Origin of the sequence: Pseudomonas sp. CP-1, assembly GCF_021213715.1 — a bacterium.
Taxonomy (GTDB): Bacteria; Pseudomonadota; Gammaproteobacteria; order Pseudomonadales; family Pseudomonadaceae; genus Pseudomonas; species Pseudomonas aeruginosa.
Genome location: NZ_JAJQKY010000004.1, coordinates 333211 through 446724, shown reverse-complemented (window position 1 = coordinate 446724; position 113514 = coordinate 333211). Strand labels below are relative to the sequence as shown.

At 64.9% G+C, this 113514-nt stretch carries 102 protein-coding genes and 9 tRNA genes (2 of these 111 cut by a window edge); 53 read left to right on the top strand and 58 right to left on the bottom strand.

Features of this window, described 5'->3' with window-relative positions; translation table 11 throughout:
• Both LT948_RS11550 and LT948_RS11545 read left to right on the top strand, forming a co-directional pair.
• Nucleotides 1-1062, top strand: the 3' portion of a protein-coding gene (locus LT948_RS11550) for a nitrite/sulfite reductase (RefSeq protein ID WP_033977228.1). The gene continues 597 nt to the left of window position 1, outside the view; only the last 1062 of its 1659 coding nucleotides appear in the window; its start codon lies beyond the left edge, outside the window; it ends in the stop codon at nt 1060-1062.
• Nucleotides 1046-1543 carry a DUF934 domain-containing protein gene (locus LT948_RS11545; protein ID WP_033995767.1) on the top strand — a complete coding sequence of 166 codons (498 nt, stop codon included), beginning with the start codon at nt 1046-1048 and terminating at the stop codon, nt 1541-1543. The genes LT948_RS11550 and LT948_RS11545 overlap by 17 nt, the downstream gene beginning before the upstream one ends.
• Nucleotides 1544-1607: 64 nt before the next feature.
• Here LT948_RS11545 and LT948_RS11540 read toward each other — a convergent pair whose 3' ends face one another.
• Nucleotides 1608-2189, bottom strand: a complete 582-nt coding sequence (locus tag LT948_RS11540; RefSeq protein WP_003098179.1) for a TetR/AcrR family transcriptional regulator — start codon at nt 2187-2189, stop codon at nt 1608-1610.
• Nucleotides 2190-2311: 122 nt separating this feature from the next.
• Here LT948_RS11540 and LT948_RS11535 point away from each other — a divergent pair, with 122 nt between their 5' ends.
• Together LT948_RS11535 and LT948_RS11530 are read left to right on the top strand one after the other, a co-directional pair.
• Complete coding sequence (locus tag LT948_RS11535; RefSeq protein ID WP_033995766.1) at nt 2312-2749, top strand: hotdog fold domain-containing protein; 438 nt, start codon at nt 2312-2314, stop codon at nt 2747-2749.
• Between the two features lie 94 nt (nt 2750-2843).
• Nucleotides 2844-3719 (top strand): alpha/beta hydrolase family protein, encoded by an 876-nt coding sequence (locus LT948_RS11530; protein WP_003117684.1) that lies wholly within the window; start codon nt 2844-2846, stop codon nt 3717-3719.
• Here the strand turns inward: LT948_RS11530 and LT948_RS11525 are convergent.
• Nucleotides 3706-4698 carry a YhdH/YhfP family quinone oxidoreductase gene (locus LT948_RS11525; protein ID WP_003087998.1) on the bottom strand — a complete coding sequence of 331 codons (993 nt, stop codon included), beginning with the start codon at nt 4696-4698 and terminating at the stop codon, nt 3706-3708. The genes LT948_RS11530 and LT948_RS11525 overlap by 14 nt on opposite strands.
• 58 nt (nt 4699-4756) lie before the next feature.
• A complete protein-coding gene (sohB, locus tag LT948_RS11520; protein WP_003087997.1) occupies nt 4757-5782 on the bottom strand; it encodes a protease SohB in 1026 nt (341 codons plus the stop codon).
• Nucleotides 5783-6015: 233 nt separating this feature from the next.
• Here sohB and LT948_RS11515 point away from each other — a divergent pair, with 233 nt between their 5' ends.
• The 4 genes from LT948_RS11515 (at nt 6016) to LT948_RS11500 (ending at nt 9221) form a co-directional block, all read left to right on the top strand.
• The gene (locus LT948_RS11515) at nt 6016-6726 is read left to right on the top strand and encodes a histidine phosphatase family protein (RefSeq protein ID WP_004349259.1); all 711 of its coding nucleotides are present in this window, start codon (nt 6016-6018) and stop codon (nt 6724-6726) included.
• Between the two features lie 60 nt (nt 6727-6786).
• A complete protein-coding gene (locus LT948_RS11510; protein ID WP_003087993.1) occupies nt 6787-7101 on the top strand; it encodes an SCP2 sterol-binding domain-containing protein in 315 nt (104 codons plus the stop codon).
• 257 nt (nt 7102-7358) lie between these two features.
• On the top strand, nt 7359-8429 hold the full coding sequence (locus LT948_RS11505) for a phosphotransferase family protein (RefSeq protein ID WP_003087989.1): 1071 nt from the start codon (nt 7359-7361) through the stop codon (nt 8427-8429).
• Nucleotides 8430-8453: 24 nt separating this feature from the next.
• On the top strand, nt 8454-9221 hold the full coding sequence (locus tag LT948_RS11500; protein WP_003087987.1) for an SDR family oxidoreductase: 768 nt from the start codon (nt 8454-8456) through the stop codon (nt 9219-9221).
• Between the two features lie 150 nt (nt 9222-9371).
• On the opposite strand, the gene LT948_RS11495 is transcribed toward LT948_RS11500, so the two are convergent.
• Complete coding sequence (locus LT948_RS11495; protein ID WP_033995764.1) at nt 9372-10133, bottom strand: SDR family NAD(P)-dependent oxidoreductase; 762 nt, start codon at nt 10131-10133, stop codon at nt 9372-9374.
• A 131-nt stretch (nt 10134-10264) separates the two neighbouring features.
• Here LT948_RS11495 and LT948_RS11490 point away from each other — a divergent pair, with 131 nt between their 5' ends.
• A complete protein-coding gene (locus tag LT948_RS11490) occupies nt 10265-11170 on the top strand; it encodes a LysR family transcriptional regulator (RefSeq protein ID WP_033995761.1) in 906 nt (301 codons plus the stop codon).
• Here the strand turns inward: LT948_RS11490 and LT948_RS11485 are convergent.
• The gene (locus LT948_RS11485; protein ID WP_003087981.1) at nt 11167-11811 is read right to left on the bottom strand and encodes a hypothetical protein; all 645 of its coding nucleotides are present in this window, start codon (nt 11809-11811) and stop codon (nt 11167-11169) included. The genes LT948_RS11490 and LT948_RS11485 overlap by 4 nt on opposite strands.
• 100 nt (nt 11812-11911) lie before the next feature.
• Here LT948_RS11485 and LT948_RS11480 point away from each other — a divergent pair, with 100 nt between their 5' ends.
• The gene (locus LT948_RS11480) at nt 11912-12691 is read left to right on the top strand and encodes a TSUP family transporter (protein ID WP_003087979.1); all 780 of its coding nucleotides are present in this window, start codon (nt 11912-11914) and stop codon (nt 12689-12691) included.
• Here the strand turns inward: LT948_RS11480 and nudC are convergent.
• From nudC to LT948_RS11465, 3 genes are read right to left on the bottom strand one after another with little or no spacing between them, the layout of a single operon-like run.
• Complete coding sequence (nudC, locus tag LT948_RS11475; protein ID WP_003139928.1) at nt 12659-13495, bottom strand: NAD(+) diphosphatase; 837 nt, start codon at nt 13493-13495, stop codon at nt 12659-12661. The genes LT948_RS11480 and nudC overlap by 33 nt on opposite strands.
• A complete protein-coding gene (gene fimL, locus LT948_RS11470) occupies nt 13495-15183 on the bottom strand; it encodes a type IV pilus/biofilm regulator FimL (protein WP_003087974.1) in 1689 nt (562 codons plus the stop codon). The genes nudC and fimL overlap by 1 nt, the downstream gene beginning before the upstream one ends.
• 39 nt (nt 15184-15222) lie before the next feature.
• Nucleotides 15223-16035, bottom strand: a complete 813-nt coding sequence (locus LT948_RS11465; protein ID WP_003087972.1) for a crotonase/enoyl-CoA hydratase family protein — start codon at nt 16033-16035, stop codon at nt 15223-15225.
• Between the two features lie 223 nt (nt 16036-16258).
• Here LT948_RS11465 and nhaB point away from each other — a divergent pair, with 223 nt between their 5' ends.
• Nucleotides 16259-17761, top strand: coding sequence for a sodium/proton antiporter NhaB (gene nhaB, locus LT948_RS11460; protein ID WP_033995760.1), 1503 nt, complete (start codon nt 16259-16261; stop codon nt 17759-17761).
• Here the strand turns inward: nhaB and LT948_RS11455 are convergent.
• Together LT948_RS11455 and ldcA are read right to left on the bottom strand one after the other, a co-directional pair.
• The gene (locus tag LT948_RS11455) at nt 17745-19100 is read right to left on the bottom strand and encodes an amino acid permease (protein ID WP_003087965.1); all 1356 of its coding nucleotides are present in this window, start codon (nt 19098-19100) and stop codon (nt 17745-17747) included. The two genes, nhaB and LT948_RS11455, sit on opposite strands and share 17 nt — an antisense overlap.
• Before the next feature lie 23 nt (nt 19101-19123).
• Nucleotides 19124-21379 carry an Orn/Lys/Arg decarboxylase N-terminal domain-containing protein gene (gene ldcA, locus LT948_RS11450; protein WP_218816327.1) on the bottom strand — a complete coding sequence of 752 codons (2256 nt, stop codon included), beginning with the start codon at nt 21377-21379 and terminating at the stop codon, nt 19124-19126.
• 193 nt (nt 21380-21572) lie between these two features.
• On the opposite strand from ldcA, the gene LT948_RS11445 reads away from it, so the two are divergent.
• A complete protein-coding gene (locus tag LT948_RS11445; protein WP_003132809.1) occupies nt 21573-21962 on the top strand; it encodes a nuclear transport factor 2 family protein in 390 nt (129 codons plus the stop codon).
• Nucleotides 21963-21989: 27 nt separating this feature from the next.
• On the opposite strand, the gene dnaQ is transcribed toward LT948_RS11445, so the two are convergent.
• From dnaQ to LT948_RS11430, 3 genes are all read right to left on the bottom strand, one after another.
• Entirely contained in the window at nt 21990-22730 is a 741-nt protein-coding gene (dnaQ, locus tag LT948_RS11440; protein ID WP_003087958.1) for a DNA polymerase III subunit epsilon, read from the bottom strand.
• A 64-nt stretch (nt 22731-22794) separates the two neighbouring features.
• Nucleotides 22795-23241 carry a ribonuclease HI gene (gene rnhA, locus LT948_RS11435; protein WP_003087954.1) on the bottom strand — a complete coding sequence of 149 codons (447 nt, stop codon included), beginning with the start codon at nt 23239-23241 and terminating at the stop codon, nt 22795-22797.
• A gap of 2 nt (nt 23242-23243) precedes the next feature.
• Nucleotides 23244-24005: a methyltransferase domain-containing protein gene (locus tag LT948_RS11430; RefSeq protein ID WP_003087952.1), complete on the bottom strand. Its 762-nt coding sequence runs from the start codon at nt 24003-24005 to the stop codon at nt 23244-23246.
• A 101-nt stretch (nt 24006-24106) separates the two neighbouring features.
• Here LT948_RS11430 and gloB point away from each other — a divergent pair, with 101 nt between their 5' ends.
• From gloB to fabI, 8 genes are all read left to right on the top strand, one after another.
• On the top strand, nt 24107-24883 hold the full coding sequence (gloB, locus tag LT948_RS11425; RefSeq protein ID WP_003087949.1) for a hydroxyacylglutathione hydrolase: 777 nt from the start codon (nt 24107-24109) through the stop codon (nt 24881-24883).
• Between the two features lie 77 nt (nt 24884-24960).
• Entirely contained in the window at nt 24961-26565 is a 1605-nt protein-coding gene (locus LT948_RS11420) for a lytic transglycosylase domain-containing protein (RefSeq protein ID WP_003120244.1), read from the top strand.
• 190 nt (nt 26566-26755) lie between these two features.
• Nucleotides 26756-28585 (top strand): extracellular solute-binding protein, encoded by a 1830-nt coding sequence (locus LT948_RS11415; protein WP_003113590.1) that lies wholly within the window; start codon nt 26756-26758, stop codon nt 28583-28585.
• Nucleotides 28582-30429, top strand: a complete 1848-nt coding sequence (locus LT948_RS11410; RefSeq protein ID WP_003087944.1) for an extracellular solute-binding protein — start codon at nt 28582-28584, stop codon at nt 30427-30429. Before LT948_RS11415 ends, LT948_RS11410 begins: the two co-directional genes overlap by 4 nt.
• A 6-nt stretch (nt 30430-30435) precedes the next feature.
• Nucleotides 30436-31518 (top strand): microcin C ABC transporter permease YejB, encoded by a 1083-nt coding sequence (locus tag LT948_RS11405; RefSeq protein ID WP_003098134.1) that lies wholly within the window; start codon nt 30436-30438, stop codon nt 31516-31518.
• Between the two features lie 4 nt (nt 31519-31522).
• On the top strand, nt 31523-32542 hold the full coding sequence (locus LT948_RS11400) for an ABC transporter permease (protein ID WP_004354875.1): 1020 nt from the start codon (nt 31523-31525) through the stop codon (nt 32540-32542).
• Nucleotide 32543: 1 nt separating this feature from the next.
• Nucleotides 32544-34154 (top strand): ABC transporter ATP-binding protein, encoded by a 1611-nt coding sequence (locus LT948_RS11395; RefSeq protein WP_003087940.1) that lies wholly within the window; start codon nt 32544-32546, stop codon nt 34152-34154.
• Nucleotides 34155-34175: 21 nt separating this feature from the next.
• Nucleotides 34176-34973, top strand: a complete 798-nt coding sequence (gene fabI / locus LT948_RS11390; protein WP_003087936.1) for an enoyl-ACP reductase FabI — start codon at nt 34176-34178, stop codon at nt 34971-34973.
• Nucleotides 34974-35070: 97 nt separating this feature from the next.
• Here the strand turns inward: fabI and LT948_RS11385 are convergent, their stop codons facing one another.
• The 7 genes from LT948_RS11385 to tig form a co-directional block, all read right to left on the bottom strand.
• Nucleotides 35071-36936 carry a SurA N-terminal domain-containing protein gene (locus LT948_RS11385; RefSeq protein ID WP_034036773.1) on the bottom strand — a complete coding sequence of 622 codons (1866 nt, stop codon included), beginning with the start codon at nt 36934-36936 and terminating at the stop codon, nt 35071-35073.
• A gap of 103 nt (nt 36937-37039) precedes the next feature.
• Nucleotides 37040-37116 (bottom strand) — tRNA-Asp (locus tag LT948_RS11380).
• 51 nt (nt 37117-37167) lie between these two features.
• On the bottom strand, nt 37168-37440 hold the full coding sequence (hupB, locus tag LT948_RS11375) for a nucleoid-associated protein HU-beta (protein ID WP_003087931.1): 273 nt from the start codon (nt 37438-37440) through the stop codon (nt 37168-37170).
• 135 nt (nt 37441-37575) lie between these two features.
• A complete protein-coding gene (lon, locus tag LT948_RS11370; RefSeq protein WP_003124759.1) occupies nt 37576-39972 on the bottom strand; it encodes an endopeptidase La in 2397 nt (798 codons plus the stop codon).
• Nucleotides 39973-40103: 131 nt separating this feature from the next.
• On the bottom strand, nt 40104-41384 hold the full coding sequence (clpX, locus tag LT948_RS11365) for an ATP-dependent Clp protease ATP-binding subunit ClpX (protein WP_003087924.1): 1281 nt from the start codon (nt 41382-41384) through the stop codon (nt 40104-40106).
• Nucleotides 41385-41488: 104 nt separating this feature from the next.
• Complete coding sequence (gene clpP / locus LT948_RS11360) at nt 41489-42130, bottom strand: ATP-dependent Clp endopeptidase proteolytic subunit ClpP (protein WP_003098129.1); 642 nt, start codon at nt 42128-42130, stop codon at nt 41489-41491.
• 93 nt (nt 42131-42223) lie between these two features.
• The gene (tig, locus tag LT948_RS11355) at nt 42224-43534 is read right to left on the bottom strand and encodes a trigger factor (protein ID WP_003087920.1); all 1311 of its coding nucleotides are present in this window, start codon (nt 43532-43534) and stop codon (nt 42224-42226) included.
• A gap of 231 nt (nt 43535-43765) precedes the next feature.
• On the opposite strand from tig, the gene parR reads away from it, so the two are divergent.
• From parR to LT948_RS11340, 3 genes are all read left to right on the top strand, one after another.
• Nucleotides 43766-44473, top strand: a complete 708-nt coding sequence (gene parR / locus LT948_RS11350; RefSeq protein WP_003087915.1) for a response regulator transcription factor ParR — start codon at nt 43766-43768, stop codon at nt 44471-44473.
• A complete protein-coding gene (gene parS, locus LT948_RS11345; RefSeq protein ID WP_003087912.1) occupies nt 44474-45760 on the top strand; it encodes a sensor histidine kinase ParS in 1287 nt (428 codons plus the stop codon). It begins immediately after the preceding gene.
• 104 nt (nt 45761-45864) lie between these two features.
• Nucleotides 45865-47697: a serine hydrolase domain-containing protein gene (locus LT948_RS11340; protein ID WP_073657177.1), complete on the top strand. Its 1833-nt coding sequence runs from the start codon at nt 45865-45867 to the stop codon at nt 47695-47697.
• 286 nt (nt 47698-47983) lie between these two features.
• Here LT948_RS11340 and LT948_RS11335 read toward each other — a convergent pair whose 3' ends face one another.
• The 9 genes from LT948_RS11335 to LT948_RS11295 all read right to left on the bottom strand — a co-directional run bounded on the left by LT948_RS11335 (nt 47984) and on the right by LT948_RS11295 (nt 49440).
• On the bottom strand, nt 47984-48205 hold the full coding sequence (locus LT948_RS11335) for a hypothetical protein (RefSeq protein ID WP_003087901.1): 222 nt from the start codon (nt 48203-48205) through the stop codon (nt 47984-47986).
• A 188-nt stretch (nt 48206-48393) separates the two neighbouring features.
• Nucleotides 48394-48469: transfer RNA gene (locus LT948_RS11330), tRNA-His, on the bottom strand.
• Nucleotides 48470-48535: 66 nt separating this feature from the next.
• A tRNA-Leu gene (locus tag LT948_RS11325) sits at nt 48536-48620 on the bottom strand.
• Nucleotides 48621-48674: 54 nt separating this feature from the next.
• Nucleotides 48675-48750: transfer RNA gene (locus LT948_RS11320), tRNA-His, on the bottom strand.
• A gap of 66 nt (nt 48751-48816) precedes the next feature.
• Nucleotides 48817-48901 (bottom strand) — tRNA-Leu (locus LT948_RS11315).
• 54 nt (nt 48902-48955) lie between these two features.
• Nucleotides 48956-49031: transfer RNA gene (locus tag LT948_RS11310), tRNA-His, on the bottom strand.
• 66 nt (nt 49032-49097) lie between these two features.
• Nucleotides 49098-49182, bottom strand: a tRNA-Leu gene (locus tag LT948_RS11305).
• Nucleotides 49183-49236: 54 nt separating this feature from the next.
• Nucleotides 49237-49312, bottom strand: a tRNA-His gene (locus LT948_RS11300).
• A gap of 51 nt (nt 49313-49363) precedes the next feature.
• Nucleotides 49364-49440: transfer RNA gene (locus tag LT948_RS11295), tRNA-Arg, on the bottom strand.
• 278 nt (nt 49441-49718) lie between these two features.
• On the opposite strand from LT948_RS11295, the gene folD reads away from it, so the two are divergent.
• The gene (gene folD / locus LT948_RS11290) at nt 49719-50573 is read left to right on the top strand and encodes a bifunctional methylenetetrahydrofolate dehydrogenase/methenyltetrahydrofolate cyclohydrolase FolD (protein WP_003087898.1); all 855 of its coding nucleotides are present in this window, start codon (nt 49719-49721) and stop codon (nt 50571-50573) included.
• A 57-nt stretch (nt 50574-50630) separates the two neighbouring features.
• On the opposite strand, the gene cysS is transcribed toward folD, so the two are convergent.
• Nucleotides 50631-52013 carry a cysteine--tRNA ligase gene (gene cysS, locus LT948_RS11285; protein ID WP_003113587.1) on the bottom strand — a complete coding sequence of 461 codons (1383 nt, stop codon included), beginning with the start codon at nt 52011-52013 and terminating at the stop codon, nt 50631-50633.
• A 9-nt stretch (nt 52014-52022) separates the two neighbouring features.
• Nucleotides 52023-53693, bottom strand: coding sequence for a glutamine--tRNA ligase/YqeY domain fusion protein (locus LT948_RS11280; protein ID WP_003139945.1), 1671 nt, complete (start codon nt 53691-53693; stop codon nt 52023-52025).
• A 122-nt stretch (nt 53694-53815) separates the two neighbouring features.
• Between LT948_RS11280 and LT948_RS11275 the strand changes: the two genes are divergently transcribed.
• From LT948_RS11275 to LT948_RS11265, 3 genes are all read left to right on the top strand, one after another.
• Nucleotides 53816-54313: a peptidylprolyl isomerase gene (locus LT948_RS11275; protein WP_003087890.1), complete on the top strand. Its 498-nt coding sequence runs from the start codon at nt 53816-53818 to the stop codon at nt 54311-54313.
• Between the two features lie 4 nt (nt 54314-54317).
• On the top strand, nt 54318-55040 hold the full coding sequence (gene lpxH, locus LT948_RS11270; protein ID WP_003087888.1) for a UDP-2,3-diacylglucosamine diphosphatase: 723 nt from the start codon (nt 54318-54320) through the stop codon (nt 55038-55040).
• Nucleotides 55041-55170: 130 nt separating this feature from the next.
• The gene (locus tag LT948_RS11265; RefSeq protein ID WP_003087885.1) at nt 55171-56502 is read left to right on the top strand and encodes an SPFH domain-containing protein; all 1332 of its coding nucleotides are present in this window, start codon (nt 55171-55173) and stop codon (nt 56500-56502) included.
• A gap of 49 nt (nt 56503-56551) precedes the next feature.
• Here the strand turns inward: LT948_RS11265 and LT948_RS11260 are convergent, their stop codons facing one another.
• Nucleotides 56552-57175 (bottom strand): tRNA isopentenyl-2-thiomethyl-A-37 hydroxylase MiaE, encoded by a 624-nt coding sequence (locus LT948_RS11260; protein ID WP_073657176.1) that lies wholly within the window; start codon nt 57173-57175, stop codon nt 56552-56554.
• Between the two features lie 170 nt (nt 57176-57345).
• Between LT948_RS11260 and LT948_RS11255 the strand changes: the two genes are divergently transcribed.
• Nucleotides 57346-58209 (top strand): universal stress protein, encoded by an 864-nt coding sequence (locus LT948_RS11255; RefSeq protein ID WP_003087881.1) that lies wholly within the window; start codon nt 57346-57348, stop codon nt 58207-58209.
• A gap of 55 nt (nt 58210-58264) precedes the next feature.
• Here the strand turns inward: LT948_RS11255 and LT948_RS11250 are convergent, their stop codons facing one another.
• Complete coding sequence (locus LT948_RS11250) at nt 58265-58732, bottom strand: DUF1289 domain-containing protein (protein ID WP_003098041.1); 468 nt, start codon at nt 58730-58732, stop codon at nt 58265-58267.
• Nucleotides 58733-59113: 381 nt separating this feature from the next.
• Between LT948_RS11250 and acnB the strand changes: the two genes are divergently transcribed.
• The 10 genes from acnB (at nt 59114) to cobA (ending at nt 74462) form a co-directional block, all read left to right on the top strand.
• Nucleotides 59114-61723, top strand: a complete 2610-nt coding sequence (acnB, locus tag LT948_RS11245; protein ID WP_003087875.1) for a bifunctional aconitate hydratase 2/2-methylisocitrate dehydratase — start codon at nt 59114-59116, stop codon at nt 61721-61723.
• A 177-nt stretch (nt 61724-61900) separates the two neighbouring features.
• Nucleotides 61901-63109 carry a CmpA/NrtA family ABC transporter substrate-binding protein gene (locus LT948_RS11240; protein WP_015503106.1) on the top strand — a complete coding sequence of 403 codons (1209 nt, stop codon included), beginning with the start codon at nt 61901-61903 and terminating at the stop codon, nt 63107-63109.
• A gap of 16 nt (nt 63110-63125) precedes the next feature.
• Nucleotides 63126-63704 carry an ANTAR domain-containing response regulator gene (locus tag LT948_RS11235; protein ID WP_003087868.1) on the top strand — a complete coding sequence of 193 codons (579 nt, stop codon included), beginning with the start codon at nt 63126-63128 and terminating at the stop codon, nt 63702-63704.
• A 229-nt stretch (nt 63705-63933) separates the two neighbouring features.
• Nucleotides 63934-64629: a polysaccharide lyase family 7 protein gene (locus LT948_RS11230; RefSeq protein WP_003098044.1), complete on the top strand. Its 696-nt coding sequence runs from the start codon at nt 63934-63936 to the stop codon at nt 64627-64629.
• Nucleotides 64630-64981: 352 nt separating this feature from the next.
• Nucleotides 64982-66193, top strand: coding sequence for an MFS transporter (locus LT948_RS11225; RefSeq protein ID WP_003087861.1), 1212 nt, complete (start codon nt 64982-64984; stop codon nt 66191-66193).
• 74 nt (nt 66194-66267) lie between these two features.
• Complete coding sequence (locus LT948_RS11220; protein WP_096082785.1) at nt 66268-67863, top strand: bifunctional protein-serine/threonine kinase/phosphatase; 1596 nt, start codon at nt 66268-66270, stop codon at nt 67861-67863.
• A 267-nt stretch (nt 67864-68130) separates the two neighbouring features.
• Entirely contained in the window at nt 68131-70581 is a 2451-nt protein-coding gene (gene nirB / locus LT948_RS11215; RefSeq protein WP_003098052.1) for a nitrite reductase large subunit NirB, read from the top strand.
• A 52-nt stretch (nt 70582-70633) separates the two neighbouring features.
• Nucleotides 70634-70960, top strand: coding sequence for a nitrite reductase small subunit NirD (gene nirD, locus LT948_RS11210; RefSeq protein WP_003098054.1), 327 nt, complete (start codon nt 70634-70636; stop codon nt 70958-70960).
• Between the two features lie 26 nt (nt 70961-70986).
• Nucleotides 70987-73713: a nitrate reductase gene (locus LT948_RS11205; RefSeq protein ID WP_073657175.1), complete on the top strand. Its 2727-nt coding sequence runs from the start codon at nt 70987-70989 to the stop codon at nt 73711-73713.
• A gap of 11 nt (nt 73714-73724) precedes the next feature.
• Complete coding sequence (cobA, locus tag LT948_RS11200; RefSeq protein ID WP_003087845.1) at nt 73725-74462, top strand: uroporphyrinogen-III C-methyltransferase; 738 nt, start codon at nt 73725-73727, stop codon at nt 74460-74462.
• A gap of 68 nt (nt 74463-74530) precedes the next feature.
• On the opposite strand, the gene oprF is transcribed toward cobA, so the two are convergent.
• From oprF to ppsA, 8 genes are all read right to left on the bottom strand, one after another.
• On the bottom strand, nt 74531-75583 hold the full coding sequence (gene oprF / locus LT948_RS11195; RefSeq protein WP_003087843.1) for an outer membrane porin OprF: 1053 nt from the start codon (nt 75581-75583) through the stop codon (nt 74531-74533).
• A 108-nt stretch (nt 75584-75691) separates the two neighbouring features.
• Complete coding sequence (gene sigX / locus LT948_RS11190) at nt 75692-76282, bottom strand: RNA polymerase sigma factor SigX (protein WP_003098059.1); 591 nt, start codon at nt 76280-76282, stop codon at nt 75692-75694.
• Nucleotides 76283-76353: 71 nt separating this feature from the next.
• Entirely contained in the window at nt 76354-77178 is an 825-nt protein-coding gene (locus LT948_RS11185) for a mechanosensitive ion channel family protein (RefSeq protein WP_003087830.1), read from the bottom strand.
• Nucleotides 77179-77180: 2 nt separating this feature from the next.
• Entirely contained in the window at nt 77181-77435 is a 255-nt protein-coding gene (locus LT948_RS11180) for a hypothetical protein (protein ID WP_003122844.1), read from the bottom strand.
• Nucleotides 77436-77483: 48 nt separating this feature from the next.
• On the bottom strand, nt 77484-78482 hold the full coding sequence (locus tag LT948_RS11175) for a zinc transporter ZntB (RefSeq protein WP_003098062.1): 999 nt from the start codon (nt 78480-78482) through the stop codon (nt 77484-77486).
• Nucleotides 78483-78669: 187 nt separating this feature from the next.
• Nucleotides 78670-79158 carry a ribonuclease E activity regulator RraA gene (gene rraA / locus LT948_RS11170; RefSeq protein WP_003087823.1) on the bottom strand — a complete coding sequence of 163 codons (489 nt, stop codon included), beginning with the start codon at nt 79156-79158 and terminating at the stop codon, nt 78670-78672.
• Nucleotides 79159-79264: 106 nt separating this feature from the next.
• The gene (locus LT948_RS11165; protein WP_003087820.1) at nt 79265-80275 is read right to left on the bottom strand and encodes an alpha/beta fold hydrolase; all 1011 of its coding nucleotides are present in this window, start codon (nt 80273-80275) and stop codon (nt 79265-79267) included.
• A gap of 69 nt (nt 80276-80344) precedes the next feature.
• Nucleotides 80345-82720, bottom strand: a complete 2376-nt coding sequence (gene ppsA / locus LT948_RS11160; protein WP_003098065.1) for a phosphoenolpyruvate synthase — start codon at nt 82718-82720, stop codon at nt 80345-80347.
• Nucleotides 82721-82891: 171 nt separating this feature from the next.
• Here ppsA and ppsR point away from each other — a divergent pair, with 171 nt between their 5' ends.
• The 4 genes from ppsR (at nt 82892) to LT948_RS11140 (ending at nt 87059) form a co-directional block, all read left to right on the top strand.
• A complete protein-coding gene (ppsR, locus tag LT948_RS11155; RefSeq protein WP_003087813.1) occupies nt 82892-83710 on the top strand; it encodes a posphoenolpyruvate synthetase regulatory kinase/phosphorylase PpsR in 819 nt (272 codons plus the stop codon).
• 290 nt (nt 83711-84000) lie between these two features.
• Complete coding sequence (gene rloA / locus LT948_RS11150; protein WP_003087811.1) at nt 84001-84540, top strand: retropepsin-like aspartic peptidase RloA; 540 nt, start codon at nt 84001-84003, stop codon at nt 84538-84540.
• Nucleotides 84541-84545: 5 nt separating this feature from the next.
• A complete protein-coding gene (gene rloB / locus LT948_RS11145; protein ID WP_003087809.1) occupies nt 84546-86072 on the top strand; it encodes an osmotic stress tolerance membrane protein RloB in 1527 nt (508 codons plus the stop codon).
• Nucleotides 86073-86075: 3 nt separating this feature from the next.
• Nucleotides 86076-87059: an alpha-L-glutamate ligase-like protein gene (locus tag LT948_RS11140; protein ID WP_003087807.1), complete on the top strand. Its 984-nt coding sequence runs from the start codon at nt 86076-86078 to the stop codon at nt 87057-87059.
• Between the two features lie 56 nt (nt 87060-87115).
• Here LT948_RS11140 and LT948_RS11135 read toward each other — a convergent pair whose 3' ends face one another.
• The 7 genes from LT948_RS11135 to LT948_RS11105 form a co-directional block, all read right to left on the bottom strand.
• Nucleotides 87116-88303, bottom strand: coding sequence for a MalM family protein (locus LT948_RS11135; RefSeq protein ID WP_031670764.1), 1188 nt, complete (start codon nt 88301-88303; stop codon nt 87116-87118).
• A 13-nt stretch (nt 88304-88316) separates the two neighbouring features.
• Nucleotides 88317-89915 (bottom strand): outer membrane protein transport protein, encoded by a 1599-nt coding sequence (locus tag LT948_RS11130; protein ID WP_003132834.1) that lies wholly within the window; start codon nt 89913-89915, stop codon nt 88317-88319.
• 19 nt (nt 89916-89934) lie between these two features.
• Nucleotides 89935-90960 (bottom strand): transporter, encoded by a 1026-nt coding sequence (locus LT948_RS11125; protein WP_003120313.1) that lies wholly within the window; start codon nt 90958-90960, stop codon nt 89935-89937.
• A gap of 40 nt (nt 90961-91000) precedes the next feature.
• Complete coding sequence (locus LT948_RS11120; protein ID WP_003098072.1) at nt 91001-91762, bottom strand: C39 family peptidase; 762 nt, start codon at nt 91760-91762, stop codon at nt 91001-91003.
• A 78-nt stretch (nt 91763-91840) separates the two neighbouring features.
• Nucleotides 91841-92278 carry a DUF6160 family protein gene (locus tag LT948_RS11115; RefSeq protein ID WP_003098074.1) on the bottom strand — a complete coding sequence of 146 codons (438 nt, stop codon included), beginning with the start codon at nt 92276-92278 and terminating at the stop codon, nt 91841-91843.
• A 231-nt stretch (nt 92279-92509) separates the two neighbouring features.
• Nucleotides 92510-95233 (bottom strand): LuxR C-terminal-related transcriptional regulator, encoded by a 2724-nt coding sequence (locus LT948_RS11110; protein WP_073657174.1) that lies wholly within the window; start codon nt 95231-95233, stop codon nt 92510-92512.
• 2 nt (nt 95234-95235) lie between these two features.
• On the bottom strand, nt 95236-97941 hold the full coding sequence (locus tag LT948_RS11105; protein ID WP_003120314.1) for a LuxR C-terminal-related transcriptional regulator: 2706 nt from the start codon (nt 97939-97941) through the stop codon (nt 95236-95238).
• A 164-nt stretch (nt 97942-98105) separates the two neighbouring features.
• Here LT948_RS11105 and pabB point away from each other — a divergent pair, with 164 nt between their 5' ends.
• On the top strand, nt 98106-99467 hold the full coding sequence (gene pabB / locus LT948_RS11100; protein WP_033942338.1) for an aminodeoxychorismate synthase component I: 1362 nt from the start codon (nt 98106-98108) through the stop codon (nt 99465-99467).
• 42 nt (nt 99468-99509) lie between these two features.
• On the opposite strand, the gene thrH is transcribed toward pabB, so the two are convergent.
• Nucleotides 99510-100127, bottom strand: a complete 618-nt coding sequence (gene thrH, locus LT948_RS11095; RefSeq protein WP_003098078.1) for a bifunctional phosphoserine phosphatase/homoserine phosphotransferase ThrH — start codon at nt 100125-100127, stop codon at nt 99510-99512.
• 134 nt (nt 100128-100261) lie between these two features.
• On the opposite strand from thrH, the gene LT948_RS11090 reads away from it, so the two are divergent.
• The gene (locus LT948_RS11090; protein WP_010895583.1) at nt 100262-101065 is read left to right on the top strand and encodes a phosphoadenylyl-sulfate reductase; all 804 of its coding nucleotides are present in this window, start codon (nt 100262-100264) and stop codon (nt 101063-101065) included.
• Nucleotides 101066-101129: 64 nt separating this feature from the next.
• Entirely contained in the window at nt 101130-101477 is a 348-nt protein-coding gene (locus tag LT948_RS11085; RefSeq protein ID WP_003087777.1) for a hypothetical protein, read from the top strand.
• A 56-nt stretch (nt 101478-101533) separates the two neighbouring features.
• On the opposite strand, the gene cysB is transcribed toward LT948_RS11085, so the two are convergent.
• The 4 genes from cysB to LT948_RS11065 all read right to left on the bottom strand — a co-directional run bounded on the left by cysB (nt 101534) and on the right by LT948_RS11065 (nt 104624).
• Complete coding sequence (gene cysB / locus LT948_RS11080; RefSeq protein ID WP_003087775.1) at nt 101534-102508, bottom strand: HTH-type transcriptional regulator CysB; 975 nt, start codon at nt 102506-102508, stop codon at nt 101534-101536.
• A 131-nt stretch (nt 102509-102639) separates the two neighbouring features.
• The gene (locus tag LT948_RS11075; protein WP_003087770.1) at nt 102640-103137 is read right to left on the bottom strand and encodes a universal stress protein; all 498 of its coding nucleotides are present in this window, start codon (nt 103135-103137) and stop codon (nt 102640-102642) included.
• Nucleotides 103138-103299: 162 nt separating this feature from the next.
• Nucleotides 103300-104247, bottom strand: coding sequence for a putative 2-dehydropantoate 2-reductase (locus tag LT948_RS11070; protein ID WP_003113573.1), 948 nt, complete (start codon nt 104245-104247; stop codon nt 103300-103302).
• A complete protein-coding gene (locus LT948_RS11065; protein WP_003120319.1) occupies nt 104247-104624 on the bottom strand; it encodes a thioredoxin family protein in 378 nt (125 codons plus the stop codon). The genes LT948_RS11070 and LT948_RS11065 overlap by 1 nt, the downstream gene beginning before the upstream one ends.
• A 317-nt stretch (nt 104625-104941) precedes the next feature.
• Between LT948_RS11065 and LT948_RS11060 the strand changes: the two genes are divergently transcribed.
• Nucleotides 104942-106018: a 3-deoxy-7-phosphoheptulonate synthase gene (locus LT948_RS11060; protein WP_003087765.1), complete on the top strand. Its 1077-nt coding sequence runs from the start codon at nt 104942-104944 to the stop codon at nt 106016-106018.
• Nucleotides 106019-106075: 57 nt separating this feature from the next.
• Here the strand turns inward: LT948_RS11060 and LT948_RS11055 are convergent, their stop codons facing one another.
• On the bottom strand, nt 106076-106360 hold the full coding sequence (locus LT948_RS11055; protein WP_003087762.1) for a GNAT family N-acetyltransferase: 285 nt from the start codon (nt 106358-106360) through the stop codon (nt 106076-106078).
• A gap of 384 nt (nt 106361-106744) precedes the next feature.
• On the opposite strand from LT948_RS11055, the gene LT948_RS11050 reads away from it, so the two are divergent.
• Both LT948_RS11050 and LT948_RS11045 read left to right on the top strand, forming a co-directional pair.
• Nucleotides 106745-107434: a crotonase/enoyl-CoA hydratase family protein gene (locus tag LT948_RS11050; protein WP_003087759.1), complete on the top strand. Its 690-nt coding sequence runs from the start codon at nt 106745-106747 to the stop codon at nt 107432-107434.
• Nucleotides 107435-107583: 149 nt separating this feature from the next.
• Entirely contained in the window at nt 107584-107772 is a 189-nt protein-coding gene (locus LT948_RS11045) for a hypothetical protein (RefSeq protein WP_003087758.1), read from the top strand.
• A gap of 71 nt (nt 107773-107843) precedes the next feature.
• On the opposite strand, the gene LT948_RS11040 is transcribed toward LT948_RS11045, so the two are convergent.
• A complete protein-coding gene (locus tag LT948_RS11040) occupies nt 107844-108350 on the bottom strand; it encodes a macro domain-containing protein (protein ID WP_003087757.1) in 507 nt (168 codons plus the stop codon).
• Nucleotides 108351-108570: 220 nt separating this feature from the next.
• Here LT948_RS11040 and LT948_RS11035 point away from each other — a divergent pair, with 220 nt between their 5' ends.
• The 3 genes from LT948_RS11035 to LT948_RS11025 all read left to right on the top strand — a co-directional run bounded on the left by LT948_RS11035 (nt 108571) and on the right by LT948_RS11025 (nt 109699).
• Nucleotides 108571-109059 carry a hypothetical protein gene (locus tag LT948_RS11035; protein WP_003087756.1) on the top strand — a complete coding sequence of 163 codons (489 nt, stop codon included), beginning with the start codon at nt 108571-108573 and terminating at the stop codon, nt 109057-109059.
• 154 nt (nt 109060-109213) lie between these two features.
• Nucleotides 109214-109432, top strand: a complete 219-nt coding sequence (locus tag LT948_RS11030) for a hypothetical protein (RefSeq protein WP_003098091.1) — start codon at nt 109214-109216, stop codon at nt 109430-109432.
• Between the two features lie 27 nt (nt 109433-109459).
• Nucleotides 109460-109699, top strand: coding sequence for a hypothetical protein (locus LT948_RS11025; protein WP_003087754.1), 240 nt, complete (start codon nt 109460-109462; stop codon nt 109697-109699).
• A 57-nt stretch (nt 109700-109756) separates the two neighbouring features.
• On the opposite strand, the gene LT948_RS11020 is transcribed toward LT948_RS11025, so the two are convergent.
• Nucleotides 109757-110479, bottom strand: a complete 723-nt coding sequence (locus LT948_RS11020; protein WP_003087753.1) for an amidotransferase — start codon at nt 110477-110479, stop codon at nt 109757-109759.
• Nucleotides 110480-110723: 244 nt separating this feature from the next.
• Between LT948_RS11020 and LT948_RS11015 the strand changes: the two genes are divergently transcribed.
• Nucleotides 110724-111095 (top strand): glutaredoxin family protein, encoded by a 372-nt coding sequence (locus tag LT948_RS11015; RefSeq protein ID WP_003087752.1) that lies wholly within the window; start codon nt 110724-110726, stop codon nt 111093-111095.
• Nucleotides 111096-111103: 8 nt separating this feature from the next.
• Here the strand turns inward: LT948_RS11015 and LT948_RS11010 are convergent, their stop codons facing one another.
• Together LT948_RS11010 and LT948_RS11005 are read right to left on the bottom strand one after the other, a co-directional pair.
• Complete coding sequence (locus LT948_RS11010) at nt 111104-112102, bottom strand: SMP-30/gluconolactonase/LRE family protein (protein WP_003140024.1); 999 nt, start codon at nt 112100-112102, stop codon at nt 111104-111106.
• A 22-nt stretch (nt 112103-112124) separates the two neighbouring features.
• Nucleotides 112125-113096: an aldo/keto reductase gene (locus LT948_RS11005; protein WP_003113567.1), complete on the bottom strand. Its 972-nt coding sequence runs from the start codon at nt 113094-113096 to the stop codon at nt 112125-112127.
• A 151-nt stretch (nt 113097-113247) separates the two neighbouring features.
• Between LT948_RS11005 and LT948_RS11000 the strand changes: the two genes are divergently transcribed.
• On the top strand, nt 113248-113514 hold the 5' portion of the coding sequence (locus tag LT948_RS11000; protein WP_003087749.1) for a LysR family transcriptional regulator. The gene runs 648 nt beyond the window's last position; 267 of the gene's 915 nt are visible here — the first part of the coding sequence; the start codon lies at nt 113248-113250; its stop codon lies off the right edge, out of view.

Below are 113514 nucleotides of genomic sequence, written 5' to 3'. Positions count from 1 at the left end.
CGCGTCTCGGTCGGCGGCGGCCTGGGCCGAACCCCCATCGTCGGCAGCTTCATCAATGAATTCCTGCCCTGGCAGCACCTGCTCGGCTACCTGGATGCCATCCTGCGCGTCTACAACCGCTATGGCCGGCGCGACAACAAGTACAAGGCGCGGATCAAGATCCTGGTCAAGGCGCTGACCCCGGAAGTCTTCGCCGAGCGCGTCGAGGCCGAATGGGCCAACCTCAAGGACGGACCGAGCACCCTCACCGAGGCGGAAGTCCAGCGCGTCGCCGCGCATTTCGTCGATCCGGCCTACAAGGCCCTCGACGACCTCGATGAATCCCTCGCCCGGCTCGACGCGGAGCACCCCGGCTTCGCCCGCTGGCGCGCACGCAACACCTTCGCCCACAAGAAGCCCGGCTACGTCGCCGTGACGCTCTCGCTGAAGCCCACCGGCACCGCGCCGGGAGACGTCACCGACAAGCAACTGGACGCCATCGCCGATCTCGCCGACCGCTACAGCTTCGGCGAGGTACGCAACAGCCATAACCAGAACATCATCCTCGCCGACGTCGAGCAGGGCGAACTCTTCGCCCTCTGGGGCGAACTCCGCGAACTGGGCTTCGCCACCCCCAACGTCGGCCTGCTGACCGACATCATCTGCTGCCCCGGCGGCGACTTCTGCTCCCTGGCCAACGCCAAGTCGATCCCGATCGCCGAAGCCATCCAGCGCCGCTTCGACAATCTCGACTACCTGTTCGACATCGGCGACATCGACCTGAATATCTCCGGTTGCATGAACGCCTGCGGCCATCACCATGTCGGCCACATCGGCATCCTCGGGGTCGACAAGAAAGGCGCGGAGTTCTACCAGGTCTCCCTCGGCGGCAGCTCGGCGCGCGACGCCAGCCTCGGGCAGATCCTCGGCCCGTCCTTCGCCCAGGAGCAGATGGCCGACGTGATCGACAAGATCATCCAGGTCTACGTGGAACGCCGGACCGAGGAAGAACCCTTCATTGACACCTTCCGCCGTATCGGTATCGACCCGTTCAAGGAGCGCGTATATGCAGCGAATCATTAAGCACCGCCAGGTGGTCGACGACCGCTGGCACTTGCTGCCCAAGGACGCGACCCTGGAAAGCGTGCCCAACAGCGACGACGTGATCATCCCGCTGGCCCTGTGGCTCGAGCACGGCCCGGCCCTGCGCGGCCGCGACGGCGGCCTGGGGGTCTGGCTGGACGCGGACGAGGAGCCGGAAAGCATCGCCGGTGACCTCGACAGGTTCCAGGTGATCGCGGTGAACTTCCCCGCCTTTACCGATGGCCGCGGCTTCAGCAGCGCGCGCCTGCTGCGCGAGCGCTACGGCTACAAGGGCGAGATCCGCGCGATCGGCGACGTGCTGCGCGACCAGCTGTTCTTCATGCGCCGCTGCGGCTTCGACGCCTACGCCATCCGTGCCGACCGCAGCCCGGAAGACGCCCTGGCCAGCCTGGACGACTTCAGCGAGGTCTACCAGACCTCGGTGGAGCAGCCGCTGCCGCTGTTCCGCCGCCGCGGCTGAACCCGGCCCTGACGAAAAAGCCCCGCAGCCGCGGGGCTTTTTCGTTCCCGAGGCCACGGACGCCTCAGGCCGCGCGCACGCTGTCCCAGGCCACCTGCGCCAGCAGTTCGCGACAGTCGGCCAACGCCACCCGGGTTCGCCCGGCCAGCCACTGGCGGGCAAGGTCGTGGGCCGGGCCGATCACCACCGAAGCAAAGCAGTCGTCCGGCATCTCGCGGAACAGGCCCTCGGCCCGATATCCCGCCAGCGCCGCATGGATCCGCGCGAAGTGGGCCTGGTTGTCGGCCCGCAGGCGCTCGCCCAACTCCCCCGCCTCTACCCGCCCGCGGCTGTGCAGGATGAAGCGTGCCCAGTCAGGATTCGCCACGACCCAGTCGATATAGCTGGTGACCAGCAACCTGACCGTTTCCTCGGCGCTGCGCGCCCTGGCGAAGCCGGCTTCGAGCAACGCCGCGTACTGGCCGATCCCGGCCAGGTACAGTTCGCCATGGATGCGTTCCTTGTTGCCGAAATGGTGGTAGAGGCTACCGATGCTCGCTCCGGAACGGTCGCGGATCATCTCGATGGTGGTGGCGTCTACGCCATGCTCGCTGAAGCAGGCCAGGGCGGCCTGGAGAATCTCGTCTTTGCGGGAAGAACGGCCCATGTCGGTCCTTGTCGTTAATCGTCGAAACGCTGACTAGAATATTTTTCTAGAATAAATTTCTAACCTTCGTATACTGCCCCGGTGCGCACACATCTTCAATCCTGAAACGCCCGGAGTTTTCCATGAGTCAGATGATGCAGATGTACCAGCAGGTCGGCCCGGCCCAGTTCAGCGCCATGATCGGCCAGTTCGCACCCTATTTCGCCAGCATCGCCCCGCAGTTCGTCGAACTGCGTCCCGGCTATGCCGAAGCCACCTTCCCCAAGCGCCGCGAGGTGCTGAACCATATCGGCACGGTGCATGCCATCGCCCTGTGCAATGCCGCCGAACTGGCCGCCGGGACCATGACCGACGCCTCGATTCCCGCCGGCCATCGCTGGATTCCGCGCGGCATGACCGTCGAGTACCTGGCCAAGGCCACTGGCGACGTGCGCGCGGTGGCCGACGGCAGCCAGATCGACTGGCAAGCCACCGGCAACCTGGTGGTGCCGGTGGTCGCCTATGTCGACGACAAGCCGGTATTCCGCGCCGAGATCACCATGTACGTCAGCCAGGCCTGACCGCCAGGGCGCCCCGGCCGTGCTTTCGGCCGGCTGGAGGCGCCCTGGCGGCCAGCCCTATTCTCGAAGCCGCGAACAGACCACGGAGACCGGCATGAACCCTCCGCAACCACGCCTCATCGATAACGGCAACGGCCATCCGCTGGCCAGCCATTGGTACCGGCCTGCCGGGGAGCCGCGCGGCTATCTCCTGATCGTCCCGGCGATGGGCGTGGAACAGCGCTTCTACGCGCCCTTCGCCGCCTGGCTGGCAGAGCGCGGCTACCTGGCCATCACCTTCGACTACCTGGGCATGGGGCAATCGCGCAACGGCTCGCTGCGCGGTCTCGAGGTCGATGTGCTGGGTTGGGCCCGTCATGACTGCAGCGCCATGCTCGCCGCCGCGCTCGCCGAGAGCGGGAGCAAGCCCCTGTACTGGATCGGCCATAGCCTGGGCGGCCAGATCCTGCCCTTCGTCGAAGGGCGCGAGCGTATCGATAGGGTCTTCAGCATCGCCAGCGGCAGTGGCTACTGGAAGGAAAACAGCCCGCGGTTGCGCAACAAGGTCTGGTTGTTCTGGTACCTCGTCGCGCCCCTGCTGACGCCGCTGCTCGGCTATTTTCCCGGGCGCCGCCTGGGCATGGTCGGCGACCTGCCGCGCGGGGTGATCGAACAATGGCGACGCTGGTGCCTGCATCCGCAGTACGCCCTCGCGGATGGCGAGGCTATCCGCCGCGCCTTCTCCGCCGTACGCACGCCCATCGTGTCGCTGTCGTTCACCGACGATGAAATGATGTCCCGACGCAGCATCGAGTCGCTGCTGGGCTTCTACCGCGAAGCGCCGAAAACCGCCTGGCGCATCGCTCCCGAGGAAATCGGCGCCCGCCACATCGGCCATTTCGGCTTCTTCCGGCCGCAGTTCGCCGAATCGCTCTGGGCGGGCTACCTGTTGCCGGAGCTGGGCTCCGGCAACGCCCTCAGCCGAGGTTGACCAGCACCCGGCCGACCAGTTTGCCGGCGAGGATCTGGTTGATCGCCCCCGGCAGCTCTTCGAGGGCGATCTCGCGCGCCACCTCTTCGAGGTTGTCGAGCTTCCATTGCAGCGACAGCTTGTCCCACATGGACGCCTTGACCACCAGCGGCAGCTCCACCGAGTCCACCCCGAGCAGGTTGACCCCGCGCAGGATGAACGGCAGCACCGAGGCCTTGAAGCCGGCGCCGGCGGTCAGGCCGCAGCAGGCGACGCTGCCGCCGTACTGCAACGACTTGACCACGTTGAAGAGGATGTCGCCGCCGACGGTGTCCACCGCGCCGGCCCACTGTTCCTTGAGCAACGGCTTGTCGACGCCATCGGCCACGGTGGCGCGATCGAGGATCTGCTTGGCCCCCAGGCGGTTGAGGAACTCGGCCTGCTCCAGCTTGCCGGTGGCGGCCGCCACGGTGTAGCCGAGCTTGGCCAGCAGTTCCACGGCGATACTGCCGACCCCGCCGCTGGCGCCGGTGACCAGCACCGAGCCATGGTCGGGGCGCAGGCCGCTGCGCTCCAGCTTTTCGACGCAGAGCGCCGCGGTCAGGCCGGCGGTGCCGAGGATCATCGCCTCGCGCAGGCTCAGGCCTTGCGGGCGCTTGATCACCCAGGCCGCGGGCACGCGGATGTACTGGCCGAAACCGCCGGCGGTGTTCATGCCCAGGTCGTAGCCGGTGACGATCACCTCGTCGCCGGCCGCGAACTCGGCCACCGAGGACTCGGCGACCACACCGGCGGCATCGATGCCGGGGGTATGCGGGTACTTGCGGGTCACCCCGCGGTTGCCGCTGGCGGACAGCGCATCCTTGTAGTTCAGCGAGGAATACTGCACGCGGATCAGTACGTCGCCCGCCGGCAGGTCGCCGGTATCGCGCTCGACCACCTGCGTTTCGTAAACGCCGTGGGGCGCTTCCGTCACCCACAACGCCTTGAATACAGCCATTTCGACCTCCTCTCGTGAAAACCCTGAAGACAGCGTGTTCGTCCCTGTCGGCGCCGGCCTATTGCCAGAACTTCTGCTGGTTGAGCCGCCCCCACCAGGTCACCAGCACGCGGTCGATAACCACGCTGGCGGCCAGGCCGACGCGTTCCTGCAGGCTCTTGCGCTCGACGAATTGCACCTGGTAGACATCGCGCTCCCTGGCCTGCTCGGCCAGGTACTCGTCGCTGGTCTTGAGTTCGTCCACCAGCAGCTTGCCCAGTGCGGCCTGGCCCAGCCAGACCTCGCCGGTGGCGATCTCGTCCATGTTCAGTTGCGGCCGGTAGTGGGCCACGAAGTTCTTGAACAGTTCGTGGGTCACCTCCAGGTCCTCCTGGAACTTTTCCCGGCCCTTCTCGGTGTTCTCGCCGAATACCGTCAGCGTACGCTTGTATTCGCCGGCGGTAAGCACCTCGAAGTCAATATCGTGCTTCTTCAACAGCCGGTGGACGTTGGGCAACTGCGCCACCACGCCGATCGAGCCGAGGATGGCGAAGGGCGCGGAAAGGATCCGATCGCCGATGCAGGCCATCATGTAGCCGCCGCTGGCCGCCACCTTGTCGACGCACACGGTCAGCGGCACGCCGGCCTGGCGGATGCGCGCCAGTTGCGAGGCCGCCAGGCCATAGCCATGGACCATGCCACCGCCGCTTTCCAGGCGCAGCACCACCTCGTCGTCCTTGCCCGCCATGCTCAGCACCGCAGTCACTTCGTGACGCAGTTGCTCGGTAGCCGAGGCCTTGATGTCGCCGTCGAAATCGAGCACGTAGACCCGCGACTTCTGTTCAGGATGTTTCTTCGCCTGCTTCGCCGCCTTGCTCTCCTCCTTGCGCAAGGCCTTGAGGCTGGCCTTGTCGAGGACGCTGTGGCGGACCCGCTCGCGCAGGTCCTTGTAGAAATCGTTGAGTTTCTGCACGTCGAGGTGCCCGCCTGCGCCGCGCCGGCCGCGGCCGCGCAGGGCGACGATCACCACCAGCACCACGATGATCGCCGCCAGCACGGTCACGGTCCTGGCCAGAAAGCCCGCATATTCGGCAATGAACTCCACACAACCCCCTCTCTACTGTTGACGCACCCGTCTACGGGCGACACGATTGCGCAAGCATACCCAGGCCACCGACGGGCGGCCAGCGATGCCACTGCCTGGAGAGCCTTTGCAGGGCACGCCCGGAGCAGCCGATAAAGGCAGCGAATGACATTCAAACAAGCGTATGTTTTTTCGTTGACAGCCCTGGGTGATCCTCATACCCTCGCGGAACTTTCACCCGCCGAGGTCCGCCCGTGGGCAGCATCTACCTGATTCGACATGGCCAGGCGTCGTTCGGTGCCGACGACTACGACGTGCTGTCGCCGACCGGCATCCGCCAGGCGGAAATCCTCGGCGACCACCTGCTGAACCTCGGCGTCCGTTTCGACCGCGTCCTCAGCGGCGGCTTGCGCCGCCAGCAGCACACCGCCCGCGCCGCCCTCGAACGCCTGGAGTCCTCCGGGCTGGCCACGCCGGAGCTGGAAGTCGATCCGGCGTTCAACGAATTCGAAGCCGACGCGGTGATCCGCGCGCACCTGCCGGACCTGCTCGAGGAGCAGCCGGAAGCCTTGCACATCCTTCGCCATGCGGCCGAGCATCGGGCCGAGTTCCAGCGCCTGTTCTCCACCATCATCGCGCGCTGGGTTTCCGGCAACCATGAGAAAGATGGGCTGGAAAGCTGGCAGGAATTCCTCGATAAGGTCCATGACGGTCTTCGTCGTCTGCTGGCGCAGGCCAGCGGCAAGGACAGGGTCGCCGTGTTCACCTCCGGCGGTACCATTACCGCCCTGCTCCAACTGATCGTCGGCGTTCCGCCGCTCAAGGCCTTCGAGCTGAACTGGCAGATCGTCAATACCTCGCTGACTCGCCTGAGATTCCGCGGCGAGGAAGTGTCCCTGGCTTCCTTCAACAGTCACGTGCATCTGGAACTGTTGAAGGCGCCGGAACTCATCACCTATCGATGAGCCGGCCTACCGCGACCGTTCCGGTCGCCGAAAAAACCCTAGAAGAAAGGAATAGAACCCATGACCACCGTTGCTGACATCGTCTCCACCATGAAAAGCAAGTTCAACGCCAGCGCGGCCGCCGGCCTGGATCTGGTGTTCCAGTTCAACATCGAAGACGGCGACAACCACTACCTGGTCGTCAAGGACGGTACCTGCGAAGTGGTACAGGGCGACGCCGAGAACCCCAATGTCACCCTGATCATGGACAGCGAAACCCTGAAGGGCATCACCAGCGGCGAGACCGACGGCATGCAGGCCTTCATGGCCGGCAAGCTGCGCGCCGAAGGCGACATGATGCTGGCGATGAAGCTGGGCGAACTGTTCCCGGTCTGACCGTTTCCGGCGCCATGCCAGAAGGAAAACCGGAGTCCCTCGCGGCTCCGGTTTTTTTTCGTCCGGCATTCCTCTAGGCCGACGATCAGGGACCGTGATGGAGCGGCAACACGCTTGCCCATAACGCCCGGCGGCGGCTTGTGAGGGCCGGGACAGGGCATTAGATTAGCCAATTATCGCCGGTCACCATCATTGCGCAGCCTGATGCGCGCACCGGCTCCCGCGGCTCCGCCGTGGCACCACGAGAAGGGAACCCCATGTCGCTGACTGACCAATCCACTCGCATCCGCGCCGGCGAAGAACTCGACGCCGCCGTCATCGACCCGTACCTGAAAGCCCATATCCCCGGCCTCGAAGGCACCCCGAAGATCAGCCAGTTCCCCGGTGGCGCGTCCAACCTGACCTACCTGATCGAGTATCCGCGCCAGGAGTTCGTCCTGCGTCGCCCGCCATTCGGCCACAAGGCCAAGTCGGCCCACGACATGGGCCGCGAATACCGCATCCTGAACCAGTTGAACGCAGGCTTCCCCTACTGCCCGAAAGCCTACCTCTACTGCACCGACGAGTCGGTGATCGGCGCCGAGTTCTACGTCATGGAACGGGTCAAGGGCATCATCCTGCGCGCCGAACTGCCGCCTGAGCTGAATCTCGACGAACAACAGACCCGCAGCCTGTGCAAGAGCTTCATCGACAAGTTCGTCGAGCTGCACAACGTCGACTACGCCGCCTGCGGACTGGCCGACCTGGGCCGCCCGGACGGCTACGTGCAGCGCCAGATCGCCGGCTGGACCGACCGCTACGAGAAGGCCCTGACCCCCGACGCGCCGCTCTGGGAACCGGTCAAGGCCTGGCTCAAGGACAAGCAGCCGGCCGATCACCACAAGCCGGGCATCGTGCACAACGACTACCGCTTCGACAACGTGATCCTCGACCCGGACAACCCGATGCAGATCATCGGCGTGCTGGACTGGGAACTGGCCACCCTCGGCGATCCGCTGATGGACCTCGGCAACACCCTCGCCTACTGGGTGGAAGCCGGCGACCCGGCTCCGGTGCAACTGACCCGCCGCCAGCCCAGCCACCTGCCGGGCATGCTGACCCGCCGGGAGTTCGCCGACTACTACGCCGAGCGGGCCGGGATCCCGCCGATCGACAACCTGGACTTCTACTACACCTATGGCCTGTTCCGTCTTGCCGGCATCGTCCAGCAGATCTACTACCGCTACTACCACGGGCAGACCCAGGACAAGCGTTTCGCCCAGTTCGTGCAGATGAACAAGCTGCTGGAGCAGATGAGCCTGCAGGCCATCGAGCGCTCCCGCCTGTAACCGACCACTACAAGGGGATAGCCCATGTCCAAGACCCACCTGTTCGACCTCGACGGCAAGATCGCCTTCGTTTCCGGCGCCAGCCGCGGCATCGGCGAGGCGATAGCCAAGCTGCTGGCCCAGCAAGGTGCCCACGTGATCGTCTCGAGCCGCAAGATCGACGGCTGCCAGGCGGTCGCCGACGCGATCACCGCGGAGGGCGGCAAGGCCACCGCGATCGCCTGCCACATCGGCGAGATGGAGCAGATCCAGAACGTCTTCGCACAGATCCGCGAGCAGTTCGGCCGCCTCGACATCCTGGTCAACAACGCCGCCACCAACCCGCAGTTCTGCAACGTACTGGAAACCGACCTCGGCGCCTTCCAGAAGACCGTCGACGTCAACATCCGCGGCTACTACTTCATGTCCATCGAGGGCGGCAAGCTGATGAAGGAACACGGCGGCGGCAGCATCATCAACGTGGCCTCGATCAACGGCGTATCGCCCGGCGAGTTCCAGGGCATCTACTCGGTGACCAAGGCCGCCGTGATCAGCATGACCAAGGTCTTCGCCAAGGAATGCGCGCAGTTCGGCATCCGCTGCAACGCCCTCCTGCCAGGGTTGACCGACACCAAGTTCGCTTCGGCGCTGGTGAAGAACGACGCGATCCGCAACCTCGCCCTGCAGCGCATCCCGCTCAAGCGCGTGGCCGAGCCGAGCGAAATGGCAGGCGCCGTGCTCTACCTGGCTAGCGAAGCGTCCAGCTACACCACCGGCGTGGCGCTGAACGTCGACGGCGGCTTCCTTTCCTGACGGAACGGCGAACGCGCGAAGAGGGAGCCAGGGCTCCCTCTTTTCATTTCAGGATTGCCAATGCCTCGCACCAGCGCGGGACAGGCTCCCCACGGCTATTCACCTGCGCTCTCGGGTAGCCGGACTGAGCCCCCCCCCGCCGCTTCCGCTTCAATTGCCGACCCGCCAGCCACCGTTCACCGACACCACCGTTCCGGTGACGAACCCCGCCTCGGGCGAGGCCAGCCAGGCCACCGCAGCGGCGATGTCCTCGACCCGGCCGGTCCTGCCCAGCGGGGTCTCGCCGACGATGGCGGCGACCCGTTGCGGATCGAGGCCGCCGGGAAAGAACCGGGTGTCGGCGATGTAACCCGGCGCCACGCTGTTCACCGTGATCCCGCGCGAACCGAGTTCCCGCGCCAGGGCCACGCCGAAGCCATGCAGGCCGGCCTTGGCCGCCGCATAGCCCAGCGCACCGGGACTGCCGCTACCGGTCTGCGCGGCGATCGATCCGATATGGATGATCCGCCCGCCCTCTTCCGCGAAATGCGGCAGCACCGCCAGCGACATGAGGAACGCGCTTTTCAGGTTGCCGTCCAGCAGCGCATCCCATTCCCGCTCGGCCTCTGCCAGCGGAGTGGTGGCGGCGATCTTTCGGGTGAACCCGGCATTGTTCACCAGCACATCGAGCCCTTGGAAGGTGTCGCCGACCCAGGCGGCCACCGCCTCGACAGCTTCTCGGCGGGAAAGATCGGCGGCCATCCAGGGCACGCCGCCCAACTCGGCGGCGGCGCATTGCAGGCGCTGGGAATCACGGGCCACCAGGGCGATCCGATAACCCTGTTGCCGAAGGCACCGGGCGATGGCCAGGCCGATGCCCGACGAGCCGCCGGTGACCAGGGCGGTACGGCGGGTTGGAGAATGAGTGTGCATGACGGGCTTCCTCTGTGATGGATGGAACGCCTCGTCTGGCCAGAGCGAGCGTACGGATGGATTCTCGACGGATTCGCCGCGATATATCCAATACTGTCTTTCTTAACTCACCATATCCGGGAGATATCGCAATGGCCGACTTGCGCCAGTTCCGCCAGTTCGTCGCGGTTGCCGAGGAGCTGAGCTTCCGCCGCGCCGCTGAGCGCCTGCACATGGCCCAGCCACCGCTGACCACTGCGATCCGGCGGCTGGAAGAAGAAGTCGGCGCCAGCCTGCTGGAGCGTGACAACCGTATCCACCGCCTGACGCCGGCGGGCCGCGCGTTCCTCGACGAAGCCCGGCGCACCCTGGCCCAGGCCGAACGCACCCTGGCGGCCGCGCGCAGCGCCGCCAGCGGACGCAGAACGTTGCGCCTGGCGTTCGTCGACAGCACCATCAATATTCTGCTACCGCGCATACTCCAGGCGTTCCGCCACCAGCATGGCGCGCTGGACTTCCAGCTCCAGGAAGACACCACCGCGGGGCAACTGGAGGCGTTGCGCGAAGACCGCATCGATGCCGGCCTGATCGTTCTGCCGGTCGACCGCCAGCCCGGCCTGTACACGCATCTACTGGTGGACGGCGACATGCGCGTGGCATTGCCCGAAGGGCATCGGCTGGCACGCCATGCGCGCCTGCGCCTGGAACAACTGGCCGGAGAACCCTGGCTGCTGTTCCCAAGGCACTATGGGCCGGGCATGCACGACCTGATCGTCGCCGCCTGCGCGGCAGCCGGCTTCGTCCCGGAGGTGGTGCAGGAGGCGCGGCAGATGCAGACCATCGCCGGGCTGGTGGCCGGCGGCATCGGCGTCGCGCTAGTGCCTTCGCTGCTACAACCGTTGCGCCCGCCGGGGGTTACCTTTCGTCCCCTGCAAGGGCGGCGGGCGCGAATTCCCTATCGGCTGGCGCTGGCCTACCGCACGCCGTCGGACCTCATCGAACGCTTTCGCGAAACCGCCCAGGCGATCGCCGCCGCCCCGGCTTTTCGCATGGCCTAGCGCCAGTCCCTGAGCGCCTCCTCAGCCGCCAGGTTCATTGGCTCGGCAAGCAGCCCGGCGACGCCGTAGTTCACCGCGAACACCGCCTTGTCCGCCATCGGCAGGAAAGTCACCCGCCCCGCCAGCGGCTCGAACAGGAACAGGTCGTGCTCGCCGGCCCGCAGCCAGCGCCAGAGATCGACCCCCAGCGGACTCTGCGACAAGCCCAGGCGGCGGCCCCGGGACTGCTGCTCGAGGGCCAGGAAGCGGCCGCTGAGCGCGTCGAGGCGATAGCCCGGCGCCAGACCGATCAACGCGGCCAGCCCCTTCCAGCGGAAAATCCGCGCGTCCAGTTGCCAGAGTTCGCCGTCCAGCACCACGCTGCGCTCGTTGGCGCCCTCCTGGATCAGCACCCGGTAGCGCTGCGGCCCTTCGGCCTGGAAGCTCAGGGTGGCCATCGGCTGCTCGGGCTTGAGCAGCGAATAGCTGCGCAGGTCCCAGGCGAGCACCAGCAGCAGCGCCGCCACGGCGACGAAGGCCAAGCCGCAGGTGCCGCGCAGCCAGCCGAGGAACCAGGTGCGTTCGAAGAGGATGCGCACCGCGACCAGGGCGGCCAGCAAGGCCAGTAACGCGAATGCCCAGGCCAGACCGTCGTACTGCATGCAAGCGATTCCTTCTGCGTGAAATTGCGGGCATTATGCGCACCCCTCCTCCCGACGGCCAGCGAGGCCGTTTCCCGATTGGAAGCAGGTCCGGTTTTTCATGCCCTTCGAACTCGCGATAGACCCCAGCACCCTGATCATCCTGGCCGTGGTGGCCTTTCTCGCCGGCTTCATCGACGCCATCGCCGGCGGCGGCGGCCTGTTGACCATCCCTGCGCTGCTCACCGCCGGGGTCCCGCCGCACCTGGCGCTGGGTACCAACAAGCTGAGCTCGACCTTCGGTGCGGCGACCGCCAGCTACACCTTCTACCGGCGCAAGCTGTTCCATCCCGGGAAGTGGCGCAACGCTCTGCTCGCCACCGCGATCGGCGCCGCCATAGGCGCCTGGGCGGCTCACCTGCTGCCCGCCGAGTGGCTGAACCGGATGCTCCCGGTGGTGGTATTCACCTGCGGCCTCTACATGCTCTTCGGCGGCACGCCGAAGGCGCCGCTGGACGCCGATGCGCCGGTCGGACGCAAGCGCCAGTGGCCGCAGGGCCTCGCCCTGGGCTTCTACGACGGCGTGGCGGGACCGGGCACCGGAGCGTTCTGGACCGTCAGCTCGCTGCTCATGTACCCGCTGGACCTGGTCCGCGCCAGCGGTGTGGCGCGGAGCATGAACTTCGTCAGCAACATAGTGGCGCTGGCGGTGTTCGTCGCCTCCGGCCAGGTGATCTGGTTGCTCGGCCTGTGCATGGGTGCGTCGCTGATGGTCGGCGCCTATTTCGGCGCGCGCACCGCCATCGGCGGCGGGGCGAAGTTCATTCGCCCGGTGTTCATCCTGGTGGTCCTGGCGCTGACCGCGCGGCTAGCCTGGCAGCACTGGTTCAGCGGCGCCTGAGCGGCGCGCCAGGTACAGGTCGATCAGGTGCCGGGCGATCGAGCGCTGCGCCGGTAGCGGCGGCAAGGCATCGAGGGAGAACCACTGGGCGTCCTCGATCTCGTCTTCCTGCGGGACGATCTCGCCGGATACGTACTCGGCGTGGAAACCGAGCATCAGCGAATGCGGGAACGGCCAGTTCTGGCTGCCGATGTATTCGAGATTGGCGACCTCCACCCCGACCTCTTCGCGCACCTCGCGGACCACGCACTGCTCCACCGACTCGCCGGCCTCGACGAAGCCGGCCAGGGTACTGTAGACCCCCGGCACGAAGCGCGGCGAACGCGCCAGCAACACCTCGTCGCCCCGGGTCACCAGGACGATCATGCTCGGCGACAGGCGCGGGTACTGGTGCAGCCCGCACTGCGGGCACTGCATCACCCGCTCGTGGTCCTGCGCCTGCATGCGTGTGCCGCAGTTGCCGCAGAACCGGTTGTGACGTGCCCAGATGCCGATCTGGCTGGCATAGCCGAGCATGCAGAACTGATCGAAATCGCCGTGCAGCATGAACTGCCGCAACGGCGCCCAGGCCATGCCCGGCAGCTCGATCGGCTCGTCCAGTTCCAGCACGTAGACCGGCTCGCCCTGCCAATGGCCGACCCCATGTTCGGCGAGCAGCGGGAGTTCCTGGCGCTTCAGCCATTCGCGGGGGAACAGCAGGCCGTTGTCGTCCTGGAGGAAGCGCTGCTGACAGTGCGCGAGCACCCAGCCGCCGACCTGGGCGGTAGTCGGCCGACCTGCCTGCCAGCGGGACTCGCCGGCCATCAGGCGGCCACCGGCAGCCCGAGCGCCTTGACGCTGGCGCTGGCCAGGTCGAGGACATCCGGCTGGCCCTGCGGACGCAGCACGGCACCGCCCTCGAGATAGTATTCGAGACTGGTCAGGGCGTCGGCGAGGGTTTCCAGCATCTGTTCCGAAGGCATCTGCGCGGTCTCGATCATGCGCTGCTGGATGTAGTCGGCGCAGCCGCCGACCAGCAGCGCGGCGCGCTCCTGACCGAGGAACCAGAGGCCGCCCCGGACCGCCTGCAGGCTGGCCGGGACGTTGGCCAGGTTGAGCTTGTCGCCATTGGATTCCAGGTACGCGGTGATCGCACGCTTGGCCAGGGCCAAGCCGGCCTTGGCCTCCTCGATCACCACGATGCGCGCCTCGGCCAACTGGTGCACGGCGAACGCATCGGCTTCTTGCCCGGGCTCCGCCGGAGTCGGCCGGGTGATGCGGCGCTCGCCGCGCTCGAGGTTGCCGACCATGCTTTCCACGTAGAGCACCGCATCGGCCAGGCGCAGCAACGCCGGCGGCGAATCGGCGACGCCGCTGGCAGCCCAGGCGGCCACGGTGGGTAGCTGGGTCTGCAGGGCGGTGCCGGCCGAGTTCAGGCCGACCATGCCGAGGGTCTTGCTCAGCTTGCCCAGTTGCGCATGCAGGTTGGTCAGGCTGTCCGGCTGGGCCACGCCGCGCTCGATCAGGTCGAGCATGTCCTTGACCCCGGCGAGTTCCTCGCGGATCGCCGTGGACAGCGAACGCATCACCGACTGGCCGGGGCCGGACAGGCGCTGCGATTCCTCTTCCAGCAGGTGGTCGGTGAACGGCAGCGGCGCCAGCCCATGCAGTTCGCGGACCTCGCGCGAACGCGGGCCCTGGCCGTCGGACAGCGCCACCAGGTAGAGCAGTTCCTTGAGCAGATGGCGCGGCGCCTCGTAGGCCGGGCCGATCAGCAATTGCTTGAGCTCGCGGTCGATGCGCGAGAACAGTTGCTTGCGCGACTTGCGCGGCAACAGTTGGCCATCGACGATCGACTCGATCGCCGCGGCGCCGATCCAGCACAGCCGCGAACGGGCCACCCCGCCGTGCAGGCTGTCGAGGCGCGCCAGCGCGCGGCCCATCAGCTTGAGGCTGGGATAGAGGTTCTGTTCGCGGATCAGGCCGAGCAGGCCGATCTGGTACATGTGGCGCATCCGCCGGCTTTCCTCGCCCAGTTCGGCTTCGGAAGGCAGGTGGTCGATGGCGGTGCTCGGCGGCCGCGGGATATCCAGGCGGGCGCTGAAGAAGAAGCTTTCCGGCAGCGCCGGCTGCCCTGCGGCACAGCGCACTTCGTTGATCGCCGGCAAGAGCAGCTCGGGGATCTCCTGGCGATTGGCCTCGACGTTCTCCAGGTAGCGACGCAGCACGTACAGGGCGTTGCCCAGGGCTGCCAGCTGGCCGTCGCGCTCCTCGCTGACGCCGGTGGGAATGTCGGTCGCCAGCTGCAGGGCTTCCTGGGCCAGCAGCTCGGCGCCGGCCAGCTCGATCAGGTTGAGGGTGCCGCGGATCTGTTGCAGGCATTCGACGGCGTGCTGCAGCAGGCTGCCGTTCTGCCGCTCGGCAATGAACTGCTCAAGACCCTGTTCGGCCTGTTCCATGGTGGCGAACAACTCGTCGCGCACCAGACTGAGGGACGTGGCTCCTGTGACCATCGGCCTAGTGCGCCTCCCGCGCAAGAATATACAACGGCATCAATCAGCGAATTCCGGCTTCTGCTTGGCCATATGCGCGGCCATCGCCACCCGCAGGTCGGCGGACTGGAGCATGGCGGCGTTCCAGGTAGCGACGTACTCGAGGCCGTCGTCGACCCGGTGGTCGCGCATATAGCGGATCATTTCCTTGGTACCACGGATGGCGATCGGCGACTTCGCGGCGATCTGCCGCGCCAGTTCGAAGACCCCATCCATCAATGCGGCCTGGTCCGCGTAGGTACGATTGACCAGGCCGATGCTCCGTGCCTCTTCGCCGTCGACCATGCGCCCGGTGTAGGCCAGCTCGCGCATCATGCCATCGCCGATGATCCGCGGCAGGCGCTGCAGGGTGCCGACGTCGGCGGCCATGCCGATGTCGATCTCCTTGATCGAGAACTGCGCGTCGGCGGTCGAGTAGCGCATGTCGCAGGCCGAGACCAGGTCGATGGCGCCGCCCAGGCAGTAGCCCTGGATCGCCGCGAGCACCGGCTTGCGGCAGTTGTCGACCGCGTTGAACGAGGCCTGCAGCTCGAGAATCTTGCGACGCAGGGCGTCGGCGTTGCGGCCGACGTCCTTGCCCAGTTGGCTGCCGACCTGGGCCAGCAGCATCAGGTCGATCCCCGAGGAAAAATGCTTGCCCGCCCCGGACAGCACGACCACCCGCACTTCGTCGGTATCGTCGACCCAGCGGAAGATCTCGATGATCTCGCGCCAGAAGTCCTGGTTCATGGCATTGATCTTGTCCGGACGGTTGATCTGGACGTGGGCGATCTTGTCTGCCAGCTCCACACGGAATGCGTTGTACTCGGTCACGGCGATAGTCCTCGGCAGAGCAACTGCGCTGTCAGAACGCAGAGATTTTTGTTGTGCGGAAAATCCCGCAACTATAACAAGGGCGAGCCAAATGTCGATGCTGCACTATGTGATGCACGGCACGCCCATTGATACCGCAATCTCTTCGATGATTGCGCTAAACGCTTGATCCAACGAAAGTCCTGCTGGCATTTTCAGTCTTTTCCTTGCCGTGGAGTCCATCGTGAGCAGTCCCCTGAGCCAGGCTTTCGCACAGAACTTCCTCGGGCATTCGCCGCGCTGGTACAAGCTGACGGTGCTCGCCTTCCTCTTGCTCAATCCCCTGCTGCTATGGCTGGCCGGGCCGGTGACAAGCGCCTGGGTGCTGGTCGGCGAGTTCATCTTCACCCTGGCCATGGCGCTGAAATGCTATCCGCTGCAGCCGGGCGGCCTGCTGGTGCTGGAGGCGCTGTTGCTCGGCCTGGCTACCCCCGAGGCGCTCTATGCGGAGTTGCAGCACAACTTCCCGGTGCTCCTGCTGCTGATGTTCATGGTCGCCGGCATCTACTTCATGAAGGACCTGCTGCTCCTGCTGTTTTCCCGCCTGCTGCTCGGCGTGCGCTCGAAGGCCCTGCTATCGCTCCTGTTCTGCCTGCTGGCCGCCCTCCTCTCGGCCTTCCTCGACGCCCTCACCGTGACCGCCGTGGTGATCAGCGTGGCGGTGGCATTCTTCGCCGTGTACCACCGGGTCGCTTCGGGGCAGCGCGCCAGCGAGGACTACGATCCCGCCACCGACCGCCAGGTCCCGGAGCTGCACCGGGCCCATCTCGAAGAATTCCGCGCCTTCCTCCGCAGCCTGCTCATGCACGCGGCGGTCGGCACCGCGCTGGGCGGCGTCTGCACCCTGGTGGGAGAACCGCAGAACCTGCTGATCGGCCACGAGGCCGGCTGGCATTTCGTCGAGTTCTTCCGCCAGGTCGCGCCGGTATCCATGCCGGTACTGGCGGCCGGCCTGCTGACCTGCGTGCTGCTGGAGAAGAGCCGCCGCTTCGGCTATGGCGCCCAGTTGCCGGCGGCGGTGCGCCAGGTGCTCGCCGAGTACGCCGCCAGCGAAAGCCGCAAACGCGGAGCGCAGCAGAAGGCCGCGCTGCTGGTGCAGGCCCTGGCGGCGCTGGTACTGATCGTCGGGCTGGCCCTGCATGTCGCCGAGGTCGGCCTGATCGGCCTGTTGGTGATCGTGCTGATCACTGCCTTCACCGGCGTCACCGACGAACACCAGATCGGCCGCGCCTTCCAGGAAGCCCTGCCGTTCACTGCGCTGCTGGTGGTGTTCTTCGCGGTGGTCGCGGTGATCCACCAGCAGCACCTGTTCACCCCGATCATCCAGGCGGTGCTGGCGCTGCCGGCGGAACGCCAGCCGGGCATGCTGTTCATCGCCAACGGCCTGCTCTCGGCGATCAGCGACAACGTATTCGTCGCCACCATCTACATCACCGAGGTGAAACAGGCGCTGGATGCCGGCCACATGAGCCGCGAGCATTTCGATACCCTGGCGGTGGCGATCAATACCGGCACCAACTTGCCCAGCGTAGCGACGCCCAACGGCCAGGCGGCGTTCCTCTTCCTGCTGACCTCCTCCATCGCCCCGCTGGTGCGCCTGTCGTACGGCCGCATGGTCTGGATGGCGCTACCCTACACCCTGGTGATGGGCTGCCTGGGCTGGTGGGCGGTCAGTCATTGGCTTTGAGCGTCGGCACTCCGTTGACCTGGTTGCGCCATTGCCGCCAGGTGTACATCGGGATACCGGCCATCAGCACCAGGAAGCCCCAGAAGATCGCCTGCTGGCCGGTGCCATACAGCGCCCATAGCGAGTAGGCGAAGCCCAGCGAGCCGATCACCAGCAATTGCCGGCGTGAACGCGGCGAGAACTCGTCCGGTCGCACCGCCAGCAGTTGCAACAGCGCGGCGGTGCAGAACGCGTAGGGGACCACCCCGGTCATGGTGCCGAGCAGGATGATCACGTTGAACACATCGACCAGGTCGCCATGCCCGTCGACCATCACCAGCGCCGTCACCAGCAGCCCCGAGGCCAGCAGGCCGTGGGCCGGCGCGCCGTTCTTGTTGAGCTGGCCGAGCGACTCCGGGAACAGCCCGTCGCGCGCCGGAGCCACCGGGATCTGGCCCTGCAACAGGACCCAGCCATTGAGCGCGCCCAGGCAGGCGATCACCGCCCCGGCAGCCACCAGGTAGTAGCCCCAGTCGCCCATCAGGATCCGCGCCGCGTCGGCGAACGGCGAGGTGGAGCGGGCCAGCACCTCCGGCGGCATCAGGCCCTGCACCGCAGTGATCGAGAGGATGTAAAGGGCCGCCGCGGCCAGCGTGCCGAACAGGGTCGCACGGGGAATGGTGCGGCGCGGGTCCTCGACGTCGTCGGCCGGCACGGTGGCCGACTCCAGGCCGATGAACGACCAAAGGGTCAGCGCCGCGGTGGTGGCGATCGCCTGGGCATAGCCCATGTTCGGCAGCTCGCTGCGCGCCGGGATCGCCAGGTGCTCGGGATTGAAGTGGAACCAGCCGAGGATACCGACCAGCAACAACGGCAGCAGCTTGAGGATGGTCAGCAGGTTCTGCACCACGCTGAAGGTGCCGATGCCTCGCAGGTTGATCAGGGTGCACAGCCAGATCGCGGCGATGGCCACGCAGACCATCAGCAGCGGATCCGCCAGCGCCGGGATGAACACCCGCAGGTAGCCGACCAGCGTCACGGCGATCGCCGCGTTGCCGATCCAGGCGGCTTTCCAGTAGGTCCAGGCGCACAGGTAGCCGGCGAAGCTGCCGAAACCGTCGCGGGTATAGGCGTAGGGGCCGCCGGCGCCGGGGTTGACCCGCGCCAGGCGGGCGAAGGTCAGCGCCAGCAGCACCGCGCCGGTGCTCGACACCAGCCAGCCGAACAGGCTGAGCCCGCCGAACGCCGCCAGGCTGGAGGGAAGCAGGAAGACTCCCGAACCGACCATGTTGCCGATCACCAGCGCGCTGCAGGTCCAGAACCCCATGCCGCGCTTGCCGGCCTTCTCTCCCCCCGCCATCGACACCCCTTAGCCTGTCGGCCTCATTCTTTTATGCATTCAACGGTATAGCAGCGCCCGGACGGTCCGTCCTGATGCTGCAGGCCGTGCACATCGGAGTCGAAACCAGGGAAGGCGCGCTCGAAGGTCCGCGCGAACTCGAGATAGTCGAGGATCGAGCGGGTCGCCTCGGTGAAGCGCTCACCCGGCATGATCAGCGGGATACCCGGCGGATAGGGTACCAGCATGACGGCCGCGATGCGCCCTTCCAACCGAGCGATCGGTACCGCCTCGACCTCGCCGCGCACCAGCTTGTCGTAGGCCTCGGACGGCCGCATCGCGACCTCCGGCAGCACCGTGTACATGCGCTTCATGGCCTTCGCCGTGGCGTTGTCGCGGTAGCTGGCGTGCATGGCGTCGCTGAGGTCGCGCAGGCCCACGCCGTTGTAGCGCTTGCCGCCGGCCTGGGCCACGGAGGGCAAGACGTCGAGCAGCGGCAGGTTGGCGTCGTAACAGCGCTTGAATTCGAGCAGTTCGGTGACCAGGGTGCTCCACTTGCCCTTGGTGATGCCCATCGAGAACAGCACCAGGAAGGAGTAGAGACCGGTTTTCTCCACCACCAGCCCGCGCTCCCAGAGGAAGCGGCTGACGATGGCGGCCGGAATCCCCTGCTCGCTGAGCTTGCCGCCGGCGCTCAGGCCCGGGGTGGTCAGGGTGACCTTGATCGGGTCGAGCAGCACGTAGTCCTCGGCGATATCGCCGAAGCCGTGCCAGTCGGCGCTCGGCTCCAGCACCCAGTCATGGGTGCCGACCTGGTCGGTGCCCTCCACCTGCTCCGGCTGCCAGACGCCGAACCACCAGTCGTTCCGGTCCAGGTTCTGCCGTACGTTGGCCAGGGCCCGGCGGAAGCTGAGGGCCTCGTCGAAGGTCTCCTGGATCAGCGAACGCCCGGCGGGCCCTTCCATCATCGCCGAAGCCACGTCCAGCGAAGCGATGATGCCGTACTGCGGCGAGGTCGAGATGTGCATCATGAAGGCTTCGTTGAAGCGCGCCACGTCCAGCTTCCGGGTCCCGCCATCCTGCACGTGGATCATCGAGGCCTGGCTGAAGGCGGCGAGCATCTTGTGCGTGGAGTGGGTGGCGAACACCAGGGGGCCCTCCTCGCTGCGCGAGGTGCCCATGCCATAGCGTCCGTCGTAGAACTCGTGGAACGCGGCATAGGCGTACCAAGCCTCGTCGAAGTGCAACACCTCGACGCTGTCGCCGAGGGTCTGCTTGATCAGCTCGGCGTTGTAGCACAGGCCGTCGTAGGTGGAGTTGGTCACCACCGCCAGCTTCACCTTCGGCTCGCGGCCGCGCGCCAGCGGGCTGGCGGCGATCTTCGCGGCGATCGACTCCTTGCTGAATTCGCTCAGCGGGATCGGCCCGATGATCCCCAGTTCGTTGCGTTCCGGAGTCAGGTAGAGCGGTATCGCCCCGGTCATGATGATCGAGTGGAGGATCGACTTGTGGCAGTTGCGGTCCACCAGCACCAGGTCTTCGCGACCGACCATGGAGTGCCAGACGATCTTGTTCGCGGTGGAAGTGCCATTGATCACGAAGAAGGTATGGTCGGCGCCGAAATTGCGCGCGGCACGGTCCTCGGCCTCGGCCAGGGGGCCGGTATGGTCGAGCAGCGAGCCCAGCTCGGGGACCGAGACCGACAGGTCGGAACGCAGCGTGTTCTCCCCGAAGAACTGGTGGAACGCCTGTCCCACCGGACTCTTGCGATAGGCGACACCGCCGCCGTGGCCCGGCGTATGCCAGGAATAGTTGGACTGCGCGGTGTGCTCGACCAGCGCACGGAAGAATGGCGGCAGCAGCCCGGCCAGGTAGTTGCGCGCCGCCCGGGCGACCTGGCGGGCGAGGAACGGCACGGTGTCTTCGAACAGGTAGAGGATGCCGCGCAACTGGTGCAGGTCGGCCATGGACTCGGCCGGCGCGTTCTCGATGGTCACCTGCTCGCCGAGGGCGAAGAGCGGCAATTGCGGCGCCCGCACGCGGGCCACGCGGATCAGTTCGACCACATCCTGCAGCAGGCGCTGGTTTTCCCCGGCACCTTCGGCGGCGACCAGAATGCAGGCCAGGCCGTGGTGGGTGGAAGCGACGATGCGCCCCTCGGCGGAGCTGGCGGTGGAGAGAATGCTGAAGCCGTCCTGCTCCAGTTCGTGGGCGATGCCCCGCACGCGTTCGCCGGCAACGGTGTCGGCCTTGATGTCGCGATGGACGATGAGGACGGGAAATTTGAGGTCTTTATACATTGTTGATCCCGAGCAGCAGGCGGGCGAACCCCGCCGGTCGGCTCAGGGTAGAGACTTGCCGGCACGCGCGTAACCCCCGGCGGCTTGCCCTTGTAAGAAAAGGTCGCGGCAACACAAGTCGGCGCGCCGCGCTTGCCTCCGCTCCCGCCAGCGAGGAGCATGGACCTCTCTGCCCTGCTACGGAGCGACAACGATGCGCAGCGCTTATCGGATCGTCAGCGATCACTATGCGGCCTCTAGCCGTGGGGACCTCGCCGGAATGCTGGCGGACATGGACGAACGCACCGAATGGACGGAAATGGCCGGTTTCCCGCTGGCCGGCACCTATGTCGGCGCGGCCGCCATCGGCGCTGGTGTGTTCCAGGCCTTGCAGCGGGACTGGGAGGGCTTCAGGGTCGAGATCGAGCGCCTGATCGACGGCGGCGACAGCGTGGTCGCCGTCGGTCGATATGCAGCGACCCACCGTCGCAGCGGCAAGTCGTTCGAAGCGCGCGTGGCACACGTATGGACGGTGGAGGACGGCAGAATCCGCCGTTTCGAGCAGTTCTGCGACACCTTGCTGGTGGAGCGGGCGACGCGCTGAACGCGGCGCCCGTGGTGCATGGGCAGGCTATTCGCCGACCGGCGCTTCCAGTTGCGCCCAGAGCGACGGACCACCTGCCGACTTCTCGATCACCGCCAGCCGCGCCGCATGCGCAGCCAGCTCTTCGGCGTTGGCGCGCAGCACCGGGGTGGCTACCCGCGCCGGATCGAGCCGACGGATCGGGCTGACCATCGGCCGGCCGCTGCCGTCGCCTTCCGCGCCGCTGCCGGCCAGCGACAGGCTGGTCTGGCCGCCGGTCATCGCCAGGTAGACGTCGGCGAGGATCTCGGCGTCGAGCAACGCGCCGTGCAGGTCGCGACCGGAGTTGTCCACGCCGTAGCGCTTGCACAACGCATCGAGGTTGTTGCGTTGACCCGGATGGCGCTCGCGGGCCATCAGCAGGGTATCCAGCACCGAGCAGTACTCGGTCACGTCCGAGCGGTCCTGCTGGCCCAGCAGGGCGAACTCGTTGTTGATGAAGCCGATATCGAACGCCGCGTTGTGGATGATCAGTTGGGCGCCGCGGATGAATTCGAAGAAATCGTTGGCGACCTCGCGGAAGCGCGGCTTGTCCTTCAGGTATTCGTTGGTGATGCCGTGGACGGCGATCGCCCCTTCGTCGACCTCGCGATCGGGTTGCAGGTAGACGTGGAAGTGGCGACCGGTCAGGCGGCGCCCCTCCAGCTCGACACAGCCGATCTCGATGATCCGGTGACCATCGGTCACCGGCATGCCGGTGGTTTCGGTATCCAGTACGACGCTACGCATCTATAGAGCCTTTCTCTGTTTCGCTGCAGCCGTGGCTGCTGAACGCTTGTTTCGGTGTGGCCGCTCAGCGCGGCAATTCGGCGACGCCACGGTTGGCCAACTGGTCGGCCCGCTCGTTGCCGGGGTCGCCGGTATGCCCGCGGACCCACTGCCACTCCACCTGGTGCCGGGCGACCTGCTCGTCCAGGGCCTGCCAGAGGTCGGCATTCTTGACCGGCTGCTTGCTGGCGGTCTTCCAGCCGCGCTTCTTCCAGTTCGGCAACCATTCGGTGATGCCGCGCATCACGTATTCCGAGTCCGTGATCAGACGGATCGGACAGGAACGCTTGAGTGCCGCCAGCGCCTGGATCGCCGCCATCAGCTCCATACGGTTGTTGGTGGTGTCCGGCTCGCCGCCCCAAAGCTCTCGCTCGGCGCCCTTGTAGAGGAGCAACGCCCCCCAGCCGCCGCGCCCAGGGTTGCCCTTGCAGGCGCCGTCGGTATAGATCACTACCTGTTCTTTATCTGTCATGCCTAAATTTCGGAATCTCGCCGGCTGACTTTCGCCACCGGCATGGGCACCAACTGACCGCGCGGTTCGCGCTTGCTCTGGCGCAACGGGCGCAACCCCACGACCAGCTTGCGTGCCACCAATAGATAGAAGCCGGCGCCCGAAGACTGCCAGGCGTCGCCCCAGCGCTCCAGGCGAGCCAGGCGCGATTGCCAGGCTGCCGACGCAAGCGGCGGACGATAGCACCCGAAGCGCCGTTTCTCCAGCGCGAAGCCCAGCAGGTTGAGCCAGTCGCAGGCCCGCGACGGAGGAATGCAACGGGCCTGGCGCAAGGCATCCCCGGCGAAATAATGACGGATGCCCCACAGGCTCCATGGGTTGATGCCGATCAGCAGCAGGTGGCCGCCCGGACGAACGGTACGCGCGGCTTCGCGCAGGAGACGGTGAGGCGACAGGCAGAAATCCAGGCCGTGTTGCAGCAGGACCACGTCCGCGGCATGTTCGCTGAGCGGCCAGGCGCCCTCTTCGCAGGCGATGTCCACGCCCGGCAGCGGCGGCCCCAGGCGCACGCCGCGCTGAATCTGCCCGGTGCTCGGCGGCAGTTCGGCATGCGGCCCGTAGTGCACCAGGTAGCCACCGAAGTAACGGGTCAGCTCGTCGCACAACAGGCGTCGCTCCTCGGCCAGCATCAGGCTGCCCAGCGGGCCCTGGAACCAGTCGCGCGCCCGGTTGATCGATGCCAGCCACTCGGCATCGGTCTGGGCGAAGGCTTGCGGTTCGTTCATGCGTACCTCCAGCGTCTTCCCCTTCGCGGCGACGGACGCCGGCACGACGGGAAAATAAGCAATACTATGCGCCAATGACTTCTGCTTAGCGACATCGACCCATGATACAGATCGACGCCCTGCCCGCCTTCAACGACAACTACATCTGGCTGTTGCAAGATGCGACAAGCCGTCGCTGCGCGGTGGTCGACCCCGGCGACGCCAAGCCGGTGGAAGCCTGGCTGGCCGCCCATCCCGACTGGCGGTTGAGCGATATCCTGGTGACCCACCACCATCACGACCACGTCGGCGGCGTCGCGGCCCTGAAGGAACTGACCGGCGCGCGGGTTCTCGGCCCGGCCAACGAGAAGATCCCGGCCCGCGACCTGGCGCTGGAAGACGGCGAACGGGTCGAGGTGCTCGGCCTGGTCTTCGAGATCTTCCACGTGCCCGGCCATACCCTCGGCCATATCGCCTACTACCACCCGGCGGAGACGCCGCTGCTGTTCTGCGGCGACACCCTGTTCGCCGCCGGCTGCGGCCGTCTCTTCGAAGGCACCCCGGCGCAGATGCACCATTCCCTGGCGCGACTGGCCGCGCTGCCGGCCAACACCCGGGTCTACTGCACCCACGAGTACACGCTGAGCAACCTGCGCTTCGCGCTGGCGGTGGAGCCCGACAACGCGGCGCTGCGGGAACGCTTCGAGGAAGCGACCCGGTTGCGCGAACGGGATCGCATCACCCTGCCGTCGGAAATCTCGCTGGAATTGTCGACCAATCCATTTCTTCGCGTTTCGGAAAATTCTGTTAAGAAAAAAGCCGACCAGCGGAGCGGCCAGCAAAACCGCACCCCGGAGGAGGTTTTCGCCGTCCTGAGGGCCTGGAAGGACCAGTTCTGAAGGTTGGCGAAATCTTGACCACTCTTGAGGTCATTTCTAGAATCGGCTGAATTTTTGCCCGGAACAGCACTCAGCCGATGCCGCCACAGACACGTAAAACCCCCGATCTAGACGCCCTGGCTCGCGCCGTTCGGGTGTCCATCCTGCTCATCGCCGGTGCGCTCGCCGGCTGCCAGGGCAGCGGCCAGATCAAGGGGGAGGCCCAGGCCAAAGCAGCACGTCCCGGCGCCCGAGCCGTCGACGTCCAGTTCAACCCCTCCTGGCTGCATACCCAGCCCGGCCAGAACGCCGCCTACAACGACATCTGGGACCGCATGCGCGACGGTTTCCAGCTCCAGGATGCGATCAGCACCAACCCGCGCATCGAACGTCAGCGCCTCTGGTTCCTCAGCAACCAGTCGTTCCTCGAACAATCGAGCGCGCGCGGCAGCCTCTACATGCACTACGTGGTCGAGCGCCTGGAAGAACGCAACATGCCGCTCGAACTGGCGCTGCTGCCGGTCATCGAAAGCGCCTATAACCCCTTCGCCCTGTCGCGCAGCAACGCCGCCGGCCTCTGGCAGTTCATTCCCGCCACCGGCCAGCATTTCAACCTGCGCCAGACCAATTTCTACGACGGTCGCCGCGACATCACCGCCTCGACCAATGCCGCCCTGACCTATCTCGAGCGCCTGCACGACATGTTCAACGGCGACTGGATGCTCGCCCTGGCGGCCTACAACGCCGGCGAAGGCACTGTCAGCCGCGCCATCGAACGCAACGAGAAACTGGGCCTGCCGACCGACTACTGGAACCTGCCGCTGCCGCAGGAAACCCAGGACTACGTACCCAAGCTGCTCGCCCTCTCACAGATCGTCATGGCGCCGGATTCCTACGGCATCAGCCTGAACCCGATCAACAACGAGCCCTACTTCCAGGCCGTCCGGGTCAAGCGCGGGATCGACCTGTCCAGCGTCGCCGCGCTGGCGAACCTGGACGAGGACGAGCTGTACCAGCTGAACCCGGCCTACAAGCGCCGCGTGACCATGGACGGCCCCCAGCAACTGTTGGTGCCGATGGAGAAAGCGGCGTTCCTGACCGCCTCGCTGGACACCCTCAAGCCGAAGGAAGTCACCGCCTGGCAGCAATACCGGGTGCGTAGCGGCGACAGCCTGCACAGCATCGCCAACCGCTATCGGATCACCGTAGCGGAGCTCAAGAGCGCCAACCGCCTGTCCAGCAACCACCTGCGCAAGGGCCAGCAACTGAGCATCCCCGGGCAGATCGCCGGCGGCGCCGTCAAGCCGGTCTACCAGCAACTCGCCCGACAGGCTTCCACCCCGGCCAGGACCCGCTCCTACAAGGTCAAGAACGGCGACAGCCTGTGGCAGATCGCCCGCAACAACGGCGTCGACGTCAACGACCTGAAGCGCTGGAACGGCCTGGACAAGCACGCCCTGAAGGTCGGCCAGACCCTCAAGCTGCAAGGCGGCACCCAGGCCCTGGCGGCCCGCAAGGGAAACGCCGCCGGCAAGCGCGACAGCGCCACCTACTACAAGGTCAAGCAAGGCGACTCGATGTACCTGATCGCCAAGCGCTTCAATGTCGAGATGAAGCACCTGCAGCGCTGGAACCCGCGCAGCAAGCAGGCGCTCAAGCCCGGCCAGACCCTGACCCTGTACCTGGACACCGCGAGCCGCTGACAGCCCATTGCAGGCCATCCCGAAACGCCACGCCCGCTCCTGCCGGCGTGGCGTTTTCGCAAGCGCGGCCAGAACCCCGGACCCTAGGCCGGACAGGCCCGCGCTCCCTCTTTTTTCCTGTGCGGGCAAGGTGTTACTGTTGCCTGACGATTCGTTGTCAAAAATAGCCAAGGACCCGGACACACGCCTGATGCGTCGCCTCTCCTTCCTGATCCTCGGCCTGGCCGTGAGCCTGCCCAGCTTCGCCGCGATTACCCAGAGCCATGGTTATGCCCAATTCGGCACGCTCAAGTATCCGGCCAATTTCCAGCACTTCGACTGGACCAATCCCGACGCCCCCAAAGGCGGTACCTTGCGCCTGATGGCCTCGGGCAGCTTCGACACGCTCAACCCCTACACCCTGAAAGGCACCAGCCCGATCGGCACCGGCGATTTCCTCCAGTACGGCGTCAACGAGCTGAACGAACCATTGATGGTGGGCACCGGCCTGTACGACCCGTCCGGCGACGAACCAGCCTCCAGCTATGGCCTGATCGCGAAGAGCGTGGAATACGCGGAAAACCGCAGCTGGGTGGTATTCAACCTGCGGCCGGAAGCGCGCTTCCACGACGGCAGGCCGATCACCGCCAGCGACGTGGCCTTTTCCTATCGCACCCTGGTCAAGCAGGGGCACCCGATGTACCGCACCTACCTGCAGGAGGTGAAGCGGGTCGATATCCTCACCCCCCACCGGGTGCGTTTCGTCCTGCGGCGCTCCGGCAACCCGCTGCTGATCCTGCGCCTGGGCGAGCTTCCGGTGCTGCCGCAGCATTACTGGAAGGATCGCGACTTCCGCGCCACCACCTTCACCGCGCCGCTGGGCAGCGGTCCCTATCGCATCGTCGAGGTCGATCCCGGGCGCCGCCTGGTGTTCGAACGCGTGAAGGGCTGGTGGGGCGAAAAACTGCCGGTGAACCGCGGCAAATACAATTTCGACCGGGTCGTGGTGGACTTCTACCGGGACAACGGCGTCGCCTTCGAAGCCTTCAAGGCCGGCGAGTTCGACTTCTACATCGAGCACCAGGCGAAGAACTGGCTGAACAACTATCGCTTCCCCGCGGTTCTGCGCGGCGATGTGATCCGCACGGAAATCCCGCACCAGATCCCCAGCCAGACCCAGGCGTTGTTCATGAACACCCGTCGCGCCGTGTTCAAGGAGCGCGCGCTACGCCAGGCGCTGGGCGAGATGTTCGACTTCGAATGGACCAATCGCGCCCTCTTCAGTAATTCCTACCTACGCTCGCGCAGCTACTACCCGAACAGCGAATTCGCCGCCAGCGGCGTCCCGGAGGGCCAGGAATGGCTGTACCTGTCGCCGTACCGCAAGCAATTGCCGGCGCAGTTGTTCAAACAGCCGTTCAGCCTGCCGACCACCGAGGGGCGCGGCATTCCCCGTGAAACCCTCAGGCATGCACTCGGTCTACTGGCCGATGCCGGCTGGAAGCTGTCCGGCGACCGACTGCTGAATAAAAAGGGCGAACCGCTGCGCTTCGAAATCCTGCTGGTCAATCCGAGCCTGGAGCGTATTCTCCAACCCTATCGCGAAAACCTCGCCAGCATCGGCATCGACGCGCGCCTGCGCACCGTCGACCGCGCCCAATACAAGCAGCGCCTGGACCAGTTCGACTACGACATGATCCTCATGACCCTGCCGCAGACCCTCAGTCCCGGCCTGGAACAGTGGCAGTACTTCCACTCCAGCCAGGTGAAGGTCAAGGGCAGCAAGAATTACGCGGGAATCGCCAACCCGGTGGTCGACGCCATGCTCAACCGCCTGCTCGGCGCCCACAGCCGCGACGAACAGGTCGCCGCCGCGCGCGCCCTGGACCGGACCTTGCTCTGGCAGTACTACAGCATTCCCAACTGGTACCTCAATTCGCACCGTCTGGCGTACCGCAACCGCTTCGCCTTCGTCGCCACCCCGCCCTACACCCTGGGCCTGCGCGCGTGGTGGCAGAAAAACCTGGAGACGTCCCGATGATCCGTCCCCGCTTCACCCCTCTGCTGGCAGCCCTGCTGCTCGGCTGCTGCGGCCCGCTCCTCGCCGCCCCGAAACATGCACTGACGCTCTACGATGAGCCTCCGAAGTATCCCGCCGATTTCAAGCATTTCGACTACGTGAATCCGGATGCGCCGAAAGGCGGCATCCTCCGCCAAGCCGACTTCGGCGGCTTCGACAGCCTCAACCCGTTCATCGGCAAGGGCGTCTCGGCCCCTTCGCTGGGCCTGATCTACGACACCCTGGCCTTCCAGTCGCAGGACGAGCCGTTCACCGAATACGGCCTGCTCGCGGAGAAGATCGAGAAGGCACCGGACAACAGCTACGTGCGCTTCTACCTGCGCCCCCAGGCCCGTTTCAGCGATGGCACGCCGGTCACCGCCGAAGACGTGGTGTTCACCTTCGAGACGCTGGTGAGCAAGGGCGACCCGATGTACCGCAACTACTATGCGGACGTCGACAAGGTGGTCGCCGAGGACAAGCTTCGCGTGCGCTTCGACTTCAAGCACGCCGGCAACCGCGAACTGCCGCTGATCCTCGGCCAGATCGCGATCCTGCCGAAACACTGGTGGGCCGACCGCGACTTTTCCAAGACCGGCATGGAAATCCCGGTAGGCAGCGGTCCCTACCGCATCGCCAAGGTCGATCCGGGACGCTCCATCAGCTACGAGCGAGTCAAGGACTGGTGGGCCAAGGACCTTCCGGTCTCCCGCGGACTCTATAACTTCGACACCATCACCATCGACTCCTATCGCGACATGTCGGTCGCCCTGGAAGCCTTCAAGGCCGGCCAGTACGACGTCAACCTCGAATATTCGGCGAAGGACTGGGCCACCGGCTACGAGTCGCCGGCATTGCGCGACGGGCGCTTCATCAAGGCCAGCATCCACAACCACAACCCGGTGGGGATGCAGGGCTTCGCCTTCAATATCCGCCGCCCGGTGTTCCAGGACCGCCGGGTACGCCAGGCGATCAGCCTGCTGTTCGACTTCGAATGGTCGAACAAGCAGCTGTTCTTCAGCTCCTACAAGCGCACCAACAGCTATTTCGAGAACTCGGAGATGGCCGCCCACCAGTTGCCCAGCGAAGCCGAGCTGAAGATCCTCGAACCGCTGCGCGGCAAGATTCCCGACGAGGCCTTCGACCAGGTCTTCCAGAATCCGGTCAATGACGGCAGCGGGGTGATCCGCGAGCAGCGGCGCAAGGCCTACCAGTTGCTCACCGAGGCCGGCTACAGGATCGAGAACAACCGCATGGTAGGTCCCGACGGCCAACCACTGAGCTTCGAATTCATGCTGTTCCAGGCCAACATGGAACGGGTCATCCTGCCGTTCAAGCGCAACCTGGCCGAACTTGGCATCGACATGCAGATCCGTCGCGTCGACGTCTCGCAGTTCGTCAACCGCCTGCGCTCGCGGGATTTCGACATGACCTCGGCGACCTGGCCGCAATCCAACTCGCCAGGCAACGAACAGCGAGAGTTCTGGCATTCCAGCAGCGCCGACAAGGCCGGCAGCCGCAACTTCATCGGCCTCAAGGACCCAGCCATCGACAGCCTGGTGGAAAGCCTGATCCAGTCCGACTCGCGGCAAAGCCTGATCGACCATACCCGCGCCCTCGACCGCGTACTGTCGTGGGGCTACTACGTGGTTCCCAACTACTACGTCGATACCTGGCGGGTCGCCTACTGGAACCGTTTCGGCCGGCCGAAGGTGACGCCACTCTACGACTGGGGCCTGATGACCTGGTGGCAGACCAGCGACAAGGCGCTGCCGAGCAAGGCGCAAGCCGAAGCCGCGCAAGACGCCGAGCCGGAACGGGAGTAACGCCGCATGCTCTCCTATATCCTGCGGCGCCTGCTGCTGATCGTCCCTACCCTGTTCGGCATCCTGCTGATCAACTTCATCATCATCCAGGCCGCTCCCGGCGGTCCGGTGGAGCAGATGATCGCCAAGCTGGAAGGCTTCGACGCCGCTTCCGGCGGCGCCACCGGACGCATCTCCGGCGGCGGCGGCGAAGTCGCCGTGGCCGGCTCGCAATACCGCGGCGCGCAAGGCCTGGACCCGGAGCTGGTGAAAGAGATCGAGCGCATGTACGGCTTCGACAAGTCGGCCCCCGAGCGCTTCATGATCATGCTGAAGAACTACCTGCACCTGGACTTCGGGCAGAGTTTCTTCCGCGACGCCAAGGTCACCGACCTGATCATCGAGAAATTGCCGGTGTCGATCTCGCTCGGACTCTGGAGCACGCTGATCATGTACCTGGTGTCGATCCCGCTGGGGATCGCCAAGGCGGTCCGCCATGGCAGCGTCTTCGACATCTGGACCAGCTCGGCGATCATCGTCGGCTACGCCATTCCCGCCTTCCTCTTCGCCATCCTGCTGGTGGTGCTGTTCGCCGGCGGCAGCTACTGGGACTGGTTCCCCCTGCGCGGCCTGACCTCGAACAACTTCGACCAGCTCAGCCTCGGCGGCAAGGTACTCGACTATTTCTGGCACCTGGCCTTGCCGGTAACCGCCCTGGTGATCGGCAACTTCGCCACCATCACGCTGCTGACCAAGAACAGCTTCCTCGACGAGATCGGCAAGCAATACGTGGTCACCGCCCGCGCCAAGGGCCTGACCGAACGCCGCGTGCTCTACGGGCACGTATTCCGCAACGCCATGCTGCTGGTGATTGCCGGCCTGCCGGCTGCGCTGCTAGGGATCTTCTTCACCGGTTCGCTGTTGATCGAGGTGATCTTCTCCCTCGACGGCCTCGGCCTGCTCAGCTTCGAAGCGGCGATGAACCGCGACTACCCGGTGGTCTTCGGCACGCTGTTCATCTTCACCCTGTTCGGGCTGGTCATGAAGCTGATCAGCGATATCGTCTACACCCTGGTCGATCCGCGCATCGACTTCGAGAACCGGGAGTAATCCGATGCGCCTGTCTCCCATCAACCAGCGCCGCTGGGCCCGCTTCAAGAGCAACAAGCGTGGCTGGTGGTCGCTCTGGCTGTTCCTCATCCTGTTCGTCGGCAGCCTCGGCGCCGAACTGATCGCCAACGACAAACCGCTGGTCGTGCATTACGACGGCGGCTGGTATTTCCCGGTCTTCAAACGCTACCCGGAAACCACCTTCGGCGGCGAATTCCCCCTGGAAGCCAACTACAAGAGCCCCTACATCAGCCAACTGATCGGCGAGAAGGACGGCTGGGTGCTTTGGCCGCCGATCCCCTACAGCTACGACACCATCAACTACGAGCTGAAGGTTCCCGCCCCCGCCCCGCCGTCGGCGGAAAACTGGCTGGGCACCGACGACCAGGCCCGCGACGTGCTCGCCCGGGTGATCTACGGCTTCCGCGTGTCGATCCTCTTCGCCCTGACCCTGACCGTGCTCAGTTCTCTGATCGGCGTCACCGTCGGCGCCCTGCAAGGCTACTACGGCGGCTGGGTCGACCTGCTCGGCCAGCGTTTCCTGGAAGTCTGGTCGGGGCTGCCGGTGCTCTACCTGCTGATCATCCTGGCCAGCTTCGTCCAGCCGAACTTCTGGTGGCTGCTGGGCATCATGCTGCTGTTTTCCTGGATGAGCCTGGTGGACGTGGTCCGCGCCGAGTTCCTCCGCGGGCGCAACCTGGAATACGTCCGCGCCGCCCGGGCCCTCGGCATGCGCAACAGCGCCATCATGTTCCGTCACATCCTGCCGAACGCGATGATCTCGACCCTGACCTTCATGCCGTTCATCCTCACCGGCGCCATCGGCACCCTCACCTCCCTGGACTTCCTCGGCTTCGGCCTGCCGCCCGGCGCGCCGTCGCTGGGCGAGCTGGTCGCCCAGGGCAAGTCCAACCTCCAGGCGCCCTGGCTGGGCATTTCCGCCTTCGTGGTGCTGGCGGTCATGCTGAGCCTGCTGGTGTTCATCGGCGAAGCCGCCCGCGACGCTTTCGACCCGAGGAAATGAGATGAGCGAGAACATTCTGGAAATCCGCGACCTCGCCGTCGAATTCCTCTCCGGCGAGCAACGCCAGCGGGTGGTCGAAGGCGTCAGCTTCGACATCCGCCAGGGCGAGACCCTGGCCCTGGTCGGCGAAAGCGGCTCGGGCAAGTCGGTGACCGCCCACTCGATCCTGCGCCTGCTGCCCTACTCCGTCGCCAGCCACCCAGCAGGCAGCATCCACTACCAGGGCGAGGATCTGCTCAAGCTCCCGGAACGGCGCCTGCGCGGGATCCGCGGCAACCGCATCGCCATGGTCTTCCAGGAACCCATGACCTCGCTCAATCCGCTGCATACCATCGAGAAGCAGCTCGCCGAGGTCCTCGCCCTGCACAAGGGCCTGGGTGGCGCCAAGGCCAGCGCGAGAATTCTCGAACTGCTCGAGCTGGTCGGCATCCCCGAGCCAGCCAAGCGCCTGAAAGCCTATCCACACGAACTCTCCGGCGGCCAGCGGCAGCGGGTGATGATCGCCATGGCCCTGGCCTGCGAGCCGCAACTGCTGATCGCCGACGAACCGACCACCGCGCTCGACGTCACCGTCCAGTTGAAGATCCTCGATCTGCTCAAGGACCTGCAGGCACGCCTGGGCATGTCCCTGCTGCTGATCACCCACGACCTCAACCTGGTCCGGCGCATCGCCCACCGCGTCTGCGTCATGCAACAAGGGCGGATCGTCGAGCAGGCTTCCTGCCAGGAACTCTTCGCAGCCCCGCGACACCCCTATACCCGCGAGCTGCTCAACGCCGAGCCCAGCGGTGCGCCGGCAAGCAACCCGCCCGGTGAAACCCTGTTGGCGGTGGACGACCTGCGGGTCTGGTTCCCGATCCGCAAAGGCGTGTTCCGCCGCACCGTGGACCACGTCAAGGCGGTCGACGGGGTCAATTTCGAACTACCCCGCGGGCAGACGCTGGGCATCGTTGGCGAAAGCGGCTCGGGCAAGTCGACCCTTGGCCTGGCAATCCTGCGGCTGCTGGAAAGCCAGGGCGGCATCCGCTTCGAAGGCACCCGGCTGGACGGTCTCGCGCAACATGACGTGCGCCCGCTGCGCCGCGAGATGCAGGTGGTGTTCCAGGACCCGTATGGCAGCCTCAGCCCACGCATGTGTGTCGGCGAGATCGTCGGCGAAGGCCTGCGCATCCATAGGATCGGCAGCGAGGCCGAACAGGAGCAGGCGATCATCGACGCGCTGGTGGAGGTCGGGCTCGATCCGCAGACCCGCTACCGTTACCCCCACGAATTCTCCGGCGGCCAGCGCCAGCGCATCGCCATCGCCCGGGCACTGGTGCTGAAACCGGCACTGATCCTGCTCGACGAACCGACCTCGGCGCTCGACCGCACCGTGCAGCGCCAGGTCGTGGAATTGCTGCGGCAACTGCAGGGCAAGTACAACCTCACCTACCTGTTCATCAGCCACGACCTGGCGGTAGTCAAGGCGCTCAGCCACCAGCTGATGGTGGTTCGACATGGCAAGGTAGTGGAACAGGGCAGCGCCGAAGCGGTTTTCGCCTCGCCGCAACATCCCTATACGCAGCAATTGCTGGAGGCCGCCTTCATGGCCCCGGCAAGCGCGGAAAACTGAGTAGCAGACAAGGAACGGACCATGGGATTTCTCACAGGAAAACGCGCCCTGATCGTCGGAGTCGCCAGCAAGCTCTCCATCGCTTCCGGCATCGCCGCCGCCATGCACCGGGAAGGCGCCGAACTGGCCTTCACCTACCAGAACGACAAGCTCAGGGGCCGGGTGGAGGAGTTCGCCAGTGGCTGGGGCTCGCGGCCGGAGCTGTGCTTCCCCTGTGACGTGGCCGACGACAGCCAGATCGAAGCGGTGTTCGCCGCCCTGGGCAAGCACTGGGACGGCCTGGACATCATCGTCCACTCCGTCGGATTCGCTCCAGGCGATCAGCTCGACGGCGACTTCACCGCGGTGACCACCCGCGAGGGCTTCCGCATCGCCCACGACATCAGCGCCTACAGCTTCATCGCCCTGGCCAAGGCCGGACGGGAAATGATGAAGGGCCGCAACGGCAGCCTGCTGACCCTCTCCTACCTGGGCGCCGAACGGACCATGCCGAACTACAACGTAATGGGCATGGCCAAGGCCAGCCTGGAGGCCGGGGTCCGCTACCTGGCCGGCAGCCTGGGCGCGGAAGGCACCCGGGTCAATGCGGTTTCCGCCGGGCCGATCCGAACGCTCGCCGCCTCCGGAATCAAGAGCTTCCGCAAGATGCTGGCCGCCAACGAGCGGCAGACGCCGCTGCGGCGCAACGTCACCATCGAGGAAGTCGGCAATGCCGGCGCCTTCCTCTGTTCGGACCTGGCCAGCGGTATCAGTGGCGAGATCCTCTACGTCGATGGCGGCTTCAACACTACCGCCATGGGCCCGCTGGACGACGACTGATCACCCCGCCCATGAAAAATGGCCGCTTCGAGCGGCCTTTTTCATGGGCGGAATAAAGAAAAGGCCGCGTAAGCGGCCTTTTCTCTGCATCTCGGTCTCAGTATTTCTCGACTTCCGCCTTGTCCTGCAACTGACGGCGGAAGGCGGCGAAGTCTGCCTGTCCGCTGCGCGAAGCCAGGAAGCGGCGGTACATGGCCTTCTCGTCGTCGGAGATAGCCTCCTCCGGCTCGCTGACGCCATTCAGGCGGATCACCACGTAATCGCCATTGGCCAGGGTCACGCCAGAGAGCGAAGGCTTGTCCTTGGCCTCCGGACGCTGCATGCGGAACACCGCCTGGAGCAGTTTCGGATCGACGCCTTCCTGGCCGCGGGAGGCCGCCTCGACCACTTTCCACGACTCCCCCGCTGCGGAAGAGGTACGGCCTTCACGCAGCTCTGCGATCAGGGCCTCTCCACGCTTCTGCGCCTCCTCGGCGGCCTTTTCGGCGGCCAGGCGCTCGCGGATGTTCGCCGCGACCTGCTCCAGCGGTTGCTCCTTCGGCTTGTTGTGTTCCTTGACCCGCAGCACCACCACGGTGTCCGGATCCAGCTCGATGGCACCACTGTTGGCCGCTTCTTCCAGCACCTCGGGGCTGAACGCGGTCTGCACGATCTGGCGGTTGGCAGCGATGCCGTCGCCCCCCGAACGTCCGAACGGCTGGCTGGTCTGGACCTTCAGGCCCATTTCCTGCGCCGGCTGGCTCAGGTCGGCGGCTTCGTAGGCGGAGCTTTCCAAGTCCTTGGTAGCCTCGACGAAGCGCTGCTCGACCATCTGTTTCTTCAGTTCGTCCTCGAGCTTCGGCTTGAGGCTTTCCAGGCTCGGTACTTCCGGCGCCTGCACGCCCAGCAGCTTGATCAGGTGGTAGCCGTACGGAGTCTTCACCGGGGCGGATACCTCACCTTGCTTCAGCGCATACAGCGCCTCCTCGAACGCGGGGTCGTACACGCCGCGGCCGGCGTAGCCCAGGTCGCCGCCGGTGGCGGCCGAGCCGATATCCTGGGAGAACTCCTTGGCCAGCGCGGCGAAATCCTCGCCCTTGGCCAGGCGAGCCTTGATCTCGTCGATCTTCACCTTGGCCTGCTCGTCGCCGACCTTGTCGTTCACCTCGATCAGGATGTGGGCGGCATCGCGCTGCTCGGAGAGGTTGGCGATTTCCTTCTGGTACAACGCCTCGAGGTCTTCCTGCTTCACCTTGACCTGGTCGAAGAAGGAGGACTTCTTCAGTTCCACGTATTCGACGACCACCTGCTCGGGAGTCATGAACTCGCTCTTGTGGCCTTCGTAGAAGGCCTTCACCTCGTCCTCGCTCACGCTGCTCTTGGACGCGTCGGCCTTGATCGCCAGGGTGGCGAAGTCGCGGGTCTGCTTCTCGAGGCGAGCGAAGGACTGCAATTCGTTGTCGGTGACGAAACCGGTGCCCGCCAGGCCGGCGCGAAGCTGGCCGATGAGCATTTCCTGGCCGAGCATCTGGCGGAACTGCATGCGGCTGTAGTTCATCTGGCGGATGACCTGGTCGAAGCGATCCGCGTTGAACTTGCCGTCGACCTGGAACTCGGGAGTTTGCAGGATCAACTGGTCCAGCGCCTGGTCGGAGAAGGCGAACTTGTCGTCCTTGGCGGCCTGGAGCAGCAGGGTACGCTCGATCAGCCCCTTCAGGGCCGCTTCCTTGAGCAGCTTGTCATCCAGCATGGATGGATCGAAATCCTTGCCCAGGCGTTGCAGCAGCTGGCGACGCTGCATGTCCACGGCCTGTTGGACTTCATTGAGACTGATATCGTCGCCGTTGACCTTGGCGGCCACGTTGGAGTGGTCGGTGGCCCGGATGATCGCGTCGAAGCCGGTCAGCGACAGGAGAACGATGATCACGCCAATGATGGTCTTGGCGATCCAGCCCTGGGAATTATCCCTGATGTTCTGCAGCATGCAGCCCCCAAAAACTGCCACGACCAGCCGTCTTGGGCGGCGCGGCGTGGGTAAGAGATGCGGATATAAGAAAGGCGCATCCGAGGATGCGCCTTCTCGTAACTGGCGGAGCGGACGGGACTCGAACCCGCGACCCCCGGCGTGACAGGCCGGTATTCTAACCGACTGAACTACCGCTCCGCAGCCAGGCCAGCCTTGGCCGACCTGGGTAGAACGAGTCCCAAAAGACGCTTAGTTGACAGCATCCTTCAGGGCTTTACCGGCTTTGAAGCCCGGGATCTTGGCAGCGGCGATCTTGATCGGCTTGCCAGTTTGCGGGTTGCGACCGGTGCGAGCAGCGCGCTCTTTGACAGCGAAGGTGCCGAAACCAACCAGCACGACGGAGTCACCAGCCTTCAGGGCGCCAGTGACGGACTCGATCACTGCGTCCAGTGCGCGACCGGCAACAGCTTTCGGGATATCAGCAGATGCGGCAATTGCATCGATCAGTTCCGACTTGTTCACTCTAAGTCCCCTTATTTCTGTTGAGTATGTTTCTATGTGTTAGGTGTAAGGAAATTCTGCGCTGGTAGGCCAACTGACTCAGCAAGTGCCGCTTTATAACAAGGGCCCAAAAACAGTGTCAAGAATACCTACCGACTAATGCGTGCTAATTCGCTCCTTGGAATCAGGCTCGCGTTTTTCATCCTTTGCAACCATCTCCGGAGCCGCATCGGGCAAGGGCTCCGGGGCGTATTGCAGCGCAATTTGCAGGACTTCGTCAATCCATTTAACCGGTTTAATAACCAGATCACTCTTAATATTGTCCGGAATTTCCTTCAGGTCGCGAACATTTTCCTCGGGAATGATCACCGTCTTGATCCCGCCGCGGTGCGCCGCCAAAAGTTTTTCTTTCAGCCCGCCGATCGCCAGCACCTGCCCACGCAGGGTGATCTCCCCGGTCATTGCCACGTCGGCGCGCACCGGGATCTGCGTGATCGCCGAAACCAGCGCCGTGCACATGCCGATGCCTGCGCTCGGGCCATCCTTCGGCGTAGCGCCTTCCGGAACGTGGATATGGATGTCGCGCTTCTCGTGGAAGTCCGCCGCGATTCCTAGGCTCTGGGCGCGGCTGCGCACCACGGTCAACGCCGCGGTGATCGATTCCGCCATCACGTCGCCCAGCGATCCGGTCTTGGTCAACTGGCCCTTGCCCGGTACCACGGCCGCCTCGATGGTAAGCAGCTCGCCGCCGACCTGGGTCCAGGCCAGCCCGGTCACCTGGCCGATCTGGTCCTGCTGTTCGGCGAGGCCATAACGGAACTTGCGCACGCCGAGGTAGTTCTCCAGCGTCTCGCTGGACACCACCGCCTGGATACGCTTGAGCTTGGCATGCTCCTTCACCGCCTTGCGGCAGACCTTGGCGATCTGCCGCTCGAGGCTGCGCACCCCGGCTTCGCGGGTGTAGTAACGAATGATGTCGCGCAGGGCGCCTTCCTCGAAGGTCAGCTCGCCCTTCTTCAGGCCGTTGGCCTGGACCTGCTTCGGAATCAGGTACTTGGAGGCGATGTTGACCTTCTCGTCCTCGGTGTAGCCCGGCAGGCGGATGACTTCCATCCGATCCAGCAGGGGCGCCGGGATGTTCATCGAGTTCGCGGTGCAGAGGAACATCACGTCGGACAGGTCGTAGTCGACTTCCAGGTAGTGATCGTTGAAGTTGTGGTTCTGCTCCGGGTCGAGCACCTCGAGCAGCGCCGAGGCGGGATCCCCGCGCATGTCGCTGCCCATCTTGTCGATTTCGTCGAGGAGGAACAGCGGGTTGCGCACGCCGACCTTGGTCATCTTCTGGATCAGGCGGCCCGGCATGGAGCCGATATAGGTACGACGGTGACCGCGGATCTCGGCCTCGTCACGCACGCCGCCGAGCGCCATGCGCACGAACTTGCGATTGGTGGCGCGAGCGATGGATTCGGCCAGGGAGGTCTTGCCCACGCCGGGCGGCCCCACCAGGCAAAGGACCGGGCCCTTGAGCTTCTTCACCCGCTTTTGCACGGCGAGATACTCGAGAATGCGCTCCTTGACCTCTTCCAGGCCGTAATGGTCGGCATCGAGGATGTCTTCCGCCTTGGCGAGATCATGGCGCACCTTGCTCTCGGCCTTCCACGGCACGTTCAGCAGCCAGTCTATGTAGGAACGCACCACGGTGGCTTCCGCCGACATCGGCGACATCTGCTTGAGCTTGTTCAGCTCGGCAGTGGCCTTGGTGTGCGCCTCCTTGGTCAGGCCGGCGGCGTCGATGCGCTTCTTCAGCTCCTCGACTTCGTTGTGCCCTTCGTCGATATCGCCGAGTTCCTTCTGAATGGCCTTCATCTGCTCATTCAGGTAGTACTCGCGCTGGCTGCGCTCCATCTGCTTCTTGACCCGGCCGCGGATACGCTTTTCCACCTGCAGCAGGTCGATCTCGGCATCCAGCAGCGCCAGGACATGCTCGACCCGCGATGACAGGTCGGTGATCTCCAGGATGTCCTGCTTCTGCTCGATCTTCAGCGCCATGTGCGCGGCCATGGTATCGACCAGCCTGCTCGGCTCGTCGATGCTGTTCAGCGAAGAAAGCACCTCGGCGGGGACTTTCTTGCCCAACTGGACGTATTGCTCGAACTGGCTCAGCAGGCTGCGAGTGAAGACCTCGGCCTCGCGCTCGCCGACATTGGCGTCGTCGATGGCCTGGACCGCGGCACGAATGTGCCCTTCCTCCTCGATGAAGCGCTCGACCTGGCCGCGCTGCTCGCCTTCGACCAGCACCTTGACGGTGCCATCCGGCAGCTTGAGCAACTGCAGCACGGTAGCGACCGTACCCATGCGGTACAGGCCATCTTCGCCCGGATCATCGTCCGCGGGGTTTTTCTGCGCCAGCAGGAGGATTTGCTTGTCGCCGGTCATCGCTGCCTCCAGGGCCTCGATGGACTTTTCCCGACCGACGAACAACGGGATGACCATGTGCGGGTACACCACCACGTCACGTAGCGGCAGCAAGGGCAATTCGACGAGTGTTTTCATAATGTCGGCTCTACAGCGGCACTTGGCCACGAAACAGATAGGAAGACCTTTCAGCCTAAGATGGGGTTAGGCCCGGGAAAAAACAAGCGTGCCAGTCGGAAAAGAAAAGGGGCCCGAAGGCCCCTGCTCTTTCATGCCTCAGGCGCAGCCTTGGCTGGCTTTTCGCTGTTCTCGTAGATCATCAGGGGTTGCGACGAGCCATCGATGACACTCTCATCGATGACCACCTTGCTGACATCCTGCTGGGAGGGAATCTCGTACATGGTATCGAGAAGGATACCTTCGAGAATTGAACGCAAGCCACGTGCACCGGTCTTGCGTTCGAGCGCCTTGCGGGCAACCGCCTTGAGGGCGTCCGGACGGAATTCGAGGTCGACGCCTTCCATCTCGAACAGCTTGGCGTACTGCTTGGTGAGAGCGTTCTTCGGCTCGGTCAGGATCTGCATGAGCGCAGCCTCATCGAGTTCATCAAGAGTCGCGATCACCGGCAAACGCCCTACAAACTCGGGAATGAGACCGAACTTGACGAGATCTTCCGGCTCGACTTCCTTGAACGCCTCGCCGACCTTCTTGCCCATCTCCTGACTGCGCACTTCGGCATTGAAACCGATGCCGCCGCGCGCGGAACGGTTCTGGATGACCCGCTCCAGACCGGCGAAAGCGCCGCCGCAGATGAACAGGATGTTGCGCGTATCGACCTGCAGGAACTCCTGCTGCGGATGCTTGCGACCGCCCTGCGGCGGTACCGAGGCAACGGTGCCCTCGATGAGCTTCAGCAGGGCCTGCTGCACACCCTCGCCGGAGACGTCGCGAGTGATGGAGGGGTTGTCCGATTTCCGGGAAATCTTGTCGATCTCGTCGATGTAGACGATGCCCATCTGGGCCTTCTCCACATCGTAATCGCACTTCTGCAAGAGTTTCTGGATGATGTTCTCGACATCCTCGCCCACGTAGCCCGCTTCCGTCAGCGTGGTCGCATCGGCGATGGTGAACGGCACGTTCAGCAGACGTGCGAGGGTCTCGGCCAGCAGGGTCTTGCCCGAGCCGGTTGGGCCGATCATCAGAATGTTGCTCTTGCCGAGCTCGATATCGTCCTTCTTGTCACGCTGGTTGAGGCGCTTGTAGTGGTTGTATACCGCTACCGCCAGAACCTTCTTGGCCCGCTCCTGCCCGATCACGTACTGATCGAGGATGGTGCGGATCTCTTTCGGCGCCGGAAGTTTGTGCCCACTACTTTCCGCCTGCGCTTCCTGCACCTCCTCGCGGATGATGTCATTGCACAGGTCGACACACTCGTCGCAGATAAAGACCGAGGGGCCGGCAATCAACTTGCGCACTTCGTGCTGGCTCTTGCCGCAGAAGGAGCAATACAGCAGCTTGCCGTTGTCCTCGCCGTTGCGGGTATCAGTCATTCGATCGATCCAATGGGTAGCTTCAAACACAAGATGAAGGCAATTGTGGGCATTTTCAAGCCCACGAGGCGGCCGAATGTCTCGACCGCCAGTATTGCGGAGCCTTAGACGGCCAGGTCGCGCTGGGTCATGACCTTGTCGATCAGGCCATACTTGACGGCTTCGTCACCGCTCATGAAGCGGTCACGATCGGTATCGCGGGCAATGACGTCCAGGGGCTGGCCGGTGTGGTGCGCCAGGATCTGGTTCAGACGCTCCTTGATGAAGAGGATTTCCTTGGCATGGATCTCGATATCCGAGGCCTGGCCCTGGAAACCGCCCAGCGGCTGGTGGATCATCATCCGCGAATGCGGCAGGCAGTAGCGCTTGCCGGCGGCACCGCCCGCAAGCAGCAGGGCACCCATGCTGCACGCCTGACCGATACAGGTGGTCGAGACGTTGGGCTTGATGAACTGCATGGTGTCGTAGATGGACATCCCGGCAGTCACCGAGCCACCCGGCGAGTTGATGTAGAGATGAATGTCCTTCTCGGGATTTTCAGCCTCCAGGAACAGCAACTGGGCAACCACCAGGTTGGCCATGTAGTCCTCGACCTGGCCGACCAGGAAGATGATCCGCTCCTTCAGCAGGCGCGAATAGATGTCGTAGGCGCGCTCGCCGCGGGCGGACTGCTCCACCACCATGGGCACCAGGCCACCGGCGGCCTGGATATCGGGAACGTGCGGAATAAAAGAGTTGCGAGACATGTCTTGCGATCACTCCCTAACAGATAGTGAAGCCTCAAAGACGCACAAGCCAGCACTAAGGCTGGCTTGTGGGATTCGAACGAGAGGAACGAATCAGGCCGCTTGCGGAGCTTCGGCCGGCTTGACCGCTTCTTCGTAGGATACCTGCTTATCGGTCACAGTGGCCTTTTGCAGGACAGTATCTACGACTTGTTCTTCCAGTACAACAGAACGGACTTCGTTCAGCTGGGGCTCGTTCTTGAAGTACCAGGCGACGACCTGCTCGGGCTCCTGGTAGGCCGAGGCCATTTCCTCGATCATTTCGCGAACGCGACCTTCGTCGGCCTTCAGCTCGTGCTGCTTGACCACTTCGGCGACGATCAGGCCCAGCACCACACGGCGCTTGGCCTGCTCTTCGAACAGCTCGGCCGGCAGTTGGTCAGGCTTGATGTTGCCACCGAACTGCTGGACGGCCTGCACGCGCAGACGGTTCACTTCGTTGCCGATCAGGGCCTTGGGCACTTCGATCGGGTTGGCCTGCAGCAGACCTTCCATGACCTGGTTCTTGACCTTGGACTTGATCGCCTGGCGCAACTCGCGCTCCATGTTCTTCTGCACTTCGGCGCGGAAGCCATCGAGACCGGTTTCCTTCACGCCGAACAGAGCGAAGAACTCTTCGTTCAGTTCCGGCAGCTTGGGCTCGGCTACGCTATTGACGGTAACGGTGAACTCGGCAGCCTTGTTGGCCAGGTCCAGGTTCTGGTAGTCCTCGGGGAAGGTCAGGTTGAGCACGCGCTCTTCACCGGCCTTCGCCCCCACCAGCCCTTCTTCGAAGCCGGCGATCATGCGACCGGAGCCCAGCACCAGCAGGGTGCCCTTGGCGGAACCGCCGGCGAAGGCTTCGCCGTCGATCTTGCCGACGAAGTCGATGTTCAACTGGTCATCGTTCTGGGCGGCACGCTCGACCACTTCGAAACGGGTGTTCTGCTTGCGCAGGACATCGAGCATGTTGTCGACATCAGCATCGGAAACTTCGGCCTGCAGGCGCTCGACCTTGATGTCTTCCAGGCCGGAAACGGTAAATTCCGGGAAGACTTCGAAGGTTGCGATGTATTCCAAGTCCTTGCCTTTCTCGAAGGACTTGGGCTCTACCGACGGCGAACCGGCCGGATTCAGCTTCTGCTCGACCACGGCTTCGTAGAAGGTTTCCTGAATCAGATCGCCCATGGCTTCCTGGCGCGCGGAAGCTTCGTAGCGCTGACGAATGACACTCATCGGCACCTTGCCGGGGCGGAAACCTGGAATCTTGGCACGACGGGCGGTCTGCTGCAGACGCTTGTTGACTTCGGTCTCGATACGCTCGGCAGGCACACCAACGGTCATGCGGCGCTCAAGAGCGGAAGTGCTTTCAACAGAAACTTGCATGGATATTCCTCGTTGCACAGACGTAAGCCGGTCCTTCCGGCTCCCAGAATCAAGGGCATGCATTCTAGTAGAGGGAAAAGCAGAAGTCACCCCGCCAGGGTGCAGGCGGATCCCCGGGGTGTTTCCGGCCGCTTCCGCCGATCGCAGCCCGGTCTCGAACGAGTCGCTGGAGCTTCGCCGGAAGCGGGTGCATATAATGCCAGCCGATTCCGCTCCGACCGATGAAACCCTATGGACTGCCCTACCCTCAGCAAGGTATTGCTCGTCGAAGACGACCAGAAGCTCGCCCGCCTGATCGCCAGCTTCCTTTCCCAGCATGGTTTCGAAGTGCGCCAGGTGCATCGCGGTGATGCCGCGTTCGCCGCTTTCCTCGACTTCAAGCCGCAAGTGGTGGTTCTCGACCTCATGCTCCCCGGACAGAATGGTCTGCAGGTGTGCCGGGAGATCCGCCGGGTCGCGAACCTGCCGATCCTCATACTCACCGCCCAGGAGGACGATCTCGATCACATCCTCGGCCTGGAGTCCGGCGCCGACGACTACGTGATCAAGCCGATCGAGCCACCGGTACTGCTCGCCCGCCTGCGCGCCCTGATGCGCCGGCACGCGCCCCTTCCCGCCTCCCCGGAAAGCCTGACATTCGGCAAGCTGAACATCGACCGACGGCGGCGCGAAGCGGAACTCGAAGGCCGCGGCATAGAACTGACCACGATGGAGTTCGAGCTGCTCTGGCTGCTGGCCAACCAGGCAGGGGAAATACTTTCCCGCGACGAGATCCTCAACCAGATCCGCGGCATCGGCTTCGACGGCCTGAACCGCAGCGTCGACGTCTGCATCAGCAAGCTGCGCAATAAACTGAAGGACAATCCGCGCGAGCCGGTCCGGATCAAGACCGTCTGGGGCAAGGGCTACCTGTTCAACCCGCTGGGCTGGGAACTCTGAATGCTGCGCCTGTTCCTGCGCCTCTACCTGCTGCTGGCCCTGGGGTTCGCTGCCGCGATCTTCGTGGTCGACCATGTCATCGACGCGTTCTACGACAGCATCGTCGAGAACTATCACCGCGACGCCGTTCGCGGCCAGGCCTATTCGCTGGTGGAAAAGCTGGCCCCGCTGGACCAGGCCGGACGCCAGCGACAGCTCGAAGACTGGCGTCCCCACTACGGGCTCGAGCTGAGCCTGACGGATGCCAGGCAGGCGAAGCTGACGCAGGAAGAGCAGGCCCTCCTCGACAAGAACCTGCTGGTGGTACGCGAGGACTTTACGGAATTCATCAGCCGCATCGACGCGGGTCCGCAGCTGCTCGACATCAAGCTGCCGCCGGAACCCTCGCTGACCCCACTGTTCACCGTGCTGGCCTACATCCTGCTCGGCGTGCTGGTCGGCATCGCCCTGCTGGTATGGGTCCGCCCGCACTGGCGCGACCTCGAGACCCTGCGCCTGGCCGCGCAACGCTTCGGCGATGGCGACCTGTCATCGCGCACGCGCATTTTCCGACGCTCCGATATCCGCACCCTGGCCCAGCACTTCAACCAGATGGCCGACCGCATCGAAAGCCTGATCAGCAACCAGCGCGAACTGACCAACGCGGTATCCCACGAATTGCGCACGCCGATCTCCCGCCTGTCCTTCGAACTCGAGCAATTGAACAAGCAGGTCGACGCCGAAGTACGCCACGACCTGATAGAGGACATGCGCGCCGACCTCGGCGAACTGGAGGAAATGGTCTCCGAACTGCTGACCTACGCCCGCCTGGAGCACGGCAACGTCGGGAGCCACCGGGAAATCGTCGACGCCGCGAGCTGGCTGGATAGCGTCGTCGCCGACGTCGCCCTGGAAGCCGAAGCCGCCGGAGTCACCTGCGAGATCAGCGCCTGCCAGGTCGAACAGATCCGCATCGAGCCTCGCTTCATGGCGCGCGCCGTGATCAACCTGTTGCGCAACGCCATCCGCCACGCACACTCGCGCGTCGAAATCGCCCTCCTCGATCAAGGCGACAGCTGTCAGATACGGGTCAACGACGACGGCCCCGGGATACCGGCGGACGCCCGGCAGAAGATCTTCGAACCCTTTTCGCGCCTGGACGACAGCCGCGATCGCAGCACCGGCGGATTCGGCCTGGGCCTGGCGATCGTCCGCCGGGTCGCGCAATGGCATGGCGGCTATGCGGAAGCGCTGGAAACGCCGCAGGGAGGCGCCTCCTTCCGCCTGACCTGGGAGCGACCCCGCTGACAGCGGAGGCTTAACAATCTTTCACAGATTGCTGACAAAGCCGTAAGGATTGCCAGCCAGGCCCGCCCTAGCATGGGACACCTCGCCTTTCCGCCAGGTATTCCATGTTTCGCGCCATGCACCTTCCCCTTCTCGGCTGCCTGCTCGGCACCAGCGGCTGCCACGGCCTGCCACCCGCCCCGCCAGTGCCGAGCGCCGCCGTGGGCAACTACGGCGAGGTCATCGACTATCTGCAACGCCACATCCGCCGGGAAATGGAAAGGCAGGACGTGCCCGGCCTGGCCCTGGCATTGGTCGACGACCAGCAACTGGTCTGGGCCCGCGGTTTCGGCTATGCCGACCGACAGCACAGGATCAACGCCAGCGAGCACACCGCATTCCACGCCGGCGACCTGTCCAAGCTACTGATCGCCAGCGCGACCCTGCAACTGGCCGAACGCGGCCAACTCTCTCTCGACGCTCCGCTCCAGGACACCTTGCGCGAGTTCTACGTACGCTCACGCTTCCATGCCGACCAGAGCGAGGCGGATCGCGCGATCACTTTCCGCCGGCTGCTCAGCCATCAGTCCGGCCTTCCTGGCGAACACCTGCCGCCCCTGTTCGGCGAACGCCCGAACTCACTCGGCCAACTGCCGGCGAAAGTATCCGGTGTCTGGCTGAGCAATCCGCCGGGAACCCAGGTCGCCTATTCCAACCTTGGCTACGAACTGGTCGGCGCAGCCATCGAGCGCAACACCGGAAAGCACTTCGAGCAGCACATGCGCGAGCACCTGCTGGAGCCTTTGCAGATGACCCGCTCCAGCTTCGCCAGGAACGCCCTGCCCCAGGCGCAACGCGCCCACGGCTACAGCGGCGGCGGTCGCCCCGGCTCCGCCAGCGACCTCCCGGTCAACGATCTGTGGAGCAGCCCGGTCGACCTCAGCCGCTTCGTCCGCATGCTGTTCGCCAACGGGCGCCACAAGGAGCGCCAGCTTCTCAGGAAACACTCCGTCGAGGAGATGTTCCGCCAGCAGAACGCCGGCAATGCCCTGGACTTCGACTGCCAGGTGGGCCTGGCCTGGTTCCTCAGCCCGTGCGGCTCCGCGCCGCTGGAAGGGGGCATCCGTCACTATGAGTACGCCAGCGCCACCCCAGGATTCAGCGCCCACCTGGTTCTGCTGCCGGAACAGCGCCTCGCCGCCATTGTCATGAGCAACGCCGATGACAGCGGTTCGCTCACCGCCTCCCTGGCCCGGCAAGCGGCATCGCTCATGCTGCAGGTCAGGCAGGGCGCTCGTCGCCCCGCCGTACAGCCCACCCCCGCGCGCGCGCCCGCACTGAAGGTGCCGAGCCGGGAGGACCGGCGACAGCTATACGGTCGCTACGCAACCCGCCAAGGCCAGGTTCGCCTGTACGAGCGCAGGGGTCGCCTGTACGCAGATTTCGGCGAACAACGCGTGGAACTGTTGCGCGACACCTCGGGCTGGCTGCAGATGAGAAAAAGACTGCTGGGATTCTGGCCCGTCGGCGTGGACAGCGCCGGACAGTTGCAACTGGACGTGGTCAGCTACGGCCAACGCCGAATCCTGGTGTCCCGCCGCCACGGCCAGGCCGCCTACCTCGGCGAGCGCATCGAGCCGACACCCCTGCCCCAGGCCTGGACCGAAGCCGTCGGCACCTACCGCGTCGCCAGCACGGGCCGGCACAGCTACCTGAACGGCCTGAGCATCAGGATCGAAGACGGCTTCCTGCTGGTGCGCGGGCAAGCCGGAGGAACCCGCTCCGGCGAGTTCATCCTGCAACCCATCGACAGCGCACACGCCGTCCTGGCCGGCAGCGGCCAGGGCCTGGGAGACACCTTCAGTCGCGACTTCGACGGTCTGAACGCGCTCGGCTACCGCTTCGCCCAGCAAGACACCAAGGCACGTCCCTGGCCGCAACGGAAGGAGTCCCCATGAGAAACCCCTCCCTGTGCCTCGCCGGCACGCTCGCCAGCCTCTGCTCCGCCGCTGACGCCGAAGAGTGGCATGACAGCATCGGCCTGGGCGCCCAGGTGAAACACCGTTTCTGAAACGCACCGAGAGAGAATACGAACATGTTCACCGCCTTCGCCTTCCGCGGCCGCCAACCTTATACCGTTCGCCGGAACACAGCCCAGGGCGCGACCTTGCGCCCGAAACTGGCGAACCGGCCGGATGCGCCGACTTCCGCCGGGAAGTCCTGAACTGCGGAGCGTCTACGGCCTCATTGGCAACGGATCACGCCGCTGGCGATTTCGTCGTCGATGGAGCGCAGCGCATCGGCATCCTGGTGCATCTGCTCGATCACCTCGAGCAGGCGCTGCGCCAGCTTCGGATCGTTCGCCCGCTCGACGGCGCGCATGACCTCGACCGCAGCCGATTCATGATTGTTCGCCATCTGCTTGAGAGCCTTGCGCAAGCGCTGCTCGGTCCATTTCATCGACATGTCGCTTCACCCAGACTGCATATACGGACCCGCCAGGAACGACGGGCTCGCTTAAGAGCGCCGGAGCTGGAACAAGTTCAACCTGCCGTCGCCCCATGAGGGCGGGCTGGGTGCCGGAAAGACAAGCGGAGAAGAGATCGTGAAGCGCAAACGAAAACGCCAGGCACAAGGCCTGGCGCTTCGAAATATGGGGTGGACGATGGGAATCGAACCCACGACACCAGGAGCCACAATCCTGTGCTCTACCAACTGAGCTACGCCCACCATATCGTGAATCGTGCCGGACGCTCCGGCTTCAACCGCAGCGGCCGGACAAGCCGAGCCTGAAGGTGGTGCGGACGGAGAGACTCGAACTCTCACGCCTTGCGGCGCTGGAACCTAAATCCAGTGTGTCTACCAATTCCACCACGTCCGCGGGACACTGCTTGGAAATGAAAACGCCAGGCCTCGGGCCTGGCGCTTCGAAATATGGGGTGGACGATGGGAATCGAACCCACGACACCAGGAGCCACAATCCTGTGCTCTACCAACTGAGCTACGCCCACCATATCGTGAATCGTGCCGGACGCTCCGGCTTCAACCGCAGCGGCCGGACAAGCCGAGCCTGAAGGTGGTGCGGACGGAGAGACTCGAACTCTCACGCCTTGCGGCGCTGGAACCTAAATCCAGTGTGTCTACCAATTCCACCACGTCCGCGGGACACTGCTTGGAAATGAAAACGCCAGGCCTCGGGCCTGGCGCTTCGAAATATGGGGTGGACGATGGGAATCGAACCCACGACACCAGGAGCCACAATCCTGTGCTCTACCAACTGAGCTACGCCCACCATATCGTGAATCGTGCCGGACGCTCCGGCTTCAACCGCAGCGGCCGGACAAGCCGAGCCTGAAGGTGGTGCGGACGGAGAGACTCGAACTCTCACGCCTTGCGGCGCTGGAACCTAAATCCAGTGTGTCTACCAATTCCACCACGTCCGCGGGACACTGCTTGGAAATGAAAACGCCAGGCCTCGGGCCTGGCGCTTCGGAATATGGGGTGGACGATGGGAATCGAACCCACGACACCAGGAGCCACAATCCTGTGCTCTACCAACTGAGCTACGCCCACCATATTACGACTTGCGGTAAAACATCGCCTGCTTCTTGCCGATTCGCCGAATGGCGCACCCGGCAGGACTCGAACCTGCGACCATCCGCTTAGAAGGCGGATGCTCTATCCAGCTGAGCTACGGGCGCTTTATTCATCTGCATTCAATGCTGAGCGCAAACTTTAAGCTCTGGCAATCACAAAGTCAGCAACCGACTTGCATTACCTCTTACCCTGCGTCCGGCTGTGCTCGGCAAGCGGGGCGCATGTTATACAGGGGGCGAAAGGCCGTCAACGGGTTTTTTAAAAAAATTCAGCTATATAAAGGAGTTACGGCAAATCCGCGGGTCGCCTCCTTTGCCCCGGGCGGCGTCCATGCGAAAATGCGCGTCCTTTTTCCACCCGATTCGATGGTTACCCTTCCGACATGACCGCACAACTGATCGACGGCAAAGCGATCGCCGCCAACCTTCGCCAGCAGATAGCCCAACGCGTGACCGAGCGCCGCCAGCAAGGCCTGCGCGTTCCCGGCCTGGCGGTGATCCTGGTCGGCACCGATCCGGCCTCTCAGGTCTATGTGGCGCACAAGCGCAAGGACTGCGAGGAAGTCGGCTTTCTCTCCCAGGCCTACGATCTTCCCGCCGAAACCAGCCAGGACGACCTGCTGGCCCTGATCGACCGCCTGAACGACGACCCCGCCATCGACGGCATCCTGGTCCAGCTACCCCTGCCCGCCCACCTGGACGCCTCCCTGCTGCTGGAGCGTATCCACCCGGACAAGGACGTGGACGGTTTCCATCCCTACAACATCGGCCGCCTGGCCCAGCGCATGCCCCTGCTGCGCCCCTGCACCCCGAAAGGCATCATGACCCTGCTCGCCAGCACCGGCGCCGACCTGTACGGCATGGACGCGGTCGTGGTCGGCGCCTCGAACATCGTCGGCCGGCCCATGGCTCTGGAGTTGCTGCTGGGTGGCTGCACCGTCACCGTGACCCACCGCTTCACCCGCGACCTGGCCGACCATGTGTCGCGCGCCGACCTGGTGGTGGTCGCTGCCGGCAAGCCGGGACTGGTCAAGGGCGAGTGGATCAAGGAAGGCGCCATCGTCATCGACGTCGGCATCAACCGCCAGGCCGACGGCCGTCTGGTCGGCGACGTGGAATACGAGGTGGCGGCGCAACGCGCCAGCTGGATCACCCCGGTGCCGGGCGGCGTCGGGCCGATGACCCGCGCCTGCCTGCTGGAAAATACCCTGCACGCCGCCGAACACCTGCACGACTGAGGTCGCCGGTAATGAAAAGCCCCGCGAACGCGGGGCTTTTCATTTATCGCTGCGGGTTCAGTCGGCCAGGCGCCAGGTAGTGCCGCCCTTGCCATCCTCCAGCACCACGCCCATGGCGGTGAGCTGGTCGCGAATCCGGTCGGACTCCGCCCAGTTCTTCGCCGCCCGCGCCTCCAGGCGCGCCTGGATCAACGCCTCGACCTCGGCCGCATCGACCTTGCCCTCGGCGCCCGCCTGCAGGAAGGCTTCCGGCTCCAGCTGCAGCACCCCCAGCAGGCCAGCCAACTGCTTCAGGCGCGCGGCCAGCGCGGCCGCCGCCGACAGGTCGCTTTCGCGCAGACGATTGACCTCCCGCGCCAGCTCGAACAGCACCGAGCAGGCACCCGCGGTATTGAAGTCGTCGTCCATCGCCGCGGCGAAGCGCTCGACATACTCCGCCGCTTCCGCCGGCGCCGCCTCGGGCAGCCCCTTGAGCGCGTTGTAGAAACGGTCCAGGGCCGCCTTGGCCTCGCGCAGGTTCTCCTCCGAGTAGTTGATCGGACTGCGGTAATGGCTGGCGATCAGCAGGTAACGCACCACTTCGGGGTGATATTTCTCCAGCACTTCGCGGATGGTGAAGAAATTGCCCAGCGACTTGGACATCTTCTCGCCGTTGATGGTGATCATCCCGCAGTGCAGCCAGGACTTGGCGTAGGGCTTGCCGGTCGCGGCCTCGCTCTGGGCGATCTCGTTCTCGTGGTGAGGGAACTCCAGGTCGTTGCCACCGCCATGGATGTCGAAGGAATCGCCCAGGCAGCAGGTGGACATCACCGAGCACTCGATGTGCCAGCCCGGGCGCCCCTCGCCCCAGGGCGACGACCAGCTCGGCTCGCCCGGCTTGGCGCCCTTCCAGAGCACGAAATCGAGCGGATCCTCCTTCGCTTCGCCCGGCTCGATCCGCGCACCGATGCGCAGGTCCTCGACCCGCCGCCGCGACAACTTGCCGTAGCCAGCGAACTTGCCGACCCGGTAGTACACGTCACCGTTGCCCGGCGCGTAGGCATAGCCCTTGTCGATCAGGGTCTGGATCATCGCGTGCATGCCGGCGATGTGATCGGTGGCGCGCGGCTCCTGGTCCGGCTTGAGGATGTTCAGCCGGGCCTCGTCCTCGTGCATCGCCGCGATCATGCGCTCGGTCAGCACATCGAACGGTTCGCCGTTCTCGTTGGCGCGATTGATGATCTTGTCATCGATATCGGTGATGTTGCGCACGTACGTCAGGTCGTAGCCACGGTGGCGCAACCAGCGGGTGATCACGTCGAACGCCACCATGCTGCGGCCGTGGCCCAGATGGCAGTAGTCGTACACGGTCATGCCGCACACGTACATGCGCACCTGGTTGCCGACCAGCGGCGTGAAGACTTCTTTGGTCTTGCTCAGCGTGTTGTAGATCTGCAGCACGGTTTTTCCTCAGCCCTGTCCCCAGGAGTCACGCAGGGTGACGGTACGGTTGAACACCGGCTTGCCCGGCCTGGAGTCCTTCAGGTCGGCGACGAAATAGCCTTCGCGCTCGAACTGGAAGCGATCCTCCGGGTTCGCCTGGCCCAGCGACGGCTCGGCGCGACAGCCGGTCAGTACCTGCAGGGAGTCGGCGTTGATGTTGTCGAGGAAGCTGCCGCCCTCTTCCGCCTTCTCCGGATTGGCCGAGCGGAACAGCCGATCGTACAGGCGCACTTCGCACTCGACGCTGCCCTCGGCCGGCACCCAGTGGATCACGCCCTTGACCTTGCGGCCTTCCGGGTTCTTGCCCAGGGTGTCCGGATCGTAGCTGCAGCGCAGTTCGACGATATTGCCGTCGGCATCCTTGATCGCTTCGTCGGCACGGATCACGTAGCTGCCGCGCAGACGCACCTCGCCACCGGGGATCAGGCGCTTGTAGCCGGCCGGCGGGACTTCCTCGAAGTCACCGGCATCGATGAACAGCTCGCGACCGAACGGCAGTACGCGCACTCCCATGTCTTCCTTCGGATGACGCGGCAACTCGAGGTTCTCCACCTGCCCTTCGGGGTAGTTGGTGATCACCACCTTGAGCGGTTTCAGCACGCACATGGCACGCGGCGCGGTGGCGTCCAGGTGGTCGCGGATGCTGAACTCGAGCATGCCGATGTCGACCACGCCGCTGGCGCGGTTCACCCCGATCATCTCGCAGAAGTTGCGGATCGACTCCGGGGTATAGCCGCGGCGGCGATAGCCGGACAGGGTCGACATCCGCGGATCGTCCCAGCCGCTGACATGGCCTTCGTCGACCAGTTGCTTGAGCTTGCGCTTGCTGGTCACGGTGTAGTTCAGGTTGAGCCGGGAGAATTCGTACTGGCGCGGTTGCGCAGGCACCGGCAGGTTGGCCAGGAACCACTCGTAGAGCGGACGATGGTCTTCGAATTCCAGGGTGCAGATCGAATGGGTGATGCCCTCGATGGCGTCCGACTGACCGTGGGTGAAGTCGTAGCTCGGGTAGATGCACCACTTGTCGCCGGTCTGGTGGTGATGCGCATGGCGGATGCGGTACAGGATCGGGTCGCGCAGGTTCATGTTCGGCGAACCCATGTCGATCTTCGCCCGCAGCGAACGGGCGCCGTCGGGGAACTCACCGGCCTTCATGCGGGCGAACAGGTCGAGGTTCTCCTCCACCGAACGGTCACGGTAAGGGCTGTTGCGGCCCGGCTCGGTGAGGGTACCGCGGTATTCGCGCATTTCCTCGGGACCGAGGTCGCAGACGAACGCCTTGCCGGCCTTGATCAGCTCGATGGCCCAGGCATGCAGCTGGTCGAAATAGTTGGAGGCATAGCAGACCTCGCCGGACCACTGGAAGCCCAGCCACTTGATGTCGGCCTCGATGGCATCGATGTACTCCTGGTCTTCCTTGGCCGGGTTGGTGTCATCGAAGCGCAGATGGCAATCGCCAGCGAATTCCTGGGCCAGGCCGAAGTTCAGGCAGATCGACTTGGCGTGGCCGATGTGCAGGTAACCGTTGGGCTCCGGGGGGAAACGGGTGACGATCTTCGCGTGCTTGCCGGCATCCAGGTCGGCTTGAACGATCTGGCGCAGGAAGTTCGGGGCGGCGGTGGTCTCTGGCTTGCTCATGGGATCCTTGGTCATGCTCTCGCCCGACCAGGGTAGGCCGGGCAAATCAAAGCGCTTATCATAGCCGAAGCTGTCAACCCCCTGACAGGCCCTCGATTTTCACGACAAAGCGGATTACCCACATGATCAAGCTGCATACCAACCATGGCGTCATCACCCTGAAGCTCGATGAAGAGAAAGCCCCGGAAACCGCGGCGAACTTCAAGGAGTACGTGAAAAGTGGCCACTACGACAACACCGTCTTCCACCGCGTGATCAACAACTTCATGATCCAGGGCGGCGGTTTCGAGCCGGGCATGAAGCAGAAGCCCACCCGCGCGCCGATCAAGAACGAAGCCAACAACGGCCTGACCAACAAGGTCGGCAGCATCGCCATGGCCCGTACCATGGACCCGCATTCGGCCAGCGCGCAGTTCTTCATCAACGTCGCCGACAACGATTTCCTCAACCACACCGCCCCCACCACCCAGGGCTGGGGCTATGCCGTCTTCGGCGAAGTGGTCGAGGGCATGGACGTGGTCAACAAGATCAAGGGCGTGGCCACCACCATGCGCAGCGGCCACCAGGACGTGCCGGCCGAGGACGTGATCATCGAGAAGGCCGAAATCGTCGAAGAATGAAGCGATGAGCGTCCTGTTCATCTCGGACCTGCATCTCGAAGCGGAACGCCCGGACATCACCCGGGCGTTTCTGTCTTTCCTCGATGAGCGCGCCCGCCGGGCCGAGGCCCTGTACATCCTCGGCGACTTCTTCGAAGCCTGGATCGGCGACGACGGCATGGACGCCTTCCAGCGTTCCATCGCCCAGTCCCTGCGCCAGGTGGCCGACGGCGGTACGCGCATCTACCTGATGCACGGCAATCGCGACTTCCTCATCGGCAAGGCGTTCTGCCGCGAGGCCGGATGCACGCTGCTGCCCGACCCGAGCGTGATCGACCTGTACGGCGAGCCGGTATTGCTGATGCACGGGGACAGCCTGTGCACCCGCGACGAGGCCTACATGCGCCTGCGCCGCTGGCTGCGCAACCCGCTCACGCTCTGGGTACTGCGCCACCTGCCGCTGGCCACCCGGCACAAGCTGGCACGCAAGCTGCGCAAGGAAAGCCGCGCGCAGACCCGCATGAAAGCCGTCGACATCATCGATGTCACACCCGAAGAAGTGCCCCGGGTCATGCGCAGGCATGGCGTGCGTACCCTGATCCACGGCCACACTCATCGGCCGGCCGAACACCCGCTGGACATCGACGGCCAGCCCGCCCGGCGCATCGTGCTCGGCGACTGGGACCGCCAGGGCTGGGCCCTGGAGATCGACGCCAACGGCCATCGCCAGGCGCCCTTCCCGCTCTGACCCACCCCAGGCCCGCCATGCGGGCCTTTCAGAAACATTATGCGATTCGCATTTTTTCCGCCGTCCATCTTGACGTTGCGGGCCACCTTTCAGCAGGATCGCGCTCCCCACCCCGCATCAAGGAATGATCGTGATCATCTCGAAGGGAAACCTGATCAAGTTCGTCGCCGCCCCCCTCGGCGTGCTCGCCCTCGGCTTCGGCCTGTTCAACGGCGTATTCTTCTATAACGAAGCCGGCTTCATGACCCACGTAAGGACCATCTTCGGCGACGAGAAGATCGTCGATGACGTCGGCTACGCGACCAAGTGGTTCGGTCGCGCCACCACCTGGAAGAAGGCCATCAGCGTGCAGTCCGTGCTGGTCATGGACGATAACGACACCAATCCGGACAACGACGGCCTCGGCGCCACCATCGAGGCTTTCCCGATCGTGTTCCTCGGCAACGTCGACGCCAAGGTCGAATCTTCCGCGCGCTTTCGCCTGCCCGGCGGCGAGCCGTTCCTGAAGATGGCCCAGGAATACCGCAACCCGGACAATTTCATCCGCACCGCACTGGTGCCGGCGATCAAGGAAACCCTCCAGGCCACCGCTTCGCTGATGAGTGCCGACGACTACTACGCCGGAGCCCGCAGCGAATTCGCCGCCGAGTTCGAGAACCAGCTCAACGACGGCCTGTACCTGATCAAGCGCAAGGAAGTCCGCGGGCCGCGCGGCGCCATTCCGCACCAGACCGCTATCCTCCAGGCCGGCACCGAGCAGGGAGCGTTCGGCGACAACAACGCCAGCCAGTTCGTCACCGAGAAGGTCACCGATGCCAAGGGCATCCCGGTACGCAAGCAACAGCAGTTCCGCAAGTTCGGCGTCGAGGTGGTAGAAGCGCGGATCACCAACGTCGATCCCAACCCGCAGTACAAGCAGCGCATGGTCAAGGTCCAGCAGGCCCTCGCCGAGCTGGCGGTGGCGCGGCAGAACCGCCTGAAGGAAGAAGAGGAAAAGCTGCTGGTCACCGCCCGCGGCGAGAAGGAAGTCGAGGCCAAGCGCCAGGAAACCCTGCGCGACCAGATCGAACGCACCACCCAGGCGGAAACCGACAAGCAATTGGCGGTGATCAACGCCGAGCGCGAGAAGCAGCGCGCCGAGATCGAGAAGCAGACCGCCGAACTGCTGCGCGACAAGGCCACGGTGACCGCCCAGGCCACCAAGATCACCGCCGACGCCGAGGCTTACGCCCGCGAAGCGGTGATCAAGGCGGACGGCGCGTTGCAGCCGAAGCTCGACGCGCTGATCGCGATCAACAAGGTCTGGGCCGAAGCCGCCGCCCAGGCCCCCGTCCCCAGCGTAATGATGGGCGCCGGCGCCAACGGCGCGGCGAGCCGCCAGGACGAGATCGGCCAGCTGATGGGCGTTCTGGCGACCAAGGCCGCCCGCGACCTGGCTCTCGACCTCAAGGTCAAGGACTGATCCAGGCAGCAAAAAAAAGCGCCCCGCGGGGCGCTTTCTTGTTTCCGGCTCAGGCCACCAGGTCCACCGGGAGGCCGCTGTGGAAGCGGAATTCGTTGTCCGGACTGCTGATCAGCTCGGCCTCCTTGGCCCGCACCACCTCGATCGTCCGCTCCACGTCGGCCTCGTCGCCGTACTGGTAGGCCAGCTTCAGGTAGTCCTGGAAATGCCGCGACTCGGACTTCAGCAAACCGCCGTAGAATTTCGCCAGCTCCGCGTCCAGGTGCGGCACCAGGGCGGCGAAGCGCTCGCAGGAACGCGCCTCGATGAAGGCGCCGACCACCAGCGTATCGGTCAGCCGCTGCGGCTCCTGCTTGCGCACCAGGTCGCGCAGCGCCGAGGCGTAGCGGGAGGCGCTGACATTGACCACCGGGATGCCGCGTTTCTTCAGGATCGCCAGCACCTGCTCGAAGTGGCGCAGCTCCTCGCGCGCCAGGCGGCTCATCTTGTTCACCAGGTCCAGGCGGCCGGAGTACTTGCCGATCAGTTGCATCGCCGTCGCCGCGGCCTTCATCTCGCAGGCCTTGTGGTCCAGCAGCATGACGTCCTGGCGCTCCAGGGCCGCCTCGACCCAGGCGGCGGGAGTGGAACAGGCGAGGAATTGGTCGATCTCGGGCAACATGGCGCAGGTCACTCATTCTGGAAAGGGTCTGCCACGACGCTGGTCGGGGCAGGAAAGGCGGAGCATTATACGGAAGCTGCGGTGGTCGGGCAGGCCGACCCGTTTGATATGCATCAAGAACAGCGGCTGGATTGCGTCTAGAGTTGTTTCAGCGATAACCACAAGCACTCAGGGAGACGATCATGCAAGCCATTCGCAGCATCCTCGTGGTGATTGAACCGGACCAGCTGGAAGGTCTCGCCCTGAAACGGGCACAACTGATCGCCGGCGTGACCCAGTCGCACCTGCACCTGCTGGTCTGCGAGAAGCGCCGCGACCACAGCGCCGCCCTCAATGACCTGGCCCAGGAACTGCGCGAGGAAGGCTACAGCGTCTCGACCAACCAGGCCTGGAAGGACTCCCTGCACCAGACCATCATCGCCGAGCAACAGGCCGAAGGCTGCGGGCTGATCATCAAGCAGCACTTTCCCGACAACCCGCTGAAAAAGGCCATCCTCACCCCGGACGACTGGAAACTGCTGCGCTTCGCGCCCTGTCCGGTACTGATGACCAAGACCGCCCGGCCCTGGACGGGCGGAAAGATCCTCGCCGCGGTCGACGTCGGCAACAACGACGGCGAGCACCGCTCCCTGCACGCCGGGATCATCAGCCATGCCTACGACATCGCCGGCCTGGCCAAGGCCACGCTGCATGTGATCAGCGCCCACCCCTCGCCGATGCTCTCCTCTGCCGACCCGACCTTCCAGCTCAGCGAAACCATCGAGGCCCGCTATCGCGAGGCCTGCCGCACCTTCCAGGCCGAGTACGGTTTCAGCGACGAACAATTGCACATCGAGGAAGGTCCGGCCGACGTGCTGATCCCGCGCACCGCGCAGAAGCTCGACGCGGTGGTCACCGTGATCGGCACCGTGGCGCGCACCGGGTTGTCCGGCGCGCTGATCGGCAATACCGCGGAAGTGGTGCTGGATACCCTGGAAAGCGACGTGCTGGTGTTGAAGCCGGACGACATCATCGCCCACCTGGAGGAGCTGGCCAGCAAGGAGTGACCGCTGGTCGGACGAAAAAGCCGCCCAAGGGCGGCTTTTTCGCTGGAGACACCGCCTATCTGTCGATCGCCTGCAGGAACGAGGGCGCGATGTAGCGCTGGTAATGCGCTTCCGACAGCAGGAAGAATTCCCGGTCGATGGCATCGCGCAGGTCCGGCAGGCTCCAGTCGCGGAATTCCGGCAGCAGTGCCACGCCGTAGGCTTCGATCTGGTTGATCAGCCGGGAACCGCGGGCGATCAACTGGTAGGCCCAGCAATAGGGGGACTGCTCGGGGACGAAACGGATCTGCCGCTGCTCCAGTTGCAGGCGCAGGCGCGCGGCGTCGAAGACTTCCAGCTTGGCGGCCATCACCTGGGCCAGCAACTGCTCAAGGCGACTCCAGACAGCCCGCTTTTCCTCGGCGTCGTAGAGGTTCCAGTTGACCACCTCATGGTGGAAACGCTTGCAGCCACGGCATACCAGGTCGCCGTATACCGTGGAGCAAAGCCCTACGCAGGGGGTTTTGATTCTTTGCGAAGACATGGCCGGGACAACGAAAACAAAGCGGCATCTTAGCCCTTTGTCTAATCAAGTTCACCCTGTGGTTCCTAGGGTTTCCGACTTAACTTTGCGTCGAGTTTCCAGTAATATTGGTCCGCCTTTTTAGGCGCCAATGTCCGTTAGAAGCTGTTTTCAAAGCGTCACGAGCACAGTTTCCGGCAGGTACGCTGGCGACGGCGCCTCCCTCAAGCGTCTCGCCAGCCCCACCCCAGCCCGCCGGCGTAAAACTTTGAAAACAGCTTCTGTCTGGAACCTGCCGATGCCCTCGTAGGTTGGTGGATTACCGTCCACCTGGGCCTGACGAGCGGATCTGCGTCGGTTCCTGGATACGTGTCCCCCGGGACCACTGATGAGGGAAATACTGTGCTTGAAGCCTACCGCAAACACGTAGAAGAGCGTGCCGCCCAGGGTGTCGTGCCCCAACCGCTGAACGCCGAACAGACCGCAGGCCTGGTCGAGCTGCTGAAGAACCCGCCGGCTGGCGAAGAAGAATTCCTCCTTGACCTGATCACCAACCGCGTACCGCCGGGCGTCGACGAAGCCGCCTACGTCAAGGCCGGATTCCTTTCCGCCATCGTCAAGGGCGAAGCCACCTCCCCCCTTATCGACAAGCAACGTGCCGCCGAGCTGCTGGGCACCATGCAGGGCGGCTACAACATCGCCACCCTGGTCGAACTGCTGGACGACGCCGAACTGGCCAACACCGCCGCCGAACAGCTGAAGCACACCCTGCTGATGTTCGACGCCTTCCACGACGTCGCCGAGCGCGCCAAGAAGGGCAATGCCGCGGCCAAGTCCGTGCTGCAATCCTGGGCCGATGGCGAGTGGTTCAAGGCCAAGCCGGAAGTCCCGGAAAAGCTGACGCTCACCGTATTCAAGGTCCCCGGCGAAACCAACACCGACGACCTCTCCCCGGCCCCCGACGCCTGGTCGCGCCCGGACATCCCGCTGCACGCCCTGGCCATGCTGAAGATGGCCCGCGACGGCATCGAGCCGGTCCAGCCGGGTTCGGTCGGTCCGCTGAAGCAGATCGAAGCGGTCAAGGCCAAGGGCTTCCCGGTCGCCTACGTCGGCGACGTGGTCGGCACCGGCTCCTCGCGCAAATCCGCCACCAACTCGGTGCTGTGGTTCTTCGGCGACGACATTCCGTTCGTGCCGAACAAGCGTGCCGGCGGCTTCTGCTTCGGCACCAAGATCGCGCCGATCTTCTACAACACCATGGAAGATGCCGGCGCCCTGCCGATCGAGTTCGACTGCACCAACCTGGCCATGGGCGACGTCATCGACGTATACCCCTATGAAGGCAAGGTCGTTCGCCACGACAGCGGCGAAGTGGTCACCACCTTCGAGCTGAAGACCCCGGTCCTGCTCGACGAAGTCCGCGCCGGCGGCCGTATCCCGCTGATCGTCGGCCGTGGCCTGACCGAGAAGGCCCGCGCCGAGCTGGGCCTGGGCGCCTCCGACCTGTTCCGCAAGCCGGAAGCACCGGCCGATAGCGGCAAGGGCTTCACCCTGGCGCAGAAAATGGTCGGCCGCGCCTGCGGTCTGCCGGAAGGCCAGGGCGTGCGCCCGGGCACCTACTGCGAACCGAAGATGACCACCGTCGGTTCCCAGGACACCACCGGCCCGATGACCCGCGACGAACTGAAGGACCTCGCCTGCCTCGGCTTCTCCGCCGACCTGGTGATGCAGTCCTTCTGCCACACCGCGGCCTATCCGAAGCCGATCGACGTCAAGACCCACCACACCCTGCCCGACTTCATCATGACCCGTGGCGGCGTGTCGCTGCGCCCGGGCGACGGCATCATCCACAGCTGGCTGAACCGCATGCTGCTGCCCGATACCGTTGGTACCGGCGGCGACTCGCACACCCGCTTCCCGATCGGCATCTCGTTCCCGGCCGGCTCCGGCCTGGTGGCCTTCGCCGCCGCCACCGGCGTGATGCCGCTGGACATGCCGGAGTCGGTGCTGGTGCGCTTCAAGGGCAAGCTGCAACCGGGCATCACCCTGCGTGACCTGGTCCATGCGATCCCTTACTACGCGATCCAGCAGGGCCTGCTGACCGTCGAGAAGAAAGGCAAGAAGAACATCTTCTCCGGCCGCATCCTCGAGATCGAAGGCCTCAACGACCTGACCGTGGAACAGGCCTTCGAGCTGTCCGACGCCTCGGCCGAGCGTTCCGCCGCCGGCTGCACCATCAAGCTGCCGGAACAGGCGATCGCCGAGTACCTGAAGTCCAACATCACCCTGCTGCGCTGGATGATCGGCGAAGGCTACGGCGACCCGCGCACCCTGGAGCGTCGCGCCCAGGCGATGGAAGCCTGGCTGGCCAAGCCGGAGCTGCTGGAAGCCGACAAGGACGCCGAGTACGCCGCGGTGATCGAGATCGACCTGGCCGACGTCAAGGAGCCGGTGCTCTGCGCGCCGAACGATCCGGACGACGCGCGCCTGCTGTCGAGCGTACAGGGCCGCAAGATCGATGAAGTGTTCATCGGCTCCTGCATGACCAACATCGGTCACTTCCGCGCCGCCGGCAAGCTGCTGGACAAGGTCAAGGGCGGTATCCCGACCCGTCTGTGGCTGGCTCCGCCGACCAAGATGGACGCCCACCAGCTGACCGAGGAAGGCTACTACGGCATCTACGGCAAGGCTGGCGCGCGCATGGAAATGCCGGGCTGCTCGCTGTGCATGGGCAACCAGGCTCGCGTCCAGACCGGTTCCACCGTGGTCTCCACTTCGACCCGTAACTTCCCGAACCGTCTGGGCGATGCCACCGATGTGTTCCTGGCATCGGCCGAGCTGGCGGCGGTCTCCTCGATCCTCGGCAAACTGCCGACCGTGGAGGAGTACATGGCCTACGCAAAGGACATCGACAGCATGGCTGCCGACGTCTACCGCTACCTCAGCTTCGACCAGATCGCCGAGTTCCGCGAAGCGGCTGCGAACGCCAAGATCCCGGTCGTCCAGGCCTGATCCAGCGACGCGTCGAACAAGCCCCGCCCCGTGCGGGGCTTTTTCTTGCCCGGCGAAAACCCCCGCGCCGCCTGGCATAGCGCTTGCTGTGGCAGCTATGGAAAAGCGCGCCGACGACGGCGACGGCGCACTGGAAAACGGGACGGCCCGCGCCGCCCTCCCGCACTCGAGGTGGTGATGACAGACAGAGCGATACGCAGCCAGGCCTGGGCCGGCGGTTCCGACGCACCGGAAAAGAGCGCCCTGGACATCGGTTTCATGGCGCTGACCGATTCGGCCTCGCTGATCGTGGCCGCCACCCAGGGCTTCGCCCAGCCCTACGGCCTCACGCTCAATCTCAGGCGCCAACCGTCCTGGGCCGCCTTGCGCGACAAGCTGCTCAGCGGCGAGCTGGATGCCGCGCAGTGCCTGTACGGGCTGGTCTACGGCGTCCAGCTCGGCCTCGGCGGCAGCGCGGCAAGCGAGATGGCGGTGCTCATGGGACTGTGCCAGAACGGCCAGGCGATCAATCTTTCCGAACCGCTGAAGCAGGCTGGCGTGACCAGTGCGGAGGCACTGCTCCGGCATCGGCGCCAGAATGGTGCACGCCTGACCCTGGCGCAGACCTTTCCCACCGGTACCCACGCGCTCTGGCTGAACTACTGGCTGGCGAGCATCGGTCTGCATCCGCTGCACGACGTGCACAGCGTGGTGGTTCCACCGGCGCAGATGGTCGGCCATCTGCAGGCCGGGCGCATCGACGGGTTCTGCGCCGGCGGCCCCTGGGGCGCCCTGGCCGTGGACCAGGGCCAGGGCTTCACCATCGCCACCAGCCAGGCGATCTGGCCGGACCACCCGGAAAAGGTCCTCGGCACTACCCGCGCCTTCGTCGACGCCTACCCGAACACCGCCCGCGCGCTGGTCATGGCGGTCCTCGACGCCAGCCGCTTCATCGAACAGAACGCCGAGAACCGCCTGGGCACCGCGCAACTGATCAGCGGCCGCGACTATGTCGACGCTCCGCTCGGCGCGATCCAGCCGCGCTTCTTCGGCCGCTACCAGGACGGCCTCGGCAACGCCTGGCAGGACCCGCATCCGCTGCGTTTCTACGCCGACGGCGAAGTCAACCGGCCCTGGCTCTCGGATGGCATGTGGTTCATGACCCAGTTCCGCCGCTGGGGCCTGCTGCGCGAAGACCCGGACTACCTGGGCATCGCCCGCAGGGTCCAGCAGACCGCGCTGTACCGCGATGCCGCGACGGCCCTTGGCCTGTGCCTGGACGGCGCCGACATGCGCCGCTCGACACTGATCGACGGGCGCACCTGGGACGGCAGCGACCCCGCCGGCTACGCCCGCAGCTTCCCGATCCACGCCCTGGCCGAAACCGGCCAGGGCATCGACCTCTGACCCTGGTGCGCCCGCCATGCTGCGTATCCTGCTGATCGACGACACGCCGAAGAAAGTCGGACGCCTCAGGGCCGCCCTGCTCGAGAGCGGTTTCGAAGTGGTGGACGAGTCGGGGCTGACCATCGACCTGCCGGCGCGCGTCGAAGCGCTGCGTCCCGACGTGATCCTGATCGACACGGAGTCTCCCGGCCGCGACGTGATGGAGCAGGTCTGCCTGGTCAGCCGCGACCAGCCGCGCCCGATCGTGATGTTCACCGACGAGCACGATCCGGGAGTGATGCGCCGCGCCATCCAGTCCGGGGTCAGCGCCTACATCGTCGAAGGCATCCAGGCCAGCCGCCTGCAACCGATCCTCGACGTGGCCATGGCGCGCTTCGAGAGCGACCAGGCGCTGCGCGCTCAACTGCAGGCGCGCGAGGCGCAGCTGGCCGAGCGCAAGCGCATCGAGCTGGCCAAGGGCCTGCTGATGAAGATGAAGCATTGCGGCGAGGAGGAGGCCTACACGCTGATGCGACGCCAGGCCATGAGCCGCCAGCAGAAGCTGATCCAGGTCGCCGAGCAGATCATCGCCATGCACGACATGCTCGGCGGCTGAATCCGGCTGGGCAGCTGGCGATCATATCGCCAGCCACCCTGCTGGCCCCCGGCGCAGAGCGGCGCGGCTATGCTCGTGCGCCCGGAACGGCCCTATCCGTTCTGGGAGCTACCCTCTCGCCACCCTCGACTAGCATGACCAGGGAGGCCCGCAGTGGACGCCCAGGGCTAGGAGCCGCAGGCGTCCGCCCGAACCGCACCGCCGACTCAGCGGTCAGGAGATGCTCAGCATGATCGATCTCAGCACCTGGAACCTTACCATTCCCACCGAACCCACCCCGCAGGTGATCACCACCCAGCAACTCAACAACGGCTACCAGAGCCAGTACTTCCAGCAAGGCAACGATGGCGGCCTGGTCTTCTGGGTGCCCATCGACGGCTCGCACACCGAGGACAGCACCTATCCTCGCACCGAACTGCGCGAAACCCAGGCCGACGGCAGCCTCGACAACTGGTACTACTGGCAGGCCGACAACGAATTGCGGGTGACCATGAGCGTCGAGAAGGTCCCCTCGAAGAACAAGGTGATCATCGGCCAGATCCACAGCAAGTCGCCACAGACCGACGACGGCGAACCTCTGGTGAAGCTGCAGTACTACTACAAGCCCGAGGAAGGCCTCGGCCGGGTCGAGGCGCTGGTACGCAACCACCCGGACGATTCCTATAGCCGCAACGTGTCGATCCTCGAGCAGGTACGCCTGGGCGAGCGTTTCAACTACAGCCTGCGCGTCACCTCCAGCGGCGAGTTGGCGGTGCGCGCACGCAGCCAGGACGGCGAAGAGGACGCTTACTACCAGACCCTCGGCAGCGCCTGGAACGACCAGTTGCTCTATTTCAAGGCCGGCGCCTACGTGAACGACAACGCCGGCGACAGCGGCGAAGGCAGCCGCGTGACCATCTACCACCTGAACACCGCCCATCGCTGAACCGCCGACGGCGCACGGACGCGCCGCCCCAGCCCTGTGCAAGCCCCCGACGCCTGCCACCGCGGCGTGCACGCCGACGCCATGGTTGTCCCTGCAACCGCTCTACGCCGCGCTTTCGACAACTTGGCAAAGAGCTTGCTACGTCCTGCCTGACGGTAGCCAACGGCGGTTACCCATCCCCGACAAAGACGTCGCGCGGCCTCTCCTTCCCGGCAGAGGCCCGTGGCGTCTTCGTCGTTTCGCCCCAGCGTCGGGGCGGGTGGGTGGTCCGCTGTCGGACGCTCACCTTGTAGCGATGCAACTTCCGCCGGGCGGCCGTTCCGCCCCGATTCCGCTGGATACGAGGTGTTCGATGAACAACAGCTTCTGGAAGGCCGGCCATGCGCCGACCCTGTTCGCGGCGTTTCTCTATTTCGACCTGAGCTTCATGGTCTGGTACGTGCTCGGCCCGCTGGGGGTGCAGATTGCCGGCGACCTGCAACTGAGCACCCAACAGCGCGCGATGATGGTCGCCACGCCGATCCTCGCCGGCGCCGTACTGCGCTTCCTGCTCGGCCTGCTGGCCGATCGCTGGTCGCCGAAGAGCGCCGGCATCCTCGCCCAGGTCATCGTCATCGCCGCCCTGGCGGCCGCCTGGCTGCTGGGCGTGAACAGCTATGCGCAGGCACTGCTGCTGGGGTTGTTCCTCGGCTTCGCCGGGGCATCCTTCGCCGTGGCCCTGCCGCTCGCATCGCAATGGTACCCGCCGCAACACCAGGGCAAGGCCATGGGCATCGCCGGCGCGGGCAACTCCGGCACCGTGCTCGCCGCCCTCTTCGCCCCCGGCCTGGCCGCCGCGTTCGGCTGGAACAACGTGTTCGGCTTCGCCCTGCTGCCGCTCGTCCTGACCCTCCTGGTGTTCGCCATGGTCGCGCGCAACGCCCCGCAGCGGCCGGCGCCCAAGGCCATGGGCGATTACCTGAAAGCCCTCGGCGACCGCGACAGCTGGTGGTTCATGTTCTTCTACAGCGTCACCTTCGGCGGCTTCCTCGGCCTGGCCAGCACCCTGCCCGGCTATTTCCACGACCAGTACGGCCTGAACCCAGTGACCGCCGGCTACTACACCGCCGCCTGCGTCTTCGCCGGCAGCCTGATGCGCCCGCTCGGTGGCGCCCTCGCCGATCGCATCGGCGGCATCCGCAGCCTGCTGATGGTGTACACCCTGGCCGCCATCTGCATCGCCGCGGTCGGTTTCCACTTGCCCAGCGCGATGGCCGCCCTCGGCCTGTTCGTGGTCGCCATGCTCAGTCTCGGTGCCGGCAATGGCGCGGTGTTCCAGTTGGTACCGCAGCGCTTCCACAAGGAAATCGGCGTGATGACCGGGCTGATCGGCATGGCCGGCGGCATCGGCGGCTTCTGCCTGACTGCCGGCCTCGGCGCGATCAAGCAAAGCACCGGCGACTACCAGCTCGGCCTGTGGCTGTTCGCCAGTCTCGGCGTGCTGGCCTGGTTCGGCCTCCACGGGGTGAAGCGGCGCTGGCGCACCACCTGGGGCTCGGCCGCGGTTACCGCCGCGCGGGTCTGAGCGTGGGGCTGCGACTGAGCATCGGCGAGGCCAGCGCCTGCGGGCCTCGCACGGAAAACCAGGACGCGCTGCGGGTGGTCACCCCGGCGCCGGCCCTGGCCGCCAGCAAGGGACACCTGCTGGCCATCGCCGACGGTGTCAGCCAGTGCGCCGATGGCGGCCTGGCGGCGCGCAGCAGCCTGCAAGCGCTGGCCCTGGATTACTATGCGACTCCGGAAACCTGGGCCATCGTGCAGTCCCTGGACCGCCTGCTGCTGGCGCAGAACCGCTGGCTACAGGCCAACGGCGGCGGCCAGCCGCTGCTCACCACCCTCACCGCCCTGGTGCTGCGCGGCACCCGCTACACCCTGGCCCACGTCGGCGATTGCCGGGCCTACCTGTGGCGCGACGGCGAGTTGCTCCGGCAGACCAGCGACCACGTCTGGGAACAGCCGCACATGCAACACGTGCTGACCCGCGCCCTGGGACTGGACCAGCATCTGGTGGTCGACTATCTGGAAGGCGATCTGGAGCCCGGCAGCCAGTGGCTACTGGTCAGCGACGGCGTCTGGGCGACGCTGGGCGACAGCGGCATCCGCAGCATCCTGCGCAACGCCGAAGAGCCGCAGCGCAGCGCCGAGGCTCTGGTTCGCGCCGCCCACCTGGCAGGCAGCCAGGACAACGCCAGCGCCCTGCTGGTGCGCGTGGAAGCCGTGCCCGCAGGCAGCCTCGGCGACGCCCTCGCGCAACTGGGCCACTGGCCACTGCCGCCACCGCTGAAGCCCGACCAGCTCTTCGAAGGCTGGCGGGTCCGGCAGTTGCTCGGCGAATCCCGCCAGTCCCTGCTCTACCGGGTCGAGGATGGCCAGGGCCAACCCTGGCTGCTGAAGACCCTTCCCGCCGCACGTGCCGACGATCCGCTGGCAACCCAGGCCCTGCTGCTCGAGGAATGGTTCCTGCGCCGCGTCCAGGGCCGGCATTTCCCCGAGCTGCACGGATTGGCGCAACGCCAGCATCTGTATTACCTGATGCGCGAGCACCCCGGAGAGACTCTCGCCGAGCGCTTGCGCAACCATGGCCCGCTGTCGCTGCCGGAGTGGCTGGGGCTGGCCAACCAGCTGCTGCGCGGGCTTGGCCAGTTGCATCGACGCAACCTGCTGCACCGCGACCTCAAGCCGGAAAATCTCCACCTCGGCCGCGACGGCGAGCTGCGCCTGCTGGATTTCGGCCTGGCCTGGTGTCCGGGATTGTCGCGCGAAGACCCCCATCTGCTACCGGGTACGCCCAGCTACCTGGCGCCGGAGTGCTTCTCCGGCACCTCGCCCTCGGTGCGCCAGGATCTCTACGCCACCGGCGTCTGCCTCTACCAGGCGCTGACCGGGCGCTATCCCTATGGCGAGATCGAAGCCTTCCAGCACCCGCGCTTCGGTCGCCCCGTCCCGCCCAGCCGCTATCGCCCCGACCTGCCGGCCTGGATCGACGACCTGCTGCTGCGCGCCGTCGCCTGCGACCCCGCACAGCGCTTCGAGACCGCCGAGGAATGGCTGCTCTCGCTGCAACAGGGAGAAGCGTTGCCGGCCGCGGCACCCCGCCCATTGCTGGAGCGCGAACCGCTGCAGACCTGGCGCGCCATCGCCCTGCTGTCCCTGGCCGCCAACCTGGCGCTACTCCTGGTCTGGCTGAAGGGCTGAGTGGCACCAGCCCGGTGCGATACGCCCCGGCACGGAGCAGAAAGACCGCGGTGAGGCCCCGCGTTATCCCTGCAAGGCCATGGAGATAGGCAATAGCGCAAGTTGGCACGGCGCCTGCTTGGGTTCTCCCGACAATCGACAACAAAGCGCCTGCCTCAACGACGAGGCGGCGTTTCCCGACCGAACGGGACCTGGACAAAGGCGTCCTGCTGGCAACAGCGGGACGCCTTTTTTGTTTGCGCCAACCTTATGCAGGAGCTACTCCGCATGAAGAAGATCAAGCTGGTGATGGTCGGCAACGGCATGGCCGGGGTCCGTACCCTGGAAGAACTGCTCAAGCTCAACTCGGACTTCTACGACATCACGGTGTTCGGCGCCGAGCCCCATCCCAACTACAACCGCATCCTGCTGTCCCCGGTACTGGCCGGCGAGCAGACCTTCGAGGAAATCGTCCTCAACGACCTCAACTGGTATGCGGAAAACGGCATCAAGCTCCTCCTCGACCGCAAGGTGGTGCAGATCGACCGGGTCCGCCGCAGGGTGGTCGCCGCGGACGGCAGCGAGGCCGAGTACGACCGCCTGCTGCTGGCCACCGGCTCGGTCCCCTTTATCCTGCCGATACCCGGCAATCGGCTGCAGGGCGTGATCGGCTACCGCGACATCGCCGACACCCAGGCCATGATCGACTGCGCCCGGACCCACAGCCACGCGGTGGTGATCGGCGGCGGCCTGCTCGGCCTGGAGGCGGCCAACGGCCTCAAGCAACGCGGCATGGACGTGACCGTCGTGCACCTCTCCGACTGGCTGCTGGAACGCCAACTGGACCGCACCGCCGGCAAACTCCTGCAAGGCGCGCTGGAAGCCCGCGGCATCCGCTTCCGCCTGAACACCCAGACCCAGGAACTGATGGACAACGGCAGCGGCCGGGTCTGTGCCGTGCAGTTCAACGACGGCGACGTGATTCCCGCCGACCTGGTGGTAATGGCCGCCGGCATCCGCCCCAATACCGAGCTGGCCGAAAGCGCGGGCATCCCCTGCAACCGCGGCATCCTGGTCAATGACACCCTGCAGACCTACGACCCACGCATCTATGCGGTCGGCGAATGCGCCAACCACCGTGGCATCGCCTACGGCCTGGTTGCGCCGCTGTTCGAGCAGGCCAAGGTCTGCGCCAACCACCTGGCTCATCTCGGTTACGCCCGCTACCAGGGCTCGGTGACCTCGACCAAGCTCAAGGTGACCGGTATCGACCTGTTCTCCGCCGGCGACTTCATCGGCGGCGAAGGCAGCGAGACCATCACCCTTTCCGACCCCATCGGCGGCGTCTACAAGAAGCTGGTGATCAAGGACGATGTACTGGTCGGCGCCTGTCTCTACGGCGACACCGCCGACGGCGGCTGGTACTTCCGGCAGATCCGCGAGAACCACAACGTCGCGCAGATCCGCGACCACCTGATGTTCGGCGAGAACGCCCTCGGCGATGTCGGCCACCAGGGCCAGAACAGCGCCGCGAGCATGCCCGACACGGCCGAAGTATGCGGCTGCAACGGCGTCTGCAAGGGCACCATCGTCAAGGCCATACAAGAACACGGCCTGTTCAGCGTCGACGAAGTCAAGAAACACACCAAGGCCGCCAGCTCCTGTGGCTCCTGCGCGGGATTGGTGGAACAGATCCTGATCAGCACCGTCGGCGGCGCCGCCGACGTCAAGCCGAAGAGCGAGAAGGCCATCTGCGGCTGCAGCGACCTCAACCACGGGCAGATCCGCAAGGCCATTCGCGAACACCGGCTGACCAGTCTCGACGCCGCCATGCGCTTCATGGACTGGAAGACCCCGAACGGCTGTGCCACCTGCCGCCCGGCCCTGAACTACTACCTGATCTCAACCTGGCCGGGAGAAGCCAAGGACGATCCGCAGTCGCGCCTGATCAACGAACGCGCCCACGCCAACATCCAGAAGGACGGCACCTACTCGGTGGTACCGCGGATGTGGGGCGGCGTGACCAACGCCGCCGAGTTGCGGCGCATCGCCGACGTCGCCGACAAGTACCAGGTGCCGATGGTCAAGGTCACCGGCGGCCAGCGCATCGACCTACTGGGGGTGAAGAAGGACGACCTGCCGGCCATCTGGAAAGACCTCGACATGCCCTCCGGACATGCCTACGGCAAATCCATCCGCACCGTGAAGACCTGCGTCGGCAGCGAGTTCTGCCGCTTCGGCACGCAAAACTCGACGCAGCTGGGCATCGATCTGGAACACGACCTGTTCAACATGTGGTCGCCGCACAAGGTCAAGCTGGCGGTCTCCGGCTGCCCGCGCAATTGCGCCGAGGCCGGGATCAAGGACGTCGGCATCATCGGCGTGGACTCCGGTTGGGAGATGTACATCGGCGGCAACGGCGGGATCAAGACCGAGGTCGCGGAGTTCTTCGTCAAGCTCAAGACCGCCGAAGAAGTGCGCGAATACAACGGCGCCTTCCTCCAGCTCTACCGCGAGGAAGCCTTCTACCTGGAGCGCACGGTGCATTACCTGCAGCGGGTCGGCATGGAGCACATCCGCAAGGCGGTGGTCGAGGACGCGGAAAACCGCAAGGCGCTCAACGACCGCCTGCAATTCGCCCTCTCCTTCGAGCAGGACCCATGGAAGCAGCGCATCGAACAGCCGCAATTGAAGAAGGAGTTCGAACGGATTCCGCTCAAGCAACTGGAAAACGTCTGAATCCCTTGTCCGGGCCGTCCCACGGCGGCCCTCCCCCTACCGGAGTGAACCGATGAACTGGCTGGATATCTGCGCCCTCGATGAAATCAACCCGCTGGGCTCGCGCGTGGTCGCCGGCCCGAAAGGCGACATCGCCATCTTCCGCGCCGCCGACGACCAGGTCTTCGCCCTCGATGACCGCTGCCCGCACAAGGGCGGCCCGCTGTCCCAGGGCCTGATCTACGGCAAGCGAGTGGCCTGTCCGTTGCACAACTGGCAGATCGAACTGGAGAGCGGCGAAGCCGTGGCCCCGGACCAGGGCTGCGCCCATCGCCACCCGGTGCGGGTGGAGAACGGACGGGTGCTGCTCGGCCTGGACAGCGTGGCGCTGTGCGCCTGATCTCTCGCCGATAACAGGAGCCGAGCATGTCGACAGATTCCCCGCTGCGCACCACCGCTTCGACCTGCTGCTACTGCGGCGTGGGTTGTGGCGTCCTGATCGAACACGACGGCGAACGCATCCTCGGCGTGCAAGGCGACCCGCGGCACCCGGCCAACTTCGGCAGACTCTGCAGCAAAGGCGCCAGCCTGCACCTGACCGGCGACCTCCAGGCCCGCGCGCTGTACCCCCAACTGCGCCTCGGCAAGCAAATGGCGCGGGCTCGCAGCGACTGGGAGAGTGCCCTGGAACATGCCGCCGGGCGTTTCGCCGAGACCATTCGCGAACACGGGCCGGACAGCGTGGCCTTCTATATCTCCGGCCAGTTGCTGACCGAGGACTACTACGCCTTCAACAAGCTGGCGCGGGCCCTGGTCGGCACCAACAACATCGACAGCAATTCGCGCCTGTGCATGTCCTCGGCGGTGGTCGGCTACAAGCGCAGCCTGGGCGCCGACGCACCGCCCTGCAGCTACGAAGACCTCGACTGCGCCGATTGCGTGCTGATCGCCGGCAGCAACATGGCCTTCGCCCACCCGGTCCTGTTCCGTCGCCTGGAAGCCGCCAAGGCCGCTCGGCCGGAGATGCGCATCGTGGTGATCGACCCGCGGCGCACCGACACCTGCGAGCTGGCCGACCTGCACCTGGCGCTGCTGCCCGGCACCGACGTCGCACTGTTCCACGGCATCCTGCATATCCTGCTCTGGGAGGACTGGATCGACCGTTCGTTCATCGCCGAGCATACCGAAGGTTTCGCCGACCTGAAGGAACTGGTGCGCGACTACACCCCGGCCGCCGTCGCCGACATCTGCGGCATCGACCGCGCCGACCTGCAGCGCTGCGCCGAATGGATCGGCCGTTCGCCGCGCTTCCTTTCGCTCTGGTGCATGGGGCTCAACCAGTCCAGCGCCGGCAGCGCCAAGAACAGCGCACTGATCAACCTGCACCTGGCCACCGGCAAGATCGGCCGCGCCGGATGCGGGCCGTTTTCCCTCACCGGCCAGCCGAACGCCATGGGCGGTCGCGAGACCGGCAGCCTGGCCAACCTGCTGCCCGGCCACCGCGAAGCCGCCGATCCCGGCCATCGCGCCGAGGTGGCGCACTACTGGGGCGTGGAACAGTTGCCCACGTCCCCCGGTCTCAGCGCCATCGAGCTGTTCGATGCGGTCCACGACGGCCGGATCAAGGCGCTCTGGATCGCCTGTACCAACCCCGCGCAATCGCTGCCGGACCAGCGCAAGATCCACGAGGCCCTTGCCCGCTGTCCCTTCGTGGTGGTCCAGGAAGCCTTCGCCGGCACGGAAACCTGCCAATACGCCGACCTTTTGCTTCCAGCCGCATCCTGGGGAGAAAAGGAAGGCTCCGTGACCAATTCGGAACGGCGGGTCAGTCATGTCCGTCGGGCCGTTCCGCCCCCCGGGGAAGCACGCCAGGACTGGAACATCGTCTGCGACTTCGCGCGCCGCCTGGAAGGGCACCTGCGACCCGCTAAACCTGGCCTGTTCGCCTTTGCCGACAGCCGCAGCCTGTTCGACGAATACAAGCTGCTTACCGCCGGCCGCGACCTCGATCTTTCCGGCCTCAGCTACGCACTGCTCGACCGCCTGGGGCCGCAGCAATGGCCATTTCCCAGTGGCGCGGAGCACGGCACCGCACGGCTCTATGCAGACGGCCGCTTCCCTACCGCCTCGGGACGCGCGCAACTGGTCGCCGAACCCTACCGCGCCGCCCAGGAAAAACGTGACGCGCGCTACCCGCTGACCCTCAATACCGGACGCTTGCGCGACCAGTGGCACGGCATGAGCCGGACCGGCACCTGCGCACGCCTGTTCGGCCATGAAGAGGAGGCCCTGGTGCACCTGCATCCCGAGGAACTGCGCCGCCGCCAACTGCAGGACGGACAGCTCGTGCGCCTGAAGAGCCGGCGTGGCGCCCTGATCCTGCCAGTGAGTGCAGACGACTCGGTGCGCCCCGGCCAGGCCTTCCTGCCGATGCACTGGGGCGATCGCTTCCTCAAGGGCCTGGGCTGCAATGTCCTGACCCTGCCGGCGTTCGACCCCCTGTCGAAACAACCCGAACTCAAGCACGCCGGGGTTCAGGTCGAATCCGTCGAACTGCCCTGGCGCCTGTTCGCGCTGGTGGAAACCGATATCCAGGCGCGTTTCGAGGCCCTCCGTGCGCTGTGCGAAGTCTTCGACCACGCCAGCTTCAGTCTCGCCGGACGCGAGCGCCCCGCCCTGCTGGTCAGCGCCGCACACCATGAGGCACCTGGCGCAGACCTGCTGGAGCGGATAGATCGCCAACTCGAATTGCTCGACGGGCCGATCCTCGCCTACGACGACCCACGGCGCGCCATCGGCAAGCGCGTGCGCCTCGAAGACGGGCGCATCGTCGCCGTCCGGCTCGCCGGCGAAACCCTCGCCCGCGACTGGTTGAAAGAACTCTGGCTTACCGGCCGGGCCGATAGCGAGCTACGCCGCTGGCTGCTCGCGCCAATCGGCGCGGCACCGGGACGCCCCAGCCAGGGTGCGGGCGGCAAGACCCTGTGCAGTTGCCAGAACGTCAGCCAGCAAACGGTGCTCGGCGGCATCGCCCGCGGATTGGACCTGGACGGATTGAAGCGCGAGTTCGGCTGCGGCACCGGCTGCGGCTCCTGCGTACCGGAAATCAAGAGACTGCTGGCGGCCCCCCGGCCCATGGCGGCGAATGCCTGAGGAGAACGACGATGAGCGGTAAGGTCTGGCTGGTGGGTGCGGGTCCCGGCGATCCGGAACTGTTGACCCTGAAGGCAGTTCGCGCCCTGCAGGACGCGGATGTGGTGATGGTCGACGATCTGGTCAACCCGAGCATACTGGAGCACTGTCCGTCCGCCCGGCTGGTCCGAGTCGGCAAACGCGGCGGCTGCCGCTCCACACCGCAGGACTTCATCCAGCGCCTGATGCTGCGGCATGCCCGCCAGGGACGCAGCGTGGTGCGCCTGAAAGGCGGCGATCCATGCATCTTCGGCCGCGCCGGCGAAGAAGCCGAATGGCTGGCCCGGCACGGGATAGACAGCGAGATAGTGAACGGCATCACCGCCGGGCTGGCTGGCGCCACTGCCTGCGGTATACCGCTGACCTACCGCGGCATCAGCCGCGGCGTGACCCTGGTGACCGCGCATACCCAGGACGACAGCCCGCTGGCCTGGGAAGCCCTGGCACGCAGCGGTACCACGCTGGTGGTCTACATGGGCGTCGCCCGACTCGCGGAGATCCAGGCCGGGCTGCTGGCTGGAGGCATGGCCGAGGATACGCCGCTGGCGATGATCGAGAACGCCACCCTGGGCAACCAGCGCGAATGCCGCAGCAACCTCGGCGAGCTACTGCGGGACGCCGGACGTTTCGCCTTGAAAAGCCCGGCGATCCTGGTGATCGGCGAAGTAACCCGCGACATCGTGTCGCAACCGATTTCCCTGAGCGCCTGACGAGCGGTCTTTTTCCAGGCAAAGAAAAACCCGGCCTGAGCCGGGTTTTTCCTTAGAGGCTCAGCCGATTACTTGGCTTCAGCTTCTACTTCGGCTTCAACGCGACGGTTGATAGCGCGGCCTTCAGCGGTGGCGTTGTCGGCAACCGGGCGGGACTCGCCGTAACCAACAGCGTTCACGCGACCACCTTCTACACCGTACTCGTTGACCAGTACGTCACGAACGGCGTTGGCACGACGCTCGGACAGCTTCTGGTTGTAAGCGTCGGTGCCGACGGAGTCGGTGTGACCTTCAACGGTGGTGGAAGTGGACGGGTACTGCTTCATGAAGTCAGCCAGGTTCTTGATGTCAGCGTAGCTGTTCTCTTTGACCTTGGACTTGTCGAAGTCGAACTTCACGTCCAGCTGTACGCGTACGACTTCGGCGACAGCCGGGCAGCCGTTGGCGTCAACGGTGACGTTGGCCGGGGTATCCGGGCACTTGTCGACGTTGTCGCAAACGCCGTCGTTGTCGGAGTCGGAGCAAACGTCGGCAACCGGTTCCGGAGCCGGAGCGGCTTTCGAACCACCGAAGTTGAAGCCGACGCCCAGGCCAGCCATCCACTCGCCCTGGTGACCGTTGTCACGCTTCTCCAGACCGTACTGGCCGTCGAGGCTGGCCTTGGCGAAGAAGTTCTCGGTGAAGTAGTACTTCAGACCAGCGCCGATGTTGGCCATGGTCATCTGCTGACGGCCTTGGCTGTCGCTGTTGATGTTGGTGATGTTCTGGTGAGCCAGACCAGCCGACACGTACGGACGCAGACCTACGCCCGGGGTACCGAAGTGGTAGATGGCGTCCAGAGAGGTCAGGTTGCCGTGGACCTTCTTGTTGCCGGTTTCGTAGGTGCCACGAACGTCATGGTACTCACCGTAGGACAGCGCCAGCTCGACGTCGTCGGTCAGGAAGTAACCGATCGAGCCGCCGTACAGGTCCGCGTTCTTCATGTTGCGAACGCTGTCGGTGAAGTAGCGCTTGCCGAAGGCTTCGATCTCTACCGAGTTCTGGCCCTGGGCAAAGGCGTTCATTGCCGAAGCGGCAACCAGCGAGCCGATGACAACGCCTAAGGTGTTCTTCAGTTTCATCCGTTAAATCCCCATCTTGATGGTCAGTTAGTTGTCCAACAATCAGCCGCACAACTTGGGTGGCAAGTTTATCAGAACTTCCCGCATAGAGAGACAATATTTACCCAACTATGTTTCGGTCGCATCTGAAAACTTTTCGCGCAGGCGGTCCAGTGCCCGCTTGTAGCGCATTTTCGTCGCACTCAGACCCATGTGCATGATATCCGCTATCTCCTGAAACTCCAGTTCCGCGACGAAGCGAAGAACCAGAATCTCCCGATCTATCGGATTGACATGGACGAGCCAACGATCCAATCCGCCCCGCTCCTCAACCTTCGGCGACTTCTCCTCGGAAGCCTCCTCCAGCGGGTCGAGGCTGAGCGCATCCATCAATCGGCGCTTGCGGCGCTCCTTGCGGTACTGCGTGATGCACTCGTTGTACGTGATGCTATATAGCCATGTTTTGAACTTCGACTTGCCCTCAAAGTTCTTCAACCCGTACAAAACTTTCAGCATCACCTCCTGGCACACGTCGTCCGCGTCGCGGTCGTTGCCCAGGTAGCGGGCACAGACGTTGAACAGCGTGCGCTGGTAACGCCGCATCAATTCTTCATAGGCGCGCGTCACGTGGAACAGCTCCGAGTGCGCACGCTCGACCAGCTCTTCATCGGAAAGCTGGCGTGGGTCATACCGCTGTGACAGGGGGTGAGGCTTATTCAAGTGAGATCAGGCCAGTCATATCGTAAGCCGGGCCGCCCTGCAGAGCAGCCACGTCCATTATCTCTCCCGGATCAGCGGCTGGTAACTCGCTGATCGAGCAGTAGACGGTTGGCCAGCGACACAAGCTCTCCCTCTTCCGTCAGCAGGATGGTCTTGACCGTACCTATCTCTTCAATAGTGCCTTCAACGTCACCCACTTTCACCTGTTGTCCGACCTGATACAGCTCGCGGACGTAGATTCCTGCAATGATCTGCCCGGCGACCTCGCGGCTGCCCAGGCCCAGGGCCAGCGCAGCGGCCAGGCCGACGGTGATCAGGACGATGGCGATGATGTAGTTGAGCAGGTCGGTCTTGACCTCGAGCTGCCCCACCGCCACCGAGATGCTGATGATGATGACCAGCCACTGGGCGATCCGCCCCAGGCCGTTCGCGTATTCGAGGCCGACGCCGTCCGCCGCGCCGCGCACGACGCTGTTCACCAGTTGCGCCAGGAGCACGCCGACGATCAGCACCAGGGCCGCGCCGAACACCTTGGGCAGGTACAGGGCGAGGACGTCCAGCGTGGCGGATACCCGCTGCAGGCCGAGCGACTCGGCGGCGGATACGAGGAAGACGAGCAGCACGAACCAGTAGACGATCTTGCCGACCAGCGTCGAGACCGGAACCTGGATGCCGACCCGGGCCAGCAGCTTGGTCAGGCCGGTGCCACCCATCAGCCGGTCCAGGCCCAGCTTGGCCAGCAGCTTGGAAAGCAGCGCATCGAGCAGCTTGGCGATGACGAAGCCGAGCAGAACGACCACCAGGGCGCCGAGCAGGTTGGGAATGAAGCCTGCCAGCTTGCCCCACAGGGTGTTCATCGCGGTCAGCAAGCTCTGGGTCCAGATATCGAATTGCATGTTCACTCAGCCTTGTCAGCAGAAGATGCGTTTTTCGCGGAAATACGGGAAACCGGCGCCAGATGCGGCGAACCGTTGTTGATGCCGATCATCAGCGCCTGCAGCCAGTGCCCCATGAGGCTGAACAGGTCACCGGCGCCAACCTGGCGATTGGCGGTCTTCAGCACCCGTCCCAGACGCGCGTCGTCGTCCGGCTGGGGAGCCGAAGCCTTGAGCAGGTCCCGCAGGGACTCTTCGAACGGATCGTGCATGCACACCTCATGTCTGTACGAGGGAGTGACGCCCTCTCCTCACCCCAGGTCACGTCAGAGCCAGCGCAGCCGACGAAATACCCACCACTGGAAGGTGGCGACCCCGCCGATCAGCAGGCAGGCCAGCCAGAACCCATGCGGTGCATCCGCCCCCGGAATGCCGCCGACATTGATTCCCAGCAGGCCGGTGACGAAGCTCATCGGCAGGAAAAAGCCGGTGATTATACCAAGGAGATACATGGTGCGGTTCATCCGTTCGGTGATTCGCCGCGACTCGGCTTCCTGCAGGACGCTGATGCGCTCCCGTATCAACTCGAGCTCTTCGAGATTCCGCGTCAGCCGGTTGTTCAGCTCGTTCCAGTAATCGGCGTCGTCCTCGACGAACCAGGACAGCTTGTAGCGCGCCAGTTGCGAGTAGATGTCCCGCTGCGGCGCCAGGTAGCGCCGCAACCCCGCCGACCGGCGGCGCAGGGTACGCAACTGGTGCTGGTCGGGACTGGCGCGCTCGTCCGCCTCGACCAGTTCCTCGACAGCATCGAGCTGGTCGGCTATCCCGCTGATCAGCGTGTCGACGCGATCGGTCAGGTAGTGCGCGAGGTAGTACACGACCTCGGATGCCGTCTTCGGCCCTTTCCCCGCCTCCAGGTCCTCGAGCAGATCGGCCACCGCCTTCAGCGGCCGCAGGCGCAGCGAGATCACCCGGCGCGCGTCGGCGAATACCCGCAGCGAAACCATGTCTTCCGGCTCCGCGCCCGGATTCAGGTTCACTCCACGGAGGAACACCAGCAGGCTTTCGGCCCCGAGATCGAGCAAACGGGGGCGAGTCGCCTCCTCCAGCAGCAGATCGCAGGCAAACTCGCTGAGCCCCGCGGAATCCCGCAGCCAGGCCTGCGCTTCCGGTACGCCGCGGTCCCAGTGCAGCCAAAGGCTCTCCTCCGGCAGCAGGTCGAGCACCGCTATCTGGTTGCGTCCGACACGGCGTCCGCCGCCGCGCCCGTTGAGGACGTAGCCATAGATCAAGCCGCGCTCGTCACCCGACTCGTACGCTTGCATTGCGCTTCCCTTGGTAAAACGACCATTTCGACAGTAAAAACACAAGTCCAGTACCAGTCAATTCATGGACTTGCGGCATAACCTTAAAGCCAGTCCTGAGACCCATATGCGCGCCTCGGGTTCATTCCAGCAAAAAGCCCCGGGACGCTGCCTGCGTCACCGGGGCCGGAACGGCTGTTAAAAAGCCCTATTCGGGCATCTTCAAGGCCTGCGGAGAAACGATGATGCCGTTGTTGTCGGCATACACGAACTCGCCGGGGCGGAAGGTGACGCCGCCGAAGGTCACGGCGACGTTCAGATCGCCGATGCCGCGCTTGTCGGTCTTCAGCGGATGACTGGCCAGGGCCTGGACGCCGAGGTCGGTCTGGGCGATCACGTCGACGTCACGGATGCAGCCATATACGACGATCCCTTCCCAGCCGTTCTTCGCCGCTTTCTCGGCCAGCATGTCGCCCAGCAGGGCGCGGCGCAGCGAACCACCGCCATCGACGACCAGGACCTTGCCCTTGCCGTCCTTGTCGACCTGCTCCTTGACCAGCGAATTGTCTTCGAAGCACTTGATGGTGACGATCTCGCCGCCGAAGGAGTCGCGGCCGCCGAAGTTGCTGAACATGGGTTCGACGACCTGGACCAGCTCAGGATAGGCATCGCACAGATCGGGAGTGACGTAATGCATGGGAAGCTCCTGTGGGTGAAGGGATCGGCTCGGGCAGCTCCGGAGGATCATCGGCCGCCCGCCCCGGCGGCGCCGGCGTGACCGGAGCCGCCATTTGCGTCACATGTTAGCCGCTGATTCCGGCTTCCGATACGTCTAGCGCCTCACTCCACGCGGATTCGTCGCCCGCCGGCGATCGCTGGCGCAGCCAGCGCTCCACCAAGGGCCAGACCTCTAGCTGGGCCGCCTTGCCGATCAGCATCTCGATATGCCCGTAGTCCTCGGCGTAGCCAGCCTCGCGTCCGAGCAACAGGTATTCGCGCTCGGACGAGGCGAACTGCTCGAACAACTTGCGACAGGCCCAGGACGGGTCCTGCCGGTCCCCAGCCCCGGCGACCGCCAATAGCGGCACGTCGACTGCGGCGAGCCCCTTCCACCAGTCGTTGCCCGGCTCGCCGAAGCGGCCGAACAGCCCATGCCAACGCAGGACCTCCAGCGCCACGCCGACCGGCTCGTCTTCCGGGCCCTGCCGCCAACGGCTTCCGGATAGCGCGTCGACGCGGCGCAGCAGCAGGCGCGCGAGGATGCCTGCCATGGGCAACCTGAACAGCCAGTGCGCGGTGCTGACCTGGCTACCGAACAACGCCACGGAAGCGATCCGTGCCTGGTCCAGGTAGCCCCCGCCCAGCCCCGCCGCCAGCACCACCCCACCGAGGGAGTGGCCAATCCAGTGCGCCGGCTGCCCGCACTGCTCGTGGATGAAGGAGGCCAGCGCCGGCAGGTCGTAGCGCGCGTAGTCGGCGACCCGGTTGTCCCGGTAACCATCGTTGCGAATCGACAGGCCATGGCCGCGCATTTCCGGCAGCCAGACATCGAACCCCGCCCGCGCCAGGTAAGGACCTAATCCGAGCGCACGCGGCGAGTACCAGAAGCGGCGGTTGGAAAAACTCCCGTGCAGGAGGATCACAGGCGGTCCGCGCCGCTCGCCGGCGGCCTGCTGTCCGAGCCGGGTTACGACCAGCTCGACGCTGGCATCGGGGCTGTTGCCGGGCTTCAGGCGGTAGATGTCTTCGGTAAGGTCGGCGCGCAATTCGGCGCTGACCAGGGCGACAGGAAAGAGGCGACTACTGCTTTGCATGCTTGTCTTGTACAGGAGGCACGAAAAAGGGCGGTGTTACCCGCCCTTTCCGGATACAGCGAGGACCGATCAGGCCTGGTCTTGCCCCTCGGCGAGGAAGAACCAGGTATCCAGCACCGAGTCGGGGTTCAACGAGACGCTCTCGATGCCCTGCTCCATCAGCCAGCGGGCCAGGTCCGGGTGGTCCGACGGACCCTGGCCGCAGATGCCGATGTACTTGCCGGCCTTGTTGCAGGCAGCGATGGCGTTGGCCAGCAGCTTCTTCACCGCCGGATTGCGCTCGTCGAACAGGTGGGCAACGATGCCGGAATCGCGATCCAGGCCCAGGGTCAGCTGGGTCAGGTCGTTGGAACCGATGGAGAAGCCATCGAAGAACTCGAGGAACTCGTCGGCCAGCAGGGCGTTCGACGGCAGTTCGCACATCATGATGACCTTCAGTCCGTTCTCGCCGCGCTTCAGGCCGTTCCCGGCCAGCAGCTCGACCACCTGGCTCGCCTCGCCCAGGGTGCGCACGAAGGGCACCATGATCTCGACGTTGGTCAGGCCCATTTCGTTGCGGACCTTCTTCAGCGCACGACACTCCAGCTCGAAGCAGTCGCGGAACGACTCGCTGATGTAGCGCGAGGCGCCACGGAAGCCGAGCATCGGGTTCTCTTCTTCCGGCTCGTAGAGCTTGCCGCCGATCAGGTTGGCGTACTCATTGGACTTGAAGTCGGACAGGCGCACGATGACCTTCTTCGGCCAGAACGCCGCGGCCAGGGTGCTGATGCCCTCCACCAGCTTCTCGACGTAGAAGCCGACCGGATCGGGATAGCCGGCGATGCGCTTCTCCACGCTTTCCTTGATGTCCGCCGGCAGGCCGGCGAAGTTCAGCAACGCCTTGGGGTGCACGCCGATCATGCGGTTGATGATGAATTCGAGGCGGGCCAGGCCCACGCCTTCGTTCGGCAACTGGGCGAAATCGAAAGCGCGATCGGGATTGCCGACGTTCATCATGATCTTGAACGGAAGGTCGGGCATGGCGTCGACCGAGTTCTTGCGCACATCGAAACCGAGTTCGCCTTCGAAGATGAAGCCGGTATCGCCTTCGGCACAGGAAACGGTCACCCCCTGCCCATCCTGCAGGATCTGGGTGGCGTTGCCGCAACCGACCACCGCCGGGATGCCCAGTTCGCGAGCGATGATCGCCGCGTGGCAGGTACGCCCGCCGCGGTTGGTGACGATGGCGCTGGCGCGCTTCATCACCGGCTCCCAGTCCGGGTCGGTCATGTCGGAGACCAGGACGTCACCCGGTTGGACCTTGTCCATTTCCGACACGTCGTTGATCACCTTGACCGGACCGGCACCGATGCGCTGGCCGATGGCACGTCCTTCCACCAGGACGGTCCCCTTCTCTTTCAGCAGGTAGCGCTCCATGACCGTGGCGCTGGCGCGGCTCTTCACGGTTTCCGGGCGTGCCTGGACGATGTACAGCTTGCCGTCGTCACCGTCCTTGGCCCATTCGATGTCCATCGGGCGGCCATAGTGCTTCTCGATGATCATGGCCTGCTTGGCCAGCTCGGTGACCTCGGCGTCGCTCAGGGCGAAGCGGGCGCGATCGGCGCGATCGACGTCCACTACCTTGACCGAGCGACCGGCCTTGGCTTCGTCGCCGTAGATCATCTTGATCGCCTTGCTACCCAGGTTGCGGCGCAGGATGGCCGGACGCCCGGCTTCCAGGGTCGGCTTGTGGACGTAGAACTCGTCGGGGTTCACCGCGCCCTGGACCACGGTCTCGCCCAGGCCGTAGGCACCGGTGATGAAGACCACGTCGCGGAAGCCGGATTCGGTGTCCAGGGTGAACATCACCCCGGCGGTGCCGGTTTCCGAGCGGACCATGCGCTGCACGCCGGCGGACAAGGCGACCAGCTTGTGATCGAAGCCCTGGTGCACGCGGTAGGCGATGGCGCGGTCGTTGAACAGGGAGGCGAAGACCTCTTTTGCTGCGCGGATCACATTGTCCACGCCGCGGATATTGAGGAAGGTTTCCTGCTGGCCGGCGAACGAGGCGTCCGGAAGGTCTTCGGCGGTAGCGGAGGAACGCACTGCCACGGCGAGGTTGTCGTTGCCGTTGGCCAGGGCGGCGAAGGCCTGGCGGATCTCGCTGTCGAGACGGGCCGGGAACTCGGCTTCCATCACCCACTGGCGGATCTGCGCGCCGGTCTTGGCCAGGGCGTTGACGTCGTCGACGTCCAGGGCGTCCAGGGCCGCGTGGATACGGTCGTTGAGGCCACTCTGCTCGAGGAAGTCACGGTAGGCCTGGGCGGTGGTGGCAAATCCGCCGGGTACGGAAACGCCGGCACCGGCCAGGTTGCTGATCATCTCGCCGAGGGATGCGTTCTTGCCCCCCACATGCTCTACATCATGGACGCCGAGCTTATCGAGGGAAACTACGTACTCTACCAAGGTGATCTCTCCACTATTGAATTGGAAAAGCTCAAGCGGGGCCAGGAGCAGCTCCGCTGGATTCTGGCCTGGCCCTTAGAAATAAGTGACAATGCTGCGACAGAAAGGCCTCTGACAACGCGCGGCCTATCATAGCCAAGAATCGTTCCTACCTTAAGGCTTTCGGTGCAAATGAAACGAACCGCATTCTTCATCTCGGACGGCACCGGTATCACCGCCGAAACCCTGGGCCAAAGCCTTCTGGCACAGTTCGAGAACATCAGCTTCGTCAAACTGACGAGACCGTACATCGATACCGAAGAAAAAGCGCGCGCCATGGTACAGCAAATCAATAATGCTGCCGAGTCGGACGGGGCCCGCCCGATCATCTTCGATACCATCGTGAACCGCGACATCCGGGCGGTCCTGGCGCAATCCAACGGTTTCATGATCGATATCTTCGCCACCTTTCTTTCGCCTCTGGAACAGGAGCTTTCGGCCGACTCGTCCTATTCGGTCGGCAAGTCCCACTCCATCGGCCACAACTCCAACTACATGGATCGCATCGAGGCGGTGAACTTCGCCCTCGACAACGACGACGGCGCCCGCACCCACTACTACGACAAGGCCGACCTGATCCTGGTCGGCGTCTCGCGCTGCGGCAAGACGCCCACCTGCCTGTACATGGCCCTGCAGTATGGCATCCGCGCCGCCAACTACCCGTTGACGGAAGAGGACATGGAGCGCCTGCAACTGCCGAACGCCCTCAAGCAGTACAAGCACAAGCTGTTCGGCCTGACCATCGACCCCGACCGCCTCACCGCGATCCGCAACGAACGCAAGCCCAACAGTCGCTACGCCAGCTTCGCCCAGTGCGAATTCGAGGTACGCGAGGTCGAAAGCCTGTTCCGCCGCGAAAACATCGCCTACATCAACTCCACGCATTTCTCGGTGGAGGAGATTTCCGCAAAGATCCTCGTCGAAAAAGGCGTGGAACGGCGCTTCAAATAACCGCTCCGGGGCCAGCGGCTCGGCACCGCCAAGGTCCCTTGCCCGCTTCCGGTAACGCTTCGAGCCCCTGGATGGAATTTCGTTTCATCCCAGGGGCAAAACCCCGACCAAGTGGTATAAGCGGCTGTCGCTGCCGAAAAACCGCGTGATAGAATGCGGCCCGCATGCGCCTGGCGGGGCGCCCGGCATGCCCGGCCTGCCGAGCGCAGGTCGATGACGCAGGGTTTTCCGTCACGGACTGGACAGCGATCGCAAGATCGACCCGCCGAACGCGACACCAACCAGGACTTATGAAACTCAAGCCCTTAGCTCCCCTGCTCTGCCTATTCATCGCCGTACCAGGCCTGAGCGTAGCCGCCGAAAAGACGGTCTACGGCCTGAACGAATACGCGCGCATCAACGACCCGGACATCCAGCTGGCCGCCAAGCTCGACACCGGCGCCAAGACCGCCTCCCTCAGCGCCCGCGACATCAAGCGTTTCAAGCGCGACGGCGAAACCTGGGTGCGCTTCTACCTGGCCACCGACAACGCCGACGACACCCCGATCGAGAAGCCCCTGGCGCGGATCAGCAAGATCAAGCGCCGCCACGGCGACTTCAACCCCGACGAGGGCAAGGCCTATACCGCCCGTCCGGTGATCGAGCTGCAGGTCTGCATGGGCAAGGCGATTCGCACCATCGAAGTGAACCTGACCGACCGAAGTGCATTCCAATACCCGCTTTTGATCGGCTCGGAGGCCTTGAAGAAATTCGACGCACTGGTCGATCCGAGCTTGAAATACTCGGCCGGGAAACCCGGCTGCAAACCTGATGCAAAACCTGCTGAGTAAACGACATGCGCTCTCTCAACCTGCATCTGAAAGTCCTGATCGCCATCCTGCTGACCCTGGGTGTGGCGATCACCGCCTATCAGATTTTCGTCCAGGGAATTCCCGTTACCGAAGCCGAAACCGATGACCTCTGGAACATCGATGCCAAGGTCGACTTCGTCGCCACGCCGAAAACCCCGGTCAAGGTGCAGATGTTCGTTCCGCCGTTGAGCCAGGACTACGTCAGCCTCAACGAAAGCTTCGTCTCCAACAATTACGGCGTCAGCATCAATCGCGCCGACGGCAATCGCAAGGTGACCTGGTCCGCCCGCCGCGCCAACGGCAAGCAGACCCTGTACTACCGCCTGGTGCTGACCAAGCGCTACACCGGCGAGAAGACCAAGGAGAAAGGCCCGATCTTCCGCGACAGCCTGCCCCTGGAAGGCCCGGAGAAGATCGCCGCAGAAGCCCTGCTGGCCCCCATTCGCCAGCACTCGGCCGACGTCGAGACCTTCGTCAGCGAAGCCATCAAGCGCGCCAACAACGGCAACGACGACAACGTCAAGCTGCTGATGGCCGGCGACACCAGCCTGGAAAAGAAAGCGCATATCGTCGAGACCCTGCTGTCCATCGCCCACGTGCCGATGGAGCGGGTCCATACCATCCGCCTGGTCGCCGACCTGCAACAGAGCCCGGAACTGTGGCTGCGCAGCTTCAACGGCGAGAACTGGCTGTATTTCAACGTGGTCACCGGCGAACAGGGCCTGCCCTCCGATCGCCTGATCTGGTGGCTTGGCGATGAGCCGCTGATGACCATCGACGGCGGCAAGAAGGCCCAGGTCAGCTTCAGCCTGAACAGCAGCGAGATGAACGCCATCCGCCTGGCCAAGCTGTCCGACGAGAACACCGAGGCGGCCTTCCTCGAGTACTCCCTGTACGGCCTGCCGCTGTCCACCCAGCAGACCTTCCAGATCATGATCATGATCCCGATCGGCGTGCTGGTGATCCTGATCCTGCGCAACCTGATCGGCCTGCAGACCCTTGGCACCTTCACCCCGGTTCTGATCGCCCTGGCCTTCCGCGAGACCGGCCTGCAATGGGGTATCGCCCTGTTCACCGTGATCACCGCCCTGGGCCTGTCGCTGCGCTCCTATCTCGAGCACCTGAAGCTGCAGATGCTGCCGCGCCTCTCGGTGGTGCTGACCTTCGTGGTGGTGATGATCGCGGTGATCAGCCTGTTCAGCCACAAGCTCGGCTTCGAGAGCGGCCTGTCGATCGCCCTGTTCCCGATGGTGATCCTGACCATGACCATCGAACGCCTGTCGATCACCTGGGAAGAGCGCGGCGGCGGCCATGCGATGAAGGTGGCCATCGGCACCCTGTTCGCGGCATCGCTGGCGCACATCCTCATGCGCATCCCGGAACTGGTGTACTTCATCTTCACCTTCCCGGCCGTGCTGCTGATCCTGGTCGCCTTCATGCTCGCCATGGGCCGCTACCGCGGCTACCGCCTGACCGAGCTGTTCCGCTTCAAGGCCCTGCTCAAGGACTGAACCATGTCGATCTGGAAGACCTGGAAAGACCTGACCGCGAAAGGCGTGATGGGCATCAACCGACGCAATGCCGATTACGTCCTGAAGTACAACAAGCGGCACCTGTATCCGGTGGTGGACGACAAGATCATCACCAAGGAACGCGCGCTCGAGGCCGGCATCCACGTGCCGGAGATGTACGGCATCATCGAGACCGAGAAAGGCATCGACAAGCTCAACGAGATCATCGGCGAGCACAACGATTTCGTCATCAAGCCGGCGCAGGGCGCCGGCGGCGACGGCATCATGGTGATCGCCGACCGCTTCGAGGGCCGCTACAAGACCGTGTCGGGGAAGATCGTCAGCCACGAGGAGATCGAGCACCACATCTCGAGCATCCTCTCCGGCCTCTACTCCCTCGGCGGCCATCGCGACCGCGTACTGATCGAGTACCGGGTGACCCCCGACCAGATCTTCAAGAGCATCAGCTACGAAGGTGTCCCGGACATCCGCATCATCGTACTGATGGGCTACCCGGTAATGGCCATGCTGCGCCTGCCGACCCGGCAGTCGGGCGGCAAGGCCAACCTGCACCAGGGCGCCATCGGCGTGGGCGTCGACCTGGCCACCGGTGTCACCCTGCGCGGCACCTGGCTGAACAACAAGATCGCCAAGCACCCGGACACCACCAACGCGGTGGACGGCGTGCAACTGCCGAACTGGGACGGTTTCATGAAGCTGGCGGCCGGTTGCTACGAGTTGTCGGGCCTCGGCTACATCGGCGTGGACATGGTTCTCGACCAGGAGAAAGGCCCGCTGATCCTCGAACTCAACGCCCGCCCGGGCCTGAACATCCAGATCGCCAACGACAGCGGCCTGGTGCACCGCTGCCACGCCGTCGAGGCGCGACTGGAAGAACTCAAGGCGAAAGGCATCGAAGAGTCCGCGGAAGAGCGCGTACGCTTCTCCCAGCAGTTGTTCGGCCACGTCCAGCAGCACCAGGGCTGACGTGCTTCCGGTATGAAGAAGCCCGGCTCCGGCCGGGCTTCTTCATGTCTCGGATTTCAACGCACCACGGCCAGCTCGAAGCCGCCCTGCCGGGCGTGCTCATGCACCTGCATGCCCGCCTCGTTCACCGCCAGGTCCTGCAGCGGACGCTTGAACGGCTTGTTGTCGAGGGTTTGCAGCGAGCGGTCCTCGTCGGTAGTCAGCAGCAGCACGTAGCGCTCGCCGCGATTGGCTCGCACCGGCACCGTACCCTCGATGAAAGCGTAGCGATACCAGGTTTCCGGGTTCAGCTTGTACACCGCGTCGCTGACCAGCCGGGTCGGCCGCTTGTGCTCGTCGAGGAACAGCAGCGACGGGTAGACCACCTGGCGGTTGGCGAAACTGCGGATGCGCAGGCCGTAGACACCCTGGGAGCGCGGCAGCCGGATCGCCGCGTAGAAGCTCCTGCCCATGGGAAAGTCGAAGCTCGGCGAGAAGCGGTTCAACTCCTCGTAGCGCGGTTCGTCGGCATCCAGTTCGGTGAAGTCGCTCTCGGCGATCTGCTCGCAGCAGCGCCGTTGCAGGTCCTGGTAGAGATCGTCGATGGTCATCTCGGTGCCCTTGAGCAAAGCCTTCAGCGCATCGCTCTGCTGGCCGGCGCCATCCAGCCCGGGCAACGCCGTCGGACGTTGCTTGAACTCGATCTGCCGGCCCTCGGTGAAGGCGATCTGCGACGAAGGCGCGGCCTCCCGCTTGAAGCGCGCCGCGCGCTCCTCGAGCGGGATCTGCGAGTTGTGCATGCGGCCCTTCTCGTCCACCCAGGTGTAGTAGGGACTGCCGTTCTCGCTGCGAACGAAACCCTTGCCCTCGAAGGCCTCGGCATCGATGTATTCGGCGGAGTGCTCGCCGTTGGGCAGGACGTAGTCGGCGCGCTGGCCGGCGACCTGGGCGCCAGCATAGAAGCTGTTCTGCACGTTGCCGTTGGCATCGATCCAGGTGTAGTAGCGACGCTTGCTCTCCCCTCCGCTGCTGTTCCCCGGCCACTGCGTGGCGTTGTCCGCCTTGTTCAGCACCCGCGCCTGGTCGCTCTGGCCGATGCGCTGCCGCGCCTGGCGCTGCTGGCGGTCGAACTGGCCGTCGACGAAGGTGTTGTGCACCCCGCCATTGTCGTCCACCCAGGTCAGGTAGCGCCCGCCGGAGGCCCAGCCCGGCGAAGATGCCGGCAGCGCCAGGGAGAAGACGCAAAGTACGATGGATGCGCGCATCATGCTCCAGCCCTCAGAAGGTCGTACGGTAGGTCATGGCGAAAATATAGGCCTTCACCGTGGTGTCCACGTCCAGTCCCGCGTAGGGGTTGTACACCAGGTTGTCGAGCCCGGTGCAGTTCAGGTTGCAGCTGGTATCGGCCTTGACGCTCTGCTTGGTGACGAAGTAGTTGAAACCGACATCGATCACCGTGTCCTTGTCCCACTGGTAGCCCAGCCCCAGGCCGTAGAGATTGGCATCGCCGATCGGCACCAGGATGTCCGCCTGGCCCTTGGGGATCGCCGAAGGCCGGTATTCGTAGCCGGCGCGTAGCTGCAAACGGTCGTTGACGTCGTACTGCACGCCCATGGCCCAGCTCCAGGTATCGCGGTAGCCGCGGTCGAGGGTGATGCTGTGGCTGGTGGCGTCCTTCGAGTCGAGGTACTTGGCGATGCGCAGCAGGTCGAGCTCGCGGTCGAACTCGATCTTGAACTCGTTCCAGTCGCTGTAGCCGTTCCATTTCAGGTCGAAGTTGAATTGCCACTTCTTGAACGGGCGCAGCTTCACGCCGGTGGAGAAGGCATCCGGATAGACCATGTTCATCGTGGCATTGCCATGCTCTTCATCGACGTTCCCGTAGGGGAACATCTGGCCGAGGATCGCACCACCGAGCGACTTGTGCACCCCGGTCCAGAAACCCTGCCAGCCTTGGCCGTAGTCGACCCGGTACTTGCCCTTGAGCCTCATCCGCGACTCGCTCTGGTAGGTCGCGCCCCAGGCGAACCAGTCGGTGGGCTCCCAGAGCACGCCGAGGTTGAAGCTGGGCGACAGCGACTGCTGCATGTCCAGGTCGATATTGGCCAGGTTCTGGAACGGACCGATGTTGCCGCCGCAGACGTTGAAGAACACCTCGAGGATCTCCTGCATTCCCGGCAGGCAACCGATCTCCTTGGTCTGCTGCAACAGCCCGAGCAACTGGTTCGGCGCCCGGAAATCCTCGTTCAACGCTACTGCCTGGTGGGAAAAACCCACCGACAGGCCGACCGACAGCTCGTCGTTGACCTGGTAGGCCAGGGTCGGCGAGAAGTAGGTGAGCCGCTGCAACGACACCTCGCGTCCCTGGTAGCGCGCCGGATCGCTATCGGAATCGCGGCTGTAGCCCAGCGCTTGCGGGGTGTAGACGTTGGTGGCGAAGGTGAACTTGGAACCCGGCGGGTTGATCGAGATCCCGGCCAGCGGCGCCACCAGCAACGGCACGTCGGTCATGCCGCCGAGGCCGGGCAGGTACATGGTCGGGGTCAGGGTCCGGCTGTGGCTGTTGGCGACCGGGTCGTCGCGCAGGCCGAAGGTGCCTTCGCCGTAGTTCGGCGGCGCCTTGAAGCCGGCGCGGATGTCCATTACCCCGGTGAGCAGCTTCACGGTCGCCTGGCGGCCCTTCATCTTGGTCAGCGCCGCCGGGTTGTAGTGCACCGAATCGATGCCGGTCTCGTCGGCGGTCACGGCGTTGCCGAGGGCCATGGCTTTCGGGTTGCCGATGGTCAGGTCGTTGGCCATCTGCGCGCCGGCCGGCGGAATCCAGGCCAGGCACACCCCTGCCAGCGCCAGCCAGAGCGGCGCAATGCGCATCTTCATAACAGGCCTCGCTCGCGGGTTACTGGGCCTTCAGCCCTTTGATATCGAGGGGTACGGATAACCCCAGCAGTACATCCGGCGAGTCTTCCGTGAGGCCGAAACCGGCGTTGACGTTGACGATGTAGTCCGGTGACGTCCGCAAGCCGAGCGAGAAGTTCATGATGCTACTGGTCTGTTCGGACGACTCGAACGTACCGGCAGTGGTGTGGTAGCGGTTCTTCAGCGTGTAGGCCATCTGGTACGAGGTCGCCAGCGAGACGTCGTAGGACAGCGCGTAGGCCATGCCCATGTTGAAGTTGATCGTGTTGCCGGGCGAGACCTTCTCCAGCTGGGAGTTGTCGGCCAGGGTCTGGTGCACGTCGTCCACCGGCAGGTTCCAGGTGTAGCCGAGCGAGCCGTAGAGGACCACCGGGTCGATCACATAGGACATGTTCGCGCCGAAGCCCAGGCTGTAGTAGCCGTTGCCGGTGGAGATGTCCTTGTCCAGGTTGGTCTTGTAGGGACTGTCGCCGGTCGGCAGGCCGATGGTGGTATACAGCGTGGTGACCGGCCGCCCGCGCACCGCCGCCCAGGGCTGCCAGCGCAAGGTCGCGGAAACGTCGCCGAGGCTGTAGGCGTGGGTATCCATCTCGGTGTCGTACTTGGCTACCAGCGGCAGGCGGAAACTGAAGGTGAGGTTGTCCCAGATCCCGTAGTCGAAGGTGAAGGAGTTGGTGAAGGTGTGCTGGGACTGGCTCTGCCGGCCGGCGAGGCCGTAGATCTGCGTGCCGCCGCTGGTCTTGGTCAGCGGCACCAGGGTCAGCCGCTGGTCGCGCACCAGCGCGTAGTCGAAACCGTAGGTCAGGGTCCGCTCGCCCTTCTTCAGCAAGGTGTAGCTCTTCTCGGCGGCCTGGAAGACCTCCTCCAGCGCCTTGGCGCTGTCGGCATCGTCATTCTTCTTGGCCAGCGCGTCACGGGCCTGGTCGACCGAGGCTTCCTCGGCAACGGACAAACCGCTGATAGACAGCATCAGCGCCGCCGCGCATGTGTACCCCCTGATTCTCATGGCGCTATCCCCAGAGATTGTTCTTGTTTTTGGGTATCTGCTACTTGGTGCGCAGGTGTATGACGTCGCCACCAGTGCCCAGCTCACGGACCTGGTTTTCAGTGATCTTGTTGATCTGCGGAAACTCGCGGAACGCCAGCAGGCTGACGGTGCGGTCGTCCACCAGGCGCATGTCGCGATCGTTCAGCGCCAGCGCGTTGCGGGGCTCCTGCCCACTCGGGAAGATCACGAACAGGACGTTCTGGTCCCAGATTTCCTCGAAGCGCGTCCGGGTGAAGCTGATGTTGCCCAAGGCCGGATCGGCGACGAAGACGTGATCGTTGTAGACATCGCGCACCACCACGAAATGCTTGAAGCCGGCATAGTGGATGGGGACCAGCGCCGGATGCTCGAGAGCGTCCAGGTCGCTGAACTCGGCGCGAAAACCACCGCTCTTGTAGCCCAGCGCAGCGGCGTAGCGCTTCATGTCGAGCAGCGAGAAACCGCGGCGCTGCACGATCTTATCGGCCTCGCCATAGCGCAGCAGTCCTTCCATGACCTGGCGTTCCTCGAGGTTGCGCCCGAGGTAGTAGTCCAGCAGCGTGGTAAGCGCCGCCGAGCCGCAGCTGTAGTCATAGGCCTGGCGGATGACGTTGCGGAACTGCAACTGGCTCATCGGCTCCAGTTGCACCGATTCGCGGTAGGGTCCATTGGGGGTCAGAGGCTGGCTGAGGTTGACCGTGCCCTGCGGTTGCGGCTTGGTATCGACCGTCTGGGTGAACCCGAACAGTCCGATCAGACTTCCCAGCAAAATCTCGAACATCGCCCCGTCGTACCTCTTTCGGAGAAAGACCCCGCCGATGCCTCGGCGAGGTCTTCGCGTCTCGACTCGGTTCCTGGATCAGTGACCCCAGACCTTGATGGTGGAACCGGCCATGTTCAGCCCGGAGACGGTCAGCGAGCCGATGCTGGCGGCGCTGGTGTCGCCCACCTTGATGGCGCCAACGGTCACGTCGCCGGTGATGGCCGGCAGGCCGATGGCCAATTGCTGGGTCGACTTGCCGCCGATATCGGTGGTGACGACGTCGATGGTCAGCGGCTTGGTATCGTCGATGGTCAGCGCCGGCAGGCTGATGTTCTCCAGCCGCAGGGAGCCGCCGTTGGTGTCGGTATCGGTGTAGGTCACGGCCCCGACGGAGCCCTGGAAAGTACCGGAAATGCTGATGCCTGCCTGGCCGGTCACGTCGGACAGCGCGCCATCGTCCATGGCTTTCAGGTCGGCATGCGCCAGCAAGGGAGCAGCCAGAACAGCAGTTGCAAGGAACAGGTGCTTTTTCATTGTTATTTCTCCAGTGTTCAGGTGTGGTTTGCCCCAGGGCACTGCCGTTTGCATCCTGTCCCCGGCAGATCGACCGGCATCTCGCCGGTCTCCAGGTCCGGTACTGCTTCCCTAGGTGTCCCGGACATGGATTCGGTAGAGCCTCATGCTCTCTCGTCCTGGATTCCAAGCTACTGGGCCACCCCTTCCGCCGCCAGCCCATCCAAGGGATGGAGCGATGGCGGCTGCCGCTCACGCCTCGCTCAGCAGTCCCAGGCTTTTACCCTTTAGTACGGCTTGCGTTCTGCTCTTCACACCCAGCTTGGCGAACAGGTTGTGCAGGTGCCACTTGATGGTGGCTTCCGACAGGTGCACCGCCTGCGCGATATCGCGGTTCGACAAGCCCGCCGCCACCAGCCGCAGGATTTCCCGTTCGCGATGGCTAACATCCTGATTTTCATCGAAACTTTCCGGGTCCACGGAGAGCTTCCGGCACTGCTCGCGGAGCAGCTCGGCCAGCCCCTGCCAGGCCGCGGCACGCTTGGGCTCCGCTTCCCTCCAGCTTTCCCACATCGGCAACAGCCACAACGCGTCGTCCTGGAACAGCCGGCGATAGCCGAGATTCCAGGCTTCCTCGAGCGTGGCGAGGAACAGGCCGATGGCTTTTTCGCTGTTACCTTTCTGCCAATACGCCACAGAAAGTAACAAGGACAAACGCAGCCGCCGATCCCTCTGGTAAGCGGAAGAGTAGCCGGCCAGACAGCTTTCCAGCTTGCTCTGCGCGCGTTCCGCGTGACGCTCGGACAATGCCAGCCGAGCCTCCGCCAGGACCAGGGCGGTCTGTGCGTCGGCATGCCGCTCGCCGGAGAGCCCGGCAAGATGCCGCTCCAGTTGCAGGCAGACCCGTTCGGCCTCGTTCGGACGGCGCAGCCACAGCAGGAACTGCACCTTGCAGCTCATGGCGTGAGCATAGACACGCTCGTAGCCGGGCGAGAGCAGACCGCTCAGCCATTCGTCGAGTTGCGCCAGCCCCTGCTCGGCGGCGCCGGAGAAGAAGCGCGCCTTGGCCATGACCAACTGGCCGCGACTGAGCAGTTCCACCGGCGTCGCGACATCCCGCCAGACCGTCGCCAGCGGTAGTTCGGCGAGCACGCCGGCATGCCGGTCCTGCTCGTAGAGCAGGTCGGCATAGGCCAGCGACAAGGGCCCGCCGACCCGGCTGCGCCGGCCGAACACCTGCTCGACCCGGTTGCGCGCCGACTCGGCGATCGCCCTGCCCCGCTCCAGGTCGCCACTCTCCTTGCAGATCAGGGATTCGATCAGGCTGGTCACCACCTGCAGGTACTCGCTGTCGGCGACTTTCAGGTCTTCCCGCGCGGAACCGATGGCGCCGGCGGCCTCGGCGTAGTCGCCGAGCAGCGCATGCGCCGAAGCCTGCACGCAGAGCAGGCTGGCGCGGAACACCGGCTGGTTGCTCGGGACCATGGACAGCCAGTGGCGGGCGACCTTCAGGCAGGCTTCGAGCTTGTCCTGGTAGAGCAACACCAGGGCCTTGAGCACCTGGGCGGCGGCGAGCAACTCGCCGAGCCCGAAGTGCATGACCTTGCCGCGCCCCTGCAAGAGGCGGTGGCTGACCTCCTCGATCAACGCCTCGGCCTCGGCGAAGCGTTGCTCGAACGCCAGTTGCCAGGCGTAGAAGATCTGGAACACCGGATGCTCGCGGATCACCTCGGCGGGAATGCCGTTGAGCATGCCGAGGATGCCGTACACCCGGTTACCGGCGATCAGGCGCGCGCCCTGGCGCTCCAGCAACTCGGCGGCGAACAGGTAGTCGCGGGCGCGAAGGGCGTACTTGATCGCCCGGTCGGCCAGGTCGCGCCCCTCGCACCAGCGCGCCGCCGCATGCAGCAGCGGGGTCGGATCGGCATGCCGGGACAGCCGCCCCTGGAGGAACTCGGCGAACAGATGGTGGTAGCGGAACCATTCGCGCTGGTCGTCCAGGGCGATGACGAACAACTGCTCGTTCTGCAGGCGCATGAGCATGTCCAGGCCGTCGCGACGTCCGGTCAGCGCATTGCACAGTTCCGCATTGAACTCGTCGAGCACCGAGGTCTGGTCGAGGAACAGCTGCAGGTCGGCGGGCAGGCTGGCCAGCACGTCTTCCGCCAGGTAGTCGGCGATGTTCCGTTCGGTCCCGGAGAGCCCGCGGAGGAAACCTTCCCGGTCGGTATTGCGACTGAGGGCCAGGGCCGCCAGGTGCAACGCCGTGATCCAGCCTTCGGTGCGCTTGAACAGAAGCTTCAGCTCGCGCTCGCCCAGTTCCAGTCCCTTGAGGTCGAGGAGAAACGCATCGCTCTCCTCGCGCGATAGCCGCAGGTCTTCCGCGCTCAGGCAGAAGGTCCAGGGCTTGAGGGTCGGCTCGTCGACCAGGAAACGCGGGCGGAAGCGGGTCGAGGCCACCACCCGCACGTGATCGGGCAGGTTCTCGATCAGGTAGCGAACCCCATGCGGCAAGGCGGCGTGGCGGATGCGGTGAAAATCGTCGAGGAACAGGTACAAGGGGCCTTCCAGGCGACGCAGGTCGGCGAGGAAGGCATCCAGGATACCCTCCAGCGGCACCGCGACGTCGGTGCCGAGCAGATTGGCGGTATTGCCGCCGAATGCCGGGACCACTCGCTGGATGCTCGCCAGCAGGTACTGGATCAGACGCTGCGGTTCGCTGTCGGTCTCGTCGCAGGACAACCATGCCACCGCCGCGCCCTGCTCCAGCAGGCGCAGGCGCAACTGGCAGAGGATGGTGCTCTTGCCGAAGCCGGCCGGCGCGCTGAGCACCATCGCGCGTCGCCCGCGGGCCTCGTACAGGCGGTCGATCAGCGCCTGGCGGGGCAGCAGCGGCAGCCCTCCGGCGCTTGGCGGGAACAGCTTGGTCTGCAACAGCGGAATGGTGCTGGCGGGAACCCCGTCGCGATGGCCCATGGTCAGAGCAGGCTCAGCTCGCGGGCTCGCCGGATCGCCTGGGTGCGATTGCGCACCTTGAGCTTTTCGTAGATGTTGTGCAGATGCCATTTGACGGTCCCCAGGGCCAGCGACAGGCGCTGGCCGATTTCTTCGTTGGATAGGCCCTGTGCGGCCAGGCAGACCACTTCGCGCTCGCGCTCCGTCAGGCCTTCCTCGAGCGCATCCTGGGGCTTGCGCACGCCCTGCCCGGGCCAGATGCCGAGCAGGCCGCGAATGAAGGTCTGTAGCGCCGGCTGGCGCTCGGTGGATTCGAGTTGCTGGAGCAACTGGCGAATGCCGTCGCCTTCCTCGATGAAGAGGCTGCGCACCCCTTCCCGTTCGGCATTGATCAGGCATTCGCCGAGCAGGCTGTTGGCCCGTTCCTGGTAGCCCAGGCGCTGATAGCTGAGCGCCGCCAGGATATCCAGGCGCAGGCGCTGCAGGCCGTGCCAGCCGGGCTGCAAGGTGCCGCGCAACTGAGTGATCTCGTGCAGCGCCTCGCTGAAATGCCCACGCCCCTGCAACAGGCGCACGCGGCTCACGCCCAGCGACCAGTTGACCGGGTTGAAGGCCATGTTGCGGTAGTGTGCGGCCATCTTGTTCCAGTCCACGCTCTTCAACCGCTGCTCGGCGCGCTTCAGGCGGTCGGGGCCGCTGTCCTGGAGGATCAGGTTGATCTCTTCGGCCATGGCCTGGGCGAAGAAGCGCCACGACTGATTGCGCGAGGCCAGGGCCTGCATCGCCGCCAGGCTGGCCAGCGCCTCCTTCGGCCGTCCCAGCAGGCGCTGGGTGCGCGCCAGGCAGATCTGTCCCTGGGCATAGAAATCGATCGGATTGATCACATCCACATGCCCGAGCGCCCAGCCCAGGCGCTCTTCCAGCCCGTCCAGCTCGATCCTGTAGTAGGCGGTCAGGGCCTCGGTGATGGTCGGCAGCGCCAGCGCGCTCCTGGACTTCTCGAACAGCGGCCGGGCGCGCTGGCGGAGCCGCTCGATGAGCAGTTGCGCCTGTTTCACCTGGCCCTGCTCGAGTGCGAGGATCACCTCGACGTTGGCCAGTTGCATGTCCAGGTAGCGCCCTTCGAGGAAATGGTTGCGCTGCTGCGCCAGCCCCAGCAGGCGCCGCGCCTGGTCGCCCTGGCCACGGACCACCTGGGCCAGCGCGGCGGTGATCAACACCGCCACTTCGAGGAAGGCAGCGTTCTGCCCGAGCTGGACTTCGACCCGGCGAGCCAGGGCGATGCACAGTTCCAGATCGTCCTTCTGCAACGCCACCACCGCTTTCACCGCCAGCGCGGAGAGGTACTGGTCGCCCATCGGTCCGTCGCCGCGGCTCTCCCCCCAGCGCGCCAGCAGTTCGTCGATGATCCGGTTGGCCTCGCCCAGGCTGAGGTCGCTGGCCCGCGACCAGACATCGGTAAGGACCAGGATCGGATAGCGCTCGGCGATTTCGTCCGGCACATGCTTGCGCCAACGGTAGATCAGGCTGAGCTGGCCGCGGTTGATCAGCTCCAGTCCGCATCCGTCGACCAGCGCGGCGATCATCTCCGGGTCTTCCGCCGCACAGGCATGCTCGATGGCGAACGTCGGCATGTGGTGGTTGGTGAACCACAGGCTGGCGTTGAAATGCAGTTGCTTGAAACGGTCCGGATCGGAGTCGCGCAGGCGGTTGCGGAGGAAGTCGGCGAACAGCAGGTGGAAGCGATACCACTGGCGTTCGCGATCCAGCGGCAGGAGGAACAATTGCATGGACTCCAGGCGCTCCAGCAGCGCCTGGCCGTCCTGGCGCCCGGTCAGGGCGTTGGCCAGGTCGCCGCTCAATTGGCTGGCAACGCCAAGGGCCAGCAGCGCTTCCTGCAGGTCGCCAGGCAAGCGTTCGAAGACCGCCGCCAGCAGATAGGCGCTGACCGCCTGCTTGTCGCCGTCGAGCAGGGCCATTTCCTGCACCTGCGGTTGCTGGCGCAGCCACAGGCTGACGAGATGCACGCCCACCACCCAGCCTTCGGTCTGGCCATAGAGCGCCTTCAGGCAGGGCTCGTCCAGATAGAGACCGCTGCGCTCGAGGTATTCGCGGGTTTCCTCGAAGCCGAGGCGCAGCTCCTCGAGGCCGATTTCCAGCAACAGCCCCTTGGCCCGCCAGGTAGCCAGGCTCAGCGCCGGCTGCGAACGCGTGCCCAGGGCCAGGACCAGCCCGGGCGGTGCGTACTGCACCAGGCGGTTGAGGCCGGTGAAGATGTCCGGGTTGCTAACCAGGTGCAGGTCGTCCAGTACCAGCAGCAACGGCCGCGCATAGCGATCGAGATCGCCGAGCAGGCTTTCGATCACCGCCACCACCGGGACCCGCATGGTGTTCTGCAGGTAGGTCTGGGCGTCGTCGCCAAGCTGCGGCACGGCTTCGCCCAGCGCCTCGATGAGCTGCCGGCAGAAACGGGCGGGGTCGTCGTCTTCTTCGGCCAGCGACAGCCAGGCCACCGCCTGGTCTGCTACAGTGCGCTCCCTGGCCAGGGCGGCGAGCGCGCAGGTCTTGCCGAAGCCGGCAGGTGCGGAAAACATCAGAACGCGTGAATGGGGATTGCGATCCAGCAGGTTGCGGATCGCGGGGCGAAGAGAATATTCGGCTGGCACCTGAGGCGGCACTATTCTGGAGCGCGAAAGGCTGCCGGCTGCTGGATCCTGTACTGCATCCACGGCCTGTATCCCTGTGTCATTATCATTGTGGTACGGAGCCAAATCTCCGTGGGATATTTCCATAATTAGCAGATCACCCTTCTTACGTAAACTGAAGAAATGGCTCTAGGATCGACGATTCCGGCGAACTAGAATTCCTGACTGTCCCACTACCCCCACTTTCCATGCCCAGTTGTCATGTTCACCCCCTGCCCTACCATAGCGACCCAGGCTGTCTCTTTGCCATCATCCATGAGGCGCCCGGTGCGGTGATGCTCGATTCGGGTCGCCCCATCGCTACCCGTGGACGCTATGACCTTATGAGCGCCTGGCCATTGGCAGAACTGGCGCCGCTGCCCGACGAATCGGCCAACCGCTTCTTCGCCCGCCTACGCGAAGCGGCCGGAAGCCTGGGCCCCGCGCAGCTGCCAGCGCCGTACGAACTGCCCTTCGCCGGCGGTCTGCTGGGCTATTTATCCTACGACCTGGGTCGGCGCATCGAGCGCATCGGCGAACACGCCCGCGATGACCTGGGCCTGCCGCTGGCCTCCGTCGGCCTGTATGCCTGGGCGCTGATCAGCGACCACCAGGCCGGCACCAGCCAACTGGTATTCCACCCGCGATTGGACGAGCGCGAACGCCAGCGCCTGATCGCCTTGTTCAGCGAGGAAACGCAAGGCACGGCCGGCAACTTCAAGCTTCTGGGAAAATTCCGACGGAGCATCAGCGCATCCGACTATCGGCAGGCGATCCGCCGCATCCAGGACTACATCCAGGCAGGCGACTGCTACCAGGTGAACTATAGCCAGCGCTTCCAGGCCGCTTGCAGCGGCTCGCCGTGGCCGGCCTATCGCGCCCTGCGCGAGGCCTGCCCGACGCCGTTCTCCGGCTACCTGCGACTGGCCGACGGCGCGATCCTCAGCCTGTCGCCGGAGCGCTTCCTCAAGCTCGGCAAGGGCAAGGTGGAAACCCGGCCGATCAAGGGCACCCGCCCGCGCGGCAAGACGCCCGAGGAGGACATGGCGCTGGCGGCGTCGCTGCTGGCCAGCCCCAAGGACCGCGCGGAAAACCTGATGATCGTCGACCTGCTGCGCAACGACATCGGACGCAGTTGCCAACCTGGCAGCGTACGGGTACCGGAGCTGTTCGCCCTGGAAAGCTATCCCAACGTGCATCACCTGGTGAGCAGCGTCACCGGCGAACTGGCGCCGGGCAAGGACGCCCTCGACCTGCTGGAAGGCAGCTTCCCCGGCGGCTCGATCACCGGCGCGCCGAAGATTCGCGCCATGCAGATCATCGACGAGCTGGAACCGAGCCGACGCGGCATCTACTGCGGCAGCCTGTTCTACCTCGACGTGCGCGGCGAGATGGACAGCTCGATCGCCATCCGCACCCTGCTGGTCAGGGACGGCCAGGTCAGTTGCTGGGGCGGCGGCGGCATCGTCGCCGACTCGCACTGGGAGGACGAGTACCAGGAAACCCTGGACAAGGTCCGGGTGCTGCTGGAAACCCTGGAAGGAATGGCCGGGACAGCGTCCCCGGAATAGAAAAGAGCCCGCGTTCCGCGGGCTCTTTCATCGGCGGCGCGGCTACAGGCTCAGCGAACGGCTGGAAGCCTTGAGGAACTCGCGCTTGAGGTCTTCGTAGGTATGCACCGCGGGGAACTGGGGAAACTCGCGGATCACGTTTTCCGGGGCATGGAACAGGATGCCGGCGTGGGCCTCGGAAAGCATGGTGGTGTCGTTGTAGGAATCGCCGGCGGCGATCACCCGATAGTAGAGGCTCTTGAAGGCGATCACCGACTGCCGCTTGGGATCCTTCTGGCGCAATTGATAGCCGACCACGCGGTCGCTGTCGTCGATCTCCAGCTTGTGGCACAACAGGGTCGGGAAGCCCAGCTGGCGCATCAGCGGCTGGGAGAACTCGTAGAAGGTGTCGGAGAGAATCACCACCTGGAAGCGCTCGCGCAGCCAGTCGACGAATTCCACCGCCCCCTCCAGCGGCTTCAGGGTGGCGATCACCTCCTGGATGTCGCCCAGCTTCAGGCCATGTTCGTCGAGGATGCGCAGGCGCTGCTTCATCAGCACGTCGTAGTCCGGAATGTCCCGGGTGGTCGCCTTCAAGGCGTCGATACCGGTTTTTTCCGCGAACGCGATCCAGATTTCCGGAACCAGCACGCCTTCCAGGTCAAGACAGGCAATTTCCACAGGACTCTCCTCGAAATTCTCTGAACGATGGGGTGACGACGGACGCGGCACTCTAGCCCCTCGCCGAGGGCAAGGCAACGCCGGCTTATTCCTGGAATCAAGGTCGACAGGGGTAAATGGTTATTTAGGGCCATATGCTGCCCTTTGCTACCATTCCCGCCACAGAGCGCAACAGCGCCGCCCAGCACCAGGACCCCAGCCCGATGAGCCAGCCTTTCGACCTTCCCGCCCTCGCTTCCAGCCTTGCCGACAAATCCCCCCAGGACATCCTGAAAGCCGCCTTCGAGCACTTCGGCGACGAGCTGTGGATCTCCTTCAGCGGCGCCGAGGACGTCGTCCTGGTAGACATGGCCTGGAAGCTCAACCGCAACGTGAAGGTGTTCAGCCTCGACACCGGTCGCCTGCACCCGGAAACCTATCGTTTCATCGACCAGGTCCGCGAACACTACGGCATCGCCATCGACGTGCTTTCCCCCGACCCGCGCCTGCTCGAACCCCTGGTGAAGGAAAAGGGCCTGTTCAGCTTCTACCGGGACGGCCACGGCGAGTGCTGCGGCATCCGCAAGATCGAACCGCTCAAGCGCAAGCTCGCCGGTGTGCGCGCCTGGGCCACCGGCCAGCGCCGCGACCAGAGCCCCGGCACGCGCAGCCAGGTGGCAGTGCTGGAAATCGACGGTGCCTTTTCCACGCCGGAAAAGCCGCTGTACAAGTTCAACCCGCTGTCGTCCATGACCAGCGAGGAAGTCTGGGGCTATATCCGCATGCTCGAACTGCCCTACAACAGCCTGCACGAACGCGGCTATATCAGCATCGGCTGCGAACCCTGCACCCGTCCGGTGCTGCCCAACCAGCACGAGCGCGAGGGCCGCTGGTGGTGGGAGGAAGCCACCCACAAGGAGTGCGGGCTGCACGCCGGCAACCTGATCAGCAAGGCCTGAAACCGTCGATAGAGCGTATGCAATCGGGGTAAAGTGCGGGTCGAACCCCGAGCGGAGACCCAGCATGCGCATCACCATGGTCAAGAAAGTCCTCGCCAACGGCGAGGACTGCCGCAAGTGCAAGGAAGTCCGGCAACGCCTGGAACAAGGCGGCTACCTGCCGCGCATCCATCGCACCCTGGTGGCCGACGAACGCGACCCGAACAGCGCAGGCTGGATGGTCGCCGCCCAGTATGGCGTAGAGACCGCGCCGTTCTTCGTGGTTCGCCACGACGACGGGCGCGAACAGGTCTACACCGTGTTCATGAGCTTCCTCCATGAAGTCCTCGAACCGCGAGCCGAGCAGGCCGCGGACGCCGATCGCGAAGCGCTGGCCAGGCTGGCCGGACGCGACAATCTCGACATGCTCTGAGGGCCAGCCATGAAAAAGCCCGGCACCAGGCCGGGCTTTTTCATGGGCCGAGGCGATCAGTAGACCGGCAGTTCGATGCCGTCGAACAACTCGTCCAGCTCGGCCTTGTTGTGGCATTGCACGGCCTTGGCCAGCAGCTCGCGGGTCAGGTGCGGAGCGAATTTCTCGATGAAGTCGCACATGAAGCCGCGCAGGAAGGTGCCGCGGCGGAAGCCGATCTTGGTCACGCTGGACTCGAACAGGTGGCTGGCGTCGAGGATCACCAGGTCGTTGTCGAGCTTCGGATCGACCGCCATGTGCGCCACGATGCCGACCCCCAGGCCCAACCGCACGTAGGTCTTGATCACGTCGGCATCGGCCGCGGTGAATACCACCTTGGGCACCAGTCCGCGCTGGCTGAAGGCTTCGTCGAGCTTGGAACGGCCGGTGAAGCCGAACACGTAGGTGACGATCGGCTGCTCGGCCAGGGCTTCCAGGGTCAGTTTCGGCAGCTTGGTCAGCGGATGCCCGTGGGGCACGATGACGCAGCGATTCCAGCGGTAGCAGGGCATCATGATCAGGTCGCCGAACAACTCCAGCGCCTCGGTGGCGATGGCGAAGTCGACGGTGCCGTCGGCCGCCATTTCGGCGATCTGCATCGGCGTGCCCTGGTGCATGTGCAGGGAGACGTCCGGGTACTGCTTGATGAAGCCGCTGATCACGTTGGGCAGCGCATAGCGCGCCTGGGTGTGGGTAGTGGCGATGGACAGCGTGCCCTTCTTCTCGTTGGAGAATTCCTGGGCGATCTGCTTGATGCTCTCGACCTTGCGCAGGATCTCGCCGGCGGTATGGATGATCCGCTCCCCCGCCGGCGTCACCCGGGTCAGGTGCTTGCCGCTGCGAGCGAACACCTCGACGCCCAGTTCGTCCTCCAGCAGGCGGATCTGCTTGCTGATGCCCGGCTGCGAAGTATAGAGGCTCTGCGCCGTGGCGGAGACGTTGAGGTCGTGGTGCGCAACCTCCCAGATATAGCGCAATTGCTGAAGCTTCATGGAGATTCCTCGAAAAGGTTGTCGCGACCGGCGATCAAGAACCGAAGGTATATAACCATATTAATGGTTTGAGGAATAAAATTAGACGTTTTTTTTGATTTTGCACGCTTTTTCACCAGCCGACTGCTGGCCTACAGGTCGCGACTACGGTGCTGCAACATCGGCACCAGGTACACCGGTACCTCCGCCAGTTGCACCAGACGCGCGGCAGTCCGGCCCAGCGGCGTGTCGAGCTGGGTGCCGTGGCTATGGCTGCCGGCGACGATCAGGTCCACGGCCAGCTTTTCCGCCTCATCGAGGATCATCTGCGGCGGGTCGCCCTGCACCACCCGCACGCTCTTGACCAGCGCCGCATCCTGGGGCAACTCGCCGAGTTCATCGCGAAACCCTTCCAGGACCCGCTTCTCGATGCTTTCCATGACGTTGTCCAGCCCTTGCGCCCGCAGGTCCTGGAGACGCTCGGTGTCAAGGTAGGTCTGCAGGACCGACTCGGCGAACAGCCCGAGGGGCTCCACCACATGGACGACATAGAGCTCGGCGTTGTAGGCGCGGGTCAGCGACAGGGCGTGTTGCAGGACATAGGGAGCATAGAGCCCCAGATCGGTGGCATAGAGAATCGAACGAATCATGCGGCCTCCTCGACAGCCTGCGCGGCGGGCCTCATTAGCAGATTAGCAGCAAGCATCCATTCTCCTAGCGTTCCCTGCTGTTTCGGGCTTTTTCCGGCCCGTTGGGGTAAATCCCTTTTCTCCCTGCGAGCGCGGCGCCGGCTGGTCGCCGCGCTCGGCCCTTCAGCGCGGTTGCGCTTCGAGGAAGCGCAACGCCTGGTGCAGCGCCTCGACCCTGGGCATCCGGTAGCCCGCAGCAGCAGCGCGGGCCAGGGGCGCGGCATAGATCGCCGCCAGCTCCAGTGGCCGCCCATGGGCGAAGTCGTGGTACATGCTCGGCCGATAGTCGGGCATCCGCTCGGTCGCCGCCAGCAGTTGGTCCGCATAGCCCTCAGGCAGGATGAAGCCGCAGGCGCCGGCAGCACCGATGACTTCCTCCATGATCGCCTCGATCAGCGACCGACTGTCCGCGTTGGCCATCAGCGGCGCGGTGCTGCTCTTCAGCAATACCGACAGCCCGTTGTAGGGGATGTTCCAGACCAGCTTCTGCCAGCGCGCCTGTTCCAGGTCGGGCATCGCCGTGGACTCCAGCCCGGACTCGCGGAACAGCGCGGCACCCTCCTCGACGATCTCGCGCCGGCGTCGCTCGTCGGCCGGTCCGGAATGATAGCCGAGATTCACTCCGCCGTAGGCCTGGTGCTCGATCACGCCCGGTTCGCCGCGATGCACACAGATGAAGCAGAGACCGCCCAGCAGATGCAGGCTTTCCGGCAGCAGCGGCCGCAGCCGCTCCTCCACGCCCAGACCGTTCTGCAGCAGCAGAACCTTGGCTCCCGGCGCCGCCGCTGCGCGGATCAGGGGTGCCAGTTCGTCATTGCCGGTGGTCTTGGCGCCCACCAGCAACCAGTCGCAGGGCGGCATGTCCTGCGCCGAATGGTAGGCCTGGACCGGCGCCAGGCGCCGGAAGCCATGCACCGCACTATTCAGGCTGAGTCCGGCGCGATTGACCGCCTCGAACTCGCTGCGCAGGAGAAAATGCACGTCGTGACCGGCATGCGCCAGCATCAATCCATAGAAGCCGCCGATGGCTCCCGTACCGATGACGCCGATCCGTTGCTGCTTTGAATCCATCAGGGCAACTCCTCAGGTAAAGCGGTCGACCCCGCCAGCACCGCACCCCGCAAGGCTTCCTGGTGCAGCGGAACGTTCAGTGCGCCATGGAAGCGGCCGTCGCGGACCATGAACAGGGCCGGCAGGTGAAAGACGCCGTAGCGTTCCACCAGGCCGCCATTGCGGCCGGCGTCCACCCAGCACAGGCGCTCGATGGGCAGGTCCATCGCGGGGAGATGGCGCCGGGCCCAGCGGCACGACGCGCAGCCTTCGCTGGTGAATACCAACAGCGAAACCCCTTCCAGGGCAAGCAACTGCCGGTCGGCGTCCAGATCGGTGAGTTCCAGGGACGGCACGCTGCTGACCTCGATAGAAAGGAAGAAATGGGGCCCGACCATCATCCGTATGCTTCGGCTCCTGCGATAGCGCTGGCGCCCTCCTCGGCCAGCGGATACGCGCAAGGCGCGCCCCTCCGCAGCACCTGCACAATATCGTCCGCGGCGGCCTCGCCTGCAACTCCGCTGGCAGCCTTGGCCCGGAGCAACGAAGAAAACGTGCGCAGAGCGGGGAAAACACCGGCGAACCGCGTCCCGCCCATTGTCTAGGCCCGGCCCGACACGTTAAGGTTCGTCTCCCCGTTTGCGAACTTCATGCCTGCGCCCTTTCGCAGGGGGCCTCCCGGCGGCCGGCGCCCGTGACCTGATTGAGTACCACGATGGCTGATTTACAGATCGACGACCTTAACGTTGCCTCCAACGAGACCCTGATCACGCCGGAGCAGCTCAAGCGTGAAATTCCCCTGACCGACAAGGCGCTGCAGACCGTGGCCCATGGTCGCCAGGTGGTGCGCGACATTCTGGATGGCAAGGACCACCGTCTGTTCGTGGTGATCGGCCCCTGCTCCATCCACGACATCAAGGCCGCCCACGAATACGCCGACCGCCTCAAGGCGCTCGCGGCCGAAGTGGCGGATACGCTGTTCCTGGTGATGCGCGTGTACTTCGAGAAGCCGCGTACCACGGTGGGCTGGAAAGGCCTGATCAACGATCCGTACCTGGACGACTCGTTCAAGATCCAGGATGGCCTGCACATCGGCCGCCAACTGCTCCGCGACCTCGCCGAGAAAGGCTTGCCCACCGCCACCGAAGCGCTCGACCCGATTTCCCCGCAGTACCTGCAGGACCTGATCAGTTGGTCAGCGATCGGCGCCCGTACCACCGAATCGCAGACCCACCGCGAGATGGCCTCCGGCCTGTCTTCCGCGGTCGGCTTCAAGAACGGCACCGATGGCAGCCTGACCGTGGCGATCAATGCCCTGCAGTCGGTCTCCAGCCCACATCGTTTCCTCGGCATCAACCAGCAGGGCGGCGTATCCATCGTCACCACCAAGGGCAACCGCTACGGTCACGTGGTGTTGCGCGGCGGCAACGGCAAGCCGAACTACGATTCGGTCAGCGTCGCGCTCTGCGAGCAGGACCTGAACAAGGCGAAAATCCCGCTGAACATCATGGTCGACTGCAGCCACGCCAACTCCAACAAGGACCCGGCCCTGCAACCGCTGGTGATGGACAACGTCAGCAACCAGATCGTCGAAGGCAACAACTCGATCGTCGGCCTGATGGTGGAAAGCCACCTGGGCTGGGGCAGCCAGCCGATTCCGAAGGATCTCGACCAACTTCAGTACGGCGTCTCCATCACCGACGCCTGCATCGACTGGGCGACCACCGAGAAGAGCATCCGCAGCATGCACGCCAAGCTCAAGGACGTGCTGCCGAAACGCCAGCGCGGCTGAGCGAGGCGGAAACGAAAACGCCGGGCTGATGCCCGGCGTTTTTCATTGCACGCCTGCTCAGGCGGCCGGATCGGCCTGACGCTGACGACGCTCGATGTAACGCTCCACGTAGGAGCAGGACGGGATCACGCTGTAGCCCATGCGGTCGGCGTACTGCAGGGCGTGCTCGGTCAACGCAGCGGCGATACCGCGACCACGCAGCGAATCCGGTACGAAGGTCCGGTAGATATCCAGCGTCTGCTTGCCCAGGTCCATATAGGCCAGATAGGCACGATGGCCATCCACCGTCGTCTCGAATTGATGGCCGCCCACGTCATGATGGATGGACAGGGACTCGCTCACTTTGGATCTCCTCAACGGGTTCGTAACCCGACCCGCGCCTGATTGATAGGTTCCTCGCGAGGACGCCCCCGCGTACCGGCCTCCAGCGGACCGCCGGAGACCTTCGTCCGTTCTCGTCCCGGTGGCGGATCGCGCCTGGCGGACATCCTCGAAACGGCTGGCCTGCACCGCATGCAAGGCCGGACTAACGATAGGGCCCATATTGCTGTCTTCCCCGGTCAGACTCAACCGTTTCTTCTGGCAGGAACGCGCAGGCGTCGCTGGAGCCCTGGCCGGGAGGCCGCGCAAGCGCAATCGCGCATGACCCGCGGGTCAGCCAAAGCGCTTTACGCCGACGGCGGCCATCAGTAAGGTCTGCGCCACTCCACCAAAAGGAATCCTGCCATGAGCGAGTTGATCAGCTACCAGTTCGAAGACGGCATCGCCACCCTGACCCTCAACAACGGCAAGGTGAACGCCATCTCCCCGGCGGTGATCGACGCCTTCAACCAGGCTCTCGACCAGGCCTTGCAGGACAAGGCCGTGGTCATCGTCACCGGCCAGCCGGGCATCCTCTCTGGTGGCTACGACCTGAAGGTCATGACCTCCGGCCCGGAGAATGCCGTCAACCTGGTCGCCGCCGGCTCGACCCTGGCTCGCCGCCTGCTCTCCCATCCCTACCCGGTGATCGTCGCCTGCCCCGGGCACGCGGTAGCCAAGGGCGCCTTCCTGCTGCTCTCGGCCGACTACCGGATCGGCGTCGACGGGCCGTTCCAGATCGGCCTGAACGAAGTCGCCATCGGCATGACCATGCACCATGTCGGCATCGAGCTGGCCCGCGATCGCCTGCGCAAGTCGGCGTTCACCCGCTCGGTCATCAATGCCGAGATGTTCAGTCCGGCCGCTGCGGTGGATGCCGGCTTCCTCGACACCCTGGTCAGCGCCGACCAGTTGCAGGAAAGCGCGCGTGCAGCGGCCCAGCAGTTGAAGAAACTCAACATGACCGCGCACCGCAATACCAAGCTCAAGGTGCGCAAGGCACTGCTGGAAACCCTCGACCAGGCGATCGAGCTGGACAAGAAGCACCTGGGCTAAGGCCCGCTCCAGCGAAAGCCCGGTTGATACCGGGCTTTTTTGCGCCCAATAATTACTTATTACGCAAAGGTAACTCTCCAGAACTGCTATTTTTAAAAAATTATTACGAATTATCCTGATGACATTCCCAAGGAAAACCGGAGGTCATCATGAAACGCAATGTCTTCGCCGCCATTCTCCTCGGCATGGCTACCACCCTCGCAGTGCAAGCCAGCTTCGCCGACGAATCCAGCCTGATGGAAAACCGCATGGTCCAACTGAACCAGCACGCCATCGAGCAGGCCCAGCAGCAACAGGCCACGGCGCCAACCGCGAGCGACACCGATGCGCAGGGTTGAACGCCGCCTGCCAGGAACGTTTTTCTTTTCCCCGCAACCCTGAAAAGCCCGGCTCACGCCGGGCTTTTCGTTCAGGCCAGCTTTTCCTCGGCCGCCACGCCCTTGCGATAGACCTCGTAGAGAATCACCGGGATCTCCAGGTCGCCCAGGTGGCGAACCACCAGCGGCTTGACCTCGGACCAGTCCAGCCCGCCCACTCCCGTCGCCACGCAGGGCAGAGCCAGGCTGCTCACCCCTTCGCTGCGCACATAGCGGGCCAGCTCGCGCAGGGCATGGCCGACATCCTCCAGGCTCGCCTTGCCCGGCTTGGCGCTACGACCGCTGTGCAGCATGCCCTGGGTGATCAGGTTGACGATGCACTGGGTCTTGCCCTGCTCGTCGACCCCGGCCCAGACCCAGATGCCGCCCGGCTCGGGCGCCCTGGCATGGGCGGCATGCCGGTAGTCGCGAACCATCGACGGCCAGCGTTCGCGCAAGGCGAGGGCCAGGCCGCTGTCGAAATGGTCCTGGGGCGCGATGCCGTGGGCGATCACCTGGGCCCCGGAAAGCAGAATGTCACCTTCAACTTCACGAATCATGAGCGTTTCCTTCTTGGCTTCGGGACAGGCGCTTCGTGCGCCGCCCTGCATCTTTCACCGTACGCCTTGCCCGCCGGCGCCAGTTGATGCGTATCAAGAACGGCCGGTCCCATCCGCTACGGGCCGACTAGACTGCATGCGAGGGAACCTTGGAGGCGCCTCGCCTCTCCATTGGATTCCAGCCTCGTGCCGTCTCATCCATGACAAGGAAACAACCGCCATGCCGAAATGGATTGCACTTTGCCTGATCCCGCTGTTGGCAAGCTGCGCCACCTGCCGCCAGGACAGCGACAGGGAAAAACTGCTGTACGAGAACGACATGCTGCAGGCGAAACTGATCATCGTCGCCAACGACCGCGATCGCCTGCCGCTGGCCCAGGCCCTGCTGGAGCGCGCAGCGCGCGACGACCGCAGCGGCGAGGCGGACTTCTACCAGGCCGTGCTGATCGCTCGCCGCGACGGCCAGGCCAGCGATTGCGAGCGCATCACCCGCCTCCTCGAACGTTCCGCCGAGCGACGCTACCCGCTGGCCAACGCGATGCTCTACAAGATCTACGCCGAGCCCTTCCTGTTGCCGCGCGCCGACATTCCCAAGGCCGAGACCTATCGCCAGGCCTACGCCGAGCTGCCGGTCGCGCGCAGCGGCTACCCCTCCTTCGAGCGAGCCCGGCAGGTGGTCGATCGCCTGCTCGCGCCGACTTCGTCCTGATCCATCGGGCCCGAACCCGGGCCCCGCAACCCGTACCGGTCGTTCGGCCAAAGCATCATTTCTATCGATAGTTAATAGCGCGACAATTCGTTATCCAATCGAATTCTTCTCCGCGATCCTATGCCCATCCGAGGTATCGATCACGGAAGCCGCCATGAAACGTCGCAGCCCACGCCATTACGCCCGCAACACCGCCCTGGCCACCCTGGGTCTGTACGCCATCCTCATGCTGGTCGTGCTGAGCCTCGTTGCCGGCGCCGAAAGCGCCAGGAACGCCACACCGGACAACGACACCGCCACGACCTTCTCCAACCAGATCGGCCAGGCCCTGCCAGGCCTGCTCTCGGGGTTGAACAGTCGACGCGCCGGTTGAACGCCGGCTTCTTTCCCGGGAAACAGCATGAGAAGGCAAACACGGAAATTCTGGATCGTCGCCGCCCTGGCGATATTGACCAATGGCTACTCGCTACTCGGCCTCGCCCAAGGCTCGGCAGGCGCACTGGCGCGCACCATCGAATGCAACCAGGCGATGGTCCGCGCGCTGGCGGCCAACCTGGCGCTGAAGCTGCAGAGCGGCACCCCGCCGGCACGCCCGCAGCGCTGGATCCCGGAGCGCTTCATCCTCGACTGCCCGGCCTGAAACGAAAACGCCGCCAACCCCGGGAGGCTGGCGGCGCTCGCACGGCGCGGGGCCGGCTCAGGCGCCGGTCGGCTGGCGCGCGACGAAACGCATCATCCATTCGGCGACGACGGTGCCCTGGTGGTCCCTCGCCAGGCTGTCGACCCCCTTGCGATAGAGTTCCTCACCCAGGTGCTGCTGACGCAGTTCGAGCAGTTCACGGGAATAGTCGTGGACGAACTCGGGATGCCCCTGGAAGCACAGCACCTGGTCGCCGATGGCGTAGGCGGCATAGGGACAGAAGTCGCTGGAAGCGATCACCCGCGCGTTTTCCGGCAGCCGGGTGACCTGGTCCTGGTGGCTGATCAACAGGGTCAGGTCCGGCAGCGCCGGGCTCATCCAGTCGGCCCGTTCGTTCAACTGGTACTGGTGGATGCCCATGCCCCAGCCCTGGCTGGCGCGCTCGGCCTTGCCACCGAGCAGCAGGGCCAGCAACTGGTGGCCGAAACACACGCCGAGGAGCTTGTCGCCGCGCTCGTAGCGGTCCAGGAGGAAGGTCTTCAGGGTCTGGATCCACGGGTCGGGACCGAAGGAGTCGGCCTTGCTGCCGGTCACCAGGTAGGCGTCGAAGCGCTCGTCGTCCGCCGGATAGCGCCCCTCCACCACGTTGTAGATGACGAATTCAGCGGCGATCGGTTGCTTGGCGAACAGTTGCTGGAACATCCGGCCGTAGCCTTCGTAGCGCTCGATCAGCTCGGGACGAAGGATATCGGTTTCCAGGATACAGATGCGGAGCGACATAAAGACTCTCTGAAGAAGTGGGGTTATTGTCGTTTTCGTTTGATTTAATTAACACAGGAGCGCGGGCAAGGGAACCGTCGCCCTGGCCTCGAAAGGAATATCCGGACGATTCGCCAAAAAACAAGCAGCCGGCAGAAAGATTCCCGAGACGCCCAGCCGTAAAGAAATCTGCACAGGAGACGGAAGGACTCCCCATGCCCGGAACCGCCACGTAAACTGGCGGTTTTCCCGCGAGGCACACGCCATGTTGCTCAAGGCAGTACGTAACGGACTGGGTCAGGCGATTATCCTCGCCGACTTCGTCAGCCGCCCCCGCAAGCTGCAGCGCAGCGCCGAGGCCCAGGCCGAGGTCGAGCGGGCGCTGCGGAACCTGTCGCTCTACCAGTTCCGCGCCTGTCCGTTCTGCGTGAAGACACGCCGCGCCATGCACCGGCTGAACCTGCCGATGCAACTCAAGGACGCCATGAACGATCCGCAGGCCCGCCAGGCTTTGCTGGAAGGCGGCGGCAAGGTCAAGGTGCCGTGCCTGCGCATCGAGGAAAACGGCCAGGTGCGCTGGATGTACGAATCCAGCGAGATCATCGCCTATCTGGAAGGCCGTTTCGCCAACGCCTGAGCGGCCGATCAACGGCCCCCGGCCGCATCCAGGGGCAGCCGATGGATCAGGAAATGCGCCGGCACCTCGCCCTCGCGCCCCGGCAACAGGCGGTGGCGAATGCGTGACTCGCTGACATAGGCGCAGCCCTGTCCGGTGACGGTCAGGTTGACCGGCGACTCCAGGCCCTCGCGTATCACTTCGATGCCGCGCCGCCCGGCGGCGAGCGGCTCGGCGATCCGCAGCACCTTGCCGGCGCCGCTGCGGATGGCGTTCTCCAGCACGATCAGCGAGCCGTCCGGAGCCAGCGCCATGCCGTCCGGATTCTCCAGCGTTCGGGGCAGCTCCATCTCGCGCAGCCGCGGACGCGTGGCGACCCCTTCGACGACATGGATCGCCCCGCTACCGAAGTTGCCGACCAGCAGGGTGTCGTCGTCCACCCGGACGATGCCCGCCGCGCCCAGCCCGCCGGGGCCGGCCAGGCGGCTGTCGCGCAGCAACACCTGGAACGCCGGTTCCCCGGGCCGCAGCCGCATCAGGCTGCCATCCCGGGTTTCGCTCAGGTAGACCGTTCCGTCCGGCGCCACCGCGAGATCGTTACCCATCCCGTCGCCGGGCAGGGTCAGATATCGGCGCACGGCACCGGTCGCGAGATCCAGGGCGAACACCCCATGCGGCCGGCGCCGGCCAGCGGGTAGGAAGTCCGGCGAATTGCCCCAGAGCAGGCCACGCGACTCGTCCAGCCGCAGCGCGGTGGCAGCGAAGATCGCCGGGCTGCCGGCGAAGAAGGTTTCCCACTCGCCCCCGGGAGGCTTGCGCAGGATGCGCCCGCTGGTGACCAGGCCGACGTACAGCGTTCCATCGGCGGCATGGGCGATGCCGTTGGGATACCGGGCCCCCGCTGGCAGAACGATGCTCGTCGCGGCGCAGGACGGTTCGCGCTCGCCCGGCGCACGGGCGAAAACCGGCAAGACGGTCGCCGATACCATGGATACCAGCAGCAACACGGAAGCCTGTCGTCTCATCATGCTTTCTCCGTCGATGTGCGCCCTACCAGCGCGGGGTCCGGGCGCGCGCCGTGAGCGGCGCCTCCAGCGTGGCGCACTCCTCTTCGGCGAGGTCCAGCGTCAGCGCCGCGAGGGCATCCTCGAGGTGATGCGGCCTGGACAGGCCGACGATCGGCGCGGCGACACCGTTCCGGCCAAGCAGCCAGGCCAGGGCGAGTTGCGCCGGTGGAAGCCCGCGGGCTGCGGCGAGTTTCTCCAACGCGCCGAGGGTCGACTCGACTTCCTCCCTGCCGCCGTACCAGCGCGGGGCCTGTTCGTCCGTCCGGGTCCGCAGCGTGCCGGCGCTTCGCGCTCCGGCCAGCAGCCCACGCGCCAGCGGCGACCAGGGCGTCAACGCGATCCCCTCTTCCCGGCACAGCGGCACGAGGTCCTCCTCGTCCTCGCGAACGATCAGGTTGTACTGGCTCTGCATCGAGATGAATTGCGCCAGGCCGTGGTGGCGCTGGAAGGCGAGCATCTTCATGAAGCGCCAGGCCGGCATCGACGAGGCGCCGAGGTAACGGACCTTGCCGACGCGCACCAGGCTGTCGAGGGTTTCGCAGGTTTCCTCGATCGGGGTGTCCGGATCGAAGCGATGGATCACGAAGAGATCCAGGTAGTCCGTACCCAACCGCCGCAGCGAGGCATCCACGCTGGCAAGCAGGTGCTTGCGCGACAAGCCGCAGGCGTTGGGCCTGTCGCTCATGGGAAAGAACGCCTTGGTGGCGATTACCAGGTCCTCGCGCTGCGCGAAGTCCCTGAGCGCGCGCCCGAGGATCCGCTCGCTCTCGCCGGTGGAATAGATATCGGCACTGTCGAAGAAGTCGATCCCGGCTTCCAGCGCCTCGCGAATGAACGGACGCGCCCGTTCCTCGTCCAGCACCCACGGACGCCACGCCGGATCGCCATAGGTCATGCACCCCAGGCAGAGTCGGGAGACTTTCAGGCCGCTGTTGCCAAGACGGACATGCTGCATCGTACGACCTCGTCGGAAGGCTCTGAAAAGAGCGGTTTCCCCGGCCCCACCCTGTTCATGAGCCAGGTTTCCCGACGATGCTATATTGCTGCCGAATAGCTAACTATCCTGGAAAAATCTCTTTCATTGATCGAGTTATTTTAATAATCCAATGAAGAAGCCCGATCTCGCCGGTCTCGCCGCCTTCGTCGCCATCGCTCGCGAACGCAGTTTCCGCCGCGCCGCCGCCACCCTCGGCGTAACCCCGCCGACGCTCAGCCACACCCTGCGCGAACTGGAAACCCAGCTCGGCATCCGCCTGCTCAACCGCACCACTCGCAACGTCTCGCCGACCGAGGCCGGCGAGCACCTGCTGGCACACCTGGACCCGGCGTTCGAAGACATCGCCGCCGCGCTGGACAGCCTTAACCGCTTTCGC

What these genes read in the sequence shown, in the direction of transcription:
- LT948_RS11545 (WP_033995767.1), top strand. Translation starts at nt 1,046, where the DNA reads ATGCAGCGAATCATTAAGCACCGCCAGGTGGTCGACGACCGCTGGCAC.
- LT948_RS11540 (WP_003098179.1), bottom strand. Translation starts at nt 2,189, where the DNA reads ATGGGCCGTTCTTCCCGCAAAGACGAGATTCTCCAGGCCGCCCTGGCC.
- LT948_RS11535 (WP_033995766.1), top strand. Translation starts at nt 2,312, where the DNA reads ATGAGTCAGATGATGCAGATGTACCAGCAGGTCGGCCCGGCCCAGTTC.
- LT948_RS11530 (WP_003117684.1), top strand. Translation starts at nt 2,844, where the DNA reads ATGAACCCTCCGCAACCACGCCTCATCGATAACGGCAACGGCCATCCG.
- LT948_RS11525 (WP_003087998.1), bottom strand. Translation starts at nt 4,698, where the DNA reads ATGGCTGTATTCAAGGCGTTGTGGGTGACGGAAGCGCCCCACGGCGTT.
- LT948_RS11510 (WP_003087993.1), top strand. Translation starts at nt 6,787, where the DNA reads ATGACCACCGTTGCTGACATCGTCTCCACCATGAAAAGCAAGTTCAAC.
- LT948_RS11505 (WP_003087989.1), top strand. Translation starts at nt 7,359, where the DNA reads ATGTCGCTGACTGACCAATCCACTCGCATCCGCGCCGGCGAAGAACTC.
- LT948_RS11500 (WP_003087987.1), top strand. Translation starts at nt 8,454, where the DNA reads ATGTCCAAGACCCACCTGTTCGACCTCGACGGCAAGATCGCCTTCGTT.
- LT948_RS11495 (WP_033995764.1), bottom strand. Translation starts at nt 10,133, where the DNA reads ATGCACACTCATTCTCCAACCCGCCGTACCGCCCTGGTCACCGGCGGC.
- LT948_RS11490 (WP_033995761.1), top strand. Translation starts at nt 10,265, where the DNA reads ATGGCCGACTTGCGCCAGTTCCGCCAGTTCGTCGCGGTTGCCGAGGAG.
- LT948_RS11485 (WP_003087981.1), bottom strand. Translation starts at nt 11,811, where the DNA reads ATGCAGTACGACGGTCTGGCCTGGGCATTCGCGTTACTGGCCTTGCTG.
- LT948_RS11480 (WP_003087979.1), top strand. Translation starts at nt 11,912, where the DNA reads ATGCCCTTCGAACTCGCGATAGACCCCAGCACCCTGATCATCCTGGCC.
- nudC (WP_003139928.1), bottom strand. Translation starts at nt 13,495, where the DNA reads ATGGCCGGCGAGTCCCGCTGGCAGGCAGGTCGGCCGACTACCGCCCAG.
- fimL (WP_003087974.1), bottom strand. Translation starts at nt 15,183, where the DNA reads ATGGTCACAGGAGCCACGTCCCTCAGTCTGGTGCGCGACGAGTTGTTC.
- LT948_RS11455 (WP_003087965.1), bottom strand. Translation starts at nt 19,100, where the DNA reads ATGGCGGGGGGAGAGAAGGCCGGCAAGCGCGGCATGGGGTTCTGGACC.
- ldcA (WP_218816327.1), bottom strand. Translation starts at nt 21,379, where the DNA reads ATGTATAAAGACCTCAAATTTCCCGTCCTCATCGTCCATCGCGACATC.
- LT948_RS11445 (WP_003132809.1), top strand. Translation starts at nt 21,573, where the DNA reads ATGCGCAGCGCTTATCGGATCGTCAGCGATCACTATGCGGCCTCTAGC.
- dnaQ (WP_003087958.1), bottom strand. Translation starts at nt 22,730, where the DNA reads ATGCGTAGCGTCGTACTGGATACCGAAACCACCGGCATGCCGGTGACC.
- rnhA (WP_003087954.1), bottom strand. Translation starts at nt 23,241, where the DNA reads ATGACAGATAAAGAACAGGTAGTGATCTATACCGACGGCGCCTGCAAG.
- LT948_RS11430 (WP_003087952.1), bottom strand. Translation starts at nt 24,005, where the DNA reads ATGAACGAACCGCAAGCCTTCGCCCAGACCGATGCCGAGTGGCTGGCA.
- gloB (WP_003087949.1), top strand. Translation starts at nt 24,107, where the DNA reads ATGATACAGATCGACGCCCTGCCCGCCTTCAACGACAACTACATCTGG.
- LT948_RS11420 (WP_003120244.1), top strand. Translation starts at nt 24,961, where the DNA reads ATGCCGCCACAGACACGTAAAACCCCCGATCTAGACGCCCTGGCTCGC.
- LT948_RS11415 (WP_003113590.1), top strand. Translation starts at nt 26,756, where the DNA reads ATGCGTCGCCTCTCCTTCCTGATCCTCGGCCTGGCCGTGAGCCTGCCC.
- LT948_RS11410 (WP_003087944.1), top strand. Translation starts at nt 28,582, where the DNA reads ATGATCCGTCCCCGCTTCACCCCTCTGCTGGCAGCCCTGCTGCTCGGC.
- LT948_RS11405 (WP_003098134.1), top strand. Translation starts at nt 30,436, where the DNA reads ATGCTCTCCTATATCCTGCGGCGCCTGCTGCTGATCGTCCCTACCCTG.
- LT948_RS11400 (WP_004354875.1), top strand. Translation starts at nt 31,523, where the DNA reads ATGCGCCTGTCTCCCATCAACCAGCGCCGCTGGGCCCGCTTCAAGAGC.
- LT948_RS11395 (WP_003087940.1), top strand. Translation starts at nt 32,544, where the DNA reads ATGAGCGAGAACATTCTGGAAATCCGCGACCTCGCCGTCGAATTCCTC.
- fabI (WP_003087936.1), top strand. Translation starts at nt 34,176, where the DNA reads ATGGGATTTCTCACAGGAAAACGCGCCCTGATCGTCGGAGTCGCCAGC.
- LT948_RS11385 (WP_034036773.1), bottom strand. Translation starts at nt 36,936, where the DNA reads ATGCTGCAGAACATCAGGGATAATTCCCAGGGCTGGATCGCCAAGACC.
- lon (WP_003124759.1), bottom strand. Translation starts at nt 39,972, where the DNA reads ATGAAAACACTCGTCGAATTGCCCTTGCTGCCGCTACGTGACGTGGTG.
- clpX (WP_003087924.1), bottom strand. Translation starts at nt 41,384, where the DNA reads ATGACTGATACCCGCAACGGCGAGGACAACGGCAAGCTGCTGTATTGC.
- clpP (WP_003098129.1), bottom strand. Translation starts at nt 42,130, where the DNA reads ATGTCTCGCAACTCTTTTATTCCGCACGTTCCCGATATCCAGGCCGCC.
- tig (WP_003087920.1), bottom strand. Translation starts at nt 43,534, where the DNA reads ATGCAAGTTTCTGTTGAAAGCACTTCCGCTCTTGAGCGCCGCATGACC.
- parR (WP_003087915.1), top strand. Translation starts at nt 43,766, where the DNA reads ATGGACTGCCCTACCCTCAGCAAGGTATTGCTCGTCGAAGACGACCAG.
- parS (WP_003087912.1), top strand. Translation starts at nt 44,474, where the DNA reads ATGCTGCGCCTGTTCCTGCGCCTCTACCTGCTGCTGGCCCTGGGGTTC.
- LT948_RS11340 (WP_073657177.1), top strand. Translation starts at nt 45,865, where the DNA reads ATGTTTCGCGCCATGCACCTTCCCCTTCTCGGCTGCCTGCTCGGCACC.
- LT948_RS11335 (WP_003087901.1), bottom strand. Translation starts at nt 48,205, where the DNA reads ATGTCGATGAAATGGACCGAGCAGCGCTTGCGCAAGGCTCTCAAGCAG.
- folD (WP_003087898.1), top strand. Translation starts at nt 49,719, where the DNA reads ATGACCGCACAACTGATCGACGGCAAAGCGATCGCCGCCAACCTTCGC.
- LT948_RS11280 (WP_003139945.1), bottom strand. Translation starts at nt 53,693, where the DNA reads ATGAGCAAGCCAGAGACCACCGCCGCCCCGAACTTCCTGCGCCAGATC.
- LT948_RS11275 (WP_003087890.1), top strand. Translation starts at nt 53,816, where the DNA reads ATGATCAAGCTGCATACCAACCATGGCGTCATCACCCTGAAGCTCGAT.
- lpxH (WP_003087888.1), top strand. Translation starts at nt 54,318, where the DNA reads ATGAGCGTCCTGTTCATCTCGGACCTGCATCTCGAAGCGGAACGCCCG.
- LT948_RS11255 (WP_003087881.1), top strand. Translation starts at nt 57,346, where the DNA reads ATGCAAGCCATTCGCAGCATCCTCGTGGTGATTGAACCGGACCAGCTG.
- LT948_RS11250 (WP_003098041.1), bottom strand. Translation starts at nt 58,732, where the DNA reads ATGTCTTCGCAAAGAATCAAAACCCCCTGCGTAGGGCTTTGCTCCACG.
- LT948_RS11240 (WP_015503106.1), top strand. Translation starts at nt 61,901, where the DNA reads ATGACAGACAGAGCGATACGCAGCCAGGCCTGGGCCGGCGGTTCCGAC.
- LT948_RS11235 (WP_003087868.1), top strand. Translation starts at nt 63,126, where the DNA reads ATGCTGCGTATCCTGCTGATCGACGACACGCCGAAGAAAGTCGGACGC.
- LT948_RS11230 (WP_003098044.1), top strand. Translation starts at nt 63,934, where the DNA reads ATGATCGATCTCAGCACCTGGAACCTTACCATTCCCACCGAACCCACC.
- LT948_RS11225 (WP_003087861.1), top strand. Translation starts at nt 64,982, where the DNA reads ATGAACAACAGCTTCTGGAAGGCCGGCCATGCGCCGACCCTGTTCGCG.
- nirB (WP_003098052.1), top strand. Translation starts at nt 68,131, where the DNA reads ATGAAGAAGATCAAGCTGGTGATGGTCGGCAACGGCATGGCCGGGGTC.
- nirD (WP_003098054.1), top strand. Translation starts at nt 70,634, where the DNA reads ATGAACTGGCTGGATATCTGCGCCCTCGATGAAATCAACCCGCTGGGC.
- LT948_RS11205 (WP_073657175.1), top strand. Translation starts at nt 70,987, where the DNA reads ATGTCGACAGATTCCCCGCTGCGCACCACCGCTTCGACCTGCTGCTAC.
- cobA (WP_003087845.1), top strand. Translation starts at nt 73,725, where the DNA reads ATGAGCGGTAAGGTCTGGCTGGTGGGTGCGGGTCCCGGCGATCCGGAA.
- oprF (WP_003087843.1), bottom strand. Translation starts at nt 75,583, where the DNA reads ATGAAACTGAAGAACACCTTAGGCGTTGTCATCGGCTCGCTGGTTGCC.
- LT948_RS11185 (WP_003087830.1), bottom strand. Translation starts at nt 77,178, where the DNA reads ATGCAATTCGATATCTGGACCCAGAGCTTGCTGACCGCGATGAACACC.
- LT948_RS11175 (WP_003098062.1), bottom strand. Translation starts at nt 78,482, where the DNA reads ATGCAAGCGTACGAGTCGGGTGACGAGCGCGGCTTGATCTATGGCTAC.
- rraA (WP_003087823.1), bottom strand. Translation starts at nt 79,158, where the DNA reads ATGCATTACGTCACTCCCGATCTGTGCGATGCCTATCCTGAGCTGGTC.
- LT948_RS11165 (WP_003087820.1), bottom strand. Translation starts at nt 80,275, where the DNA reads ATGCAAAGCAGTAGTCGCCTCTTTCCTGTCGCCCTGGTCAGCGCCGAA.
- ppsR (WP_003087813.1), top strand. Translation starts at nt 82,892, where the DNA reads ATGAAACGAACCGCATTCTTCATCTCGGACGGCACCGGTATCACCGCC.
- rloA (WP_003087811.1), top strand. Translation starts at nt 84,001, where the DNA reads ATGAAACTCAAGCCCTTAGCTCCCCTGCTCTGCCTATTCATCGCCGTA.
- rloB (WP_003087809.1), top strand. Translation starts at nt 84,546, where the DNA reads ATGCGCTCTCTCAACCTGCATCTGAAAGTCCTGATCGCCATCCTGCTG.
- LT948_RS11140 (WP_003087807.1), top strand. Translation starts at nt 86,076, where the DNA reads ATGTCGATCTGGAAGACCTGGAAAGACCTGACCGCGAAAGGCGTGATG.
- LT948_RS11135 (WP_031670764.1), bottom strand. Translation starts at nt 88,303, where the DNA reads ATGCGCGCATCCATCGTACTTTGCGTCTTCTCCCTGGCGCTGCCGGCA.
- LT948_RS11130 (WP_003132834.1), bottom strand. Translation starts at nt 89,915, where the DNA reads ATGAAGATGCGCATTGCGCCGCTCTGGCTGGCGCTGGCAGGGGTGTGC.
- LT948_RS11125 (WP_003120313.1), bottom strand. Translation starts at nt 90,960, where the DNA reads ATGAGAATCAGGGGGTACACATGCGCGGCGGCGCTGATGCTGTCTATC.
- LT948_RS11120 (WP_003098072.1), bottom strand. Translation starts at nt 91,762, where the DNA reads ATGTTCGAGATTTTGCTGGGAAGTCTGATCGGACTGTTCGGGTTCACC.
- LT948_RS11115 (WP_003098074.1), bottom strand. Translation starts at nt 92,278, where the DNA reads ATGAAAAAGCACCTGTTCCTTGCAACTGCTGTTCTGGCTGCTCCCTTG.
- LT948_RS11110 (WP_073657174.1), bottom strand. Translation starts at nt 95,233, where the DNA reads ATGGGCCATCGCGACGGGGTTCCCGCCAGCACCATTCCGCTGTTGCAG.
- pabB (WP_033942338.1), top strand. Translation starts at nt 98,106, where the DNA reads ATGCCCAGTTGTCATGTTCACCCCCTGCCCTACCATAGCGACCCAGGC.
- LT948_RS11090 (WP_010895583.1), top strand. Translation starts at nt 100,262, where the DNA reads ATGCTGCCCTTTGCTACCATTCCCGCCACAGAGCGCAACAGCGCCGCC.
- LT948_RS11085 (WP_003087777.1), top strand. Translation starts at nt 101,130, where the DNA reads ATGCGCATCACCATGGTCAAGAAAGTCCTCGCCAACGGCGAGGACTGC.
- cysB (WP_003087775.1), bottom strand. Translation starts at nt 102,508, where the DNA reads ATGAAGCTTCAGCAATTGCGCTATATCTGGGAGGTTGCGCACCACGAC.
- LT948_RS11075 (WP_003087770.1), bottom strand. Translation starts at nt 103,137, where the DNA reads ATGATTCGTTCGATTCTCTATGCCACCGATCTGGGGCTCTATGCTCCC.
- LT948_RS11070 (WP_003113573.1), bottom strand. Translation starts at nt 104,247, where the DNA reads ATGGATTCAAAGCAGCAACGGATCGGCGTCATCGGTACGGGAGCCATC.
- LT948_RS11065 (WP_003120319.1), bottom strand. Translation starts at nt 104,624, where the DNA reads ATGGTCGGGCCCCATTTCTTCCTTTCTATCGAGGTCAGCAGCGTGCCG.
- LT948_RS11060 (WP_003087765.1), top strand. Translation starts at nt 104,942, where the DNA reads ATGGCTGATTTACAGATCGACGACCTTAACGTTGCCTCCAACGAGACC.
- LT948_RS11050 (WP_003087759.1), top strand. Translation starts at nt 106,745, where the DNA reads ATGAGCGAGTTGATCAGCTACCAGTTCGAAGACGGCATCGCCACCCTG.
- LT948_RS11045 (WP_003087758.1), top strand. Translation starts at nt 107,584, where the DNA reads ATGAAACGCAATGTCTTCGCCGCCATTCTCCTCGGCATGGCTACCACC.
- LT948_RS11040 (WP_003087757.1), bottom strand. Translation starts at nt 108,350, where the DNA reads ATGATTCGTGAAGTTGAAGGTGACATTCTGCTTTCCGGGGCCCAGGTG.
- LT948_RS11035 (WP_003087756.1), top strand. Translation starts at nt 108,571, where the DNA reads ATGCCGAAATGGATTGCACTTTGCCTGATCCCGCTGTTGGCAAGCTGC.
- LT948_RS11030 (WP_003098091.1), top strand. Translation starts at nt 109,214, where the DNA reads ATGAAACGTCGCAGCCCACGCCATTACGCCCGCAACACCGCCCTGGCC.
- LT948_RS11025 (WP_003087754.1), top strand. Translation starts at nt 109,460, where the DNA reads ATGAGAAGGCAAACACGGAAATTCTGGATCGTCGCCGCCCTGGCGATA.
- LT948_RS11020 (WP_003087753.1), bottom strand. Translation starts at nt 110,479, where the DNA reads ATGTCGCTCCGCATCTGTATCCTGGAAACCGATATCCTTCGTCCCGAG.
- LT948_RS11015 (WP_003087752.1), top strand. Translation starts at nt 110,724, where the DNA reads ATGTTGCTCAAGGCAGTACGTAACGGACTGGGTCAGGCGATTATCCTC.
- LT948_RS11010 (WP_003140024.1), bottom strand. Translation starts at nt 112,102, where the DNA reads ATGATGAGACGACAGGCTTCCGTGTTGCTGCTGGTATCCATGGTATCG.
- LT948_RS11005 (WP_003113567.1), bottom strand. Translation starts at nt 113,096, where the DNA reads ATGCAGCATGTCCGTCTTGGCAACAGCGGCCTGAAAGTCTCCCGACTC.